At 72.5% G+C, this 112,720-nt stretch carries 105 protein-coding genes and 1 pseudogene (1 of these 106 cut by a window edge); 49 read left to right on the top strand and 57 right to left on the bottom strand.

Going from position 1 to position 112,720, the window contains the following annotated elements:
• Both ACH01S_RS24700 and ACH01S_RS24695 read right to left on the bottom strand, forming a co-directional pair.
• Positions 1-1,810 carry the 5' portion of an ABC transporter permease gene (locus ACH01S_RS24700; protein WP_148344236.1) on the bottom strand. Its footprint begins 623 nt before the window's first position, so only the first 1,810 of its 2,433 coding nucleotides appear in the window; the start codon lies at positions 1,808-1,810; its stop codon lies beyond the left edge, outside the window.
• The gene (locus ACH01S_RS24695) at positions 1,810-2,586 is read right to left on the bottom strand and encodes an ABC transporter ATP-binding protein (protein ID WP_083981086.1); all 777 of its coding nucleotides are present in this window, start codon (positions 2,584-2,586) and stop codon (positions 1,810-1,812) included. The genes ACH01S_RS24700 and ACH01S_RS24695 overlap by 1 nt, the downstream gene beginning before the upstream one ends.
• Positions 2,587-2,696: 110 nt before the next feature.
• Here ACH01S_RS24695 and ACH01S_RS24690 point away from each other — a divergent pair, with 110 nt between their 5' ends.
• The gene (locus ACH01S_RS24690; protein ID WP_067895970.1) at positions 2,697-3,302 is read left to right on the top strand and encodes a response regulator transcription factor; all 606 of its coding nucleotides are present in this window, start codon (positions 2,697-2,699) and stop codon (positions 3,300-3,302) included.
• Here the strand turns inward: ACH01S_RS24690 and ACH01S_RS24685 are convergent.
• Positions 3,299-5,443 (bottom strand): sensor histidine kinase, encoded by a 2,145-nt coding sequence (locus ACH01S_RS24685; protein WP_218010381.1) that lies wholly within the window; start codon positions 5,441-5,443, stop codon positions 3,299-3,301. The two genes, ACH01S_RS24690 and ACH01S_RS24685, sit on opposite strands and share 4 nt — an antisense overlap.
• Positions 5,444-5,624: 181 nt before the next feature.
• On the opposite strand from ACH01S_RS24685, the gene ACH01S_RS24680 reads away from it, so the two are divergent.
• Positions 5,625-6,461, top strand: coding sequence for a class I SAM-dependent methyltransferase (locus ACH01S_RS24680; protein ID WP_083981085.1), 837 nt, complete (start codon positions 5,625-5,627; stop codon positions 6,459-6,461).
• 6 nt (positions 6,462-6,467) lie between these two features.
• Here the strand turns inward: ACH01S_RS24680 and ACH01S_RS42545 are convergent, their stop codons facing one another.
• Together ACH01S_RS42545 and ACH01S_RS24670 are read right to left on the bottom strand one after the other, a co-directional pair.
• Entirely contained in the window at positions 6,468-7,448 is a 981-nt protein-coding gene (locus tag ACH01S_RS42545; RefSeq protein WP_218010380.1) for an SRPBCC family protein, read from the bottom strand.
• A gap of 11 nt (positions 7,449-7,459) precedes the next feature.
• Positions 7,460-8,254, bottom strand: a complete 795-nt coding sequence (locus ACH01S_RS24670) for an SRPBCC family protein (protein ID WP_067895967.1) — start codon at positions 8,252-8,254, stop codon at positions 7,460-7,462.
• A gap of 586 nt (positions 8,255-8,840) precedes the next feature.
• Between ACH01S_RS24670 and ACH01S_RS24665 the strand changes: the two genes are divergently transcribed.
• From ACH01S_RS24665 to ACH01S_RS24650, 4 genes are read left to right on the top strand one after another with little or no spacing between them, the layout of a single operon-like run.
• Positions 8,841-10,088 (top strand): extracellular solute-binding protein, encoded by a 1,248-nt coding sequence (locus ACH01S_RS24665; RefSeq protein ID WP_067895964.1) that lies wholly within the window; start codon positions 8,841-8,843, stop codon positions 10,086-10,088.
• Positions 10,089-11,033: a carbohydrate ABC transporter permease gene (locus ACH01S_RS24660; protein ID WP_246236405.1), complete on the top strand. Its 945-nt coding sequence runs from the start codon at positions 10,089-10,091 to the stop codon at positions 11,031-11,033.
• Positions 11,030-11,845 carry a carbohydrate ABC transporter permease gene (locus tag ACH01S_RS24655; protein ID WP_067895962.1) on the top strand — a complete coding sequence of 272 codons (816 nt, stop codon included), beginning with the start codon at positions 11,030-11,032 and terminating at the stop codon, positions 11,843-11,845. The genes ACH01S_RS24660 and ACH01S_RS24655 overlap by 4 nt, the downstream gene beginning before the upstream one ends.
• Positions 11,842-12,729 carry an ROK family protein gene (locus ACH01S_RS24650; RefSeq protein WP_067895959.1) on the top strand — a complete coding sequence of 296 codons (888 nt, stop codon included), beginning with the start codon at positions 11,842-11,844 and terminating at the stop codon, positions 12,727-12,729. Before ACH01S_RS24655 ends, ACH01S_RS24650 begins: the two co-directional genes overlap by 4 nt.
• Here ACH01S_RS24650 and ACH01S_RS24645 read toward each other — a convergent pair.
• Together ACH01S_RS24645 and ACH01S_RS24640 are read right to left on the bottom strand one after the other, a co-directional pair.
• Positions 12,726-13,199 (bottom strand): SRPBCC domain-containing protein, encoded by a 474-nt coding sequence (locus ACH01S_RS24645; protein WP_067895956.1) that lies wholly within the window; start codon positions 13,197-13,199, stop codon positions 12,726-12,728. The genes ACH01S_RS24650 and ACH01S_RS24645 overlap by 4 nt on opposite strands.
• A gap of 49 nt (positions 13,200-13,248) precedes the next feature.
• Positions 13,249-13,737 carry a winged helix-turn-helix transcriptional regulator gene (locus ACH01S_RS24640; protein ID WP_067895953.1) on the bottom strand — a complete coding sequence of 163 codons (489 nt, stop codon included), beginning with the start codon at positions 13,735-13,737 and terminating at the stop codon, positions 13,249-13,251.
• Positions 13,738-13,819: 82 nt separating this feature from the next.
• Here ACH01S_RS24640 and ACH01S_RS24635 point away from each other — a divergent pair, with 82 nt between their 5' ends.
• Positions 13,820-15,013, top strand: a complete 1,194-nt coding sequence (locus ACH01S_RS24635; protein WP_067895950.1) for an MFS transporter — start codon at positions 13,820-13,822, stop codon at positions 15,011-15,013.
• Here ACH01S_RS24635 and ACH01S_RS24630 read toward each other — a convergent pair.
• The 3 genes from ACH01S_RS24630 to ACH01S_RS24620 all read right to left on the bottom strand — a co-directional run bounded on the left by ACH01S_RS24630 (position 14,963) and on the right by ACH01S_RS24620 (position 19,529).
• The gene (locus tag ACH01S_RS24630; protein WP_148344040.1) at positions 14,963-15,808 is read right to left on the bottom strand and encodes a phosphatase PAP2 family protein; all 846 of its coding nucleotides are present in this window, start codon (positions 15,806-15,808) and stop codon (positions 14,963-14,965) included. The genes ACH01S_RS24635 and ACH01S_RS24630 overlap by 51 nt on opposite strands.
• A gap of 94 nt (positions 15,809-15,902) precedes the next feature.
• Entirely contained in the window at positions 15,903-17,090 is a 1,188-nt protein-coding gene (locus ACH01S_RS24625; RefSeq protein ID WP_067895944.1) for a hypothetical protein, read from the bottom strand.
• Positions 17,091-17,195: 105 nt separating this feature from the next.
• Positions 17,196-19,529 carry an ATP-binding protein gene (locus ACH01S_RS24620; protein WP_067895941.1) on the bottom strand — a complete coding sequence of 778 codons (2,334 nt, stop codon included), beginning with the start codon at positions 19,527-19,529 and terminating at the stop codon, positions 17,196-17,198.
• A gap of 433 nt (positions 19,530-19,962) precedes the next feature.
• On the opposite strand from ACH01S_RS24620, the gene ACH01S_RS43790 reads away from it, so the two are divergent.
• From ACH01S_RS43790 to ACH01S_RS24590, 6 genes are all read left to right on the top strand, one after another.
• Positions 19,963-20,250, top strand: a complete 288-nt coding sequence (locus ACH01S_RS43790; protein WP_067895938.1) for a hypothetical protein — start codon at positions 19,963-19,965, stop codon at positions 20,248-20,250.
• Positions 20,251-20,301: 51 nt separating this feature from the next.
• A complete protein-coding gene (locus tag ACH01S_RS43785; protein ID WP_067895936.1) occupies positions 20,302-20,661 on the top strand; it encodes a VOC family protein in 360 nt (119 codons plus the stop codon).
• Positions 20,658-20,975, top strand: a complete 318-nt coding sequence (locus ACH01S_RS43780; RefSeq protein WP_067895934.1) for an ArsR/SmtB family transcription factor — start codon at positions 20,658-20,660, stop codon at positions 20,973-20,975. Before ACH01S_RS43785 ends, ACH01S_RS43780 begins: the two co-directional genes overlap by 4 nt.
• Positions 20,972-21,916, top strand: coding sequence for an ATP-binding cassette domain-containing protein (locus tag ACH01S_RS24600; RefSeq protein ID WP_067895931.1), 945 nt, complete (start codon positions 20,972-20,974; stop codon positions 21,914-21,916). Before ACH01S_RS43780 ends, ACH01S_RS24600 begins: the two co-directional genes overlap by 4 nt.
• Before the next feature lie 98 nt (positions 21,917-22,014).
• Positions 22,015-22,776, top strand: coding sequence for an ABC transporter permease (locus ACH01S_RS24595; RefSeq protein WP_246236406.1), 762 nt, complete (start codon positions 22,015-22,017; stop codon positions 22,774-22,776).
• A 231-nt stretch (positions 22,777-23,007) separates the two neighbouring features.
• Positions 23,008-23,442 carry an SRPBCC family protein gene (locus tag ACH01S_RS24590; protein WP_067895929.1) on the top strand — a complete coding sequence of 145 codons (435 nt, stop codon included), beginning with the start codon at positions 23,008-23,010 and terminating at the stop codon, positions 23,440-23,442.
• 118 nt (positions 23,443-23,560) lie between these two features.
• On the opposite strand, the gene ACH01S_RS24585 is transcribed toward ACH01S_RS24590, so the two are convergent.
• A complete protein-coding gene (locus ACH01S_RS24585; RefSeq protein WP_067895926.1) occupies positions 23,561-24,010 on the bottom strand; it encodes a VOC family protein in 450 nt (149 codons plus the stop codon).
• Positions 24,011-24,099: 89 nt separating this feature from the next.
• Positions 24,100-25,980 (bottom strand): ABC transporter ATP-binding protein, encoded by a 1,881-nt coding sequence (locus tag ACH01S_RS24580; RefSeq protein ID WP_067895923.1) that lies wholly within the window; start codon positions 25,978-25,980, stop codon positions 24,100-24,102.
• Between the two features lie 178 nt (positions 25,981-26,158).
• Between ACH01S_RS24580 and ACH01S_RS24575 the strand changes: the two genes are divergently transcribed.
• Positions 26,159-27,316 carry an aminotransferase class V-fold PLP-dependent enzyme gene (locus tag ACH01S_RS24575; RefSeq protein WP_067895919.1) on the top strand — a complete coding sequence of 386 codons (1,158 nt, stop codon included), beginning with the start codon at positions 26,159-26,161 and terminating at the stop codon, positions 27,314-27,316.
• Here ACH01S_RS24575 and ACH01S_RS24570 read toward each other — a convergent pair.
• On the bottom strand, positions 27,268-27,678 hold the full coding sequence (locus ACH01S_RS24570) for a CBS domain-containing protein (protein ID WP_067895916.1): 411 nt from the start codon (positions 27,676-27,678) through the stop codon (positions 27,268-27,270). The genes ACH01S_RS24575 and ACH01S_RS24570 overlap by 49 nt on opposite strands.
• Before the next feature lie 265 nt (positions 27,679-27,943).
• On the opposite strand from ACH01S_RS24570, the gene ACH01S_RS24565 reads away from it, so the two are divergent.
• The gene (locus tag ACH01S_RS24565; protein ID WP_067895913.1) at positions 27,944-29,719 is read left to right on the top strand and encodes a D-alanyl-D-alanine carboxypeptidase family protein; all 1,776 of its coding nucleotides are present in this window, start codon (positions 27,944-27,946) and stop codon (positions 29,717-29,719) included.
• A 15-nt stretch (positions 29,720-29,734) separates the two neighbouring features.
• On the opposite strand, the gene ACH01S_RS24560 is transcribed toward ACH01S_RS24565, so the two are convergent.
• The 5 genes from ACH01S_RS24560 to ACH01S_RS24540 all read right to left on the bottom strand — a co-directional run bounded on the left by ACH01S_RS24560 (position 29,735) and on the right by ACH01S_RS24540 (position 34,432).
• The gene (locus ACH01S_RS24560) at positions 29,735-31,171 is read right to left on the bottom strand and encodes a pyridoxal phosphate-dependent decarboxylase family protein (protein ID WP_067895910.1); all 1,437 of its coding nucleotides are present in this window, start codon (positions 31,169-31,171) and stop codon (positions 29,735-29,737) included.
• On the bottom strand, positions 31,161-32,531 hold the full coding sequence (locus ACH01S_RS24555) for an MFS transporter (protein WP_067895906.1): 1,371 nt from the start codon (positions 32,529-32,531) through the stop codon (positions 31,161-31,163). The genes ACH01S_RS24560 and ACH01S_RS24555 overlap by 11 nt, the downstream gene beginning before the upstream one ends.
• Entirely contained in the window at positions 32,528-33,136 is a 609-nt protein-coding gene (locus ACH01S_RS24550) for a TetR/AcrR family transcriptional regulator (protein WP_067895903.1), read from the bottom strand. Before ACH01S_RS24550 ends, ACH01S_RS24555 begins: the two co-directional genes overlap by 4 nt.
• 61 nt (positions 33,137-33,197) lie before the next feature.
• Positions 33,198-33,827, bottom strand: coding sequence for a LysE family translocator (locus tag ACH01S_RS24545; RefSeq protein WP_067895902.1), 630 nt, complete (start codon positions 33,825-33,827; stop codon positions 33,198-33,200).
• Positions 33,828-33,895: 68 nt separating this feature from the next.
• Positions 33,896-34,432: a TetR/AcrR family transcriptional regulator gene (locus ACH01S_RS24540; protein WP_067895899.1), complete on the bottom strand. Its 537-nt coding sequence runs from the start codon at positions 34,430-34,432 to the stop codon at positions 33,896-33,898.
• A 97-nt stretch (positions 34,433-34,529) separates the two neighbouring features.
• Between ACH01S_RS24540 and ACH01S_RS24535 the strand changes: the two genes are divergently transcribed.
• Positions 34,530-35,237 (top strand): MBL fold metallo-hydrolase, encoded by a 708-nt coding sequence (locus tag ACH01S_RS24535; protein ID WP_067895896.1) that lies wholly within the window; start codon positions 34,530-34,532, stop codon positions 35,235-35,237.
• Between the two features lie 14 nt (positions 35,238-35,251).
• Here ACH01S_RS24535 and ACH01S_RS24530 read toward each other — a convergent pair whose 3' ends face one another.
• Entirely contained in the window at positions 35,252-35,863 is a 612-nt protein-coding gene (locus tag ACH01S_RS24530; protein ID WP_067895893.1) for a TetR/AcrR family transcriptional regulator, read from the bottom strand.
• A 223-nt stretch (positions 35,864-36,086) separates the two neighbouring features.
• Between ACH01S_RS24530 and ACH01S_RS24525 the strand changes: the two genes are divergently transcribed.
• Entirely contained in the window at positions 36,087-36,599 is a 513-nt protein-coding gene (locus tag ACH01S_RS24525) for an RNA polymerase sigma factor (RefSeq protein WP_067895889.1), read from the top strand.
• Positions 36,596-37,258: a hypothetical protein gene (locus ACH01S_RS24520; protein ID WP_218010378.1), complete on the top strand. Its 663-nt coding sequence runs from the start codon at positions 36,596-36,598 to the stop codon at positions 37,256-37,258. The genes ACH01S_RS24525 and ACH01S_RS24520 overlap by 4 nt, the downstream gene beginning before the upstream one ends.
• A gap of 49 nt (positions 37,259-37,307) precedes the next feature.
• Here the strand turns inward: ACH01S_RS24520 and ACH01S_RS44570 are convergent, their stop codons facing one another.
• The 3 genes from ACH01S_RS44570 to ACH01S_RS24505 form a co-directional block, all read right to left on the bottom strand.
• Positions 37,308-37,844: a peptidoglycan-binding domain-containing protein gene (locus tag ACH01S_RS44570; protein WP_067895886.1), complete on the bottom strand. Its 537-nt coding sequence runs from the start codon at positions 37,842-37,844 to the stop codon at positions 37,308-37,310.
• Positions 37,845-38,014: 170 nt separating this feature from the next.
• On the bottom strand, positions 38,015-38,593 hold the full coding sequence (locus ACH01S_RS44565; RefSeq protein WP_169809342.1) for a hypothetical protein: 579 nt from the start codon (positions 38,591-38,593) through the stop codon (positions 38,015-38,017).
• A 145-nt stretch (positions 38,594-38,738) separates the two neighbouring features.
• Complete coding sequence (locus ACH01S_RS24505) at positions 38,739-40,304, bottom strand: serine/threonine-protein kinase (protein ID WP_083981080.1); 1,566 nt, start codon at positions 40,302-40,304, stop codon at positions 38,739-38,741.
• Positions 40,305-40,605: 301 nt separating this feature from the next.
• On the opposite strand from ACH01S_RS24505, the gene ACH01S_RS24500 reads away from it, so the two are divergent.
• Positions 40,606-41,211 (top strand): cadmium resistance transporter, encoded by a 606-nt coding sequence (locus tag ACH01S_RS24500; protein WP_218010377.1) that lies wholly within the window; start codon positions 40,606-40,608, stop codon positions 41,209-41,211.
• Between the two features lie 161 nt (positions 41,212-41,372).
• Here ACH01S_RS24500 and ACH01S_RS24495 read toward each other — a convergent pair whose 3' ends face one another.
• On the bottom strand, positions 41,373-42,029 hold the full coding sequence (locus ACH01S_RS24495) for a DUF4360 domain-containing protein (RefSeq protein ID WP_067895877.1): 657 nt from the start codon (positions 42,027-42,029) through the stop codon (positions 41,373-41,375).
• Between the two features lie 452 nt (positions 42,030-42,481).
• Entirely contained in the window at positions 42,482-43,258 is a 777-nt protein-coding gene (locus ACH01S_RS24490; protein WP_067895873.1) for a TetR/AcrR family transcriptional regulator, read from the bottom strand.
• A gap of 123 nt (positions 43,259-43,381) precedes the next feature.
• Between ACH01S_RS24490 and ACH01S_RS24485 the strand changes: the two genes are divergently transcribed.
• Positions 43,382-45,046 (top strand): carboxylesterase/lipase family protein, encoded by a 1,665-nt coding sequence (locus ACH01S_RS24485; RefSeq protein WP_083981079.1) that lies wholly within the window; start codon positions 43,382-43,384, stop codon positions 45,044-45,046.
• A 417-nt stretch (positions 45,047-45,463) separates the two neighbouring features.
• Here ACH01S_RS24485 and ACH01S_RS24475 read toward each other — a convergent pair whose 3' ends face one another.
• The 7 genes from ACH01S_RS24475 to ACH01S_RS24455 are packed head-to-tail and all read right to left on the bottom strand — an operon-like array spanning position 45,464 to position 47,801.
• The gene (locus ACH01S_RS24475; protein WP_083981078.1) at positions 45,464-45,700 is read right to left on the bottom strand and encodes a DUF397 domain-containing protein; all 237 of its coding nucleotides are present in this window, start codon (positions 45,698-45,700) and stop codon (positions 45,464-45,466) included.
• 28 nt (positions 45,701-45,728) lie between these two features.
• Positions 45,729-45,989, bottom strand: a complete 261-nt coding sequence (locus ACH01S_RS24470) for a DUF397 domain-containing protein (RefSeq protein ID WP_067895867.1) — start codon at positions 45,987-45,989, stop codon at positions 45,729-45,731.
• Positions 45,990-46,027: 38 nt separating this feature from the next.
• On the bottom strand, positions 46,028-46,282 hold the full coding sequence (locus ACH01S_RS42525; protein WP_083981077.1) for a DUF397 domain-containing protein: 255 nt from the start codon (positions 46,280-46,282) through the stop codon (positions 46,028-46,030).
• Positions 46,283-46,320: 38 nt separating this feature from the next.
• Positions 46,321-46,563: a DUF397 domain-containing protein gene (locus ACH01S_RS24465; protein ID WP_083981076.1), complete on the bottom strand. Its 243-nt coding sequence runs from the start codon at positions 46,561-46,563 to the stop codon at positions 46,321-46,323.
• A 35-nt stretch (positions 46,564-46,598) separates the two neighbouring features.
• Positions 46,599-46,784, bottom strand: a complete 186-nt coding sequence (locus ACH01S_RS42520) for a DUF397 domain-containing protein (protein ID WP_083981075.1) — start codon at positions 46,782-46,784, stop codon at positions 46,599-46,601.
• A 37-nt stretch (positions 46,785-46,821) separates the two neighbouring features.
• Positions 46,822-47,007, bottom strand: coding sequence for a DUF397 domain-containing protein (locus ACH01S_RS24460; protein ID WP_067895864.1), 186 nt, complete (start codon positions 47,005-47,007; stop codon positions 46,822-46,824).
• Positions 46,998-47,801 carry a helix-turn-helix domain-containing protein gene (locus tag ACH01S_RS24455; RefSeq protein WP_067895861.1) on the bottom strand — a complete coding sequence of 268 codons (804 nt, stop codon included), beginning with the start codon at positions 47,799-47,801 and terminating at the stop codon, positions 46,998-47,000. Before ACH01S_RS24455 ends, ACH01S_RS24460 begins: the two co-directional genes overlap by 10 nt.
• A gap of 205 nt (positions 47,802-48,006) precedes the next feature.
• On the opposite strand from ACH01S_RS24455, the gene ACH01S_RS24450 reads away from it, so the two are divergent.
• Both ACH01S_RS24450 and ACH01S_RS24445 read left to right on the top strand, forming a co-directional pair.
• Positions 48,007-48,405 carry an ATP-binding protein gene (locus ACH01S_RS24450; RefSeq protein WP_083981074.1) on the top strand — a complete coding sequence of 133 codons (399 nt, stop codon included), beginning with the start codon at positions 48,007-48,009 and terminating at the stop codon, positions 48,403-48,405.
• Complete coding sequence (locus ACH01S_RS24445; RefSeq protein WP_148344041.1) at positions 48,402-48,761, top strand: hypothetical protein; 360 nt, start codon at positions 48,402-48,404, stop codon at positions 48,759-48,761. The genes ACH01S_RS24450 and ACH01S_RS24445 overlap by 4 nt, the downstream gene beginning before the upstream one ends.
• Before the next feature lie 241 nt (positions 48,762-49,002).
• Here ACH01S_RS24445 and galE read toward each other — a convergent pair whose 3' ends face one another.
• On the bottom strand, positions 49,003-50,007 hold the full coding sequence (gene galE, locus ACH01S_RS24440) for a UDP-glucose 4-epimerase GalE (protein WP_067895856.1): 1,005 nt from the start codon (positions 50,005-50,007) through the stop codon (positions 49,003-49,005).
• A gap of 274 nt (positions 50,008-50,281) precedes the next feature.
• On the opposite strand from galE, the gene ACH01S_RS24435 reads away from it, so the two are divergent.
• From ACH01S_RS24435 to ACH01S_RS24400, 8 genes are all read left to right on the top strand, one after another.
• Positions 50,282-50,944 carry a response regulator gene (locus tag ACH01S_RS24435; RefSeq protein WP_067895854.1) on the top strand — a complete coding sequence of 221 codons (663 nt, stop codon included), beginning with the start codon at positions 50,282-50,284 and terminating at the stop codon, positions 50,942-50,944.
• 98 nt (positions 50,945-51,042) lie between these two features.
• Entirely contained in the window at positions 51,043-52,440 is a 1,398-nt protein-coding gene (locus tag ACH01S_RS24430; protein ID WP_148344042.1) for a YveK family protein, read from the top strand.
• Positions 52,441-52,498: 58 nt separating this feature from the next.
• Positions 52,499-53,644 carry a DegT/DnrJ/EryC1/StrS family aminotransferase gene (locus tag ACH01S_RS24425; protein WP_067895848.1) on the top strand — a complete coding sequence of 382 codons (1,146 nt, stop codon included), beginning with the start codon at positions 52,499-52,501 and terminating at the stop codon, positions 53,642-53,644.
• A gap of 10 nt (positions 53,645-53,654) precedes the next feature.
• Entirely contained in the window at positions 53,655-54,845 is a 1,191-nt protein-coding gene (locus tag ACH01S_RS24420; RefSeq protein ID WP_067895842.1) for a polysaccharide biosynthesis protein, read from the top strand.
• A 7-nt stretch (positions 54,846-54,852) separates the two neighbouring features.
• Positions 54,853-56,106, top strand: coding sequence for a glycosyltransferase (locus ACH01S_RS24415; RefSeq protein ID WP_148344043.1), 1,254 nt, complete (start codon positions 54,853-54,855; stop codon positions 56,104-56,106).
• Positions 56,103-58,838 carry an O-antigen ligase family protein gene (locus ACH01S_RS24410; RefSeq protein WP_067895836.1) on the top strand — a complete coding sequence of 912 codons (2,736 nt, stop codon included), beginning with the start codon at positions 56,103-56,105 and terminating at the stop codon, positions 58,836-58,838. The genes ACH01S_RS24415 and ACH01S_RS24410 overlap by 4 nt, the downstream gene beginning before the upstream one ends.
• A 4-nt stretch (positions 58,839-58,842) precedes the next feature.
• Entirely contained in the window at positions 58,843-59,586 is a 744-nt protein-coding gene (locus tag ACH01S_RS24405; RefSeq protein WP_067895833.1) for a sugar transferase, read from the top strand.
• A gap of 24 nt (positions 59,587-59,610) precedes the next feature.
• Positions 59,611-60,528 (top strand): hypothetical protein, encoded by a 918-nt coding sequence (locus ACH01S_RS24400; protein ID WP_067895831.1) that lies wholly within the window; start codon positions 59,611-59,613, stop codon positions 60,526-60,528.
• A gap of 39 nt (positions 60,529-60,567) precedes the next feature.
• On the opposite strand, the gene ACH01S_RS43775 is transcribed toward ACH01S_RS24400, so the two are convergent.
• Together ACH01S_RS43775 and ACH01S_RS24395 are read right to left on the bottom strand one after the other, a co-directional pair.
• Complete coding sequence (locus ACH01S_RS43775; protein ID WP_157406305.1) at positions 60,568-60,717, bottom strand: hypothetical protein; 150 nt, start codon at positions 60,715-60,717, stop codon at positions 60,568-60,570.
• Between the two features lie 224 nt (positions 60,718-60,941).
• Positions 60,942-62,507 carry a Rieske 2Fe-2S domain-containing protein gene (locus tag ACH01S_RS24395; protein ID WP_218010376.1) on the bottom strand — a complete coding sequence of 522 codons (1,566 nt, stop codon included), beginning with the start codon at positions 62,505-62,507 and terminating at the stop codon, positions 60,942-60,944.
• A 305-nt stretch (positions 62,508-62,812) separates the two neighbouring features.
• Between ACH01S_RS24395 and ACH01S_RS24390 the strand changes: the two genes are divergently transcribed.
• From ACH01S_RS24390 to ACH01S_RS24355, 8 genes are all read left to right on the top strand, one after another.
• Positions 62,813-63,664, top strand: a complete 852-nt coding sequence (locus ACH01S_RS24390) for a sensor histidine kinase (protein WP_148344044.1) — start codon at positions 62,813-62,815, stop codon at positions 63,662-63,664.
• Positions 63,661-64,308, top strand: a complete 648-nt coding sequence (locus tag ACH01S_RS24385; RefSeq protein WP_083981072.1) for a response regulator transcription factor — start codon at positions 63,661-63,663, stop codon at positions 64,306-64,308. The genes ACH01S_RS24390 and ACH01S_RS24385 overlap by 4 nt, the downstream gene beginning before the upstream one ends.
• Positions 64,309-64,395: 87 nt before the next feature.
• Positions 64,396-65,319 carry a cytochrome P450 gene (locus tag ACH01S_RS24380; protein ID WP_067895823.1) on the top strand — a complete coding sequence of 308 codons (924 nt, stop codon included), beginning with the start codon at positions 64,396-64,398 and terminating at the stop codon, positions 65,317-65,319.
• Positions 65,320-65,352: 33 nt separating this feature from the next.
• Positions 65,353-66,501, top strand: a complete 1,149-nt coding sequence (locus ACH01S_RS24375) for an alpha/beta hydrolase (RefSeq protein WP_067895820.1) — start codon at positions 65,353-65,355, stop codon at positions 66,499-66,501.
• 10 nt (positions 66,502-66,511) lie between these two features.
• On the top strand, positions 66,512-67,522 hold the full coding sequence (locus ACH01S_RS24370) for a hypothetical protein (RefSeq protein WP_148344045.1): 1,011 nt from the start codon (positions 66,512-66,514) through the stop codon (positions 67,520-67,522).
• 58 nt (positions 67,523-67,580) lie between these two features.
• Positions 67,581-68,894 carry a sensor histidine kinase gene (locus ACH01S_RS24365; RefSeq protein ID WP_067895814.1) on the top strand — a complete coding sequence of 438 codons (1,314 nt, stop codon included), beginning with the start codon at positions 67,581-67,583 and terminating at the stop codon, positions 68,892-68,894.
• A 17-nt stretch (positions 68,895-68,911) separates the two neighbouring features.
• Positions 68,912-69,619: a response regulator gene (locus ACH01S_RS24360; RefSeq protein ID WP_067895811.1), complete on the top strand. Its 708-nt coding sequence runs from the start codon at positions 68,912-68,914 to the stop codon at positions 69,617-69,619.
• 110 nt (positions 69,620-69,729) lie between these two features.
• Complete coding sequence (locus tag ACH01S_RS24355; RefSeq protein ID WP_067895802.1) at positions 69,730-70,341, top strand: response regulator; 612 nt, start codon at positions 69,730-69,732, stop codon at positions 70,339-70,341.
• A gap of 24 nt (positions 70,342-70,365) precedes the next feature.
• Here ACH01S_RS24355 and ACH01S_RS24350 read toward each other — a convergent pair whose 3' ends face one another.
• The 3 genes from ACH01S_RS24350 to ACH01S_RS46150 are packed head-to-tail and all read right to left on the bottom strand — an operon-like array spanning position 70,366 to position 75,507.
• A complete protein-coding gene (locus ACH01S_RS24350; protein WP_067895793.1) occupies positions 70,366-71,886 on the bottom strand; it encodes a serine/threonine-protein kinase in 1,521 nt (506 codons plus the stop codon).
• Positions 71,887-71,908: 22 nt separating this feature from the next.
• Positions 71,909-73,585, bottom strand: a complete 1,677-nt coding sequence (locus ACH01S_RS24345; RefSeq protein WP_067895791.1) for a serine/threonine-protein kinase — start codon at positions 73,583-73,585, stop codon at positions 71,909-71,911.
• On the bottom strand, positions 73,585-75,507 hold the full coding sequence (locus tag ACH01S_RS46150) for a serine/threonine-protein kinase (RefSeq protein WP_067895788.1): 1,923 nt from the start codon (positions 75,505-75,507) through the stop codon (positions 73,585-73,587). The genes ACH01S_RS24345 and ACH01S_RS46150 overlap by 1 nt, the downstream gene beginning before the upstream one ends.
• A gap of 251 nt (positions 75,508-75,758) precedes the next feature.
• On the opposite strand from ACH01S_RS46150, the gene lysX reads away from it, so the two are divergent.
• A complete protein-coding gene (gene lysX / locus ACH01S_RS24335; RefSeq protein ID WP_067896013.1) occupies positions 75,759-79,010 on the top strand; it encodes a bifunctional lysylphosphatidylglycerol synthetase/lysine--tRNA ligase LysX in 3,252 nt (1,083 codons plus the stop codon).
• Here the strand turns inward: lysX and ACH01S_RS24330 are convergent.
• Positions 79,007-79,543, bottom strand: a complete 537-nt coding sequence (locus ACH01S_RS24330; protein WP_067895785.1) for a hypothetical protein — start codon at positions 79,541-79,543, stop codon at positions 79,007-79,009. The genes lysX and ACH01S_RS24330 overlap by 4 nt on opposite strands.
• A 122-nt stretch (positions 79,544-79,665) precedes the next feature.
• Between ACH01S_RS24330 and ACH01S_RS24325 the strand changes: the two genes are divergently transcribed.
• The gene (locus ACH01S_RS24325; protein WP_067895782.1) at positions 79,666-80,397 is read left to right on the top strand and encodes a DUF7873 family protein; all 732 of its coding nucleotides are present in this window, start codon (positions 79,666-79,668) and stop codon (positions 80,395-80,397) included.
• 326 nt (positions 80,398-80,723) lie between these two features.
• On the opposite strand, the gene ACH01S_RS24320 is transcribed toward ACH01S_RS24325, so the two are convergent.
• From ACH01S_RS24320 to ACH01S_RS24300, 5 genes are all read right to left on the bottom strand, one after another.
• A complete protein-coding gene (locus ACH01S_RS24320) occupies positions 80,724-81,818 on the bottom strand; it encodes a winged helix DNA-binding domain-containing protein (protein WP_067895780.1) in 1,095 nt (364 codons plus the stop codon).
• Positions 81,819-81,892: 74 nt separating this feature from the next.
• Entirely contained in the window at positions 81,893-85,558 is a 3,666-nt protein-coding gene (locus tag ACH01S_RS43770) for a DEAD/DEAH box helicase family protein (RefSeq protein WP_067895777.1), read from the bottom strand.
• Positions 85,559-85,656: 98 nt separating this feature from the next.
• A complete protein-coding gene (locus ACH01S_RS24310) occupies positions 85,657-85,860 on the bottom strand; it encodes a PspC domain-containing protein (protein WP_067895774.1) in 204 nt (67 codons plus the stop codon).
• A gap of 177 nt (positions 85,861-86,037) precedes the next feature.
• Complete coding sequence (locus ACH01S_RS24305) at positions 86,038-86,730, bottom strand: HAD family hydrolase (RefSeq protein WP_067895771.1); 693 nt, start codon at positions 86,728-86,730, stop codon at positions 86,038-86,040.
• Positions 86,727-87,380: an MBL fold metallo-hydrolase gene (locus tag ACH01S_RS24300; protein ID WP_067895769.1), complete on the bottom strand. Its 654-nt coding sequence runs from the start codon at positions 87,378-87,380 to the stop codon at positions 86,727-86,729. The genes ACH01S_RS24305 and ACH01S_RS24300 overlap by 4 nt, the downstream gene beginning before the upstream one ends.
• Positions 87,381-87,460: 80 nt before the next feature.
• Between ACH01S_RS24300 and ACH01S_RS24295 the strand changes: the two genes are divergently transcribed.
• Entirely contained in the window at positions 87,461-87,661 is a 201-nt protein-coding gene (locus tag ACH01S_RS24295) for a hypothetical protein (RefSeq protein WP_067895766.1), read from the top strand.
• A 95-nt stretch (positions 87,662-87,756) separates the two neighbouring features.
• Here ACH01S_RS24295 and ACH01S_RS24290 read toward each other — a convergent pair whose 3' ends face one another.
• From ACH01S_RS24290 to ACH01S_RS24280, 3 genes are all read right to left on the bottom strand, one after another.
• Positions 87,757-88,056 carry a Fe-S cluster assembly protein HesB gene (locus ACH01S_RS24290; RefSeq protein WP_067895763.1) on the bottom strand — a complete coding sequence of 100 codons (300 nt, stop codon included), beginning with the start codon at positions 88,054-88,056 and terminating at the stop codon, positions 87,757-87,759.
• Between the two features lie 93 nt (positions 88,057-88,149).
• Positions 88,150-89,109, bottom strand: a complete 960-nt coding sequence (locus ACH01S_RS24285) for an LLM class F420-dependent oxidoreductase (RefSeq protein ID WP_067895760.1) — start codon at positions 89,107-89,109, stop codon at positions 88,150-88,152.
• A gap of 16 nt (positions 89,110-89,125) precedes the next feature.
• A complete protein-coding gene (locus tag ACH01S_RS24280; RefSeq protein WP_067895757.1) occupies positions 89,126-89,893 on the bottom strand; it encodes an SDR family oxidoreductase in 768 nt (255 codons plus the stop codon).
• A 172-nt stretch (positions 89,894-90,065) separates the two neighbouring features.
• Here ACH01S_RS24280 and ACH01S_RS24275 point away from each other — a divergent pair, with 172 nt between their 5' ends.
• Both ACH01S_RS24275 and ACH01S_RS24270 read left to right on the top strand, forming a co-directional pair.
• Positions 90,066-90,515, top strand: coding sequence for a Zn-ribbon domain-containing OB-fold protein (locus ACH01S_RS24275; RefSeq protein WP_218010375.1), 450 nt, complete (start codon positions 90,066-90,068; stop codon positions 90,513-90,515).
• Positions 90,512-91,702 carry a lipid-transfer protein gene (locus ACH01S_RS24270; protein ID WP_067896007.1) on the top strand — a complete coding sequence of 397 codons (1,191 nt, stop codon included), beginning with the start codon at positions 90,512-90,514 and terminating at the stop codon, positions 91,700-91,702. The genes ACH01S_RS24275 and ACH01S_RS24270 overlap by 4 nt, the downstream gene beginning before the upstream one ends.
• A gap of 15 nt (positions 91,703-91,717) precedes the next feature.
• Here ACH01S_RS24270 and ACH01S_RS45460 read toward each other — a convergent pair whose 3' ends face one another.
• From ACH01S_RS45460 to ACH01S_RS24235, 7 genes are all read right to left on the bottom strand, one after another.
• Positions 91,718-93,370 carry a serine/threonine protein kinase gene (locus ACH01S_RS45460; protein ID WP_067895754.1) on the bottom strand — a complete coding sequence of 551 codons (1,653 nt, stop codon included), beginning with the start codon at positions 93,368-93,370 and terminating at the stop codon, positions 91,718-91,720.
• A 579-nt stretch (positions 93,371-93,949) separates the two neighbouring features.
• Positions 93,950-94,420, bottom strand: coding sequence for a MarR family winged helix-turn-helix transcriptional regulator (locus tag ACH01S_RS24260; protein WP_148344046.1), 471 nt, complete (start codon positions 94,418-94,420; stop codon positions 93,950-93,952).
• 65 nt (positions 94,421-94,485) lie between these two features.
• Positions 94,486-96,084: an acyl-CoA synthetase gene (locus ACH01S_RS24255; protein WP_067895748.1), complete on the bottom strand. Its 1,599-nt coding sequence runs from the start codon at positions 96,082-96,084 to the stop codon at positions 94,486-94,488.
• 11 nt (positions 96,085-96,095) lie between these two features.
• The gene (locus tag ACH01S_RS24250) at positions 96,096-97,253 is read right to left on the bottom strand and encodes a thiolase family protein (RefSeq protein WP_067895745.1); all 1,158 of its coding nucleotides are present in this window, start codon (positions 97,251-97,253) and stop codon (positions 96,096-96,098) included.
• Positions 97,246-98,295 carry a thiolase family protein gene (locus ACH01S_RS24245; RefSeq protein WP_067895742.1) on the bottom strand — a complete coding sequence of 350 codons (1,050 nt, stop codon included), beginning with the start codon at positions 98,293-98,295 and terminating at the stop codon, positions 97,246-97,248. The genes ACH01S_RS24250 and ACH01S_RS24245 overlap by 8 nt, the downstream gene beginning before the upstream one ends.
• Positions 98,292-99,236 carry a Zn-ribbon domain-containing OB-fold protein gene (locus ACH01S_RS24240; RefSeq protein WP_067895739.1) on the bottom strand — a complete coding sequence of 315 codons (945 nt, stop codon included), beginning with the start codon at positions 99,234-99,236 and terminating at the stop codon, positions 98,292-98,294. Before ACH01S_RS24240 ends, ACH01S_RS24245 begins: the two co-directional genes overlap by 4 nt.
• Complete coding sequence (locus ACH01S_RS24235) at positions 99,226-100,785, bottom strand: acyl-CoA synthetase (RefSeq protein WP_067895736.1); 1,560 nt, start codon at positions 100,783-100,785, stop codon at positions 99,226-99,228. The genes ACH01S_RS24240 and ACH01S_RS24235 overlap by 11 nt, the downstream gene beginning before the upstream one ends.
• A gap of 156 nt (positions 100,786-100,941) precedes the next feature.
• Between ACH01S_RS24235 and ACH01S_RS24230 the strand changes: the two genes are divergently transcribed.
• The 4 genes from ACH01S_RS24230 to ACH01S_RS24215 all read left to right on the top strand — a co-directional run bounded on the left by ACH01S_RS24230 (position 100,942) and on the right by ACH01S_RS24215 (position 102,973).
• On the top strand, positions 100,942-101,754 hold the full coding sequence (locus tag ACH01S_RS24230; RefSeq protein ID WP_067895732.1) for a crotonase/enoyl-CoA hydratase family protein: 813 nt from the start codon (positions 100,942-100,944) through the stop codon (positions 101,752-101,754).
• 117 nt (positions 101,755-101,871) lie between these two features.
• Positions 101,872-102,141, top strand: a complete 270-nt coding sequence (locus ACH01S_RS24225; protein WP_148344047.1) for a hypothetical protein — start codon at positions 101,872-101,874, stop codon at positions 102,139-102,141.
• A complete protein-coding gene (locus ACH01S_RS24220; RefSeq protein ID WP_083981069.1) occupies positions 102,138-102,374 on the top strand; it encodes a type II toxin-antitoxin system RelE family toxin in 237 nt (78 codons plus the stop codon). The genes ACH01S_RS24225 and ACH01S_RS24220 overlap by 4 nt, the downstream gene beginning before the upstream one ends.
• Before the next feature lie 230 nt (positions 102,375-102,604).
• On the top strand, positions 102,605-102,973 hold the full coding sequence (locus ACH01S_RS24215; RefSeq protein ID WP_067895725.1) for a hypothetical protein: 369 nt from the start codon (positions 102,605-102,607) through the stop codon (positions 102,971-102,973).
• Positions 102,974-103,303: 330 nt separating this feature from the next.
• Here ACH01S_RS24215 and ACH01S_RS24210 read toward each other — a convergent pair whose 3' ends face one another.
• The gene (locus ACH01S_RS24210; RefSeq protein ID WP_067895722.1) at positions 103,304-104,416 is read right to left on the bottom strand and encodes an NAD(P)H-dependent flavin oxidoreductase; all 1,113 of its coding nucleotides are present in this window, start codon (positions 104,414-104,416) and stop codon (positions 103,304-103,306) included.
• 95 nt (positions 104,417-104,511) lie between these two features.
• Positions 104,512-105,552: a cell envelope lipid trafficking protein PgfA gene (gene pgfA / locus ACH01S_RS24205; protein ID WP_067895719.1), complete on the bottom strand. Its 1,041-nt coding sequence runs from the start codon at positions 105,550-105,552 to the stop codon at positions 104,512-104,514.
• A 100-nt stretch (positions 105,553-105,652) separates the two neighbouring features.
• Between pgfA and ACH01S_RS24200 the strand changes: the two genes are divergently transcribed.
• Positions 105,653-106,393, top strand: a complete 741-nt coding sequence (locus tag ACH01S_RS24200; protein ID WP_067895716.1) for a class I SAM-dependent methyltransferase — start codon at positions 105,653-105,655, stop codon at positions 106,391-106,393.
• Positions 106,354-107,418, top strand: a pseudogene (locus tag ACH01S_RS46145) (acyltransferase family protein); the annotation flags it as partial. The gene ACH01S_RS24200 and the pseudogene ACH01S_RS46145, both read left to right, overlap by 40 nt.
• A 16-nt stretch (positions 107,419-107,434) precedes the next feature.
• On the opposite strand, the gene ACH01S_RS46830 reads toward ACH01S_RS46145, so the two are convergent.
• Both ACH01S_RS46830 and ACH01S_RS24180 read right to left on the bottom strand, forming a co-directional pair.
• Entirely contained in the window at positions 107,435-111,775 is a 4,341-nt protein-coding gene (locus tag ACH01S_RS46830) for an alpha-(1->3)-arabinofuranosyltransferase domain-containing protein (protein WP_067895709.1), read from the bottom strand.
• Positions 111,776-111,796: 21 nt separating this feature from the next.
• Positions 111,797-112,720: glycosyltransferase family 4 protein (locus tag ACH01S_RS24180; protein WP_067895706.1), on the bottom strand; the 924-nt coding region annotated here is incomplete at its 5' end.

Genomic DNA, 112,720 nt, shown 5'->3' with positions numbered 1-112,720 from the left:
CGCCGAGCCGGTCGGCGGCGGTCCGGCTCACGGCGATGGCGGACGGGTTCAAGTTCTGGAGCGAGCCTTCGCGGACGTCCAGGTCCATGGTCTTGTCCAGGCCCTCCGGCGTGACGCCCTGGATCGCGTAGTTCTCCAGGTCCACGCGGACGGTGCCGCGCAGGACCTCGGTCACGGCGGTCACGCCGGGCGCGCGGCGGATCCGCTCGGCCGTCGCGTGCGGGACCTTCGGGCCGAGGACGTGGGCGGCGATCGTGCCCTCGGTCGCCTGCCGCGTCGCGGCGTGGCCCATCGTCGTCTGGGCGAACAGGATCGTCGCGGTCAGCCCGGTCATCAGGGTGAGCGGCGTGACGACCGACGCGACCCGCCGCGCGCCCGCGCGGAGGTTCGCCGCCGCGAGGTGCCCGCCGACCGGCGACAGCCGCAGCGGCGGCGCCAGGACGGCGACGGCGGCGCGGACGACGGCGGGGCCGAGCAGCGCCACGGCGACCGTCCAGACGATCGCGGTCAGCACCGTGACCGGGCTGGACGCCGCCTCCGTGTGCAGCCCGGACAGCACGGCCGTCAGGACGGCGGCCCCGGCGGCGACCGCGAGGCCGCCGACGATCCGGACGGCGCCGAGCCGCCCTCGGGCGGGCGCGGCGTCGCCGAGCGCCTCGACCGGACGGATCCGCGCCGTCCGCCGGGCCGTGATCCGGGCGGCGGCGAACGCGGCGGCGACGGCCGCGAGCACGGCGGCGGCGGGCGGGAACGGGCCGACGACCAGGTCCAGGTTCGGCGGCAGCGCGCCGAGCCCGCGGAACCGGTCGCGCAGCAGGACGGCGAGCGGCAGCCCGGCCGCCGCCCCGAGCGGCCCGGCGAGCAGCCCGACGAGCAGCGCCTCCCGGCCGATCATCCGGCGGACCTGGCGCGGCGTGGCGGCGACGGCGCGCAGCAGCGCGAGCTCCCGGTCGCGCTGCTGGACCGACAGGGCGAACGTCCCGGCCACGACGAGGATCGCGACGAGCAGGGCCGTCCCGCCGAGCGCGCCGCCGAGGCTGATCAGCTTGATCCGGGACTTCTCCGCGCCGAGGAACTCGGCCCTGCCCCGGTCGGCGCCGGTGTGGACGGTCACCCCGGTGCCGCGCACGGCGTCCTCGACCGCCCTCCGCGGGCCGTGCGCGCCGATCGCGGTGACCATGCCGTCCCGGCCGGACAGGCGGCGCGCCTGCGCGGTGGAGAAGAAGACGGCGGTCTGGTGGTCGAGGGCCTGCGCGGTGACGCCGACGACGCGGTAGCGCCCCGGGACCGCCGACGCCACCTCCACGGTCGCGCCCGGCCGCAGCCCCTCGGCGCGGGCCGTCGCGGCGTCGATCACGATCTCGTCGTCCGCGCTCGGGGCGCGCCCGTCCCGGAGGGTGAACGGGGTGAGCGCGGCGGACTCCCAGCCGTGGCCCCACGACTCGCGGCCGTCCCCGCCGGAACCGCCGATCTCGGCCGGGAAGGTCACCTCGGTGACCACGCCGCGCACGCCGTCCGCGCTCCGGACCTCGGCCGCGACGGACTCCGGCAGCCAGGCGCGTTCCGCGATGGCCTTCGCCTTGTGCTTCACCTTCCCCTTCTTCTTGGCGAACGTCTTGTGGACGAACTGGTCCCCCGTGACGACGACCGGCGAGCCCGCGTACCGTTCGGGCGCGACCGAGCCGCGCAGTCCCGTGTCGAGCAGGACGCCGCACGCGCACACCAGCGCGGCGGCGCACAGGAGCGCGACGAACGCGCCCGCGAACCCCGCCTTGCGGTGCCGCAGCGTGCTGAGAACGAGCCACAGCATCAGTTCCACGCCCCCAGCCGCGTCATCCGGGCCGCGACCCGGTCGCTGGACGGGGCGTCCATCGAGTCGACGATCCGCCCGTCCGCCAGGAACAGGACCGTGTCGGCGTAGGAGGCGGCGACCGGGTCGTGCGTGACCATCACGACCGTCTGGCCCATGTCGTCCACCGTCTCCCGCAGCAGCGTGAGGACGTCGCGCGCCGTCATCGTGTCGAGGGCGCCGGTCGGCTCGTCCCCGAACACGACCTCCGGCCGCGTCACCAGCGCGCGGGCGATCGCGACGCGCTGCCGCTGCCCGCCGGAGAGCTGCGCCGGACGGTGCCCGGCCCGCTCGCCCAGCCCGACCCGGGCGACCACCTCGGCCAGCCAGTCCCCGTCGACCCGCGTCCGCGCCAGGCGCAGCGGCAGCGTGATGTTCTGCGCCACCGTCAGCGACGGCACCAGGTTGTACGCCTGGAACACGAACCCGACCCGCCTCCTGCGCAGCTCCGTCAGCCGCGTCTCGTTCATCCCGGACAGGTCGGTGTCGCCCAGCCGGACGGTCCCCGACGTCGGCGTGTCGAGACCGGCCGCGCAGTGCAGGAACGTGCTCTTGCCCGACCCGGACGGCCCCATGACGGCGGTGAACCGCCCGCGCGGCACCGACGCCGTCACCTCCCGCAGCGCCGCGACCGCGCCCCGGCCCCGCCCGTAGACCTTGCTGACCGCCTCCAGCCGCACCGCGGCCGCCGCGCGCGGCCCGCCCGCGACCCTCTCGTCCATGACCCTCTCGTCCATGCCCTCAAGTCTTCTGACCTGGGCGTTCACGGGCCAGAGACGTGCTCACCGGCTACCCGTGACCTCGTCATGGGTCGGGCCATGACGGCGCCGCTGGTACATATGGACGTGTGATCAAGGTGCTCCTCGCGGACGACCACCACGTCGTCCGCAGCGCCCTCGCCGGACTGCTCGGCCTCGAACCCGACCTGACCGTGGTGGCCGAGGTCGACCGCGGCGACCAGGTGCTGGCCGCGGCGCGCTCGGCCCGGCCGGACGTCGCCGTCCTCGACGTCGACATGCCCGGCCTCGACGGCCTCGCGGCGGCCGCCGCGCTGCGCGCCGACCTGCCGGAGGTCGCGACGCTCGTCCTCACCGGGCACGGCAAGCCCGGGCACCTGCGCCGCGCCCTGACCGCCGGGGTCCGCGGCTTCCTGCTGAAGACCGCGCCGCCGGAGGAGCTCGCCGCCGGGATCCGCGCGGTCGCCGCCGGGGAGCGCGTCCTCGACCCGAAGCTCGCCCTCACCGCCTGGGACAGCGCCGACAACCCGCTCACCCCGCGCGAGACCGACGTGCTGCGGCTCGCCGCCGAGGGGGCGGAGGCCACCGAGATCGCCGAGCGCCTCCACCTGTCCGCCGGGACGGTCCGCAACCACCTGACCGCCGTCGTCGCCAAGCTCAACGCCCGGAACCGCACCGACGCCGCGCGCATCGCCGGCGAGGCGGGCTGGCTCTAACCCCGCGGGCCGATGCTCGCCTCCAAGCGGAAGCGGCCCGCGCCGTCGGCGCGCGCGCTGAGCGTCCCGCCGTGCGCGGCGAGCCGCGTGGTCAGGTTCCCGATGCCCGCACCGGGCGGCATGCGGGGCGCGTCCGGGTCGACGCCGTCGTTCTCCACGACCAGCCGTACGGCGTCGCCGTCCCGTTCGGTCAGGATGGCGCAGCGCGTGGCGGCGCTGTGCCGGAGCACGTTCGTCACGGCCTCGCGCAGGACGGCGCCGAGCACCGCCGACACGGCGCCGTCCACCCGGCCGTCCAGCGGGGCGTGCTCGGCGTCGGTCTCGACGCCCGCGGCCGTGAGCACGGACCGCGCGGACGCCACCTCGCCGTCCAGCGAGAGGTCGGCCTCGCCGCCGGTCGCGGCGCGCAGGTCGCCGCGCGCCCGCTCGGCCATGTCCACGACCTCCGCCAGCTCCCGGCGGGCGCGCTCGGGGTCGGCGCCCGCCAGCCGCCGCGCCAGCTCGCATTTGAGGAGGATCGCCGCGAGGCTGTGGCCGAGCAGGTCGTGCAGGTCCCGGGCCGCCCGCAGCCGCTCCTGGACGGTCGCGGCCCGGGCCAGCTCCGCGCCCGCGATCTGCAGGTCGCGCACCAGCCTCGCCAGCCGGACGAACCCGTACACGACGAGGCCCGTCACCAGCGTGCTCACCGTGAAGTTGACGGTCGCCGCCGTCCCGAGGCCGAGCGCCGCCGCGCCCGCCCCGGCCCCGGCCATCGCCGCCGCCACCAGCGGGACGGCGGCCCGCGCCGGGAGCCCGACGAGGAACGTCCCCGCGAGGACGCCCGCGAGGCCCAGCCACGCCTCCCCGAACACCGGGACCGGCGCGATGCTGAGCACCGTGAGGACCAGCGGCCACCAGCGGGGACGGCCGGTGCCCGTCCAGAAGAGCTGCGCCACCGCGACCAGCGCCAGGACGACCGCTGCGGCGGCCCAGCGCGGCCCCCACGGGACGAGCAGCAGGCCCTTGACGCAGAACCCCGCCAGCACGGTCGCGAGCAGGGTCAGCGACAGCCGGTACGCCGCCTGGTCGGGGACGCTCACCGCCCGGTCCCCGGCGTCGACGACGGCCTCCACCGCGAACCGGCCGTCGTCGCCGAGCCCGGCGGAGAACGCGCCGCCCGCCGCGCGGACCCGCGCCGCCGCCTCCGCCAGCCCGTCCGCGCCCCGCTCCGCCGTGCGCTCACCGTCGTTGACGACGCGCAGCGTGACGGCCCCGTCGCGCTCGGACGTCTCGACCAGGCAGGACCGCGCCGTGCCCGCCCGGACCACGTCCGTGACGGCCTCCCGCAGCACCAGCGCCAGCAGCGCCCCCGCCGGGCCCAGCGGCTCGCGGTGCCCGGTCCGCACCTCGGCCCGGACGTCCGCCGCCTCCAGCAGGGCCCGCGCGGCGGTCGCCTCGGGCGCCAGCGACATGCTCCGGAAGTCGGCGGCCGCCGCGCGGGCGTCGTTCAGCGACCGCCGCGCGACCGCCAGCACGTCCCCGATCGCCTCGGGCCGCGTCGCCGCGCGCCGGGCGCCGTCGGAGATCGCGCGGAGCCCGGCGCCCAGGCCCCGGTTCAGCTCCGCCGCGATCCGCAGCCGCTCCCGGCCGACCGCCGCCATGGTGAGCGGCAGCCGCGCCGCCGCCGCGTCGTCGGCGCGGTCGGCCAGCCGGACGAGCCCGTACAGCACCAGCGCGGCCAGCAGGCACGTGATCGTGACATCGACGCTCGCGCCGCCCCGCAGGACGTCGATGACCGTCGCGCTGCCGACGACCCCGGCCGCCAGGGGCCACGCGACCGCGGGACGCGGGACGCCCGCCGCCAGCAGCGACCCGGCGACGAACGCGAGGATCACGGCCGACGTCCCGAACGCGAGCACGACCGTGTACGCGGCCAGGGCCTGCGCCGGGACGACCCAGCCCCGCCGCCACCGGCCGAGCCGCGGCACGACCCAGACGAGATGAAGTGCGAGGACCAGCGCCACCAGCGCGACCGCCGTGCCGATCCGCGCGGCTCCGTCGGTCCGCGCCGGGGCCGCCAGCGCGTACACCCCGGCGAGCGCCGCCGGCACGGCGCCGACGACGACCCGCGCGATCCGCGGATCCGGCCCCGCCTCAGCCAAGAACTTCGCTCCCCATCACAAAACGTTCATTTTACCGGGGCGGTGGAGCCGTGGCGCGGGACGGGTGCCCGCGGTGGTCGATCGCGTAATGCGATGGCGCCTTGATCGGAAATTTATTTTGCTCTGATATGATGGAGAAAATGGCATATAGGCTCCCCTTCGACGAAAGGGGAGCGGTTACATGGACGAGGGAAAGCCCAGCGCGACCGCGCTCTCCGCGGCGGCGGCGCGGGCCGCCCACCTGGTGGCCGACGCCGAGCCGAGGATCTTCGCCGACACCCTCGCCGCGCGCCTGCTCGGCGGGCGCGCGGAAGAAATGATCGGCTACCACCGCAGGCAGGGCGCGCATATCATCCTCGCCGGGACGCGGGCCATCACCACCGTGCGGAGTCGGTATACCGAAGAACGGCTCGGAAGACATACCCAGTACGTCATTCTCGGCGCCGGTCTCGACACCTACGGCTATCGCGGCGGCAGCGGAATCACCGTGTTCGAGGTCGACCGCCCGGCGACGCAGGAATGGAAGAAGGGCCTGCTCGAATCGGCCGGAATCCCGGTGCCCGCGTCCGTCGCGTTCGTCCCGGTCGACTTCGAGTCGGACGATCTCCTCGCCCGGCTCGAAGCCGCCGGTCTCGACGCCGAGCGGCCCGCGCTGGTGAGCTGGCTCGGCGTCAGCTTCTACCTCACCCGCGACGCCCTTTCCGCCGCCCTCGCCCGTATCGGCCGTCTCGCGCCGGGCAGCGAACTCGTCATGGACTACGCGCTCCCGCCCGGGATGCGGGACGCCGAAGGCGACGCCTACGGCGAGATCGCCGAGCGGGTCGTCGGGGAGTCCGGCGAGCCCTACCGGAGCGCGTTCGCCCCCGGCGACATCGACGCCCTCCTCGGAGGCCACGGCGTCGATGTCGCCGAGAACGTCCGCCTTGCCGACGCCGTCCCGCCGCGCCTGTGGCGGCGTGCCGACTCATTGCGCCCGTTCGACTATTTCCGCCTGGTCAGAGCGACCGTCACCGGCTGAGCGCCCTCAGCGGGCCTCCTCGTATTCGCGCTCTTCCTCGTCCAGGGCCTCCTCGTGCGTCCGGACGACCTCGCTGTCGTGGATCTCTCCGCGCCAGCCCTCGACGTCGTCGGGGTGCGTGAGCGACTGGGTCATCACGTACCGGCGGAAGTGCTTCAGCTCCAGCCGGACGCGGCGGCCCTGCGCGCGCCAGAGGTTGCCGGTCCGCTCGACCAGCCCCTGCGGGTGGTATTCGAGGACGAGCAGCACCCGCGTCAGGTTCCGCGACAGCTTGTGGAAGCTGACCGTCCCGTCGACGTGGCCCTTCGGACCCTTGGAGCGCCAGACGATGTGCTCGTCCGGGACCTGCTCGACGATGGTCGACTCCCACGTCCGGCTGGACCAGAAGACCTTGGCCTTCCAGTTCAGCTTCGTCTCGTCGGCCTGGTCGACGCTGACGACCTTCTTCATGAAGGACGGGAAGTCCTGGAACTGCGTCCACTGGTCGTAGACGAGGCGGCGCGGCGCACCGATGTCGATGTGCTCGACGATGTTGGTGACCTTCACCTTCTTCCCGCCCTTGCCGCCGCCCTTGCCCTTGCCGTCGCCCCCGACGCCGGGCAGGGCGGACGGAAGGGAGGAGGGCAGGGCGTCGGACGCGGTGTCCTTGAGCCGTCCGAGCAGGCCCGAGCCGTTGTGCTCGGCGTCCGCGCTCCCCTTGCCGTTCGACTTGCCGGACTTCTGCTTGCCGGACGTGTCGTCCCGCTGGGCGGACGAGTCGCGCCGCCCGCTGATCGCGCGGCCCGCGGCGACCGCCGCGCCCGCGCCGAGCAGAACGCCGCCGGCCGTCCCGGCGGTCCGCCCGCCGCCGGGCACGTTCTTCGCGATCGCGCCGAGGCCGGGGACCCGGCTCCTGCGGCGGCGGCCCGGCAGCCGTCCCGCGACGTTCCCGATGTTGTTCCCGATCTTGCCGACGGGCAGTCGGCCCGTCCGGCTTCCGCGTTTCATCCTTCGCTCCCTCACTCCGGGGTTGTGACGACCTCGCCGCCGCGGATCTCGCCGCGCCATCCCCCGGCCTCGTCCGGCCCGGTCAGCGCGCGCGACGTCACGTGGCGGCGGAAGTGCTTCAGTTCGAGGCGGGCGCGGCGGCCCTGCGCGCGCCAGAGGTTGCCGGTCCGCTCGACCAGCCCGCGCGGGTGGTATTCGAGGACGAGCAGCACCCGCGTCAGGTTCGGCGACAGCTCGTGGAAGCTGACCGTCCCGTTCACATGTCCCTTGCGGCCCTTCGAGCGCCAGACGATGTGCTCGTCCGGGACCTGCTCGACGATCGTGGACTCCCACGTCCGGCTCGACCAGAAGACCTTCGCCTTCCAGCTCAGCTTCGTCTCGTCCGCCTGCTCGACGCTCACGACCTTCTTCATGAAGGACGGGAACTCCTGGAACCGCGTCCACTGGTCGTAGACGAGCCGGCGCGGCACACCGATATCGGTCTGCTCGACGATGTTGGTGACCTTCACCTTGCGGCCGCGGCGGCCGAAGACGCGGGCGAGGGTCTCCTTCAGGGCCGTCCAGCCGAAGCTGAGCAGCGCGCGGAACGGGGACTTCCCGTCGTGCAGCGCCGTCACCCCGGCCAGTGCCGCCCGCGTGAGCGGCCCGCCCTCCTCGGCCGCCGCCGTCAGCCGCCGGACGGCCCGTTCGAGCCGCCCCTCCAGCCGCCGGACGGCGGCGCGCGCCACCCGCCCGGCCAGGCTCCGGGCCGACAGCACGGCGGCGGCGCCGCCCGCGCCGGCGGCCAGGCCCGTCCGGAAGTTCATCTCGGCTCCGTCTCGTCCATCTCGTGCGCTGTCGTCTGGTCGCGTACGGCGGCCGAAGTACCCGGTCAAATAGCGGCAAAACAGGCGCCAAGACAGCGGCGGGGGGACGACCCGCGGCGACCGCCCCCGATGGCCGCGACCGGACGGACGAGTGAACGGCGCGTGTGCGCTCAGAGTGAACGGAGGGACACTCCTGTTCGGCCGACCAGACCAGCCCAGCGTGCGCACCAGACCAGACAGCCCACCTCAGGATGGCGCATAACGGTTAAGACTCTTGCGTAATCGAACCCTTGAACTGGTACGGACCAGTGTTTATCTTCATGGCCACAACGCGCGTTTGTGTTCAGTGAGCATTCACATCGCGCACATTTTTTCATGCGCGAAGGGGGGCGCCGGGGCGGGTCCGGGATCGCCGGACGCACAACGTAATCATGTGATTCCCGACCGCAGTACTCGGCTCCCCGGGGTTGACGGAGCATTCGGAGCCGATCACGGCAGGACGACCTCAGCGCAGGAAATACGGCACACCTCAGCACGGGCGCGCCCACGTGCGTCCACCATTGCAAGGCGGAGAAGGCGGGGACAGATGAAACGGCACCTCCTGGGCGTCGTCGCCGCGGGTCTGACCGTGGCGCTCGGCGTCAGCGGATGCGGCAAGGGCAGCTCATCGGACAGCGGCTCCGATGGAAAGACCATCAAGTTCGTCGCCGCGATCTACGACGACAACACGAAGCCCTACTGGGACGCGCTGATCAAGGACTTCGAGGCCAAGAACTCGGGCTACAAGGTCAACCTTGAGATGGTCGACTGGTCCCAGATGGACGCGAAGGTGAAGACCTACGTCCAGACCAAGCAGGTCCCCGACATCCTGAACTACAACGCGTTCTCCGACTTCGCCCGGGACGGCCTCATCTACAAGGCGTCCGACGTGGTGTCCCCCACGACGCTCAGCGACTTCACCCCCACGTTCGTCGAGCAGGCGAAGTACAACGGCGAGCAGTACGGCCTGCCGTTCATCTCCAGCGCCCGCCTGCTCTTCTACAACAAGGACCTCTTCGAGAAGGCCGGCATCAAGGCGCCGCCCGCCACCTGGGACGAGGTCAAGGCCGACGCGAAGAAGATCAAGAATGGCAGCACGATCGGCTACGGGCTGCCGCTCGGCCCCGAAGAGGCGCAGGCCGAGTTCTACTCGTGGGCGATGAACAATGGCGGCGGCTGGGTCGACGCGTCCGGGAAATGGGCGATCAACCAGAAGGCCAACATCGACACGCTGACCTTCCTGAAGGACCTCAACAAGTCCGGGCTGACCCAGCCGAACCCGGAGAGCACCGACCGGAAGACGGTGTTCAACCAGTTCGCGCAGGGCAAGATCGGCATGGCCATCGGCGGCCCGTTCACCAAGGCCGGATTCATCGACCCGGTGAACAAGAGCCTGAACTTCGGCGTCGCGCCGCTGCCGAGCAAGAGCGGCACCGAGCACAACACGCTCGGCGTCATGGACGTCCTCGCCGCGTTCAAGAAGGACGGCAGCAAGAACCAGGACGCCGTGAAGAAGTTCCTCGACTTCTTCTACCAGAAGGAGAACACCTCGAAGTTCCTCACCACCGAGGGCTTCCTCCCGGTGACGAAGTCGGCCGGTGACGCGCTCAGCGCCGACCCGTACATGAAGCAGTTCGTGGACGCCCTCCCGACGTCCAAGTTCGCCCCCACGTCCAACCCGGCGTGGTCCGCGGTCGCGGGCGCGGTCAAGCAGGACCTCGGCAGCTCCGTGGCGAACAAAGACCCGAAGACGGTTCTGGACAAGATCCAGGAGACCGCCGAGAAGGCCGGCTGAGTGCAGGACCTCAAGACCAGGCGGCGGGGGGTCGCCACCTCCCAGGCCCCCCGCCCCTCCCTGCTCCGCCGGACCGGACGGGCGCTGACCCCGCTGGCGTGGCTCGGCCCGTCCCTCGCGCTGATCTGCGTCGTCGTGCTGTGGCCCGTCATCGAGATGGTCCGGACGTCGCTGCAGGACATCACCTCGTCCGGCGTCACGCTCGGCTACAACGGCACCACCAACTACACCGACCTGTTCGACGAGGACGACCTGGTCCCCGTCGTGCTGCGCACGCTGCTGTGGGTCGGTGGGATCGTGGTCATCACGATGACGCTGTCCCTCGCGCTCGGCCAACTGCTGAACGCCCGCTTCCCCGGACGGCGCGTCGTCCGCTGGGCCGTCGTCGTCCCCTGGGCGGCGTCGGTGCTGATGACGGCGCTGATCTGGAAATGGATGCTGGACAACTACTCCGGGCTCGTCAACCGCGTTCTGCTCGACCTCCACCTCATTGACGAACCGGTGAACTGGCTGGCGCATCCGGGCCAGGCGATGCTGTGGATGATGTGGGTCGCGGTGTTCGTGTCGCTGCCGTTCACGTCGTTCGTGATCCTCGCCGGGCTCCAGACGATTCCGGAGGACGTGTACGAGGCGGCCCGCGTCGACGGCGCGAGCGCGATCCGGACCTATTTCGGCATCACGCTTCCGCTGCTGCGCCCGGCCATTCTGATCGCGTCCATCATCAACGTCATCAACGTGTTCAACTCCTTCCCGATCATCTGGGCGATGACGGCGGGCGGGCCGGGCAACGACACCGACACCACCACAACGTTCATGTACAAACTGGCCTTCTACGACCAGCACGTCGGCGAGTCCGGCGCCATGGCGGTCGTCAACTTCGCCCTGATCCTCGTCATGGTGCTCTTCTATCTGCGGGCCGCGCGCTGGCGGGAGGAGGTGCGATGACGCGCCGGGTCGTTCTCACCGGAATCGGCTGGCTGGTCGCCTTCGTCTTCCTGCTGCCGTACCTGCAGATGTTCATCACGGCGCTCAAGCCGGAGAAGGAACTGACGAAGTCGCCGGGCACCTACCTCCCGTCGCATTGGACGTGGTCGAACTTCATCGACGTCTGGTCGGCGGCGCCCGTCTGGACATATCTGCGGGTCTCGCTCACCGTCGCGGCCGCCGCGACGATCGTGACGCTCGCGTGCGCGATGCCCGCCGCGTACTACACCGCGCGGAACCGTTTCCGCGGCCGGGGGGCCTTCCTGCTGCTGGTCCTCGTGACGCAGATGTTCGCGCCGACCGCGCTGGTCATCGGCATCTACCGGGAAATGGTCGCGCTCAACCTGACCGACACGCTGCTCGCGCTGATCCTGGTGAACGCGGCGTTCAACCTGCCGTTCTGCATCTGGATCCTGCACGGCTACTTCTCCAGCATCCCGAAAGAGCTGGAGGAGGCGGCGTTCCTGGACGGGGCCGGCCGCGTCGGCGCGCTCACCCGCGTCACGCTGCCCATTTCCATGCCGGGCGTCGTCACCGCGATCGTCTACACGTTCATCGCGGCGTGGAACGAGTACATCGTGGCGCTGACGGTCACCGCGTCGCCGGACCGGCGTCCATTGACGGTCGGCGTCCCGTCGTTCGTCACGCAATACCAGGCGCACTGGCAGTTCCTTTTCGCGACGTCGCTGATCGCGATCGTGCCGGTCGTCATCCTGTTCATCTTCATCGAGCGCTACCTCATCGGCGGCCTCACGGCGGGCTCGGTGAAATGAGCCTGATCGGACTCGACGTCGGCGGGACCACGATGAAGGCCGCCATCACCCGGGACTCCGCGGTGCTGGCGACCGAGTCGTGGCCCACCGACCACGCGGACCCGGTGGGCGGCATCCTGGACTTCGCCGCCCACCTGGTCGCGCGCGCCGCCGAACTCGGCTCCCCGGCCCGCGCCGCCGGAATCGCCGTTCCCGGGATCGTGGACGAGAAGGCGGGCGTCGCCGTCAATTCCGCGAACCTCGGCTGGCGTGACGTGCCCATGCTGGACCTGGTGCGGGAGCGCATCGGAATCCCCGTCGCGATCGGCCAGGACGTCCGCACGGGCGGCCTCGGAGAGGCCGTTCTCGGCGCGGGCCGCGACGCCGGGGACTTCGTCTTCGTCGCGATCGGCACGGGCATCGCCGCCGCCCTCGTCATCGGCGGCACGCCCTATCCGGGCGTCGCCGGATGGAGCGGCGAGATCGGGCATGTGGTCGTCCGGCCGAACGGCGAGGACTGCGCGTGCGGAAACCGGGGCTGCATGGAGACATACGCCTCGGCCGCCGCGATCTCCCGCCGCTACGGCGGCAACGTCCCGGCCGAGGAGGTCATAGCCCGCGCCGAGGCGAACGAGGAGAAGGCCGCGCGAGTCTGGTCGGAGGCCCTCGACTGCCTGGCGGACGGCCTGGCCGCCGCGACGCTCCTCATCGACCCCGGCCTGATCATCCTCGGCGGCGGACTGGCGAAGGCGGGCCGGGAACTCCTCGAACCGCTCGAATCACGGCTCGCGTCCCGGCTGACGTTCCGCCCGCCGCCCGGCCTCCTCCACTCCGAACTGGACGACCGGGCGGCCGTGAAAGGCGCGACGATCCTGGCCGCCCGTTTGGTGGAGGACTCGCCCTAAGCCATTCCGCGCCCGCCGCTCTCGACGAATCTCGCGAGGTTGTCCAAGGCCATCCGGGTGCCGAGTTCGTTGTCCGCGGCGGGCACGCTGTCGGGCATCCCCTCATGCAGGATGGTCACCTCCGTGGCCCCGTCCGCGTCGGCGAGCGTCGTGGTCATCGTCATCTCGCCGTTCAGTTCCGGGTCGTCGGTCTCGAACCGGAAGACCTCGACCACCTGCTCGTCCGGCACGAGTTTCACGAACCGGCCGTGATAGGTGTCGGTATGGGCGGACGTCTTCCCGGCGGCGGTCGGCTCGTCATAGGTCAGCGAGACGCGGAAGGCGCCGCCTTCACGTCCGTCGAACTCGTGCACCCGGCTTGTCATGCCGTCGGGCACCCGCCAGGCCGCTATCGCGTCCGCGTCGAGAAGCGCCCGGTACACCACCGGACGCGGCGCGTTGATGCGACGGGAGACTCGCGTCGAATACATGGACCCAGCTCTACCACGATGACCACGCCCGGCGACCCGCCCGCCGTGCTCAGGGGCCCGCCTCGGCCGGAGGCGGCGGGCTCTGGCTCGCCCGCCGGACGGCGGTCGTGTCGATGCCCGCCGGGGCACCGCGGGAGTCGGTGGCGCGGAGCGGGGCGAGCGGGAGCCCGCTCTCGTCGACGAGGACGGAGTGAGCCTCGTCCGGGGCGAACGCGTGCCGTTCGCCCCACTGGCGCATGGCCACGATGACGGTGAAGAGGTCGCGTCCCGCGTCGGTGAGCGCGTAGACCCGCCGGCGTCCCGACGGCGCGGTCCGCCGGTCGAGGACGCCGCGCTCGACCAGCCGCCGGAGGCGGTCGGTGAGGATGTTGCGCGCGATCCCGGTGCGCTGCTGGAAGTCGGTGAACGAGCGCGCGCCGTCCATCGCGTCGCGGACGATCAGCAGGCTCCACCGGTCGCCGACGAGGTCGAGCGTGCGCGCGACGGGGCAGGCGGAGTCGGTCCAGTCCAGGTCGGCGAGGCGGGCGGCGGGGATCATGGCTCCTCCCGATGAGTTGCGGATTGAAACCATTGTGCCGTACGGTCGAATCAGTTGCAATTTGCTACTGATTGGAGGCCTGGTGGATCTCACGTTCGGCCGGAGGGTGCTGCTCGCGGCGATCTGCGCGGTCAGCGTCGCGACGATCTACGCGGCGCAGCCCGTGCTCGCCCGGATAGGGGACGACCTCGGGGTGCCGGAGGCGGGCCTCGGCTGGATCGTCGCGGCGGGCCAGGTCGGCTACCTGGCGGGCCTGGCCTTCCTCGTCCCGCTGGGCGACATGCTCGATCGGCGCGGGCTGATCGCGGCCCATCTGCTCCTCGCCGCGGTCGGGATGGCGCTGGCGGCGGTCGCGACCCACCTCTGGCTCCTGCTCGTCGGGCTCGCCGTCACCGGCCTGTTCGCGGTCGTCGTCCAGACCACCGTCGCGTTCGCGGCCGACCTGGCGACGGCGGCCGAGCGGGGCCGGGCGCTCGGATTCGTCACCTCCGGCGTCATCCTCGGCATTCTCGGGTCCCGGGTGTTCGCGGGCGGCCTCGCCGCGCTCTGGGGCTGGCGAAGCATCTATGCGGCGCTTGCCGTGCTCCTCATCGCGCTCGCTCTTCTCGTCCTGAAACTGCTGCCGGCCGACAATCGCTCCACCGACGCGACATACGGTGAGGTGCTGATCTCGCTCGGCCGCCTTTTTCGCGAGCGCGTCTTCCTCTCGCGCGGCCTGATCGCGTTCTTTCTGTTCGCCTCCTTCGGGACGCTCTGGAGCGGGCTGGCGCTCCCGCTCGCCGCCGCACCGTGGCATCTGAGCACCGCGCAGATCGGCCTGTTCGGAATCGCGGGCCTCGCCGGCGCCCTGGGCGCCGCGCGGGCGGGACGATGGGCCGACGCCGGCCGCGCCAACCCCGTCACGGGGATCGCGCTCGCGCTCCTGGCCGTGTCGTGGCTGGCGTCCGGGCAGGCGACCTGGTCGCTGTGGCTGGTCGTGGCCGGTGTCGTCGTCCTCGACCTCGCCGTCCAGGCGGTGCACGTCAGCAACCAGCACCTGCTCACGACCGTCTACGAGCACCGGACGAGCAGCGCCATCGGCGGATACATGCTCTTCTACTCGTTCGGCTCGGCCCTCGGCGCGACCGCCACCACGACGGTCTACTCCGCTGCCGGATGGACCGGATCCGCCATTCTCGGAGCCGCCTTCGCCCTGTGCGGATTCTCCATTTGGGCCGTCAACTCGCTAAGAGCCGGGCATCATCCCCGCGAACGCGCGGTGGCAGGGGTCAGGTGACCGGTCGGGGTGCGGCCGGGCCGGTGCCGGGGGGCCGTCCGGCGCCGTTCGCCGCGCGTCCAGCAGCGCCCGCGCGGCGAAGACGGTGACGAGCAGCATCGCCCCGCCGACCGCCCATCCTCCCAATACGTCGGTCACCCAGTGCTTGTTCAGATAGGTGCGCGTATATCCCTCGACGTAGGCGAGGGTGACGATGGCGCTCCAACTCCACATCCGCGCGGCGCGGCCCGCACGCGAATAGGCCAGAGCGAGGAACGTGATCGTGCCGTAGACCACCAGAACCCGCGCGCAGCCGCCGGACGGATACGTGCCCAGCGTGGTCGGCGGATGGCCCCGGTCGACGACCTTGGCCAGCGCCGCCTGGTCGAATTTCTGCACCAGCACGGACGTACCGACGAGAAAGCCGGGAACCCAGGCCCGCTCTCGCCGCCACAACGCCAGCCCGGTGAGGACGACGATCGCCGCGAGGGCGACGAACCGGGTCTGCCAGACGTTGCCCAGCCGTCCGACCAGCTCGACCGGGTCGGCCCACCGCCGGTCGTAGTGCGCTTCCATCAGGTCGAAGACCGCCCGGTCCACGGGGCCCTCGACGCGCTGCACCAGCTCGCCGAGGGCCAGGCCGCCCGCCGTCAGCACGAACATCCCGGCTCCGTAGAGCGTCACGAACGCGCCGACGGGACCGAGCGTCCCGGCTAACTGGGTCCGGGCGAGCGCGAGGCGCCCTGGCGCGGACGTCCCGCCGAGCCGGTGGAACAGGAGCACCGAAACAATGGACACAAAGTGTACAGAGGTCATTGCCAACAGTATGATGATCTCCATGACAGAACATTAGCAGTACTGTCAGAAGCCGCCGGACCCGGCGATTCCCGGAGACCGCGCCGGTCGCGGGTCAGGTGAATAGGCGTTGGACGAAGAAGACGGCCAGCGAGGCCATTATCCCCGTCACGTATTGCAGGATGGTCGCCGTCTTTATCGGGAGGCGGCGCAGGGTGCGGAAATGGGTGTACGCCTGGAACGCGCCGGGGAGGTCCTGGGAGAGGAGGAGATGGCCGGGCGGCCGGTGCGTCTGCGCCATCAGCGGGTCCACGATCGTGTCGATGTGGCGGCGGACCAGGTGCGCGAGGGTGACATAGGGCTGGACGCCCACATACAGCGCCGTCACCACCGCCAGCACGGGGAAGCCGATGTAGAACCCCTCCATCAACGCGCCCGGACGGTCGCTGGTCACGCTCACCGTCGACACCTCCGCCAGCAGGACGCCCAGGGCCGTGGCGACCGCGACGCGCGCGTACACCCGGCACAGCTGGACGATCGCCGGGGTGTGCGCCGGGTCCAGCCACGCCATCTGCAGGTCCCCGCAGCGGTGCAGGCGCAGCGGGACCTCGGCGAGGGTGTAGAGCCAGTAGACGACGCCGCCGCCGATGAAGCCCGTCCAGGCGCAGCACACGTAGATCCACGCGCTGACCGCGACGGAGTCGGTGTCCTGGTGCGACATCGCGTAGGCGAGCAGGGACGCGAGGACCGCGCCGCCCGCTCCGGCCGCGAGTTGCGGGACGAGCCCGCGGCGCGTCCGCAGCCAGGCGAGGAACGCCCGCCGGTCCGCCGATGCCGCGAGGAGGTCGGAGACGCCAGCGGCGAGCACCGCCGCCCAGCGCCACGCGTACCAGCCGAGGCCCAGCATCAGGACCGTGGTGACCGACGCCGACAGCACGAGCAGCCCGCCGGTGTCGCCGCGCAGCGGATGGTCCTCCACGAGGCCGCCGGCGACGAGCCCGAGCACGCCCGGCCAACCGGCCATGACCAGGACCGACAGCGTCGCCGTCAGCGCGGACACCCGGCCGGGCAGAAGGCGGGCGACCGCGCTCGCGAGCAGCACCACCAGGACGCGCGTGCGGCCCTCGTCCGCGAAGCGGTTCAGGTCGTCGGCGGCCGCCGCGTCGGGGAGGCGGCGCCGGTCGATGGCGGCGAGCCGCCCGAGGATGTCCCCGGAGTCCAGCGGCTGCCCGGCCGCCGGCCCTCCGGCCGTCCCGTCGCGGCGTTCGTCGCCGCCTGTGCGCTCGGTCGCCTCTAGCCCCATCGCGTCCGCCCTGCCGTCGCCCCGCCGTGGCACCACGGTGGCGATTCCCGTCGGCGCGCACAACCCGCAGACCGGACCTGGACGAACCGGGCCCGGCCGAAGGGGTCAGCCCTTCTGCGCGGTGATCCAGGTGGCGATCTGCGCGCGCGACGAGTAGCCGAGCTTGGCGAGGATGTGCTCCACGTGCGAGTCGGCGGTGCGCTTGGCGATCGTCAGCCGCTCGGCGATCGCGCGGTTGGACAGGCCCTCCGCGACCAGCGCCGCGACCTGCAGCTCGCGGTTGGTGAGCGGGCCGCCGGTCCGCGCCCCCTCGCCCTCGGGTCCCTCGCCGAGGGCGTCCTCGACCGCGTCCGCGAGCGGGAGCCGGCCGCCCTCGTCCAGCGCCGCGCGGAACGCCTCCTCGCCGAGGGCCTGCTGCGCCCGGTCGATGTGGATCTCGCGGAGCAGCGCGTGGTGCGGGCCGAACCACGACGTCTGCGTGAACTCGCGCAGCCGGTCGGCGGCCCCGAGCAGCCGCACGGCCCGCGCCGCCTCGCCCCGGCTGGACAGGCACGCGGCGATCGACTCCAGCGCGAGCGTCGTGCCGAGTTCGTCGTCCAGGTCGCGCTTGATCCGCAGGGCCCGGCGGAGCTGCTCCATGGACGCGTCGAGGTCGTCGGCCAGCCACAGCGCGAGCCCGCAGACGAGCATGCCGTAGGAGCGGACCCACAGCTCGCCGCGCTCCGCCCCGGCCCGCGCGGCCGCGTCCCCGTGCGCGACGGACGCCGTGAACTCGTTCTTGAACAGGTAGGCGACACCGCGGAACACGTCGATGAGGAGGAAGAGCAGGTCGTCCTCGCCGCTCTCGCGGGCCAGCTCGCCGGCCGTGCCGAGCAGCCGCAGGACGAGGTCGAAGTCGCCCTCGAACAGCGCCACGATGCCCTTCGCCGAGATCGCGAGCGCGATGCCGCGCCGATCCTCCTCGGCCCTGCCCTGCTCCTCCGCGCGCCGCAGCAGTTCGCCCGCGCCCGCCAGGTCGTTCTGGAGCGTCAGCACCAGGGCGGCGACGGCGAGCAGGCCCGCCCAGCCCGGGCCGGTCGTGTCGCGCGTTTCGAGGACGCGGTCGATCCAGTGCCGGCCCTCGCCCATCGTGCCGCGCAGCGCCCAGAGGCGGCCGAGGGTCTCCAGCGCGTCGCGGAGCGTCTCGGTGTCCGCCGTCGCGACGACGTGCCCGAGCAGCGCGCGGATGTTGCCGCGCTCGCAGTCGTACCACTCCAGCCACTGGATCTGCGCCGCGCTCGGCAGCTCCGCGCGGGCGCGCCGCAGCTGCCCGGCGTACCAGGCGAAACACGCGTGGCGGAGCCGGTCCTGCCCGCCGAGCCCGGCGAGGCGCTCGGCGCCGTACTCGCGGAGGGTGTCGAGCATCCGGTAGCGGGCCTCACCGCCGCGGTCGGCGCGCTGCACGATCGACTTCTCGACCAGGCCGGTCAGGACGTCGGCGACGTGGTCGAGCGGGAGCCCGTCGCCGCCGCAGACGCTCTCCGCGGCGGCCAGGTCGAAGCCGTCGGCGAACACCGAGAGCCGCGCCCAGAGCAGCCGTTCCTCCGGCGAGCACAGCTCGTGGCTCCAGTCGACCGCGGCGCGCAGCGTCTGGTGGCGGCGCACGCTGGTGCGCCTGCCGCGCACCTGGAACAGGTGGGTGCCGAGGCGGCCTAGCACCTGGTCGAGCGAGAACGCGCGGAGCTGGACGGCGGCGAGCTCGATCGCGAGCGGGATGCCGTCCAGCCGGTCGCAGAGCCGGACGGCGGCGTCGCGGTTGCCGCGGGTGAGCGTCCACCCCTGGACGGCGGCGGCGGCGCGCTCGGCGAACAGCCTGACCGCGTCGCACTCGCCGTCGGCCGCGCCATCGCCGTCGCCATCGCCGTTGCCGTCGCCGTTGCCGTCGCCGCCGCTCGGCCGCCCGAGCGGCGCGACGACCACGGTGTGCTCGCCCATGACGTCGAGCGCCTGCCGGCTCGTCGCGAGGACGCGCAGGCCGGGGGCCGTCCGCAGCATCGCCTCCGTCAGCATCGCGCACTCGTCCAGCAGGTGCTCGCAGGTGTCGAGGACGAGCAGCAGCCGCCGGTCGGCGAGGTGGTCGACGAGGCAGCCGACCGCGGACTCGCCCGCCTGCTCGGCCAGCCCGAGCGCGTCGCAGATCGTCTGCGCCAGCAGCGACGGCTCGGTCAGCCCGGACAGGCCGACGAAGTAGACGCCCTCCTCGAACGCGTCCTCGGAGAGGGCGGCGGTGCGCACGGCGAGCCGCGTCTTGCCGACGCCCGCCGGTCCGGTCAGGGTCACGAGCCGGTGCTCGCCGACGAGCCGCCGGAGCCGGCCGAGCTCGGCGTCCCGGCCGATGAAGCTCGTGAACTCCGCGGGAAGCCTTCCCGTCTGTCGTTCCAGCGTCGAGTTCCGCACCACGGCTGCCTCCGAGTCAGCTTCCGCCGGAAGCCCGGCTACGAGGGGACGTCAGGATTGTAATCGCGCCGCCACGGACAGCGACCTTGATCGTCCGCGCCGGGTAGGGAGGTGTCCACTCCCGGACGGGTCGCCCGCGCCCCGCCGAGCGGTTTCGGTACGGGCGATCGGTGTAACTACCGATGTGCCGCCGCCGGGTCCCCGCGAGGATGGGCACCGGCCGGACGGGGGCGCGGCCCGTCCTCGGGTTGGGGGATGGGGCGTGGCGCGCGCCTTCGGACGGCCGTCCACCCGGCGATCCCGCGCGGTCCGCCGAGACCGGCGGCCGGGGGCGGCTGCGGAGGCCCCGGCCGCCGGGCGCCGGGCGCCGCGCGGAGGGGCGGCCCGGGGCGCGGTCCCGGGCGGGTGGGCGGGCACGGCCGGACGAAGGGGTCCAATGAAGACGGGGACGAACGCGAACCTGTACAGCTGGGACGTGCGCTGCCACGACGCGCGGCGCGCGGGCCCCGGCGGGATCAGCGCCGACCGGCGGCGCGCGGTGGCGGCGCTCGCGGAGGCGCTGTCGGCGGAGCGGGGCGGCGCGTCCGGCGCGGTGTGGGCGGTGCGCCTGAAGCTCGGCCGGCATCCCGAGTACTCCTACGACGGGTTGATCGCCAAGGGCTTCTGGGACCCGGCGTCCGGCGCGGTCACCGTCGAGGCGCCCCGGTCGACCACTCATGCGTAGGCATCTTCCTACGTTTGACAGGTAGGGAATCACCTACGTATCGTCCGGCACATGAACATCACGCATGTGCGGCTGCTGACCGTTCCGGTGTCCGACCAGGACGCCGCCAAGTCCTTCTACGCGGACACGCTCGGCTTCGAGGTCGTGGCCGACCAGTCCACCGGACCGGTCCGCTGGCTCCAGCTCGCCCCGAAGGGCGCGCGGACGAGCGTCGTCCTCGCCTCCCACGTCCCCGGACACGAGCCGGGGAGCCTCCACGGCCTGATCCTGGAGACCTCCGACCTGGACGACGACTGCGAGCGGCTCCGCCAGGCCGGGGTCGACGTCGACGGCCCGCAGGACCTCCCGTGGGGACGGCAGGCCACGCTCGCCGACCCGGACGGGAACGGCCTCGTCCTGGCAGAGGCGTGAGCGCGGACGTCTTCGCGGCGCTCGCGAGTCCCGTCCGGCGGGAGCTGACCGCGCTCCTGCTGGACGGGCCGCGCCCCGTGAACGACCTCGCGTCCCACTTCGCGATGAGCCGGCCGAGCGTCTCCGAGCACCTGAAGGTGCTGCGGGACGCCGGGCTCGTCACCGAGCAGCGCAGCGGGCGGCAGCGGATCTACCGGCTGGAGCCGGGGCCGCTGCGCGAGCTGTCGCAATGGCTGCACCCCTACGAGCGGTTCTGGCGCGAAAAGCTCTCCGACCTGCGCAAACTCCTCGACGAGGAGGAGGGCGCACGATGACGCCCGTGCTGGAGGCCGCCGGGCTCGCCAAGCGGTACGGCCCGGTGGAGGCGCTCGCCGGGCTCGACCTCGTCGCCGAGCCCGGCCAGGTGGTCGCGCTGCTCGGGCCGAACGGGGCGGGCAAGACGACGTTCGTGCGGTCGGTGGCGACGCTCGTCCGGCCCGACCGGGGGACGCTGCGGGTGGACGGCGTCGACGCCGTCCGGCACCCCGACCGGGTGCGCCGGATCATCGGGCTCGCCGGGCAGCACGCCGCCGTGGAGGCGGCGATGACCGGGCGGGAGAACCTGGAGATGATCGCCCGGCTGTTCGGGCACGGCCGCCGCGCCGCGCGGGACGGCGCGGCGCGGGTGCTCGACCGGCTGTCGCTGGGCGAGGTGGCCGACCGGCTCGTCCGCACCTACTCCGGCGGACTGCGCCGCCGCCTCGACCTCGGCGCGTCCCTGGTCGGAGCGCCCCGCCTGCTGCTGCTGGACGAGCCCACCACCGGCCTCGACCCGCGCAGCCGCATCGAACTGTGGGACGCGATCGGCGACCTCGTGTCCGGGGGCACCGACGTGCTGCTGACCACCCAGTACCTGGACGAGGCCGACCGCCTCGCCGACCGGATCGTGATCGTCGACCGCGGCCGGGTCGTCGCGGCGGGCACGCCGCCCGAGCTGAAGTCGCGGGCCGGGGGCGACCTGGTGGAGGTGCGCGTCCGCGACCACGCCTCCGTCGCCGTCGCGGCCGCGGCGCTGGAGCCGTTCGGCGCCGTCCAGGCCGACCCGGCGTCGCTGCTGGTCACGATGGCCGCCGCGCACGGCACCGACGACCTGATGAGGGCCGTCCGCGCGCTGGACGAGCGGCGCGCCGCCGTCGAGGACATCGCCCTCCGCCGCCCGACCCTCGACGAGGTCTTCCTCACCCTGACCGGCACACCGGAACGGAGCCCGGCATGACCGCCGCACTACCAAGACCTGGGCCTGCATCCGGGTCGGGGCCGGGATCTGACTCCGGGGCGGGGTCGGGGCCGGGACCTGACTCTGGGGCCGGGCTGGTGGCCGCGAGCTGGGCGGTCGCCCGGCGCGGCGTCCTGCGGACGGTGCGGACGCCGCAGATCATCGTGATGGGGCTCGTCCAGAGCGTCGCCTTCCTGCTGATCTTCCGGTACGTGTTCGGCGGGGCGATCGGCGGCGCGACGCGCGGGCACGGGCTGAGCTACGTCGACTACATGATCCCCGGGCTGCTGACGGTGAGCGGGCTCTTCGCCGGGATGAGCGCGGCCGTCGCCGTCGCCGACGACCTCGGCTCCGGCTACCTCGACCGGCTGAGGTCGCTGCCGATGCCGCGGCTCGCCGTCATCGCCGGGCAGGTCGCGGCGGACACCGCCCGCGTCGCGCTGATCCTCGCCGTGTCGGCCGGGCTGTCGTTCGCGGTGGGGTTCCGCGTCCACGCGAGCTGGGGTTCCGCGCTCCTCGGGTTCGGGCTGTGCCTGCTGTTCGGCTTCGCGTTCGTGTGGGTGTTCGTCGCGCTCGGGCTGCTCACCGCGAACCCGCAGGCCGCGCAGGGCGTCGGGTTCCTGGCGCTGCCGCTGAGCTTCGTGTCCGGCGCCTACGTGCCGGTGGACACGATGCCCGGCTGGCTGCGCGGTTTCGCCGAGCACCAGCCGGTCACCGCCATGATGGACGCCGTCAGGACCCTGACGCAGGGCGACGTCCTGGACGGCGGCAGCCACGACGTCGCCGTGGCGCTCGCCTGGACGGCCGGAATCATCACCGTCTCCGCCGCCGCAGCGGTAACCCGCTTCCGCCAAACCTGACCCACCCCCAACCCAACGCCAACCTGAAGCCCGACCCGACGCCCGGCCTGACGCCCAACCCGACGCCCGGCCTGAAGCCCGACCCGACGCCCGGCCTGACGCCCAACCCGACGCCCGGCCTGAAGCCCGACCCGACGCCCGGCCTGAAGCCCGACCCGACGCCCGGCCTGACGCCCGACCCGACGCCCGTTCTGAGGAGGGGCCTTGAACGCGAAGGAGGAGGACGACGGTATGAGTGGTGAACCCGCGTCCATCGAGGTGGACGAGTTCCTCCCGCATCCGCCCGCCAAGGTGTGGCGGGCGCTCACCGACCCCGATCTGCTGGCCCGCTGGCTGATGCCGAACGACTTCAAGCCCGTGGTCGGGCACCGCTTCGCGTTCACCACCCGGCCGATCCCGAACATCGGTTTCGACGGGATCATCGCCTGCCGCGTCCTGGAGCTGGACGAGCCGCGGCTGCTGCGGATCGCCTGGGGCGGCGGGGGCCTCGACACGACGGTGACGTGGCGGCTCGTCCCCGAGGGGCGCGGCACCCGCATGCTGATCCGGCACGCGGGCTTCGACCTGGACGACCCCGTCCACGCCTTCGCCTTCCGCGGCATGGGCAGCGGCTGGCGCTCCCACATCCTCCGCGCCCTCCACCAAACCCTCACCAACCTCCCCTGACGCCCGGGGTATGGCGGGCCGGTTCATGTGGAGGTGGGGTCGGCCGGGGTGTGGCGGGGTGGGGTGGGGCGGGCCTGGTCAGGTGGGGGTGGGGTCGGCCGGGGTGTGGCGGGGTGGGTCAGGTGGGGGTGGGGTCGGCGTAGATGCCCTTGAGCATGCCCGTGGCTTCGCCCACCTCGATGAGGTGGCCGTCCGGGTCGCGCATGTAGCAGCGGATCTCGGCCTTGCGGTCGATCGGCTCGGTCAGGAACTCGGCGCCCAGCGCGCGGGCCCGTTCGTAGAACGCGGCGATGTCGGCCACGCGGACGTTCATGAACGCCGAGACCGGGTCGCCCGGCTCGGGGGCCGTGAGGACGACGCCGGGCTTGTCGGGGGTGGGCCCGCCGCCCGGGTTCATGATGATCCAGGTGTTGGCGACCTTGACGATGGCGGGGTTCTCGTCCAGCACGACCTCGCCGCCGAGGACGTCGGCGTAGAACGCGCGGGAGCGGGCCACGTCCCGCACGGTGAGGAAGTGCGTCAGCACCAGCCCTTGCTCGGGTGCGGGCAGTTGGCTCCGGTCGACCATTTCCGCGTCCTTTCCGCGTCCTTCCGCGCGTCGGCTCCGTATCACGTCACGGCGTACTCCTCCCCCTAGGTCCCTTCTCCAACCGCACGTCAGACGGCGGGTTCGAGGGGCGGGCGCTCGCTGAACTGGGTGCGGTAGAGCTCCGAGTAGCGGCCCTCGGCGGCGAGGAGCGCCTCGTGCGTGCCGCGTTCGACGATGCGGCCGTCCTCGACGACGAGGATCTGGTCGGCGGCGCGGACGGTGCTGAGCCGGTGCGCGATGACCACGGCGGTGCGCCCGTCGAGGGCCTCGGTCAGCGCCTCCTGGACGGCGGCCTCGGACGTCGAGTCGAGGTGGGCGGTGGCCTCGTCCAGGATGACGACGCGCGGGCGGGCGAGCAGCAGCCGGGCGATCGTGAGCCGCTGCCGCTCGCCGCCGGACAGCCGGTAGCCGCGCTCGCCGACGACGGTGTCGAGCCCGTCGGGCAGTCCCTCGATGAGCGCGTCGAGGCGGGAGCGGCGCAGGACGTCCCACAGCTCGTCCTCCCCGGCCTCGGGACAGGCCAGCAGCAGGTTCTCGCGGATCGTCTCGTGGAAGAGGTGGCCGTCCTGCGTGACCATGCCGAGCGTGTCGCGGATCTCCTGGAAGGACAGGTCGCGGACGTCGACGCCGCCGAGCCGGACGGCGCCCGAGTCGACGTCGTAGAGGCGCGGCAGGAGCTGCGCGATCGTCGACTTGCCCGCGCCGGACGACCCGACGAGCGCGATCATCTGCCCGGGCTCGGCGCGGAATGACACGTCGTGCAGGACGTCGACGCCGCCGCGCGTGTCGAGCGTGGCGACCTCTTCGAGCGAGGCCAGCGAGACCTTGTCGGCGGACGGGTAGGCGAACGTCACCCCGTCGAACTCGACGGAGACCGGCCCGTCCGGGACGGGCCGCGTCTCGGCCTTCTCCGCGACGAGCGGCTTCATGTCGAGCACCTCGAAGACCCGCTCGAAGCTGACGAGCGCGCTCATCACCTCGACGCGGGCGCTGGCGAGCGCGGTCAGCGGCGCGTAGAGGCGGGTGAGCAGCAGGGCGAGGGCGACGACGGCGCCCGCGTCGAGGTGGCCGCGCAGCGACAGCACGCCGCCGAGCCCGTAGACGAGCGCGAGCGCCAGCGCGGACACCATGGTCAGCGCGGTGATGAAGACGTGCTGCACCATCGCGGTGCGGACGCCGATGTCGCGGACGCGCCGGGCCCGCGCCGCGAACTCGGCGGACTCCCGGGCCGGACGGCCGAACAGCTTCACCAGCGTCGCGCCGGGCGCGGAGAAGCGCTCGGTCATCTGCGTGCTCATCGCGGCGTCGTGCCTTGCGGCCTCGCGTTCGAGCCGGGCCAGGCGGCTCCCCATCCGCCTGGCCGGAAGGACGAACACGGGCAGCAGGACCAGCGCGAGCAGGGTGATCTGCCACGAGATGCGGACCATCACCGCGAACGTGAGCAACACCGTCACAAGGTTGCTGACCACACCGGAGAGGGTGTCGCTGAACGCGCGCTGCGCCCCGATGACGTCGTTGTTGAGGCGGCTGACGAGCGCGCCCGTCCGGGTGCGGGTGAAGAACGCGACCGGCATGCGCTGGACGTGGTCGAACACCGAGGTCCGCAGGTCGAGGATCAGCCCCTCGCCGATGCGCGCGGACAGCCACCGGTTCGCGAGCCCGAGGCCGCCCTCCGCGAGCGCCAGGAACGCGATCAGGACGGCGAGCCAGACGACCGTGGCCGAGTCGGACTTGTCGACGATGGCGTCGACGACCTGCCCGGCCAGCACGGGCGTCGCGACCGCGAGCACCGCCATCAGCACGCTGAGCGTGAGGAACGCGGCCAGCGCGCGCCGATGCGGGCGGGCGAAACCGGCGATCCGGCGCAGCGTCGCCTTGGAGAACGGCCTGCTGTCGCGCGCGTGCATCGCGTGGTGCAGCGACATCCACGCGGTGACTTCCATGTCCATGAGGAACCCCGTTGATCGTTAGTCTGGTGGGAGCCAGCCTGCGACCTCAACGATGGTTGAGGTCAAGTCGCCGCCCGTCGACTCAGGGTCGCGCGGGGGTACGACATTTTCGCCGGGGCCGCCGGGACGCTCCCGCCCGCGAGGCTCCGGGACCCTCAGCTCCGACGAAAGGGCGCATGTGGACATCGACGGTCTCCGAGCCGACACCCCCGGCTGCGCGAAGGTCGCCCACCTCAACAACGCCGGCGCGGCGCTGCCGCCGCGTCCCGTGATCGACGCGGTCGCGGACCATTTCGCGCTGGAGTCGACGATCGGCGGCTACGAGGCCGCCGAGCAGAACGAGACGGCCATCGCCCGCTTCTACGGCGCGATCGCAGAGCTGATCGGCGCGCGCGCGGACGAGATCGCCTATGTGGAGAACGCGACCCGCGCCTGGGACCTGGCCTTCTACGCCATTCCCTTCACCGAAGGCGACCGCATCCTCACCACCACTAGCGAATACTCCAGCAACGCCATCGCCTACCACCAGGTCGCCTCTGCCAAGGGCGCCAGCGTGGAGGTCGTCCCAGACGACTCGGACGGCACGATCTCGCTGGACGCCCTCCAAGCAGAGCTGGCCAAGGGCGATGTCCGTCTGGTGTCGCTGAACCACATCCCGACCCACAACGGCCTCGTCAACCCGGCCGCCGAGGTCGGACGGCTGTGCCGCGAGCACGGTGTCCTGTTCCTGCTGGACGCCTGCCAGTCCGTGGGCCAGCTCACCGTGGACGTCGCCGAGATCGGATGCGACATGCTGTCCGCGACCGGGCGGAAGTTCCTGCGCGGCCCGCGCGGGACGGGCTTCCTCTACGTGCGGCGCGAGATCGTCCAGACGCTGGAGCCGCCCTTCCTCGACCTGCAGGCCGCCACCTGGTCGGCGTCCAGCGGCTACGAGATCCGCGAGACCGCGCAGCGCTTCGAGACGTGGGAACGGTATGTCGCCGGGCAGATCGGACTGGGCGTCGCCGCCGACTACGCGGCCGCCCTAGGCATGCGCGCCATCGAGGACCGGGTGATCTGGCTCGGGTCCCGGTTGCGGGAAGAACTGTCCGCCCGGCCTGGGATCACCGTCCAGGACAAGGGCGCGTTGCAGTGCGGCATCGTCACGTTCACCGTGGACGGGACGGAGCCCGGTGCCATCAAGAAGGCCGCCAAGGAAATCGGGGTCAACGTCAAGGTCACCGATCCGCTCGACCACGGATACGACGCGGGCGCCGTCCCCCACGCGGTACGGGCCTCGGTGCACTACTACAACACCGAGGACGAGTTGGACCGGCTGCTTTCCGTCCTGCCCTGACGCGCGAGGTCGCCCAGCGTGACGATGCCCACGGGGCGCCCGTCCTCGATGACGGGCAGGCGGCGCACCGACCGCTCCCGCATGATCTGCGCGGCCCGGTCGAGGGAGTCGTCCGGGCCGACGGTCACCGTCGCGCTGCTCGCGATGCGGCCGACCGGCGCCTCCTTCGGGTCCCCTCCGGCGGCGAGCCCGCGTATCACCAGGTCGCGGTCGGTGACGAGCCCCATCAGCTCGTCGCCGTCGGCCACCAGCACGGCGCCGATCTCCTCGTCGCGCATGGCCCGCGCCACCGTCACGAGGTCGAGCTCCGGAGACACCGAGGTAGGGGAACCGGTCATGATGTCGCGGACCTTCGCTGCCATCGCACACTCCTCCTAGAGCCTCGTGGGGTCCGCCTCCGCGGCCCGGGAACGAGGCGGGCCCTACCCGGCAGAAACCGGCTCATTCCTTGGCCCGTACCCATCGGGCGGGGGCGGAGGGCCGTGTGCGCGGTGCGACATCGGCGCGGCCTGTGCGAAGTCTGCCGAACCTTCTCGATAAACTTCGCATCCTCACATATGCACGGGGGTTGTCGGGGGAAAGACGGCTCCGTCTGCCTGGGATGCGCCAGTCGAGGAGGTCGGGGCCGTGGACGACGCCAACCAGGAACCGGTGACGTCCGGCTCCGAGGAGAACGACGCGCAGGACGACGAGCGCGAGTCCGCGCGGACGGCGACCGCCGAGTTCGCCGTCCCGAAGAACGTGTCGCTGACCAGGCCGGACATCTCCATCCAGCGGCCCACCGCGCCGAAGCCCGAACCAACGCCGAAACCCGAACCGGAACCCGAGCCGGAGCCGGAGCCGGAGCCGGACGAGCCCGAGGACGAGCGCGAAGAGGAGCCCGCCGCGCCCGCTCCGCCGCGGGGCCCCTGGTTCGTCCAGCTTCCCGAGCCCGCGCGGGACGAGCCCGAGACCGCGCAGGACGCTCCCCCGCCCACCGGGGCAGGGCCGACGCGGGTCGAACGCCTGCCCGTCCTGCCCGCGTCCGGCCAGCCGCCGCAGGACTCCCCGGCCGTCCGATCGTCCGGCCAGTGGGTCGTCCCCTGGGACGGGGCGCCCGCCGCTGCCCCCTCCCCCGCGGCCTCCGTTCCGGCCCCTCCCACGCCACCCGTCCCCGCACCGCCCGCGCCACCCACACCGCCGCTCCCGCAGCCCCCGCCCGAACGCGCGCCCAAGCGCGGACGGCGCGGCCTCGTCGTGCTCGTCGCCGCGCTGGTGCTGGTCGTCGGGGTCGTCGCGGGGCAGCTCGTCCGTCCCGTCCCCGACCCGACGGTCAAGCAGCTCATCGCGTCCAGCCACGCCTTCCCCGGTCAGGCCCCGGCGTTGCCGTGGCCGACGGTGGGGCAGGCGGTGGTCCACGTCGAGGGGCTCGGGACGATGGGCATGTCCGGTGGGGCGACATCGATCCCAACGGCGAGCGTCGCCAAGGTCATGACCGCCTACGTCTACCTCCGCGAGCATCCGTTGAAGCAGGGCCAGCCGGGCCCGGTGCTCACGGTCTCGCCGCAGGCGGCCGCGCAGATCCCGGCGCGCAAGAAGCGCGGGGAGTCGCTGCTCGGCGTGACCGCCAACCAGAAGCTCACCCAGCGGAAGGCCCTGGAGGCCCTGCTCGTCATCTCCGCGAACGACATCGCGCATGAGCTGGCGCGCTGGGATTCCGGGAACGAGCAGGCGTTCGTGGCGAAGATGAACGAGACCGCGAAATCGCTCGGGATGACCGGCACCCGCTACACCGACCCGAGCGGCTACGACTCCGGGACGGTGAGCACCGCCGCCGACCAGGTGAAACTGCTGCGCGCAGCGATGTCCATCCCCGCCTTCACCGAGGTCGTGAACAACCGCGCCTACGTCCCGGACGACGGCACCCCGCCCCGCGAGGGCGGCAACTTCCTGCTCGGCCAGTACGGCGTCGTCGGCGGCAAGACCGGGTACACCGACGCGGCCGGAGGCAACTTCGTGTTCGCGGCGCGCAAGGCCGTCGGGGGCGTGAACGTCCTGATCGTGGGCGCGGTGATGGGCCAGCACTCCCCGACGGCGGCGGGCGCGGTCAGCGCGGCGGAGCGGCTCGTCTTCGCGGCGGAGGCGGCGCTGGTCCCGGCGACGCTCGCGCCGAAGGGCGCGCGGGTCGCGCGGGTCGACGACGGGCTCGGCGGGACGACGCCGCTGCGCGCCGCGGCCCCGGTGACGGTCGTCGGCTGGCCCGGCCTGACCGTGCGGATCGCCGTCAAGGGCAATCCGCCGCACGAGGCGCCCACCGGCAGGAAGGTCGGCGCCGTCAAGGCCGGAGCGGCGGTCGTCCCCCTGCAACTCGGGCAGACGCTGGAAAAGCCGTCCATCGTGAAACGCCTCATCCGCGTCAACTGACGGCGGCGCCCCGGACTACCGCGCGTAAAGCACGGACAGGAAGCGGATCAGAAGCGCCTCGCGCGTCGCGGGCGGCAGGACGTCCAGAATGGCGTTGACCGTCGCCATGGACGGCGCCGCGCCGCCATTCGAAGAAGGATCGACGCCGACCGACGCGAGCAGTTCCCCGAACCCGGCGTCGTCGAGACCGTCCAGGTCAAGCCCGGCAAGCGCGTCCGCGAGGCCGGCCGGGACGTCCGGCGGCCCCGCCGCCCGCGCCGCCTTGACGGCGTCGGAGAGCGCCCCGAGAAGGGCCTCGGCGTCGCTGACGCCGGTCAGCGTGAAATGCAGGTTCGGCGGAATTCCCTGATACGAGAGCTGCGGCTGGAAGAACCAGCCGCGCGCCCGCGCCTCGTCGGCGATGACGAACACGTCGAGCTCCGGGTCGTCCGACGCGACGGCGACGAGCGGAACGGCGGGCGTCCCGAGCACCCGCAACCCGGGAATCTCGGCGACGCCCGCGATGAGCCGTTCCGCCGCTTTCATCGAAGTCTCGGCGAGTTCGCGATATCCGCGTGCGCCGACCGCGTTCAGCGTGGCCCAGGCCGCGCCCAGCGGCCCGGCGCTCTTGCTGCTCTGCACACCCGCGTTGATGACGGTGTATCCGGGCCATTCCGCGGACGCGAAATAGGCGCACCGGCGGAGCGACTCGTCCGCGAAGAGGACGACCGACGCGCCCTTCGGCGCATACCCGTACTTGTGCAGGTCGCAGGAAAGGGACGTCACGCCGGGCACGGACAGGTCGAACGGCGGCACGTCGCGTCCCGCCTCCCGCAGCCAGGGCAGGACCCAGCCGCCCACGCACGCGTCCACGTGGCACGGCACCCCGGCGGACGCGGCGACCGCCGCGATCTCGGGAACCGGGTCCATGACCCCCTGCGGATAGGACGGCGCGGACGCGACGACCAATACCGTCCGCGCCGTAATCGCGGCAGCGACAGCGGCGGGATCCGCGCGGAACGAAGAATCCACGGGAACCTGCACGACCTTCGCGCCCAGATAATGCGCCGCTTTGTGAAAGGCCGGATGCGCGGTCGTCGGCACCACGATCTCGGGCCGTCCGCCGTCCACCGGACGGGCGTCCCGCGCCGCCTTCACCGCCAGCATGATCGACTCGGTGCCGCCGCTGGTGAACACGCCGGACCCGCCGCCGAGCCGGTCCGCGACCGCGCCGACGACCTGGCGCTCCAGGGCGACGATGCTGGGGAAGGCGGTCGGGTCCAGGCAGTTGACCTCCAGCATTTCCTGGAAGGCGGACGCGGCGAGGGCGTGCACAGCCTCGCGTCCGGTGTCGTAGACGTAGGCGGTGACCTGGCCACCGCGCACGGGGAGGTCGGCGTCCCGCAGCCGCGCCAGCTCGGCGAGCAGCTCTCCGGCGGGACGGCCGAGTTCGGGGAGACGGTCAGACGGCATGTCCCTGCTCTTCCTCCAGTTTTCCAACCCCGCCCGGACGGCGGTGGACGGCGGCGGCCCGCCGGTAGGCCAGCGCCAGCGGCACGCTGAGCGACAGCAGCACCGCGGGCACGACCGAGAACCCGACGCTGAGCCCGGTCAGCGCCGACCCCGCCTGCACGACGGGCTCGTCGAGGTCGGACGACCGGAACGACGACACCGTCAGGATCAGCGCGTAGATGCCGGGCCCGACGGCGAACGCGCCGGTCTCGGCGGCCGTCCACAACCCGGTGAACGCGCCGGACTGGGCGTGCCCGGTGCGTCCGGCGTCGGCGTGGACGGTCTCCGGCAGCAGCGACAGCGGCAGCAGTTGCACGGCCGCGTAGCAGAAGCCGGTCAGCGCGCTGAGCGCCAGCACCCCGGGCACCGACCCGATCAGCGGGTACACGGCGACGGCCGTCGCCGCGAAGATCACGAGCGCCGCCAGGTAGCAGTCGATGTAGCCGTACCTGCGCGACAGCCACCGCCACACCGGGACGGCGAACGCGGTCGGCCCGACCATGCACACGAACATCGCGGACGTGAGCCCGTAGTCGTCCAGCCGGTAGGTCGCCACGTAGGGCGCGCCCGCGAGCATGACCGCGACGGCGAGGGTGTGCCCGACGTTCGCGCCGAGCAGCAGGAAGAACGGGCGGTTGCCGCGCGCGGTCCGCAGCGCGGCGCCGAGGCCGAGCGGGCGCGGCCCCGGCCGGGACGGCACCCACCGCGTCGCCAGCGCGCTCGCGACCATCGCCGCGCCCATGAGGACCCCGATCACGACGCCCATCAGCGCGTACCCGGCTCGCCCGCCGCCGCCCGCGTCCGCGATGGCGGGGGCGATGCCGCCCGCGAGCAGGATGCCGACCGTCAGGCACACCACGCGCCAGGCCATCGCCCGGCCGCGCTCGGCGGGATCGTCCGACACCTCGGCGGGCAGCGCCACGTACGGCACCTGGAAGCAGGCGAACGCGCTCGCCGCCAGCAGGAACGCGACCCCGGCCCAGGCGGCGGCGAAGCCGGGCGAGTCGACCGGGACGGCGAACATCGCGGCGAACAGCACCGGCACGGTCACCGCGCCGAGCAGGAGCAGGCGGGTGCGGCGTCCGGTGCGGACGGCCTCCCGGTCGCTGGCCGCGCCGACGACCGGGTTGAGCAGGACGTCCCACGCCTTCGGCACGACGAGCGCGGCGCCCGCGACGGCCGCGGACACGCCGAGCACGTCCGTCAGGTAGTAGAGGAGCAGCAGGCCGGGAACGGCGGAGAACACGCCCGTCCCGATCGAGCCGACGCCGTAGCCGAGGAGCCGGCGCCGCGGCAGCGGCGGCGCGGCCGCCGGGGTCATCCGGCGGTCCGGGCGGGCAGCCCGACCGCGGTCGCGACCAGACGGCGGACGTGCGCGCGGAACCTGGCCAGCTCGCGCGGGTCGTCCATGCCGCGGCGGCGCCCGTCGCCGTCCAGGACGCCTCCGGCGCCGAACCCGTGGGTGCACCAGACGATCGTCCACACGACGTACTCGACGTCCACGCCGTCGGGCACGATCTCGCGGGCGGCGGACACGACCAGGTCCATCAGGGGCCGGACGTACTGCTCTTCGAGGTGCGCGACGTCCGAGGCGTCCGACAGCCAGCGGTGCATCCACAGCGCGGGGATCTCCGGGTGCTCGACGCAGAAGTCGACATAGCGGTCGGCGAGCGCGACCATCCCCTCCGCGTCGCGGGGCACCTGCGCGAGCGCGCCTTCGAGCGCCGCCCGTTCGGCCTGGTGGGCACGTTCCATGACGGCCAGGTACAGGTCGCGCTTGCCGCCCGCGTGGTAGGCGACGGTGGCGACGTTGAGCCCGGCCGCCTCCGCGATCATGCGGGTGGACGTCCCGTCGTAGCCGAGCGCGGCGAACAGCCTGGTGGCCGCGTCCAGGATGCGCTCCCGGCCGGTGTCGCTGCTGGTCATCCCCCCACGCTAGGCGCTCGACCAAATCCCGGTCAAACGCTTGATGGAGAGGGGCGGGAGGCTACGAGCGGCGGGCGGCGGGCCCGGCGAACAAGGCGGCGGCGCCGAGCCCCAGGTAGACGAGCCCGGTCGCGTACCGCTGCCGCCGCCGGAACACCGGACGGGCCCGCAGCCACGCCCCGATCGACCCCGCCGCGACCGCGTACACGATGTCGCTGACCAGGCCGATCAGCGCGAGGACGACGCCCATCACGGCGATCTGCACGGGCACGGCGCCCGCGTCCCGGTCCACGAACTGCGGCAGGAACGCCAGGAAGAACAGCACGACCTTCGGGTTCAGGACGTTCACCAGCACGCCGTCCAGGTACACGCGCCGGAGCGGCTGGGGCCTGAGGTCGAGCCCGTCCGGCTCGTCCCGGCCGCGCAGCGTCCGGTAGGCGAGGAACACCAGGTAGGCGGCCCCCGCGTAGCGCAGCACGCCGAACGCGGTGGCGGACGCGGCGACGACCGCCGACAGCCCGGCCGCGGCCGCCGCGATATGCACCAGCGTCCCGGTCTCGACGCCGAGCGCCGACACGACCCCGGCCCGCCGCCCCTCCCCGATACTGCGGGTGGTGATGTACAGGTGGTTCGGCCCGGGGATGGCGACGAGCGTCAGCGCGGCCAGCAGGAACAGCAGAGGATTCGTCACGGCTCGGACGCTAGGACCGCAATGGCCCACCCACCAGATCCAATCAGCCCGCTACACCGTGGACCAATCTAGGACGGGCGGCCCTCCGTGAGGGCGCGGCGGATGCCGGACAGGCCGTACTCGAAGGCGCGCTCGACATCGCCGCCGAGCCGGAAGGCGCCGATGAGCTCCATCTCGATGAAGCCGGTGGCCCACGCCGTCACCAGGCGCGCGGCCTCAAGCGCCTCCCGCTCGCCGACGAGTTCCCTGGAGGCGTCCAGCACCGGGACGGAGGCGCGGGCCAGGGCATCGGACGGCGCGTCCGGGGAGAGCATCAGCCGGAACCCCTCCGGCCAGGTCCGGGCGAACCGCCGGTAGGCGCGCACCAGCCCCTCCAGCGACCCGTCGGTCTCCGCCAGCCGGGCGGCCAGGTCGTCGACGGTCGCCCCGGCGACGGCGGTCAGCAGGGCCGACCGGTTCGCGACGTGCTTGTACAGGGACGGGGCGCGCACCCCCACCTTCTCGGCGACGCTCTGCATCGTCAGCCGCCGCTGGCCGCCGGCCTCCAGCAGCTCGCGCCCGGCGGCGACGATCCGGTCGAGCGAGGTCTTCTCAGGGGTGGGCATCGCCCGTCCTCCCGCGACGAAGGCTATTTGACGTAGCCATCATAGCTAATTACCGTAGCTATCAACAGTCTCGCCCAGGTCACAGGCAGGAAGACCCATGAAGCTCGCACCGCATCTGCACCGCCTCGGCAACGACATCGTGGCGTGCTACCTCATCGACACCCCCGACGGCATCACGCTCGTCGACGCCGGACTGCCCGGCCACTGGCGGGACCTGCAGGACGAACTCCGCTCCCTGGGCAAGTCGGTCGATGACATCCGGGGGCTCGTCCTGACCCACGGCGACTCCGACCACATCGGCTTCGCGGAGCGCCTCCGCAGCGAGCACGGGGTCCCGGTGTTCGTGCACGCCGCCGACGCCGACCGCACGCGCACGGGCGAGAAGCCCAAGGTCGCGTTCGGCCCCATGCGGCTCGGTCCGACGCTCGGGTTCTTCGGCTATTCCATCCGCAAGAACGGCCTGCGCCCCCGCTACGTCAGCGAGGTCACCGAGATCAGCGACGGCGACGTCCTCGACCTGCCCGGGAACCCGGTGATCGTGGGCATGCCCGGGCACTCGCCGGGGAGCGTGGCGGTGCACGTCCCGATCGCCGACGCGCTCTTCGTCGGGGACGCCCTGACCACGCGGCACGTCCTCACCGGACGCGGCGGCCCGCAGCCCGCGCCGTTCACCGACGACCCGGCCCAGGCGCTCGACTCCCTCGACCGCATCGCCGGACTCCAGGCGTCCTGGGTCCTGCCCGGCCACGGCGCCCCCTGGCGCACCTCCCCGGCCGAGGTGGGCGACGCGGTCAGGAACGCCTGAGGATCCCTGGGGATCTAGGACGGGGCGGGCGCCGCGAGGGCCCCGGCGAGCACCAGCCGCCCGGCCGTCCGGACCATCGCCGCGACCTCCTCCACCGGCTGCCGCAGCGACGCGAGGCTGATCAGCGCGGCGAGCAGCACGTGCCCGAGGACGACCTCGACGTCCTCCCGCTCCGGCACCGGGTCCCCGATCGCCGTCGAGAGCCGCTCGCGCAGGAACAGGAACAGGACGTCGCGCGGTTCGTCCACGCTGGAGTCGTCCGAGGTCACGGCCTGGATGATGGCGGACGTGAGGGTCGGCTCCGCCGCCGCGACGTGGACGATCCGCTCCAGCAGCGCGGTGAGCCGTTCCAGCGGCGTGTCCCCGACCGCGAGCGCGTCGACGTCGTCCGTCACGCGGTGCGCCCAGGTGGCGGCCACCTCGGTGAGCAGGTGGTCCTTGGTGGCGAAGTAGCGGTAGACCGTCGCGCGCGCGACCCCGGCGCGGTCCGCGACGTCGTGCATGGTGACCGCCGGATACCCGCCCGCCAGCGCCAGTTCCCGCGCCGACTCGATCAGCCGCTCGCGCCGCTCCCGCTGATCCCTGGTCAGCGTCCGCGTAACGGTGAACCGCCCATCACCCGTCAAGACCGGCCTACCTCCCCACAGTCCCCCGACCCAGAATCAGCCCCATTCTTCCGTACCTTCCTCCTGAACACCCTCATAGCCCCACCTACCGGACGTCCTCCGGCGCGGAGGGCTTTGCACGCTCGCGCCGCCTCCGCGCTCTTAGTAGGTGACGCGCGGCCGGTTCGGCCGGGAGCCTGGGAAGGGATTCGCGGATGGGGACAGGGCCCGGGGTGGTGGAGCGATGAGTCCGGAAGAGCACGCGGAACCTCCGCCGCCGGAGGAGTTCGAAGCTCGCTACGGGAAGCTGATCGACGCGCAATGGCCCCGGCTGCTCGCCCTGTGCCTGGCGTCCGGCCGGTCTCGGGCGGAGGCCGAGGACATCGTCCAGGAGGCGTTCCTGCGCTTCCACGAGCGGCACGCCCATATCGATCGTCCGGAGCCGTATCTGCGGGTGACCGTCGGACGGTTGCTGCTCCGGCCCGTCCGCGAATATCCCCGTTCCGATGTGGACGCCACGACGGTCACCGACCGGTGTGACATCGACGAATTCCTCGGGCACGACCTCATTCGCACGGCGCTGGAGCAACTCCCGAGTCGGCAGCGAAGGGTGTTCGCCCTCGCCCTCGCCGGATTCACCGGCGGGGAGATCGCCGACCTCTTATGCGCCGAGCCCGCGACCGTCCGATCCAACCTCCGCCACGCCAAGGCGACGCTTCGCGCCTGGTGGGCCCAGCACTGGGGGGAACCACATTGAACATCGAGGACGCGCTGAGCGCCGATCTCGACCGGCTCGCCGACGACATCCGCGCCACCGCGGACATGGACCAGGTGAAGGCGGGGATTTACGCGGCCATGCGGGGCCGTCCGCCGATCCCCGACCGGGACACGGGCGGGGTGGACGGCCCGCGCGAAATGGCGGTCGACGAAGCGGCGGCCCTGGCGATCCGCGCTCACGACGGCCAGCGGGAAATGTACGGCGCGCCGTACCGCGACCACCTCCGCACCGTCGCGGAGGCACTGGCGCCATTCGGCCCCCGGCTCGAGATGGCCGGGTGGCTGCACGACATTCTGGAGGGGACGGAATGGACCGCCGACGAACTGCGCGCGGCCGGCGTCCCGGGCCACGTGGTGCGGATCGTCGAGCGCGTGACGCGGGCTCGCGGCGGCGACTACCTGGACTCGATCCGCCTCATCACGCACGACCCGGAGGCGACCCTGGTGAAGATCGCGGACAACGCCGACAGCATCTATCCCGAGCGGACCGCCGTCGTCCCCGGGGCGGGCGAGCTGCTCGCCAGGTTCGAACAGGCCCGCGCCATCCTCTGGGCGGCCGCGGCGCCCGAGGACGTCGCCGCGATCGTCGGCCGGATCAACCCTCCCCTGCTCGGACGGCGATCCGCCGACCAGCCCTGAGAGCATGCCTGCCAGGGCTCGCGGGGCGATTCCCGAAAGCCCTGGCGGGTCACTTGCCCGCGGGGGTGGAGACGAGCTTGTTCCAGTCCTTGGGGTCGGCGAAGGCGTGGACGGGAAGCCCGTGGGCGCTCTGGAACTTGTTCAGCTTGGTCCGGGTGCGCGGGCCGAAGTAGCCGGTGATGGGCAGGTCGTCGTTGTAACGCCACTTGTTGAGCGCCACCTGCAGGCCCTTGACGCAGTCGTTGCGCTCGCCGTAGGAGAACCCGCCCTTGCCGGTGAGGCTGAGCCAGGTGGAGGCGCCGACGATGCCGTCGACCTTGTTGCCGTTCTTGTACTGGAAGCTGCGCACCGCGGCGTGGGTCTTCGGGCCGAAGTGCGAGGGCACGGCCACCTTGTCGCCGTGGCAGTTGAGCAGCCACTGCAGGGCCCGGACGTTCTCGCTCGTCTGGCCCTGCCGGAGCACCGGCCAGGTGAGCCCGTTGTAGGTGGGCTCGGGGTCGGCCGAGGCGGGCGAGGCGAACACCGCGCCCCCCAGCACCATGCTCCCGGCGGCGAGCCCGGCGACCGCGATCCGCTTGAGGTTCATCCTGTACTCCCCGGTGTGTAGTGGGTTACGCCAGGTGAGAGGGCCGCCGGACGGCGGTGGTTCGGGGACGGCGCCCCGCTGTCCGGTCACGGTCATACGCGAACATTCCGGCGAGATACACCGTCCGCCGGGAATGTCGGCGTCACCCGGGTAGTGGCCCGATGGGGTCGTCACCAGCTCAAGAGTCGCGGCGCTCTGGGCTGATGACGGCGTGCGTCGGCGAGCGGGGCCGGGACGTTGCGGCGGAGTGTCCGCACGCCCAGTGGGACGAGCACCACGCACAGGCCGCTGGTCACTACGACGTCGAGGAGGGTGCTCTCCTTGAGCACTCCCATGAACACCACACCCGATGCCAGGAACAGCAGGCAGCGGGCGAGGCCGAACGTACGCGATCGGAACGCGGCGATGGTCATGAGCAGGACGCCCACGTAATGGCAGAACGCGGCCGCGACCGGGATTCGCCACGGGCCGTAGGACAATCCCACGTACTGGTCCAAGACGGTCCGGGTCGTGTGTTCCCAATCCTGAGTTGTGGACAGTTCGAAGGCGCTGTGGTCTACACCGGCGTAGTACAGCCGGGCGAACAGGCCCATGATGACGAGCGTCCCGCCCCAGCGGGCGAGACGGGGTGATCCAGTGGCGGTGATCCGCGCCAATGTGCAGATCGCGGGCCATAAAAGCAAAGCACCGGCGACGAATACCGCATAGCTGGCCGTAACCAAAGTCGGATCGCGGGCATAGGCGGCCAACTGGCCGCCCGCGGGATGAGGGGGCCGGGAAACCAGGTGTCGTTCTCTGCATCGGTCATCCCCCAAGACTGTGGATCACGGGCCCCGGGCGTCACATCGGCCGATGGTCAACCTGGTGGCGTCACTTTAGTCGGGTGGCGTCCGCCTAGCCGGTCTTGAAGGTTCGCATGGCGAGTTCGATGAGTTCGTCGCCGCCGGTGTCCTGCTCGTTGACGATGGCCGAGTCGTAGATGAGTTTCCAGAGCTGTCCGTCGGCGTTGTAGTACACCTCTTTCTTGCGCCAGAGTTCTCCGCCGCCGGGGCGGTAGGTCATGGTGAGGGCCTTGCTCTTCCGTCCGTTCACCAGCGCGTCGGAGACCGTGATCTGCCGGTCGGTGAATTTGGGATCGTTCGCGAATTGCCGGTACCAGTAGTCGGCCCTGGCCGCTGGGGAGCCGTCCACCAGGTCCCAACGAAGGAGGATGAGCTCGCGGTCTACCTGGCCCTCTTCCGCCTGGAAGACCACGCCGCCTCCGTGGTCGAACAAGTCGCGCGCCTTGTAGTTGCCCGGGACGGCGATGGAGGCGCCGAGCTTGTGATGCACCGTCCAGCCTTGAGGGATGTTTGCGGCCGTCTGCCCGGACTCCCCCGGCCACATCACGGCCGCGACGGCGGCGCCGGTCACGACCGACGCGGTCAGCGCCGCGACCGCGGACCGTCCCCAGCCAGGGCGGTTGACCACGGGTTCGGTCCGCCCCTGGTCCGGCCCTCGGCCTCCCACCAGCAGGGTCTGCGGGCTCGCGGCCTTTTCGAGGACGTAGACGATTTCCTCGCTCGGCGGCCGCCTTTGCGGCTCCTTGTTCAGCAACGCCATGATGAGTTCGGAGAGTGCACCGGCCTGCGAGGGAGGCGGCGGCTCAGCGCGCAGGACGGCTTGGTGCGTCGCCTGCCATGTCTGGCGGAGGAAAGGCGAGAAACCCTCGATCGCCGTGTAGAGCAATACCCCGAGTGAGAAGAAGTCCGACGCGGGCCCCGGCAGGTGGCCGAGAATGCGCTCCGGCGCGGTGTACTCGGGTGAGCCGATCAGAGTGCCTTCCCGAGTCAGGGGCCTTTCGCCCTCGATGCTGGCGATACCGAAATCGGTCAGCACGATGCGATCGGACACCTCGATCATGATGTTCGCCGGTTTCACGTCGCGGTGCAGGACCTTTCGGGCATGGGTCGCGGACAGCGCGTTGACGACGGGCAGCGCGATTCTGGCGGCCTCCGCCGGAGGCAGCGTGCCCTCGGCGAGGATCTCGGCGAGGGACCGGCCGCGGATCAACTCCATGATGATCCACGGCTGGTCGTCCACCGACACCACGTCGTGAATGCGGACGATCGAGGGATGGTCGATCTGCGCGGCGGCACGAGCCTCCCGCTCCAACCGCGCGAACGCCGCGTGCCTGTCCTCATCGGGCACGTGCCTGGGCAGGCGGGGTTCCTTGATGGCGACATCGCGGCCGATCACCAGGTCGCGGCCCTTCCACACGGTGCCCATTCCGCCCTGGCCGAGCCGTTCCACCAACTCGTACCGGTCCCCCAATAAATGGCCGGGACCGGGGCGAGCATGGCGACCCCGTGCCGCTTCGTGCGCCCGCGCCCGAACGTGGGCATCCAGGACCACGTCCGAGCTGGACATACGACGTCCCGCGTCCCCCGGCGTCTCCGTTGCCGCCTTCGCGTCATTCATGGGTTCATAATTCACGCCACACGCTGATCACCTCAAACTTTCCCCCAGATCCGTCCCCCCAAGGCGACCCCGCTCCGCCTACGGCGTCCTGGAGATGATCAGCGGCAGGCGGATGCTTCGCCATATTTCCGGCAAGAGAATCCCATCGACGCGGAGACGAGCGACGGAAGCGCCGGGAATCACGAGCGCGCCATCTTCGAGATCCAATGTCCCCATTCCCAATGGGAAACGGCGCGCGGGGCGGGCTCGGGGCGGGAGGTCGTCCGCGTTGTGGTGGGTTGATCCGGTACGTTCCTGGGCTGTGGACGGGATCGTGGGCACTCTCGGCACGGCGGCGGGAATGTTCGCCGGGACGAATGTGGACGACATCATCGTGCTGACGGTGCTGTTCCTGTCCTCGCGCGCCACCGGCCGTCCCCGGACGTGGCAGATCTGGGGCGGCCAGTACGCGGGGATCGCGGTCCTGGTGCTGGTGTCCGTGGTCGCGGCGCTCGGGCTGACAGTCGTCCCCGACGACTGGGTCGGGCTGCTCGGCCTGGTGCCTCTCGCGCTCGGCGTCAAAGGGCTGGTGGCAGCCGTCCGGGCGCACGACGGCGAGGACGGCGCCCCGCCCGCCGTCGCGACCGGCCTGCTGCCGGTGGCCGGGGTGACCATCGCCAACGGCGCGGACAACATCTCGGTCTACACACCCGTCTTCCGCACCATCGGCACCGCCTCGACCCTCGTCACCATCGGCGTGTTCGCCGTCGGAGTCGCCCTGTGGTGCCTGGCCGCGTCGTGGCTCGGCTCGCACGGGAAGGTCATCGCGATCGTCGAACGCTATGGCCAGTGGCTCGTCCCCGCCGTCTTCATCGCCATCGGCGGCCTCATCGTCATCGAGTCCGGCGTGCTGACCAAGATCGTCTGACCATCGGCCTACCCCGGTGGCGGCGGGGCGTTCGACGCCGCCGCCGCCGACACCGCGGGGGCGATGCCCGCGATCAACGCGAGAGCGGAGAGGAATAACACTCCCTCACGCATGGACCCTTGTTCTTTCCGCAGGAGGTTGTTCGGAGACGGGCGACCCGGTCAGGGGCAGAGCTTCCAGGTGTAGCGGTAGATCGTCTTGATGGTGTTGTCGAGGGAGTCCACACCGACGAAGCTGACCTTGGTCGGGTCGGAGGTCCCCGGGTCTACCCGCACTTCGGTCTTGATGTTGAAGTTCCGCTCCTCGCCGCATGGCGACCATACGAGTTGCGAGACCGGCACGCTGTCGTTGAACTGCCAGTTCTTCTTGAGAGGGCCGACGAGCGAATGCGGGATCGCCGCGGTCTCCGGCTGGCCTTGGAAGTAGTAGGTGGCGACCTGCGTGCCGTTCGCACCGGGTTGCAGGGAGGCGTAGCCCCGGTGTTCCGTTGACGAGACGGAGTAGCTGTACCCGTGTGGGACATGGACGTTCAGGACGAGCTGGCAGCTCTTGCGGGAGTCGATGGGCGTGGCCGTGCCGCCCGCCTGGGCGATGTACTTGGCGTAGGTGATCGTGAACGAGTCGGCGGTGGGCGCTATGGCGACCTCGGCGGTGTCCTTCGGACAGCCGCTGCCGTTGTAGTTCACGATTTTTATGGTGACTCCGGTCGGACCGTGGGCAAGCAGACGCTCGGACGCGGCAGCGGCAGCGGGAGTGACCGACGCCGCGGTCATGACTAACGCCGCGGCGGCCGCAGATAAGGCGATCCCTTTACGCATGGCATTCCTAACTCGGGGGGAGACGTGGAGACGGCGTCGGGTCTCCGGATAGACCGAACGCCGCCAATGAAGACAGACCCGGGATCTGCTTAAATGCTAACTTTTATGGTCAAGAACCGTCAATCAGAGTTTTTCAACTTCCGAGCGCACCGCGATTGCCAGGTGGAGTCGCGTCCGACTCAGCTTGATCGTCGATTATCGACAGTCAACGCCGACCCTTTGACAAAGAATCGTTCCAATCACCGTTTCAAGATCACGACGGGGCGCTGAGCAGGCGGTTAACACGTCCGGGAACGACCGGAAGTGGCCGCATCACCGCTCCGGGATCGCTCCCGTGCCGCGTTCGTCCCCGACCAATTCGCCGGTCACTCCGGCCGAGTTATGGGTGCATTCCGGCCCGAGGAGGGACGGGCAATGAGCGCGGTACCGCCGAGGTTGCCGCGCTGAAGCTCTCATTCGCGGGCTCCTCGATCACCCTGCGCGGTTGGCTCCGCAGCACGTTTCGCCGCGACCAGTGCGCCGATCCCGTCCAGGATCCGGTCGAGCCCGAAGGTCACGTCATCGTCGGCGACGTCGTCGGTGTAGTCGTCGCCGTCCATCATGGACGCCAGGACCGAGTGTCCGCGTTCGCGCAGCCGGGGCAGGAGGAACCTGGTCACGGTGTCCGACTGCGTCGGAGTCGCGGTGCTGTACCGCAGGTCGCGACGCATGCCGCCGATCTGCCGCGCATAACCGTCCAGCACGAAGGCGCACCCCAGGGCCTCGGTGGGGGTCAGCCCGGCGCCGGTCAGCACTTCCAGGATCGCCTCTGCCCAGTCCAGCATGTTCGGCGTCACCGGGGCCCCGCGGACGGGGAGATCGCACAGCCAGGGGTGGACGTCGCACCGGTCGATCATCGCCCGCGTCCACACGTTCGCCGCATCGCGCCAGCCTCCCGTCCCGGACGCGAGGTCCGGCGCCGGACCCCAGGCGGCCTCGGCGACCAGGACCAGCAGTTCGTCCCGGGACCTCACATACCGGTAGATCGCGTTGGCGGTCAGCCCGAGCCGCTGGGCGATCTTGGGCATCGACAGGGCGCCGAACCCGTCCGCGTCGGCCAGCTCGACGGCCGCGCCGACGATCTCCTCGACGCTCTTCGACGGCTTGCGCCCGAGCTTGGTCGTCTTGGCGGGCAGGCCCCACGCCAAGGCCAGGCCCGGCGGCAGGTCGGAGTCGTCCGTGACCGGCATCCGGTGACCTCCTCCGCTCGACCGGGGATCCTGTCCGGCCGACTCTACCTTGACTTCGTGCGTGCCCCACACTTAATTTAGTGTGGACCCCACACAAATAAGTCTCGACAGAGGGAGCACGACATGGAACTGCTGCATCGACACCACGCGCCGGGTCGGCGCGCCCTACGGCTCGGCAGCGTGGTGGTGCTGCTGACCGCGGCGTCGCTCCCCGGCTCGATCGTCGGCGGAGGGGCGGCCGACGCGCTGTCACCGCATCGCGGCGGCAACAGCCCAGCCGCCTCTACCGTGGTTCGGACCGATGCGGGCGCCGTCCGCGGCAGGGTCGATTCGACGGCCAGGGTGTTCCAGGGGATTCCATACGCCGCGCCACCCGTGGGCGACCTGCGCTGGGCCTCGCCGCGACGGGCCAAGCCGTGGCGGGGCGTGCGGGACGCCACCAAGCCCGGCAACCGCTGCGCCCAGGCCGCCGGGCTGATCGACGAGCCCAGCACGACGGAGGACTGCCTGTTCCTCAACGTCACCACGCCGCGCGCCACCGGGAAACGCAAGCTGCCGGTGATGGTGTGGATCCACGGCAACGGGTTCCTCAACGGCGCCGGAAGCCTGTACGGCGCGCGGCGGCTGGCCGCTGACGGCGACGTGATCGTTGTCAGCCCGAACTACCGGCTGGGAGTCTTCGGATTCCTGGCCCATCCGGCACTCGACCACGGCAAGGCCCGGAACCTGTCCGGAAACTTCGGTCTCGAAGACCAGCAGGCCGCGCTGCGCTGGGTGCGGCGCAACGCCGCGGCGTTCGGCGGCGACCCCGGCAACGTCACGATCTTCGGCGAGTCCGCGGGCGGGACCAGCGTCTGCGCCCAACTCGCCGCGCCGACATCGGCGGGCCTGTTCCATCGGGCGATCGTGCAGAGCGCGCAGTGCACCGGTGAGAAGTGGTCACCGGGGCCTGCGACCTGGTTCCCGCTGCCCCGCGCCGACCGTCAGGCGAACGGTCTCAAGGTGGCGGCCAAGGTCGGCTGCACCAACCCGGTGACCGCGGCGGCCTGCCTGCGCGCCAAGCCCGCCAGCGAACTGGCCAAGTGGTCCGACGTCGGTGTCGGGTCAGGTCCCACCGTCGGCGGGGGTTTCCTGCCACTCAGCCCCGAGCGCGCATTCGCGACCGGCCGCTTCAATCGCGTCCCCGTCATGCAGGGAACCACGCGGGACGAACACCGCCTGTTCACTGCGGCGATCGAGGTCGCCACCGGAAAGGTCACCACCCCGGCCAGCTATCGCGAGCAGCTCGCCGCTCTGTTCGGCCCGGCCGACCTGCGGCGAGTCCTGGCGCGGTATCCGGTCGCCAAGTTCCACTCCGCGGGCGAGGCACTGTCCACGGTCGTGACCGACTGGGCCTGGGGATGCCCCGCCCAGGACCGGGACCGCGCACTCGCCGCGCACACCGCGGTCTACGCCTACGAGTTCGCGGACGAGACGGCCCCGTGGTTCGGCACCCTGCCCAAACCCAACTTCCCGACCGGCGCGTTCCACGGAGCCGAACTCCAGTACCTGTTCGAGGACGACCAACTCCCCGGCCCTCAGACGCCTGCCCAGCGGCAGCTCTCCACGACCATGATCAGCTACTGGACCCGGTTCGCCGCCACCGGAAACCCCAACAGCAGCGGACACCCCCACTGGATGCCCTTCCAGAGCAACGGTTGGGTGCAATCCCTCGCAACCACCAAGACCGGCCAAACCGACCGCAACACACAACACCAGTGCACCTTCTGGAAAACCACCCACTCATAGCCCGCCGCCCCCCGGCGTCGGTTGATCAGAGGGTGCTGCGGAAGGACGGTGATGGCGGCCGTCGTCATTCTGGCGGCGGCTCGCCCGTCGTAGACACACACCGACCTAAGTCACACGGCGGACGGCTTTAGGAGCGGTGTCGGCGGAGCGTCCAGAAGAGCCAGTTTCCGGTGCTGGAGCAGGACGCCACGTCCCAGCCCTGACGCCCAAGGTCGGAGAGTAGGGCCACTATCTCCCTGTGGCTGCCCTGATACATCTCCTCGTAGTCGCCCGGCAGGTTGACCTGGATGGTCTCCTGGTCCCACAACCACTCGATAGTGCCGAACTCGTAGGTGAAGATCGCTCGCTCCGTTCCATCGACCTCCCGCAGAATAGCGCGGCACGAGACGCCACCCGACTGTCTGGCGTGCGCGAACGTCAGCGCGCCTTGAGCACCCCGACGAGGCGGCGGAAGTCACGTCGGCTCACCACGAGCTTCGGCCCGCCGGGGTCTTTGCTGTCGCGAAGCGCTACCGCGTCCTGGACGCTGGCGACCTCGACACAGTTGTCGTTCTGAACCGTGCTACGCGACGCCTTGCGCCACACCCCGACTTCAATGCAAGCATCTCCATCTTCGTGACTGCGCGATGCTTTCCACCAGACTAATGCATTCATGACCTTGCCAATTCGTCAGGATGCCGGACTACAGGTTCTTGAGGACGTTGGCGAGGTTCCGGAAGTCGCTGCTGCTGATGACGATTCTTGGGCCGTCCGGGTCCTTACTGTCGCGAATGGCAACGGCCTCAGGGGTTGGGGCCATCTCGATACAAGCGTCCCCGGACTCGTTGCTGTGGGACGCCTTCCTCCACACTACGGCGCTTGGGGTGGGCGCTATCTCGACACACGCGTCGCCCGAGTCATTGCTGCGGGAGGCCTTGCGCCACACGCCGTTAGTCAGGTCCATGTCACCTCATGACTTTGCTAACCAGTCAACGCGTCGGGCTAGATGTTCTTGAGGACGTCGGCGAAGTTCCGGAAGTCGCTGTTGCTGATGATGAGCTTGGGACCGTTGCGGTCCTTGCTATCACGGATAGCTACGACGTTCGAGACACCAGCAACCTCGACACAGCTGTCGTTCTGAACCGTGCTACGCGATGCCTTGCGCCATGATGCATCGGTGGACGTCAACTCGATGCATTGATCGCCGTCGTCGTGGCTGTGAGATGCCTTGCGCCAGATGGCGTTAGTCAGGTCCATGTCGCCTCATGACTTTGCTAACTGGTCAACGTGTCGGGCTAGATGTTCTTGAGGACGTTGGCGAGGTTGCGGAAGTCGCTGTTGCTGATGATGAGCTTGGGACCATTGGGGTCCTTGCTGTCACGGAACGCAACGGTGCTCGGGGTCCCGGCAACCTCCACACAGCTGTCGTTCTCAGCCGTGCTACGCGACGCTTTGCGCCACACCCCAACTTCAATGCAAGCGTCTCCATCTTCGTGACTACGCGGCGCTTTATACCAGACTAACTCGCTTAGATTCATCCACTCATTCTTTCGTCAATTCATCAGGATGCTGGTTAGAGGTTCTTGAGCGCGTTAGCAAGGCTCCGGAAGTCGCTGAGGCCGAGAAAGAGTCTGGGTCCGTCGGGATTCTTGCTATCACGTACTGCAACAACGCCGGAATTGATGGCCAACTCTACACAGTTAGAGCCGTCCTCTTTGCTTCCTGATGCCTTGCGCCAGGTGGGGTTACGCAGGTCCATGGCACCTCCTGATCCGCCAACTAGCCACTGCGCCGAGCTAGAGGTTTTTGAGGATAGTTGCGAGGTCCCGGAAGTCGCTGTTGCTGATGACGAGCTTGGGACCATTGGGGTCCTTGCTGTCGCGGAACGCTACGATGCTCGAGGCACCAGCAACCTCGATGCAGTTGTCGCCCTCTGCCGTACTTCGCAACGCCTTCCGCCACACCAGCTCACTCAGGTCCATCTTTCCTCAATCACCTTTCTGATCAATGCTCGGGTGTCTCTCACATTGAGGGCCTCCGCTTGCAGACTAGCGAATCTCTCGTTCAGGTTGGCAAGCTCGTCTGGATCTGCGCTGGTCAGCCCTCCAGTACCCGTTACGAGATATGCGGCCTCGCTGCGATCCCGCTGGGTGGCGATGGCGAAGGCGGCTCGCGCGTCCTCCACATAGACGGTCGGCAGCACCTGAAGGCGGATGCCAGGCCGTTCGGAGAGCTCCAGGAGATATTCGAGCTGCTCGCGCATTACCTCCCGGGTGCCGATCTGCCGGTGGAGGACGCTTTCCTCAAGGACTACGAATATTTTCGGCGCAGGGTCGCCCATAACTTGCTTCTGCCTGTTCATCCGTGTGTTAAATATGTCCGGGTCTTTGATGATTACCTTGGCGTATGCTTCCGTCTGGAACAGACCGTTGACGATGTGCGTCTCGTAGTCGCGAATCAAACTGGCTGTTGACTCAGCCCTCGGGAAGTCGATGAAGTAAGCCGCGTACTTCACGGACTTGATCGATTCAATCAACTCGTTCCATGCCGAGACGATCTCACCATTGGCGTGCAGCGCACTGTCTAGCCGCTTGGCGAAGTCGAGTCGGCATCGGGTTTTGCCGAGCTCGACATGGCCGATGTAGGCGCGGGAGACGTTCACCGCGGTAGCAAGCTCCACCTGCTTGAGCCCTGCCGCCTCGCGCAACCTTCTCACCACGGCACCGAACGACCGCAACTCCGGGGTGTGCCTACGGTTCTCGATGGTGGATGCCATGTCGATCTTCCCCTCTCCGCCAGCAAGGGTGGCGCTACCAGAGGCAACCCGATTGAGGGTCTTCCCCGGGTTTCCTGAGAGCCTAAGGCTTTCCGTGGCTCAATGGTGGTCGTTCAGTAACAGAGGGTGATTGCGGCGGGTACTTCTGGTTTGGGGTGTTGGGCCCGTTCGGGATCAGCCGTTGTCCAGGCTGGAGGGGTTGCCGATGCCAGCGGTGCTGGTCGCGCCGGAGTCGCCGGCGCTTGTTCTGGAGCCGTGCGAGCATGCGCCCGCGAAAGCGCGGCGCTACCTGACCGAGCGGTTCGCCGAGCTCGGCCTCGCCGACGACTTCGTGGGTCGGGTCGTGGTTACCGAGCTGGTCACCAACGCTTACAAGCACGTCGGCGGCGGGCGCATCGTGGTGCGCGTCCTGCCGGACGTCCGCCCGAACCTCACGGTCATCGAGGTGTGGGACGAGGGAGCCGCGCTGCCCGTCGTCCGGGACGAGAGCGGCGACGCCGAGGACGGGCGCGGGTTGCTGCTGATGGCGCAACTCGTCCACGACTGGGGCGTCCGGCGGATCGGCGGGGAGGGCAAGGTCGTATGGGCCCGTTGCGCTCGATGAGCGTCGAAGGCGCCCGGCGGTTGCTGCGGTGGCGAGAGCGGCCCGGGCGCGGTGCGGTCGTCGGGCATCTCGATGGGCTCGCAGTCGCTCTCGCGTCCAAGGGGTACCGGCATATCAAGCTTTATCAAGCCGCCGAACTCCCCGGGCGTCCGTTGCTCTTGTGGGTGTTCGTGTTCGGCGTGGAGGGGCATGTGCGGGTCGCCGTTACCGTTCGCGCTATGGACGGTGGGGCCTGGGCCTATTACGAGGCCGGGCACGGCGAGGAGAAGTTCCTAGGCCCGTGTGGGGACGCTCAATACGCCGCCGAGCGGGTGGATGCTCTCTTGAAGCATCGAATGTTTCCGTCCACCTGGTAGGCGGCGGTGAGTTCCGATCTCTGCTGGGACGGTGAATGGAGCGCCTCGTTATGGGCGTTCCTTCCCGACCGGTGTATCGACGCCAGGACCGCGGCTGTGCTGGCCGAACGGCTTTGTGATGCCCTGACTCAAGACAAAAGGCGGCCGGACGGCACCTGGACCGCCGGGCGGCGGTAGTGCCGCCGGCCCGTTCGGTCCTCCCGCTCCGTGGAAGGACCGAACAGGCCCGTGCGGGCGGGTCTCAGGCGACGTCCAACTCCCGGCGCCTCTCGGCCCATTGCAGGGAATGGCGGATGGCGTCCTCGATGGTGTATTCGGGCTTCCAGCCGAGCAGTTCCAGGGCCTTCGCCGGGTTCACGAAGGCGCCGACCACGTCCCCGGGACGGGCCGGGGCGTCCACCGCCTGGAAACCGTCCCCGACGACCTCGCGGAAGGCGGCGACCAGTTCGCGGACGGTGGTGCCGTCACCGGTGCCGAGGTTGATCACCTGGTAGCGGGGCGTGTCGCCGAGCGGCGGGACGATCGCGTCGAAGCGGGCGACCGACTCGTAGAAGGCTCGGGCGATGTCCCAGACGTGGATGTAGTCGCGGATCGCGGTGCCGTCGCGGGTCTCCCAGTCCACTCCGGTGATCGTGAACGGGACGCCGTTGGTGTGGCACTCGATCATCTTCCCGAGCGCGTGGGTCGGCTTGCTGTTCTGCAGGCCGGTGCGCAGCCGGGGGTCGGCGCCGATCGGGTTCAGGTAGCGGAGGGAGATCACGCGCAGGTCGTAGGCCTCGCAGAAGTCCCGCAACAGCAGCTCCGCCATCATCTTCGAACGCGTGTAGGGGTTCTGCGGTTCGAGCGCGGACGTCTCGGTGACCGACAGGTCGGGCTCGGGACGGTACATCCCGGCCGTGGACGCGAAGATCATCCGGTCGCAGCCGTTGCGGACGAGGTGCCCGGCGAGGTCGAGGGTCTTGGTCAGGTTGACCCGGTAGTACCGCAGCGGGTCGGTCATCGAGTCGGGTACGACGATCAGCGCGGCGCAGTGGACGGTCGCGGTGATGTCGGGATGGTCGCGGAAGATCTCGTCGACGAGGTCGCCGTCGCCGATGTCGCCCCGGTAGAAGATCTTCCCGTCGGCGAACTCGGAGCGGCCCGTGACGAGGCTGTCGAGCACCACGGGCGTGACGCCGCGTTCGGCGAAGGCGGAGGCGATGGTGCTGCCGATGAACCCGGCTCCCCCGGTGATCAGGACTTTCATTTCATTTCCCCTGATACGGCCATTGCGTCCCCTAAACGGTCACGGCCAGGATCAGCAGGCGATCGCGGCCGGTCAACGGCGGGAACTCCAGGTGACCGGCACCGGACGGGGGTGAACCGCGCGGCGCGGGGCGGCGTCCGCGCACGCGACCTCCGCGCGCGTCGCCCGCGCGGAACAGGGGTGCGCGAAACGACCCGAACCCCGCCGGAACAGGACGGACGCAGTACAGCATTTGCAGGATCCGCCGCGCGTCCGCAGCGTTCATCTTCGGTGGATGGAACCGATCCGCGTCCTCATCGTGGACGATCACGCGCTCTTCGCCGAGGCGCTCGCCGCCCGGCTGGGCCGCGAGCCAGACCTGGTGATCCTGCCGATCGCCGCCGACGTGCGGCGCGCCCTCGCGCTCGTCGCCACCGAGCGCCCGCGGGTGCTCGTCCTCGACCTGACGCTGGGCGCGGAGAGCGGCCTCGACGTGCTGGACCAGGTCCGCGAGACGCATCCGGACGTGCGGGTCGTGGTGCTGACCGCGACGAGCGGGCTGGACGCGCTGGTCCAGGCCGTCCGGGGCGGCGCGGTGGGGTGGCTGGAGAAGACCGAGGGCGCCGCCATGGTCGCCCGGGTGATCAGGTCGGCGGCGCGCAAGGGCGGGTGGATCCCCCCGGACGTGCTGGGCGAGGTGCTGCGCCGCCTCCGCACCGAGGAGGCCGCGCCGGACGCCGGGACGCGGCTGCTGGCGGAGCTGACGCCCCGCGAGCGCGAGGTGCTCCAGTGCATGGTGGACGGCCTCGGCCGCGCCGAGATCGCGGACCGGCTCGGGCTGTCGGCCAACACCGTCCGGACGCACACGCAGAACCTGCTGGCGAAGCTCGACCTGCACTCCGCGCTGGAGGCGATCACGCTCGCGATGCGCGCCGGGATGCGCCCGTCGAACCGCTAGCCCCTGGTGCAAACAGCGTAGGCGGGGGTCGTCTTTTGGGCGATTGCGCCGAATAACCGCGTTCCTACGCTCGCCGTGACGAAGCCGGAGGAATGATCGTGGAGATCGACGAAGTCGCGGCGCGGGTGGTCCGCACCTACTGGGCGCTGCTGCTGGTCATGACGGTTCTCCCGTTGACGCTGGTGGCGCTGCTGATGAGCGGGCAGGAGCCGCCGTCGGTGGCGAAGTCGCGGCTGCAGGCGAGCAGCAAGGCGACGGACGCGGCACCCGGGGACGCGGGCGTCAGCATCGTGGTCAGCCAGGTGAAGGCGTTCGCGACCAGCGAGAACCTGCTGTCCAGGGTGCTGCGGGCGCAGCGTGTGGACCGTTCGACGACGAAGGTCGCGAAGGCGATCGGGGTGACCGGGCTCGGCACGTCCACGGTCGTCGAGCTGTCGGTGAAGGACGCCGACCCCGCCGTCGCGCGGAAGCTGACCGACGCGATCGGCACGGAGGTCGTCCGGGAGATCAACCAGTCGAACCAGGGGTCGATCAAGCAGCAGATCGACCAGATCGACGCGCGGGTCCGGACGCTGGAGCGGCGGCTCGGCCCGCTGTCGCGGCGGGCGGGCGCGCAGCCGAACCCGGACGTCGGCGCGGCGAACGAGCGCGAGCGCGTCCAGGCGGAGCTGACCGACCTGCGCTCGAACCGCTCGGACCTGCAGACGCAGCTCACCTCGGCGGGGACGGCGTCGGTCGTCCAGCCCGCGGTGCTCGCGCCGAAGTCGGACCCGGTCGTGATGATGTCCGCCATCGCGGGGCTCGTCGGGCTGATCGGCGGGATCCTGATCGCGGTGGTGGCGGAGATGGTCCGCCCGACGATCCCGGGGCAGCGGCGGGTCGCGCGGCGGCTCGGGGTGCCGCTGCTCGGCTGGGCCGACCAGGGGCCCGCGCAGCTCGCCGACCTCGGCCGGCGCGTCCGGCTGGCCGCGAAGAAGGAGGGCGTAGGACGGGTCACGCTGGTCGGCGCTCCCGGCCCGCTGCCCGCCGAGCTGGTGTCGTCGGTGGCGGCGGCCGTGTACGGGGACGCGACGAAGGTCGTCACCACGGCCCAGCCGGGACGCGACGAGGGCGGCGACGACGATGACGCCGCGCCGCCGTCCGGGAAGGGCGGGGACGGGCCGTCGCTCAACAGCAGCGGCTCCACCGGGAAGAGCACGTCGGTGGTGCGGGCGCGGCCGGGGACGGCGGTGCTCGCGAAGAAGTCCACCGCCGTGACGTCGACGGAGACCACGCAGCCCGTCCCGGTCCGGCAGCTGTGCCACGTGCACGCCTTCGAGGACATCGACCCCGGCGCCGACGACGAGGTCGGCGTGGTGGTGGCGGTCGGCCCGGTGACGACGGTCGCCGGGCTGGAGACGGTGCGGGATCTGGTCGCCGCGTCGGGGTGGCCGCTGCTCGGGGTCGTCGGCACGTCCCGCAAGTCCGCAGCGCCGCGCAGGAGCCGCCGCCCGTAGCACCGCGTTCGTAGAGCACCGCGTCCGTCAGACGTTTCGCTAGATCAAGGGGTGGTCCATGAGTTCGTCCGTTCCGTTCACGGTCCCGTCGGTGGCAGGCGAGGTGTCGGACGCCGTCGTCAAGGTGCTCGACTCGGGGTGGATCACGACGGGGCCGCAGACGGCCGCGTTCGAGCAGGAGTTCGCCGACTACCTCGGCGCCGCGCACGTGGTGATGGTCGCGTCCTGCACGACGGCGCTCGAACTGTGCCTGCGCGCGCTCGACCTGCCGCCGGGCTCGGCGGTGCTGACGCCGAGCCTGACCTTCTGCGGCGCGATCAACGCGATCCTGCACGCGGGGCACCGCCCGGTGCTGGTGGACATCGACGAGGACACGCTCGTGCCGAGCCCGGCGACCGTCGCGGCCGCCGCGGAACGGTCCGCGCCGGCGGCGATGATCGTCCAGAACCAGGGCGGGTACCCGGTGGACGTCGCCGCGCTGGCCGAGGCGGCGGGCCTCGACCGGAGCCGGGTCGTCGAGGACGCGGCGCACGGACCCGGCGCGCGCCGGGACGGCAAGCCGGTCGGGGCGGAGTCGCAGGCCGCGTGCTTCTCCTTCTACGCGACGAAGAACATGCCGATCGGCGAGGGCGGCGCGGTGGCGTCCGCCGACCAGGAGTTCGCCGACCGGGTCCGCGCGATGCGCATGCACGGGATGAGCAAGGACTCCTGGAAGCGCTACCTGCCGGGCGGGAGCTGGCGGTACGACGTGAAGACGGTCGGGCTGAAGGCGAACATGACCGACGTCCAGTCCGCGATCGGGCGGGCGCAGCTCGCCGCGCTGCCCGGCTGGCAGAAGGACCGCGCCGACCTCGTCGCCCGCTACGACGCGGCGCTGCGGGACCTGCCGGGGCTCGTCCTGCCGCAGCGGAACCTGGACGGCGTCACGCACGCCTGGCACCTCTACCAGGTCCGCGTCCGGGACCGGGACGCGATCAGCGCGGAGCTGGAGGCGGCGGGCGTCGCGACGTCGGTGCACTTCATCCCGGCGAACCAGATGACCGCCTACCAGGCGATCCTCGGCGCGGAGGAGTGCGCGGCGGTGCCGGTGACCGACCGGGTCGGCGAGGAGCTGCTGTCGCTGCCGCTGTATCCGGGGCTGTCGGCGGACGGGCAGGACCGGGTCGTCGCCGCGCTCACCGAGGCGCTGCGGACCCGGGGCTGAGGGGCTGACCGTGCGCAGGTTCCTGCCGCGCCGCGCCGCGGCGCCGCCGCCGGGGCCCGTCCCGGTCAGCCCGCTGGCGCTGCTGATGGGACGGGACGAGGTCGTCCTCGCGGGCGACCGCGGACGGCGGCTCGTGCGCGGCCGGCGGGTGCTCGTGACCGGGGCGTGCGGCACGATCGGCCGCGCCCTGTGCCGCCAGGTCGGACGGCTGGAACCGGCGTCGCTGTGCCTCGCCGACAAGGACGGCGAGGCCCTGGAGCGGCTCGGCGCGGCGTGCCTCGCGGACCCGGCGTGCGGTCCGGTGACGCTCGCCGAGGTGGACGTCCGGGACGGGGACGGCGTCGCCGGGCTCGTCCGGGACGCCCGCCCCGAGCTGGTGTTCCACACCGCCGGGCGGAGCGACCTCGCCGACGTCGAGCGGGACCCGTGCGGCGGCGTCGCCGCGAACGTGCTCGGCACCCGGCACGTCATCGACTGCGCGGTCCGGCACGACGTGCGGCGGCTCGTGTTCGTGTCGTCGGACAAGGCGGCCGACCCGACGTCGGTGCTCGGCGCGACGATGCGGCTCGGGGAGCTGCTGCTGCGGACGGCGACCGGCGGCCCCACCTGCTTCGCCGCCGTCCGCGTCGGCAACGTGATCGGCGAGGCGGAGCCGCTGCTCAGCCTGCTCGCGCACCGGATCTCCTCGGGCGAGACCGTCACCATCACCCACCCCGAGGTGGCGCGCCACTTCATGACGGTGGCGGAGGCCGCCGGGCTGCTGATCGAGGCGGCGGCGATGGCGGAGGAGGCGGAGACGTTCGTTTTGGACATGGGGCGGCCCGTCCCGGTGGTCGAGCTCGTCCACCGGTACGCCGAACAGCTCCGGCTGCCGGAGGTGACGATCCGGTTCAGCGGCCTCGGCCCCGGCGAGAAGCTCGCCGAGAAGGCGTTCGCCGACTCCGAGCGGCGGCTCCGCACCGCGCACCCGAAGATCTGGGCGACCCGCCCGGCCGCGCCGCCCGCCCGGCTGCCCCGGCTCCTCGACGAGCTGGAGGACGCCGCCGGGGCGGGCGACGACGACGCCGTCCGGCTGCTGCTGCGCCGCCTGCTCCCCGAGTACCACCCGGTCCGACGTCCGGCGCCCGCCGGGGACCCGGCCCCGCCGGTGCCGTCCCGGCTCTGCGACGCCGGGTGCAGCCCCGACCCACCCCGCCTGTGAGGTGCCCGTGAGTACAGCCAGGAAGCTCAGAGTCGCCACGGTGATCACCCGGTTCAACGGGGGCGCCGGGCAGGTCGCGCTGAACGGCGCGCTGGCCCTGCCCGAAGGCGACTACGAGCGCGCGATCGTCACCGGCGGCGTCGGCATGGACAGCAAGGCGCGCGCCTCCGGCCCGGCCTCCCCGGACGCCGCCTCGTCCGCGCGAAACGGCGTCCTCTACGGGGACGAGGCCGTCGCGAACGCCGCCGCCGGTGACCTCACCCCGCGGGCCCACGCCGCGGGGATGGAGATCGTGCAGGTCGGGCCGCTGGTCCCGCAGATCTCGCCGCGCGACGACATGGCCGCGCTGAAGACGCTGACCCAGGTACTCGCGGACGGGCGGTACGACGTCGTCCACACCCACAGCGCGAAGGGCGGCGTGATCGGACGCGTCGCCGCCGCGCGGGCGGGCGTCCCGCGCATCGTGCACACCTGGCACGGGTTCCCGTTCAACGAGTTCCAGTCGTGGCCGCGCCGGCGCCTTTACATACGCCTCGAACGGATCGCGGCTAAGCGCACCGACGCGTTCCTCGCGATCGGGTCGGAGACGGTGACGACCGCGCTGCGCCTCGGCCTGACGACGCCGGAGCGGGTGCGGCTGTCGTGGCCCGCCGTGGACGTCGCCGCGTACGCGACCGCGCCCGGGTCCCGCGCGCAGGCGCGCCGCCGCCTCGACCTGCCGCTCGGCGTGAAGGTCGTCGGGTCGGTCGGGCGGCTGACGTTCCAGAAGGGCCCGGAGATCTTCGCGAAGGCGATCGCGCGGCTGCCGGACGACGTGTTCGGCCTGTGGGTCGGCGGCGGCCCCATGGCGGACGAGCTGGCGGAGCTGACCGCGAAGCTCGGCGTCGGCGACCGGATGCGCTGGCTCGGGCACCGCGACGACGTCGCCGACGTGCTGCCCGCCTTCGACGTGATGGCGATGGCCAGCCGGTGGGAGGGCCTGCCGTGCGTGCTGGTCGAGGCGATCGGGGCGGGGATCCCGCTGGTCGCGACGGCCGTCCCGTCCAACCAGGACCTGGTGCTCGCGGGCGAGACGGGGATGCTCGTGCGGCCCGAGGACCCGGAGGGCCTCGCCGGGGGGATCGCCGCGCTGCTGGACGACCCGTCCGCCGCCGCGCGGATGGCGGACCGGGCGCGGGAGCGGGTCGGCGACTGGTTCTCGCCCGCGCACCTCGGCGCCGTCCTGGACGAGACCTACCGAGGGAGCTCGCACCGCCCATGACCGCGACGATCGACGCCCCGGCCCGCCCGGCGACGGAGCCCGCGCCGCCGCTGAAGCGGCGGCCGCTGGCGACGTCGGTGGCGCTGGTCGCGGGCATCGCCTCGCTGCCGCTGCTGATGCCCGCCGGGCTCCCGCCGGGACCGGGCAACACGGGGCTGCCGGACGTCGCGCTCATCGGCCTCACCGCGACCATGCTGCTGTGGGCGGGGACGCGGCGGCTGCCGGTGCGCTGGCCGTTCCTGCTCCCCACCCTGCTGACGATCATCGCGGGCGGGATCGCCGCCGTCGTCAACGACGCGGGCGCGCTCACCCTCGTCAAGGACCTGTTCGTGCTGCTGTGGGCGGTGAGCATCGCGAACCTCGGACGCGACCCGGCGCTGCTGAAGGTCGCGCTGCGCGCGTTCGTGTGGATCGGCACGTTCTACGCCCTCGTGATGATCGTCGGGTTCGTGCTGGGGATCGAGGCGCTGTCGGGCAAGCAGGTCGACGGCGAGCGCGCGATGTTCACGTTCGGCGACGCGAACTACGCGTCCAACTGGTTCATCTGCGTCTTCTTCATCGCGCGGGCGACGCGGTTCCCGGCCACGCCGTGGCGGCGCTGGACGGTCTGCGGCGTCCTGCTCGCCGCCGAGATCCTCACCGGCTCCAACGGCGGGCTCCTCGCGCTGGTCGCCGCGATCCTGCTCGGGTACCTGTTCCGGCTGTTCCGCGAGGGGAAGGCGCACCACGCGATCGCGGTCGGCGCGCTCGCCGTGTTCGTCGGGGGCGGCGGCGTCGCGGTCGTCACGCAGGTGGACGTCCAGCCGCTGCTGGACCGGGCCAGCGAGGCGTCCCCGATCCTGCGCGACTCCATCGGGCGGACGACCGGGGAGAGCACGAACTCGCGCAGCACCGTCCTCGCCACCACGATCCAGATGATCGAGGACCAGACGCATCCGTGGGGCATCGGGCCGGGCCGGACCGAGGCGGAGATGCTGATCCGGCAGGAGACCTACGTCCGGGAGGCGCACAACGACTACGTCGCGTCCGTGCTGGAGCGCGGGTTCCTCGGCGGCGTCGCGCTGATCCTGCTCGTGTTCGTCCTGCTGCTGAAGTGCGTGCGGATCGCGCGGCGGAACGCGCTGACGCGGGAGTACGCGCGGCTCGTCCCGCGCCCCGAACTGTTCGGCGCGCTGGTCGCGGTGTTCCTCATCTCGGGACTGTTCTACGAGACATTGCATTACCGGCACGGATGGGCGTTCTTCGGGCTCATCGCCGCCCTGGACCTGTTCGGACGGAGGCAAGTGGCGCCCGACGCGGCGGCGGTCACGCCGGAGAAGCAGAAGCGGCGGAAAAGGCGCGGCGAATTCCGGGAGTCGGCGCCGCCATTGGTGAAACCCGTCGTCCCGGATGAGCCGGAGAAAAAGCCGGAAAAGGCGCCCGAGAAGGAGCCGGGGGAAGCGAGCGCGGCCAAGCTCAAGCGGCGGCTGATCGCGCTCGTCGCCGGGAACATGGCCGGGCGGATCGGCGCGCTCGCCTCGCTCGGCCTCGCGACGATCATGGTGGCGCGGATCGGCGGGCCGAAGCTCGTCGGCGCGTTCACGCTGGTCAGGATCCTGCCGGGGCTGCTGTGCCAGTTGTCGAGCGCGGGGCTGCCGGGCGCCGCGCCGTTCTTCCTCGCGCGCGACGGCTACGACCAGAGCCGGGTGCGGCCCACGCTCGCCTGGCTGACGGTGATCGGCGCGACGATCTCCGGGGTGGGCTGGCTCGCGCTCAGCCCGCTGGTCTTCCTCGTGTTCTTCAAGTCGTTCGGGATCTGGGTGACGGTCGCGGCGGCCGTCCCGTCGTTCACGCAAGGGTTCGTGTCCGTCGGCAAGGGCCTCCTCCAGGGGACCGACGACCAGCCCGGCGCGAGCCTCGCCATCGCCGTCGAGGAGTTCGTGTTCCTGCCGATCTACCTCGTCCTCCTCACCGGCTGGTACGGGCCGGGCGCACTGATCGCCGGGCTGGTGCTCGCCGACATCGCGGCCGCGGCGTGGATCGCGCGGCGGCTCGCCCGGCGCGGCTTCTTCGCCGGATGGGGGCGCCCCGACCCGAGGCTCGGCCGGTCGATCGCCGGGTACGGGTTCCGCGGCTACCTCGGCCAGCTCATCGACCTGCTCCAACTCCGGTTCGACATGGCGCTGCTCGGGGCCCTCGCCGGGCCGAAGGTGCTCGGCGTGTACACGGTCGCCAGCAAGTTCGCGGAACTCGTGCAACTCCCCGGGCTCGCGGTCAACTACGTCCTCTATCCCGACTTCGCGAAGGAAGACCGGGAGACCGCGACGAAACGAACGTCCCGGCTGATCCTGCCCGCGCTCGGCGTCTCGGCGCTCGCCGCGCTGCCGCTCGCGCTCGTCGCCGGGACCGCGCTGCCGTGGATCTTCGGGGACGTGTTCGACGACGCGGTCGTGCCCACCTACATCCGGCTCGCCGGGGTCGTCACGTTCGGCGTCACCGGGCTGATCATGGCCTACCTGTACGGGGTGGGACGGCCCGGCGCCGCGTCCACCGGGCAGGGCATCGGCCTCGTGGTCGTCGTGGTGCTCGGCGCCGTGCTGATCCCGACGCACGGCGCGACCGGCGCGGCGATCGCCACGTCCCTGTCGTTCGTCGCGACCACGGCGGCGCTGCTGGTCTGGTTCCAGCGCGTCAAGAACACGTCCCCGAAGTCCGCGTCCGTGAGAACCACGTCTTCTACAGGCAAGGGGTGACCCCATGTCCGAGGACCACGCCGCGCTGCCGAGCCGTCCCGTCGACCCGTCCGACGGCGTCGCGCCGTCCAGGGCGCGCCGCGTGCTGGACGTCGCCGGAGCGGTCGCCGGGCTGCTGCTGCTCAGCGTCCCGCTGCTGGTCATCTTCACGCTGGTGAAGCTGTCCAGCCGGGGGCCGGGCGTGTTCCGGCAGACGCGCGTCGGGCAGGGCGGGCGGCCGTTCGTCATGTACAAGTTCCGGACGATGCGCCAGGGCGTCGGCGGCCTCACCGTCACCGCCAACTGCGACCCGCGGCTCACCCGGATCGGCAAGCTGCTGCGGCAGTGGTCGCTGGACGAGCTGCCGCAGCTCGTGAACGTCCTGCGCGGGCAGATGACGCTGGTCGGGCCGCGTCCGGAGACCTACGACCTCGCCGTCCACTACCCGCCGGACTGCCGCTGGATCTTCGACCACCGGCCCGGGCTGACCGGGGTGTCGGAGGTCCGGTTCCGCGACTTCGACGTGCTCGGGCCGGGCGAGGAGGTCGACCTCGTCAACTACATCGAGCGGATCGTCCCGGCGCGGGTCGCGGTGGACGCCGTCTACCTGACCGACCCGTCGATGCGCGCCACGCTCGGCGCGATCTGGGACACCGTCAAGCACATCCTCGGCTTCACCGTGCCGCCGCTCCAGGTGGAAGGGGCGGGGGCCGTCCAGGAGACGGCGCCGCACGCCGCCGCCGCGAAGGAGCCCGGCTCCGCCGCCTGACCGCCCGCACTCGGGGAGGACGCCATGGACATCCGGGACGTGCCCGTCAAGGTCTGGGCCGTCGCGGGCGCGCTGCTGCTCTCGGCCGGCGTCCTGCTCTACGCGCAGCACAGGTCGTCCGGTTACGAGCCGTACGACGGGCCGCTCGCGACGCCCGGCACGCCCGCCGCGAAGCCCGGCGAGACGCGGCGGATCGCGCTGAACACCCAGCCGTCCGACTACCCCCGACTCCAGGCCCTCGGCTACGACCTCGTGGACGTGAAGCCGGACCCGTCCCTAGTCGCGGGCGTCCCCGCGGGTATGCGGGCGCTGCTGTGGGTCGGCAACTTCACCTGCGGCGACTTCGAGCTGGACTTCGAGGACTTCCAGCAGGCCGTCCAGCGGTTCGGGCACGACCCGAAGGTCTACGGCTGGTACCTGTCGGACGAGCCGAACACCGGCGAGTGCCCGGACGTCGCGAAGGAGATCCGGCGGCGCGCCGAGTACGTGCGGCGGCACGCGCCCGGCCAGGTCTCGTTCATCTCGCTCACCGACTGGCCCATGAAGCCGCTCGCGCCGGGACGCGTCGGCGTCGACCTGATCGGGCTCGACCCGTACCCGTGCAAGGGCTCGACGAAGGCCGAGGACCGCTGCGACATCGGGGCGATCGACCGGATGGTCCGGATGGCGGACGAGGCGGGCATCCCGCGCGCCAAGGTCGCGCCCGTCCTTCAGACGTTCGGGCAGAGCTGCTCGAACGGCGACAAGAAGTACTGGATGCCGACGCAGGATCAGTTCAAGCAGATCCTCGCCCGCTGGGACCGGCTCACGCCGCGTCCCCCGCTGGAGATCTCCTACTCCTGGGGGCGCCAGCACGAATGGGCCTGCCCCACCCTCGCCGACGCCTCCGGCGGCGCCCATCCGGACCTGCAGAGCATCATGAAGGCCCGAAACAGCCAGTGACCTGGGAAGATCCGGAAAGACCCGGGGAGACCCGGGAGATCAGTCGCCGGGATTATCGGCTATGGCCGGGTGCTCCGCCCCGGACGGCACCAGGAAGTCCAGTGACCCGAGCTTCACTGCCAGGATCTCCATCACACCGACGATCACCACGAAGGCGACGACCATCAGGCCGAGCTTCGTGCGGTTCAACCCGCGCAACCCTTACCCCCCACACGAACAGGCAAGAAACCTAACACGGCGTAAGCATGGTCATATGCCGGACACGCCAAAAATGCGGCACCCCCCGGCCCCTGTGCGCTCGGGACCGGGGGACGCCGCATGCCGGGCCGTTTCGCGAGACGCGAACGCGGATCGGGAAACGGCCCGGCATGCGTGACGGGGGTTCCAGGGGGTCGCCCCCTGGGCGACTCAGCTCAACCGATTCTGCGGCTGGTGAGGTTGGCGGCGCGGGCGTTGACGCATTCGCCGGTGGCGAGGTCGAAGGCGAAGTTGTGCGCCAGGCAGTGGATCCGGCCGTCCCGCAGGACGGCCCCGACGGACAGGTCCTCGCCCGCGTGCGGGCAGTAGCGGGGGATGTCGTAGCGGCCGCCGTCGCACTCGACGGTGATCCGCTCGGACTCGTCGCGTCCCGTCTCGTACGCCTCGACGGCCATCAGCGCGGGCGCGTTGGCGTGTTTGAGCAGGCCGACGAGGTAGTCGTTGTAGACGTCGGGGTCGCGGTAGAGGGTGAGGCGGAACGAGATGAGCAGGTCCTCCCAGGCCATCCGGCCGGTGAGGACGCCGTCCAGCCAGCGCCCCGCGGTGGTGATCCGGTAGTGCGGGCGGACGTCCGGGGACGCCTCGGCGACGGTGAGCCCCTCCGGCCGGAAGTCGACGTCCCACACGCCGCCGTTCGGGCCGGTGATCTCGAACCGGACGACCATCGCGATCTGCCGGAGGAAGTAGTCGCTGAGCCCGCCGAGCCGGTGGAAGTGCGCGGCGAACCGGTCGAACAGGCCGGGGTCCGGCTCGGGGTTCTCGGCCAGCACCCCGGCGATCGCGGCGGCGCGGTCGGCGGCGTACCGCTCCAGGTACGCGGGGCGGTCGGCGTCCGCGAACGAGAACTCCGCCGACACCGGGTCGCGGACGACGTCGCCGGTGTCCAGGTCGAGGACGTCGCCGGGCTTGAAGTAGTCCCAGCGCTGCCCCGGCAGGTGCTCGCGCAGCCACTCGGTCGAGACCTCCGGGTCGCAGAACGCGCCGTCCCTCTGGTCGAGCACCCGGTTGAGGCCGGCGACCTCGTCGTCCAGGAAGCAGGGCGGCCCGGCGAACGGGACGGCGAGCTCCGGCGCCGTCTGCCGGACGAGCCGCTGCGCCGCGCGCAGCTTCGACACCCGCTTGTCCATCGAAATCTTGGCCATTTCGGCGGGCGGGTACTCGTAGCAGATCGGGTGCCAGGAGGCGCCGGACGTCTGCAACGCCATCAGGTCCAATCGGCCGCCCGCGAGATGTTTGGCGCGGCGCGCCTGCGCGGCGGTCAGCCTGGCGTCGTTGCAGTGCAGGATCCCGCGCCCGTCGGCCACGACGAGAAAGGCCGCGTCATGGCACATCGGGGAGAGTTCCGGAATCGCGGTGATCCAGGATCCCTGATTGTCCAGCGGGAATTTCTCCCAGTCCGCCAACTCGATTACCTGGCGGCCGCCCGCGGCCGCCGTCATCCGCTCCCGGAAGGCCGGTCCCGGATAGCGCGGAATGAGGATTCGGGTCCGCGCCGGAAGCCGGTCGATGACCCACGGGTCGAAATGATCTAGGTGTTCGTGCGACACCGCGACCCAGTCCGCGTCCAGCATCGGGACGAGATCCAGGTGATCGTTTCTCGGATACTGGTGCCAGGCTCCGAGAAAGGCCCCCGTTGGAGCGAGCCACGGGTCCGCGAGCAGGTGGAACGCGGCCGCGTCCACCGCCACCCCCGCATGTCCGAGAAATGTGACCTTCGGCATGTGCAGATTGTGCGCCGACGGGCCCGCGGGCGCACCCGCAGTAATGCGCAAAGCGGCTACGCCGTAGGCATGAAAGAAAGGCCGACAAGTGAACTGACAATCCCGTCGCGACGCACCGTCAAACAGAAAGGTTCACCCTCTGATCTGCATGTCCACTTCTGGTCAGCCACTGGTCTGTTGCGGTCAATTGACTGGACATAGGCGGCGGCGCCGGGCGACCGTCATAGACGTGCTGGAATAGCGGACGGGGGTTCGTCATGGACATGGGGCGGTCACGGTCGTCCCCGGCGCGCGGCAGGGTGGGCGTGGGGACGCTCCCGGCCGGGCCGGGACCCGGGCGCCACGACAGGCCGCCGCCCGCTTCGGACGGCGGGCACCTGCTCTGGCGGCGCAGGCTCAGACACGACATCCGCCACGAGCTCGGCACGATCATCATGCTGGCCTCGGCCGTCGTCGTCGCGGAGGACGTCGGCGACACCAGCCGGGCCCGCATCGAGCAGCTCCTCGGCGAGACCAGGTGGCTCGACCACCTGCTGCGGCGGCTCGACGAGGACGACGCGGAGGAGAACGGCGACGCGCGCCCGCTGCCGAGCCCGGAGCGCATCCGGGTGGACGACCTCACCGCCGAGGTCGTGACCGGGATGCGGCTCTCCACCACGCACGAGGTGTGCTTCGCGGGCGGCGAGGCATGGGCCCACATGGACCCGGTCGCGCTGTGGCGGGCGGTCCGCAACGTCCTCGACAACGCGTGCCGCGTCGCGGAGGGGCGCGTCGACGTGCGGGTCGAGGCCGACCAGGGCTGGGTCGCGATCCAGGTCGACGACGACGGCCCCGGCTTCGGCGCCGCCCCCGCCGCCCCGCGCGACACCGGCGCGTCCCGCAGCGCTGGCGCTTCCCGCGCCCCGGAGTTCCCGCGCGGGCGGGCGCGGCGCGGGCTCGCCTCGCTGGGGCTCGGCATCGTCCACGACCTGATCTCCGGGTACGGCGGCAGCCTGGAGATCCGCACCTGCGAGATGGGCGGGGCGCGCGTCCGCATGCTGCTGCCCGCCGCGCCGCCGCCCGACGACCCGGTCGGCCCGCCGACCGCGACCGGCTCCCCCAGCGCCGCGGGACCCCCCGCCGACCCGCACGGCGACGACTGGCGGCGCCATCCATGAAAATGATCATCTGCGACGACCACGCGGTCTTCGCCGAGTCGCTGTCCCTCGTCCTCGCCGACGCCGGGCACAGCGTCCTCGCGGTGACCTACTCGCCCGCGGAGGCGCTGCCGGTGCTGCGCGCGCGGCGGCCGGACGTCTGCCTGATCGACCTGCAGTTCCCGTCCGGCACCGCGCTCGACTGGATGCCGCGGCTGCGCGCCGCCGCGCCCGGCACGCGGTTCGTCGTCCTCACCGGCTTCCTGGAGCAGCCGGTGCTGGACGCCGGGGTCGCCGCGGGCGTGCGCGGGTTCGCGCACAAGGGCCAGCAGGCCCGCGACATCCTCACCGTGCTGCGCCGCGTCGAGGACGGCGAGGTCGTCGTCGACCAGGCGGCCCGGCGCGGCGGCGCCCGCCCGCGCAGCCAGGCCGAGCAGGTCGCGCGGTTCCTCACCCCGCGCGAGCGCGAGGTCCTCACCCGGCTCGCGCGCGGCGAGTCGACGCAGGCGCTCGCGAAGGCGATGGGGGTGACGCGCAGCACGGCGCGCAGCCACGTGCAGAGCGTGCTGAGCAAGCTCGGCGTGCACTCGCAGCGCGAGGCGGTGATCGAGGCGGCCAGGCACGGGCTGGTCAGCGTCGAGACGGGCGAGTGGCTCGCGGGTTGACCCCGCCCCGCCGTATGGGACGGCCGAATCCGGCCCTTCAGGGTTCGGCCGTGACGCGTTAGCGTCCGCCTAGAAGAGGAGGTGCCCATGCCTCAACGGCGAGGTGTCCTGCCGACCGCACTGCCCATCACCGACGCGGGCGCGCTCGACCGCGCGGACACCTACGCCCGCGGCATCCCCCACGACCGGCTGGAGCGGCTCCGCGCCAGGACGCCCGTGGTGTGGCTGGACGGCCGCGCCGCCGGACGCCCCGGCTCCTGGGCGGTGCTGCGCTACGCGGACGTCCAGCACGCGCTCGTCCACCCGGAGCTGTTCGCGCCGCAGGGCGACGGCGTCGTGCACGGCCCGGCGACCCGCCCCGACCCCGGCGTCGGCGGCCACTCCCCGGACGGCGGGCCCGGCGACGCCCACGACGCCGCGCTCATCGACATGGAGCCCCCGGCGCGGGCGATGCTGGCGCGCGTCCCGTCCAAGGAGCCGGTGGACTTCGTCGGCGAGGTCGTCGGCGACCTTCCCGAGACGCTGCGGAACACTCTCGCCGGGGGCCTGTACGCGTTGCTCCGCCATCCCGCGCAGTTCGCCCGGCTCCGCGAGCAGCGGTTCGACGACGGCCTCGTCGACAGCGCCGTCGAGGAGATGCTGCGCTGGTGGACGCCCGTCCTCCAGGTGTGGCGGGTCGTGCAGCGCGGCACCGTGATCGGCGGCGTGCCGCTGCTCGCCGGGGAGCGGGTTACGCTTTGGCTTGTGTCCGCGAACCACGACGACGAGGTCTTCGCCGAACCTCGGCAGTTCCTCCCCGAGCGGTTCCTGCGGGACGTCCGGTCGCATCTCTGCTTCGGGTTCGGGCAGCGCGCGTGCCTCGGCGCGCGGCTGGCGCGGGTGCACCTGCGGGCCCTGCTCGACGCGGTGCTGGAACGCCCCGGGCTGCCGCAGCTCGCGGGCGAGCCGGTGCTGGTGCGGTCGAGCGCGCGGCACGGGTTCGAGCATCTACCCATTCGCTGGACGGCCTGAACTCCGCCCGGCCCGAACACCGTAGGTCTTCGAGTGGGACTGACGAGCTGGGGGACGTTCGGCCTGCTGGCCTTAGCCGCGGTCGGATGCATGGCCGCGGTCGTGGCCGTCTGGCCGAAGGCGGCCGCGAAGCGCGGACGGGCGGTGGCGGCGCGGGCGGCGATGCTCGCCGGATGCCAGCTCGTCGTGGTGCTGGCGCTGGTCGCGGGGTTGAACGCGCACTACCTGTTCTACGGGTCCTGGTCGGACCTGTTCAGCGCGGCGGGCGGCGGCGTCGGGCCGCCGGGGACCCCGGCGCCCAACGCGGGCACGACCGGCGGGGACGGCTCGCGGATCACCGTCCGGACGCCCCGCCCCGACCTGTCCCCGGGCTCGCGCGGCGACCGCTCGCCCGCGAAGGACGGGCAGGTCGAGCGCGTCGTCGTCCAGGGCGTCCGCACCGGGCTGTCGGCGGAGGAGTACGTGTACCTGCCGCCGCAGTACTTCCAGTCGGCGTACGCGTCCCGGCGGTTCCCCGTCGTGCTGTTCCTCGCCGGGTACCCGGCGGCGGACCGGCTCGTCTGGATCAGGCGCGGGCACATCCCCGAGGACGTGGCGCAGGCCCAGGCCGCGCACCGGATCCAGCCGATGATCTACGTGATGGCACGGCCGACCGTGGTCGCCGGGTGGGACACCGAGTGCGCCGACGTGCCGGGCGGCCCGCAGGTCGAGACGTTCTTCGCGCAGGACGTCCCCGAGGCGGTCGCCGCGACCTACCGGGTGGCGCGGGACCGGAGCGGCTGGGGCGTCGCCGGGTACTCGACCGGCGGCTTCTGCGCCGCGAAGCTCGCCATGCTGCACTCGGACCGGTTCTCCGCCGGGGTCACCATGGCCGGGCACTTCCACGCGCTGCTCGACACGACGACCCGCGACCTGTACGGCGGCAGCCCGGCCGTCCGGCGCAACAGCAACCTGATCTGGCGGGAGCGGAACCTCCCCCCGCCGCCGGTGTCGCTGCTGATCGCGTCGGCGGACGTCGGCGAGAAGACGTTCCCGTCGGCGCGGGTGTTCATGCGGGCCGCGCGGCCGCCGCTGACCGTGGACGAGCTGCTGCTGCCGTCCGGCGGCCACAACTTCAAGACCTTCCGCAAGTACATCCCGCCGTCGATCAGATGGCTGAGCGCGCGTCTGCGGGGCGAGTGACATGGAGCCCGTGAGCGTCGCCTTCATCGGCCCGGTGTGCCTGCTCGCGGCGGTCGCCGTCGGCGCCGCGCTCGTCCTGTGGCGGCGCGCCGCCGGGCCCGGCCCCCGCGCGGTGCTCGCCCGGACCGGGCTGCTGCTCGCCGCGCAGTGCGCGCTGACCGCGTCGGTCGTCCTGCTCGCCAACCGGTACTTCGTGTTCTACCCGACCTGGGACGACCTGCTCGGCAACACCCCCGAGGGCGCGCGGGTGGCGCACGTCCAGGTGCAGGGGCCGCGCGCCGCGCCCGCGAAGCGCACCGGCACCGAGACGCGCTCCGGCGGCGGCCGGGTGGACGTCCTGGACGTCCGCGGCGCGCGCAGCGGGATCGACGACAAGGCGCGCGTCTACCTGCCGAGGCGCTACTTCGAGCCGGGCGCGGAGACGCTGCCGGTGGCCGTCGTCCTGACCGACGGCGCCGCCGCGCCGCCGATCCCCGCGGACGCCCGGCCGACGATCTACGTGGCGGTGCGGCTGCCCGGCGGCCGCTGCCGGGACGTGCCCGGCCGCACCGGCGGCCCGCTCGCCGAGACCTTCCTCGCCGCCGACCTGCCCGCCGCGCTCGCCGGCGCCTACCGCGTGCCGCCGACCCGCGCCGGCTGGGGCGTCGCCGGGGCCGGCCCGGCCGCCGGGCGGTGCGCGGCCCGGCTCGCCATGCTGCACTCCGACCGCTTCACCGCCGCCGCGACCCTGGACGCCCGCTTCGACGAGCCGCGCGGCGACCCCGCCCTCTACGGCGGGAGCGAGGCGGTGCGGCTGAGCGACGACCTGCCGTGGCGGCTGCGGCACGTCCCGCCGCCGCCGGTGTGGCTGCTCGCCGCCGCCGACCAGGACGGCCCGGAGGCGGCGCAGGCGCGGCGGTTCGTCTCGCTCGTCCGGCCGCCGATGCGCGCCGAGACGCTCCCGCTCGCGCGGTCCCGCGGGGAGTTCTCCGACGTCCTGCGGCGGCTCGGCGACCGGCTCCGGCTACCTCCCAGGGAGTAGGGGCGCCGCCTCCCGGCGGCCGACGCGGGGCCGGGGGCCGATGTCCTACCGTGCAGGCATGAGCACCTCACCGGTCCGTCCGCACTGGCCGCGCCCGTCCGCGTGGCCGGTGTGGGTCGTGCCGGCGCTGCTCGCGTTCGTGCAGGTCGTCGGGTCGCTGGGCGCGCAGCACGGCGGGCCGGGGCACGGGTCGTCCGGCCCGCCCTGGGCGGACGGCGGGCCCGGCGGGTCCGGCGGGCTCGACGTCGGCCACCGCGAGCTCGGGCCGCTCGGCCTCGCCCTGCTGCTCGCCGGTCCGGCGCTGCTGCTGCTGCGCCGCCGCCGTCCGGTGTTCACGCTCGGCGCCGTCGCCGCCGTGACGGCCCTCTACCTGCTGCGCGCCTACACCTACGGGCCCGCGCCGTTCTCCCTCGCCGTCGCGCTGATGGCGGCCGTCGTCGCCGGGCACCGGCTCGCCGCCTGGGCGGGCGCCGGCCTCGGCCTCGCCGCCTACCTCGGGCTGACCGCGCTGATCGGCGGCCCGGAGCGGGAGCGCGGCCACGGCGGCGTGTTCCCGGTGGAGCGGCCGACCCTCACCGACGTGACGTTCGTCGTCGGCTGGGCGCTGGTCGTGCTGGTGACGTCGGAGCTCGTCCGGACGCGGGCGCAGCGGGCCGCGGAGGCCGCCCGGATCCGCGCCGAGAAGGAGCGCCGCGAGGCCAGCGAGGAGCGGCTGCGGATGGCCCGCGAGCTGCACGACGTCCTCGCCCACAACATCTCGATGATCAACGTGCAGGCGGGCGTGGCGCTGCACCTCATGGACCAGAACCCCGAGCAGGCCCGCACCGCGCTCGCCGCGATCAAGGACGCCAGCAAGGAGGCGCTGACCGAGATGCGCGGGGTGATCGGCGCGCTGCGGGCCGAGGGCGAGACCGCGCCGCGCTCCCCCACCGCCGGGCTCGACCGGCTCGACGACCTGCTCGACCGCGCCCGCTCGGCCGGGCTGCGGGTGCACGCCGAGGTCACCGGGGAGCGGCGGCCGCCGCACTCGGGCGCCGACCTCGCCGCGTTCCGGATCGTCCAGGAGTCGCTGACGAACGTGGGCCGCCATGCCGGGCCGGGGCCGGTGACGGCGCGCGTCCGGATCGCCTACGGTGAACACGACATCGAGGTGCGGGTCGAGGACGACGGCCGGGGGGTGTCCCTGCTGGACGACGACCCGGACGGCACCGGCTCCGGCATCCGGGGCATGCGGGAGCGGGCGGCGGCGCTCGGCGGCGAGTTCGAGGCCGGGCCGCGGCCGGGCGGCGGGTTCCGGGTGCGGGCGCGACTCCCCCTCGGCGACGAACCCGGCGGCGAATCCGGCGGCGAGGCGCCGAACGGCGCGCGGTGAGGCGGGGAGGACGGGACATGCGCTACTCCGACGGGTCGGCGGCCGGGGACGACGGCTCCCCGATCAGGGTTCTGCTGGCCGACGACCAGGTGCTCGTCCGGGCCGGGTTCCGCGCCCTGCTGGACGCGCAGGCCGACATCGAGGTCGTCGGCGAGGCCAGCGACGGCGCGGAGGCCGTCGAGCGGGCGCGGTCGCTGCGTCCCGACGTCATCCTCATGGACATCCGGATGCCGGGCCTGGACGGCCTTGAGGCGACCCGGCGGATCGCGTCGGACGACCGGCTGTCCGGCGTGCGGATCGTGATCCTCACCACGTTCGAGTTGGACGAGTACGTCTTCGAGGCGCTGCGCGGCGGCGCCAGCGGGTTCCTCGTCAAGGACACCGAGCCGGTCGAGCTGCTCCACGCGGTGCGGGCCGTCGCGGAGGGCGACGCGCTGCTGTCCCCGAGCGTGACCAGGCAGTTGATCGCCGAGTTCGCGGCGCGGGCGAAGGAGCCCGCGCCGTCGCCCCGGCTGAACGCGCTCACCGAGCGTGAGCGGGAGGTGATGGCGCTCGTCGGGGAGGGCCTGTCCAACGAGGAGATCGCGGCGCGCCTGGTGGTGAGCCCGGCCACCGCGAAGACGCACGTCAGCCGCACGATGGTGAAGCTCGGCGCGCGCGACCGCGCGCAGCTCGTCGTCTTCGCCTACGAGTCGGGGCTGGTCAAACCGGGCTGGCTGCCCTAGTAATTCTTACTCCGGGGCGATTCACTGTTGTCGTCCGATCGGTGTGGCAGGGTGGACGGCGGGGCCGCGGGGCATCCGGCGGCGGGCCGTCATCGACGCGAAGGAGTCCGGTGCCGAACGACACGAGGATCCTCGCCGTCGACGATCGCGCGGAGAACCTGACCGCCCTCGCCGCCGTCCTGGACGCCCTGCCGGTCGAGGTCGTGCCCGTCACCTCCGGCCAGGCCGCGCTGAAGGAACTGCTGAACGACGAGTTCGCGCTGATCCTGCTCGACGTCGTGATGCCGGAGATGGACGGGTTCGAGACGGCCGGGCACATCAAGGCCAGGCCGCGCACCCGGGACGTCCCGATCATCTTCCTCACCGCCGGCGGCGAGGCCGGGGAGCAGGCGTTCCGCGGCTACGCGGCGGGCGCGGTCGACTACCTGACCAAGCCGTTCGACCCGTGGCTGCTGCGCGCGAAGGTGTCGGTGTTCGTCGAGCTGCACCGGCGCAACCTGCAGCTCAGGCGGCAGGCGCGGCTGCTGCGGCAGACCCTCGCCGAGGGCGCCGGGGAGTCGGTCATGGCGGCCTGCGACCGGCTGCTCGGCGCGCTCGACGAACGCCTCAAGCGCGTCGAGGACGACGTCGACCGGCTGAACTCCGGCGAGCCCGCCACCGACCTCGGCGGCCACGTCGCCGACCTGCGGCTCGCCCTGGACGCCCTCTCCCCCGGCGGCTGACGCTCGGCGGTCAGGCGGTGGCTGTCAGGCGGTGGCGGTGATCGCGGGCGGCGTTCCGGCCGCGCCGCTCTTGAGCTTGCCGCGCAGGATGAACGCGCCCGCCAGCACCGCCGCGACGACGAGGACCACCGCGATCGTGACGATCAGCACCGTCCGGCGGCGCTCCGTCCCGCCGTGCCCCGCGCTCTGCGCCCCGTGGGCGGGCGACGGGGGCGGCGGCTGCTGCCAGTTCGCGTACTGCTGCGGCTGCTGCCACGGCGGCGGCGTCTGCGGAGCGGACGGGAGGGCGGGCGGCTGGCTCGGCGGCTGCGTCGGCGGGCGGCCGAGCGCCGGATGCCGCGACGGCGGCTGCTGGGACGGCGGCTGCTGGGACGGGGGCTGCTGGGACGGGGGCTGCTGGGACGGCGGGGGCGCCCACTCCGTCTGCTGGAACGTCCGGGACTCGGAGTCACGCGGGTCCCGCGCCGGATGCGGGCTCCGCCCGTGCACGCCGTTCTGGTCCGGCTGCCGGAACCGGCCGGGGTCGCGCCGCGTCACCGGCTCCCGCTCGCCCGGGTCGCGGCGCGTCACCGGCTCCGGCTCGGGTCCGTCGAGGTCGCCGGGGTCGCGCCGGGTGACCGAGTCGAGGTCGGCCGGGTCGAGGACGGTCTCCGACGCGTCGTCCGTCCGGGTCGTGGGCGCGAACCGGCCGGACGGCTCGTCCGCCACCGTCTCGCCGACCGGCGGCGACGGCGGGAGGGTCGCGACCCGCGTGAGGAGGGGATTCGCCTGCGCCGCCGTCATCCGGTTCACCGGCTCGCGGGCGAGCAGGCCGTCCAGGACGCGGGCGAGCGGCCCCGCGTTCCGCGCGGGCGGGACGGGCTCGGTCAGCGCGGCCTGCAGCGACGCCATCGCGTCCGACCGCTCGTAGGGGGAGCGTCCCTCCACGGCCGCGTACAGGGTCGCGCCGAGCGACCACAGGTCGGACGCGGGCACCGCGCGCTCGCCCTGCGCCCGCTCCGGCGGGATGTAGGCGGGCGAGCCCATGACCAGGCCGGTCTGCGTGAGCGTCGCGTCGCCCTCCACCTGCGCGATGCCGAAGTCGGTGAGGACCACGCGCCCGGTGTCGGTGATCAGCACGTTGCTGGGCTTGACGTCGCGGTGCAGGATGCCCTTCTCGTGCGCGTGCCGCAGCGCCCCGAGCATCTGGAGCCCGATGTCGGCGACCCGGCGGTGCTCCATCGGCCCGCGCTCCAGCAGGTCCTGCAGGGACGGCGCGAGGACGAGCTCCATCACGATCCACGGGCGGTCGGACTCCTCGACCACGTCGTGGACGGTCACCACCCCGGAGTGGTTCAGCCGCGCCGACGCCCGCGCCTCCCGGAACGTCCGCTCGTACAGGACGTGCCGCTCGGAGTCGGACAGGCCCGGCGGCAGCAGGACCTCCTTGACCGCGACCTCGCGGTCGAGCATGACGTCGAAGGCGCGCCACACGGTGCCCATGCCGCCGCGGCCGACCACCGAGTCGAGCCGGTAGCGGTTGCCGAGCAGACGTGCCTGTGCCATGGCTAGAGGGTCCCCCCGCTGGTCATCCCACCCCGGAGGGACGGAACGTGTCGAGAACATTCTTCACGAGCGTCTCGTTCTCGTTCCACTGGGACGCGGGAACCGCGACGATGACAGCGTACGCCCGGCCGTCCGCCATCACACCGCGGTCGCGCGCCCGGGTGAGGCCCCCCGACCGGGACCAGGTGAACTCGATGTCGGCGGCGGGATACCCCGCGGCCGTGGTGCTGGTGATCGGCGCGACGCGCTGGAAGCCCTTGAGCTTGCCGTCCGCGATGGCCTCCCGCTCCCAGGTGACCCAGTGCTGGTAGGGGTCGCCCGTCCACGGGGTGCGGTCGACCTGGACGTAGGCGCTGGTCACGGGATCGGTCCAGACGACGCTGCTGCCCTGCTCGGAGCGCCGCCACCCGCGCGGGACGCCGATCGTGTAGCCGGTGCCGGCCGCCGGGGTCATGCCGTCCGGGAGGGGCGTCCGCGGCGGGACGGACGGCGTCGGCGGCGGCGCGCTCGGCGTCGTCGGCGTCGTCGGCTGCTCGATGACGGTCGGCGACTGGCCCGCGCCCCGCGCGCCGCCGGAGGCGTCCTTCTCCGGCCACAGCAGGAACCCGGCGACCGCCAGGACGGCCGCCGCCGCGACCGCGCCCGCCACGACCGGGACGACCGCCGACCGCCGCCGCGGCGCCGCGGCCGGGTGGGCGGGCGTCCACTGGCCCCCGGTGCCCGGCGGGTACTGCGTGGTCATGTGGTCGGGCGGCGGGGGCACGGGGACCGACAGCGGCGCCGGCGGGAAGGTCGGCGGCGGGGGCGGCGCCGCGTGCCCGACCGTGGGGCCGTCCACCGACGTGGCCTCGTGCGACGCGATCTGGACGGCGGCCAGCCCGGCGGCGTGCCCGTTCGCGACCGCCGCCAGCGCGTCCTCGGCCTCGGCGCCGCTCATCCGCCGGACCGGGTCGCGGTCGAGCAGCCCGGTGAGGACGGGCGCGAGCGGCCCCGCGTTCCGCGCCGGCGGGACGTCCTGCGTCATGATCGCGGCGAGCACGGCCATCGCGTCGCTGCGGTGGTGCGGGGCGCGGCCCTCGGTCGCGGCGTAGAGGGTCGCGCCGAGCGCCCACAGGTCGGACGCGGGGATCGCCGGGTCGCCGTTGATCCGCTCCGGCGACATGTACGCGGGCGAGCCCATCACCATCCCGGTGGCGGTGAGCGTCGCGTCGCCCGCCATCTGCGCGATGCCGAAGTCGGTGAGCACGGCGCGGTCGTCGTCGCCGACGAGCACGTTCGCGGGCTTCACGTCGCGGTGCAGGATGCCGATCGCGTGCGCGGCGCGCAGCGCGCCCGCGACCTGGCGGCCGATCGTCGCGACGCGGCCGGGCGGGAGCGGGCCGTCCTCGTCGACGATGTCCTGGAGGGAGCGGGCCCGGACCAGCTCCATCACGATCCAGGGGCGGCCATCCTCGTCGACCACGTCGTGGACGGTCACCACGCCCGGGTGGTTCAGCCGCGCGGACGCGCGGGCCTCCCGCAGCGTGCGGCGGTGCCGGTTGTCGCGCTCCTCGTCGCTCAGCCCGGCGGGCAGGACGACCTCCTTGACCGCGACCTCCCGGTCGAGGGTCTCGTCGCGGGCCCGCCACACGGTGCCCATGCCGCCGCGGCCGACCACGGACTCCAGCCGGTACCGACCGGCGAGGACGCGCCCCTCCATCAGTCGCCCGCGGGCGTGAAGAGGCGGTAGACGGGCTGCAGGTCGGCGAGTACCTTCTCCCAGTCCTTGTCGGGCGCGCAGAGCAGGATCGCGTAGCCGTGCCCGTTCGCGACGAAGCCGCGGTTCAGGATGTGCATGCGGCCGCCGTCCGCGTCGAAGGTGAACTCCCAGTCGGCGGACTTCTTGCCCTTCCCGGTGTCGGGGACGGGCGGGTGGTCGCCGGTCGGCCTGATGTCGATCTTCTTGTAGCCGCGGAAGCCGGCGCCGCCGCGCTCCTGCCGCCGCCAGTCGCCGATCGCGCTCTTGCCGGGATCGTCGGTCTGGTCGATCTGGATGTAGGTTCCGCGGCCGGGCGCGTAGTAGAAGTCGCCGCCGTTCCTGCGCTCGGGGCCCGTCCACTTCTCCGGGACGGAGAGGCTGTAGCCGCTGCGGTCCTTGTGCGTCCGGTACCCGGCGGGGACGCCGACGCCCGGCGTGCCGCTCGGCTTCGCCGACGGGGGCGGCGCGGCCGAGGCCCTGCCGCCGGTCGCCGGGGTGGTCGCGCCCTCCTTGCGGGCCCGCTCGCCGCCCTTGCCGCCGCTCGCCAGCGCGATCCCGGCGACGACCATGATGATCACCAGCACCGCCGCCGCCACGATCAGCACGTTGCGGTTGGACGCGAGCGCCGGGCGTCCGCCGCCGCCTCCGTGCGTCGTCGGCGGGAAGTGCGTCCCCTCGTGGTCGGCCAGCCCCTGGTCGGCTGCGCCGGGCGCGCGGTTCACCGCCCCGCGGCGGGTGGGCATCGTGCTGCCGACCGGCTCGGTCCGGGGACCGGACGACGACCGCCAGGACGACACGCGGTCGGGGTCGGGCGTGGTCTCGTTCGGCCCCGCCTTCCCGGCCTTCCCCGCGGGCGCGGGCCCGGACGCGGCGGCGCCGGGCGGGAGGTCGAAGCTGGTCAACTGGTCGGGACGGGCGCCCGCCGCCCCGGCGGCGGGCGGCTCGACGACGGTCTCGGCGGGCGAGCCCGCGCCCGGCCCGGCGGCGGGCGGGAGGTCGTCGGCCGTGTACTCGACGGCCATCGTGCGCTGCGTGTCGATGGTCTCCTGGCGGACGATGTCGTCCAGCAGCGCGCCCGCCTCGATGGCCTCCATCCGCTGGTCGGGGTTCTTCTGCAGCAGCCCCTCGATGACCGGGATGAGCCGGCCGCCCTTCTCCGGCGGGTCGGGCTCCTCGGAGATGACCGCGACCAGCGCGGCCATCGGCTCGGGACGCTCGAACGGCGACTTGCCGTGCAGCATCGCGTACAGGGTCACGCCGAGCGACCACAGGTCGGACGCGGGCCCCGCGACACGCCCGCGCGCACGCTCGGGCGCGATGTAGGCGGGCGAGCCCATGACGAGGCCCGTCTGCGTGAGGGTGGCGTCGCCGGACGCGGTCGCGATGCCGAAGTCGGTGAGCACGGCGCGCTCGCCCATGCGCCCGGTGCCGGTGATCAGCACGTTGCTGGGCTTGACGTCGCGGTGCAGCACGCCGGCCTCGTGCGCGGCGTGCAGCGCGGCGAGCATCTGCCGGCCGATCTCCGCGGCGCGGCGGGCCTCCAGCGGGCCCTCCTGTTTGATCACCTGGTCGAGGGAGCGCGCCCTGATCAGCTCCATGATGATCCAGGGGCGGTCGTCCTCCTCCACGACGTCGTAGACGGTGACGACGCCGGGGTGGCCGAGCCGGGCCGCGGTGCGCGCCTCACGGAACGTGCGCTTGTGGTGGACGGCGCGTTCCTCATCGGTGAGACCATGCGGGAGGATGACCTCCTTCACCGCAACGTCACGACCGAGGACCTCATCGTGCGCCTGCCAGACCGTCCCCATGCCGCCCCGGCCCACCTGGGTCACCAGGCGGTAGCGGCGGGCGAGCAACCGCTCACCGGTGGGTTCATTTGGCATATCCGCGACCATATCGACTTTTGCTGACAACCTTGGACCGAGCTTGCAAGCCACATCCCCCTACTCGTACGACGTCCGGCCCCACCTTGAGGTTCGCCGCCGGACGGGCACGCGCCGACGGAAGCGTGGTGGACGTGACACCCGTGACGAATAAGAAGGCAGCACCGCACGGCGACCGGGGGAACGCGCCGGGACGGGACCCGCACGACCCGCACGAGCCGCGCGGCGGCCTGCGCGGCGAATGGGGACGGCTGATCCAGGCCGCACCGACGATCTTCTTCTGGTACACGCGCCTCTCCGGGATCCTCTCGCTCCTCGCGTGGGTCTCCTATGGTCTCATCCTTGAGATAGCCGATATCTGGGCGTTGCGCTGGATCGGCTACCTCGGCTGGTTCCCGAGCGTGCCCATCGGGCTCGTGTGGATCCTGCTGTCGATGGGGATCAGGCGGCGCAAGAAGGCCGCCTGGCGGATCCTCGTGGCGATCTTCTGCCTGCCGACGGCGCTCGGCGTGACGGCCCTGCTGACCACGCTGATCAGCCCGGAGAAGCCGACGCCGATCGGCCTGATCGTCAGCGCGGGCGTCTACCTCGCGGTGCTCGTCCTGCTGATCTCCGCGCGCGGGCAGTTCACCACGCTGCCGGACCGCGCGAACCGCAGGCTGGCCACGCTCGTGTTCATCGGCACGCTGATCGTGACCCTCGGGATCGGCACGCTGCTGGTCAACATGACCGACCGGAACCGGCACGGCGACCTCTGGACGCACCCGCTCTACGCGATCTCGCAGACCGTCCTCGGGCCGCGGGTCAGCGGCAAGCCGATCAACGTGAACGTCCCGTTCGCGGTGGACGCGATCCTCTGGGTGCTCGGCACCGGGCTGCTGCTCGTCACGTTCTGGGCGCTGTTCAAGCCGGGTCGGCGCGACCCCGTGCTGCGCCCGCGTGAGGAGCTCGCCGCCCGCGCGCTGCTCGCCGAGTACGGCGACCAGGACTCCCTCGGCTACTTCGCGCTGCGCCGCGACAAGGACATCATGATCGCGCCGAACGGCAAGGCCGCGATCGCCTACCGGGTGGAGGGGTCGGTCTCGCTCGCCAGCGGCGACCCGCTCGGCGACCCCGAGTCGTGGGACCAGGCGATCGAGGCGTGGCTCGCCGAGTGCCGCGCGCACGCCTGGATCCCGGGCGCGGTCAGCGTCGGGGAGCGCGCCGCGCACATCTACCGGCGGCACGGCTTCGACGCCCTCGAACTCGGCGACGAGGCCATCATCGACCTCACCGACTTCAACCTGGACGGGCGGGAGATGCGCCAGGTCCGCCAGGCCGTCCGGCGGGTGGAGCGGGCCGGGTACACCGTCCGGATCAGGCGGCACTCGCAGATCCCGGCGTGGGAGATGGCGAAGCTCATCCGCAGCGCGGACGCCTGGCGCGGCGACGACACCGAGCGCGGCTTCTCGATGGCGCTCGGCCGCCTCGGCGACCCGACCGACGGCCGCTGCGTCATGGTCGAGGCGTTCGACGCCGAGGGCGAGCTGCGCGGGCTGCTCAGCTTCGTCCCGTGGGGGCGGACGGGGCTGTCGCTCGACCTGATGCGCCGCGACCGGCTCGCGGAGAACGGCCTGAACGAGTACATGGTCGCGAAGCTCGCGGAGAAGGCGGCGGCCGTCGGCGCGCAGCAGCTCTCGCTGAACTTCGCGATGCTGCGCAAGGCGTTCGCGCAGGGCTCGTCGATCGGCGCGGGGCCGGTCGCGCGGCTCTACTACCGGTTCCTGTCGTTCGCGTCGAAGTTCTGGCAGCTCGAATCGCTGTACCTGGCGAACTCCAAGTACCTGCCGCACTGGCGGCCGCGCTACGTCTGCTACACGCACGGCCGGGACGTCCTGCGGCTCGGGCTCGCCTACGCCCGCGCCGAGGGGTTCCTGCCGAACCTGAACCGGCCGAAGCTGGACCGCGCCGCCGCGATGGTCCCCTCCGCCGACCTCGTCCAGCGGATCAAGGAGATCGAGGACGCGGCCGACGCCGCCCGCGCGCCGCAGCGCCGGCTGTCGGAGCAGGAGCGGGTCAGGCACGCCAAGCTGGAGGAGATCCGGGCCGCCGGGATGGAGCCGTACGCGCTCGGCTTCGAGCGCACCGACTTCGCCGCCGGGATCCGCGAGCGGTTCCCCGACCTCGCGCCCGACGCCCGCACCGGGGAGCGGGTCGCGGTCGCCGGACGGGTCGTCCTCGCCCGCGAGCACGGCAGGCTGATCTTCGTCACGCTGCGCGACGAGACCGGCGACCTCCAGGTCATGCTCACCGCGGACGCGCTCGGCGACGAGTCGCTGCGGCACTGGAAGAAGCTGATCGACCTCGGCGACCAGGTGGGCGTGAGCGGGGAGGTCGTCACGTCCCGGCGCGGCGAGCTGTCGGTGCGCGCCGAGTCGTGGCGGCTCGCGGCCAAGTGCCTGCGGCCGCTGCCGAACAAGAGCAGCGGGCTGTCCGACCCGGAGGCCCGGGTGCGGCAGCGGTACGTCGACTTCATCGTCAACGACGAGGCGCGCCGGATGCTGCGGATGCGCGGCGACGCGGTCGCCGCCGTCCGGGACGGGCTGCGCGCGCGCGGCTACCTCGAAGTCGAGACGCCGATGCTCCAGCCCGTCCACGGCGGCGCGGCCGCGCGCCCGTTCACGACCCGCATGAACGCCTACAACCTGCAGCTCTACCTGCGGATCGCGCCCGAGCTGTATCTGAAACGGCTGCTCGTCGGCGGGGTCGGACGCGTCTTCGAGCTGAACCGCAACTTCCGCAACGAGGGCGTCTCGCCGAAGCACAATCCCGAGTTCACGATGCTGGAGGCGTACGAGCCGTACGGCGACTACGACACGATGGCCGAGCTGACGCGCTCGCTCGTGACGGACGCGGCGCGGGCCGCGCTCGGCACCACGGTCGTCGTCCGGGACGGGGCCGAGCACGACCTCGCCGAGCCGTGGCGGGAGATCACCGTGTACGGGTCGGTGTCGGAGGCGCTGGGCGAGGAGGTCACGCCGGACACCCCGGCCCCGGTCGTGCGCGGGTACGCCGAGCGGCGCGGGCTGAACGCCGACCCGCAGTGGGGGCAGGGGAAGATCGTCCAGGAGCTGTTCGAGGCGCTGGTCGAGGGGACGCTGGCGGCGCCGACGTTCGTCCGGGACTATCCGGCGGAGACGTCCCCGCTGACCCGGCCGCACCGGGCCGACGCGCGGCTCGCCGAGAAGTGGGACCTGATCGTCTTCGGGATGGAGCTCGGCACCGCCTACTCGGAGCTGATCGACCCGATCCTGCAGCGGCAGCGCCTCACCGAGCAGTCGCTCCAGGCGGCGGGCGGCGACCCGGAGGCCATGGAGCTGGACGAGGACTTCCTCCGCGCCCTGGAGTACGCCATGCCCCCGGCGGGCGGGATGGGCATGGGCATCGACCGGCTGCTGATCACGCTGACCGGGCGGAGCATCCGCGAGACGATCCCGTTCCCGCTGGTCCGCCCGGGGTCTTAGAGCGTGCGGGGGGCGGGGCGGTAGCCCTGGGCGGCGAGCCAGCCGCGCGCCGCCCCGCGCCGGGCGTCCTCCCCTTCGGGGAGGGGCAGCGGCGGGATCGGCAGCCAGCGGTCGGCCTCCTCGGCTGGGTCGGCGGCGGGGTCGTCGGCCTCGTCGGCGGGGACGACGTCGCCGCGCTCCAGGTCGAGGAGGGAGCCGCCGTCGTCCAGCGCCGCCGCCACGGCGCCGAGGTCGGCGGGCAGCGGGACGAGCGGCGGCGCGGGCCGCCGTCCGAGCGCGGCGGCGAGGTCGGCGGCCAGCTCGGGGTCGCCCGGCAGGCCGCGTCCCTCCAGCGCGTCGAGGCAGGCGCGGGCGAGCGGCTCCGCGTCGGGCTCGGGCTCGTGCTCGGCCAGCGCGAAGGCGAGCACGTCGCCCGCGTATTGCAGCACCGGGGCGAGCGGCCGCCCGCGCAGCGCGCCGAGCCCGTCGCGGCCGTCCCCGCGGTGTGCGGCGGCGCGCAGCCGCGCCAGCGATTCCCCGTCCCATTCGGTCACACCGACATTTGTACAGACTTCGTCTGACACGGGGCAGGCGATTCGCCGGAAAACCATTATGGATATTCGCCGGGCCTCAGTAGCGTTGACCGTGTTCCTGACGGGAGAAGGTGAGATGACCCATGGCAAAGCTCAACCAGATCATCGCCATTGAAAAGGGCGTGAAGAGCCGCGCCCAGCGCGAGGTGGCGGACGTTCTGCGGCTGCTCCAGAAGCCGGTGCTGCTGTCGGGGATCTCGCGCGTCTACCGTCCGAAGGACGAGGAGGGCGAGACCCTTCCGCCCGAGTCGACCAAGGTCCAGGTGAAGTCGGAGAACGCGCTCCGCGACGTCTCGAAGACGCTCACCCGGCTGTTCGACGTCGTCGCCACGAAGGACTGGGCGAACCGCGCGGCGAGCGCCGACGTCGTCGTGGACGGCCGCACGGTCCTCGCCGACGTCCCGGTCACCTACCTGCTGTTCCTGGAGAAGCAGCTCAACGAGCTGCACGCGGTCCTCGACAACCTGCCCGTCCTGGACGCGGCCGAGTCGTGGACCTACGACGAGAGCCAGGACGTGTGGCGCGCCGAGCCGGTCGAGACGTCCCGGACGAAGAAGGTCCCGCGGGCGCACGTCCTGTACGAGGCGACCGACAAGCACCCGGCCCAGGTCGAGACGTTCACCGAGGACGTGGTCGTCGGCACCTGGACCAAGGTCGCGTTCTCCGGCGCGCTGCCCGCGCGGCGCCTGAACGAGCTGCGCGACCGGGTGGACCGGCTGCAGGCCGCGGTGAAGTACGCGCGGGAGGAGGCCAACACCGCCGAGGTCGACGACCGGCAGGTCGGCGACGCCGTCTTCGCGTACCTGTTCGCGTAACCCATGGACTCCCCCGCTGGAGCGCGGGGGGCCGCGTCCCCCGTGGACGCGGAAAGCTGAGGATGACGCTCAGTCTGAATACGCAGGCTCAGACTCTCGCTCCAGACTCAGCATTCGCCGTTACCCACCGGCGGAGGCGACCGGTCTTTCCCGTAGTTGTCAGTTCGAATCTGACCCGCGGCTCTCGTGCCGCGGTAGCTCAACGGAAGAGCGCGGCGAAGGAAAACTGACCCGGCGCCTGATCATCGCCGGTGGGCGCATTCGACGGCTTCCGGGCCCCGGGGATCGGGTAATCCCCGGGGTCCACCTGTCGCCATTCCGCGAGGTCATCCCGTCCAGGCCGGGAGGCGCACCTCGTGCGCGGCGTCGGGGTCGGTGAACTCCAGAAGGCTCGCCGCCTCCGCCTCGACCGCCCGCTCGTCCGGGATCGGGGCGAACGCCTCGACCGTCAGGACGGCGCGGCGCGCCTTCCTGTCGTGCTTGAGCGTCCACAGGCCGTGGACGCGTCCGTCAACGAGGAGGGTCGGCTTCGTCTCCGAGCCGACGCAGACGAGTTTGCGGTGCTCGTCCGTCATCAGGCGGGTCCGGTCGGCGTAGGCGAGGACGAGGTTGTCGAACCCCGGCAGGAACCGGACGGGCGCGTCGCCCCCGCCGTCCGGGAGGCGGGCGTCGGGGAGGTCGAAGAGCTCCACGCCGTTCTCGTCCCGGCAGACGCGCAGGTCGGGGCGCATCCCGTCGAAGACCTCCGCCATCCGGCGCAGGCCGGACCAGATCTGGAAGTCCTTGACTGACGCGGGCCCGAACGCCGCCAGGTAGCGGCGGACCAGCCGCTCCGGCCCGGCAGGGTGGAACGGCCTGCCGATCCACTCCTCCGCGAGCGCGAACGGCGTGGCGCCGCCGACGTTCCACGTCCCGCTGGGCGGCGGGTGGACGACCGACAGCAGCGCCTGGACCGTCCAGCCGATGACCGTCCGGTCGCGTCCCGGCCACATCTCGGCGAGCCTCCCCGCGAGCTGCGGGCGGGTCATGACCTCGCCCTCCAGGAGCCCGCGGGCCGCGGCGGCCAGCTCGTCGAGGTCCCAGTCGCGGGTGGCGCCGCCGAACGCGCCCTGCCGCGCGCGCAGGATGCTCTCCTGGACGAGCGGCCGCAGCCACAGGTAGTCGTCGGCGAGGGCCATGTGCTGCGTCCCCCGGAGGATCGACCCGCGCACGACGTGCCGCCCGGTCATGAGGTCGGTGAGGTCGTCGCGCCGGAAGCCCGCCAGCCGCGTCCAGAGCGTGTAGTAGGGGACGTTGTTCTCCTGCGCCTGGAGCGCGACGAGGTGGCGGACGGCGTCCAGGGCGGACATGTCGGCCCGCTCCAGGAGGTGCTGGCGCTCCAGCGCCGCCCGGTTGAGCGTCCGTCGGTCGAGCGTCCGCATGACGGCCCCCTTGAATAGGAACAAAGCATTCCGTTCTACCGTACCAGAACGGAATGTTCTATTCCTCTATGGAGCTAGCCGGACCCCGACTGCTGCTCCCGGTACGCCTCCACGGCGTAGCGGAGCCGGGCGCCGACGAGGAGCGCCTCGTCCTCCGGGCAGCCGAGGAGCCGGGTGACCAGCTCGACGATCTGCTCGTCGGTGAGATCCGGCTCGCGGGCGGCGATGCGGCCGACGATCTCGACCAGCTCGGGACGCTTGTAGCCGACGATCGACCGTCCGCGCCTGACCTGCGCCGGGGCGTCGGGCGGCGGCTGCTCTTCGCTGGGCGGGGGTCCGGGCTGCCCCCAGATCGCCGGGACGTCCGGACGTGTCCGCGTGGACGGCTCCGGCCGCTCGGTGGGCGGCGGCGGACGGCGTCCGGGCGCGTCCAGGCGCCGGGGCGGCGGACCGCTCCCGGGCGGGGACGCACTCGGCTCCGACCGCGCCCCGCGCGGCGCGTCGAGCCGCCGCGGCGGCGGCTCATGCCCCGCACCAGCGGACGAACCAGACCGCTCGCCCCGCGCAGGTTGCGGGGGTTGCGCGGGTTGCGCGGGTTGCGGGGGTTGCACCGACTGCGCGGGTGGCACGGGCCGCGGGGAGTGCGCGGGTTGCGGGGGCTGCGCCGGTTGCGGGGGCTGCGCGGGTTGCGGGGGCTGTGCAGGTTGCGGGGGCTGCGCGGGTTGCGGGGGCTGAGGCTGCGCGGGTTGGGCGGCGGGGGGTGGGCGGCGGTCGTCCGTGCTCGGGCGGGGCGTGGGTGGGGACTGGACGCGCGGGGGCGGGCCTGCCTCGTCCAGGCGTCGGGGCGGCGCCTGCCGGGGCGTGTCCGGAGGCTCCGGGACGTCGGCGGGCTCGGTGGTCAGGGCGGTGAACAGCGGCGCGGTCGGGGTGATCACGCCGTGCAGGTGGGCCGGGAGCAGCGTCGACGGCGGCGGGCCCTCCAGCGGCGGGAGCGGCGGCCCCGGCGGGCCGACGAGGATGATCCGCGGCGCGAGCCAGAGCAGGAAGAGCGCCTCCGCGCCCGCCTCGTGCTCGCCGTCCACGATCACGACGTCGAACGAGTCGGGGACGGGCGGCAGCGCCTCCGGGACGCGCCAGAGCGGCAGGATCCAGGCCGGGATGTCGCTGGAGGCGGGCGGGTTCTCGCGGGCGGCCGTCCAGGCGCGGGCGGCGGCGAGGTCGGCGCGGACGTCGGCGAGCCGCGCCTCGGCCTCGGCGAGCGCCTCGCGGAGCCGGTCCGCCTCCGGGACGCTGCGCTCGGCGAGCCTGCGGGCGGCGGTCCGGGCCCAGGCCCACGCCTCGTCCCAGCGCCGGGCGCGGTCGTGCCAGGCCGGGTCGCCGTCGGTGGCGACCATCAGGTGCGCGAGGTCGGGATGCACGGCCCGCACCCGCGCGAGCAGCTCCTCGCAGCGGATCTGCAGCGACCGCTCGTGCCTGGCCTCGGCGAGCGCGCCGAGGGCGCGGCCGTAGGCGGCGGCGTCGCGGTCGTCGATGGCGGCGAGCGCGGCGCGCAGTTCGGGCGGGTCGCCGGGGACGGCGGGCCCGATCGAGTCGCGCAGCGCGTCGAGGTCGGCGGCGGCGCGGTTGACGCCGAGCCCCTCCAGCGCGTTCTGCAGCGACGACGCGTACCCGTGCCACTGCACCGGATGCCCGAGCGGGACGGCGAGCCCGCTCCGCTCCAGCAGCGCCTTCGTCTTCTCCACGGCGGGCATGGCGTCCAGGACGCGGCCGAGCCGCGCGTGCGCCCGCAGGAACCGGGCGACGCGCTCGCCCGGCGGCAGGTCGGCGGGGAAGGAGATGCCCGCCGCCTCCCACACGTACTGGAGTTCGCGGCAGGTGATCCGCACCATGAGGTCGGTGTGGACGAGGTCGAGCAGCTCCGCCGTCGTCGGCGCCGCGCCGTCCACGGTCACGGCGGCGAGCAGCGGCTCCGCCTGGCGCTGCACGGCGGGGCGCAGCGGCCCGCGCTTGAGCGTCCCGCCGCCCGCGAGGTAGCCGCGCAGCTCGTGCGCGGTGGCGGCGAGCGCGCGCAGGTCGGCGCCCGGCGGCAGCTCGATCCGGTGTCCGCGCAGCTCGCCGAGGGCGCGCTCGGCCCACCGGGCGCGGGCGGTCATCTCCGCGACCCGCGACCAGATCAGCGGGCGGCGCCCGGCGAGGGCGTCGGCGAACGCGCGGACGGCGAGGTCGGCGGAGTTCCAGCCGCCCGGGTGCCCGTCCAAGCCGAGGTCGCGCAGCGCCGCCTGGACCACGGACGCGTTGCCGTCGAGCCGGGCGAGGAGCGTGACGTCGGCGTCCCGCAGCCGCCGGGACAGGTCGGTCCTGGACCGTTCGGCGCGCTCGGCGGCGGCGGCCTCGGCGTCGATCAGCGTCCGGACGTAGGCGGCGCTCGGCAGCGCGCCCGGGTCGACGTCGCGCTGCTCGGTGCGGGCCTTGCGCTCGGCGGTCTCCTCGGCGAGCAGGACCACCAGCTCCGCCGCCTCCGCGCGGGAGATCGGCGGGCCCGCGGGCATGCCGTCCCGGACCGGCATCCACGACAGTTCGGGCGCCTCGCCGCGCAGCCGCTCGTCCGGCCGCTGCTCGGGGGCGTCCGCGGCGCCGCTCCGCACGCGCTCGCCGATCTCGGCGACCCGGCGGGCCGCCGCGCGCTCCTTCGCGGCGAGCGCGTCCAGGTCCGGCGCGGGTTCGGCGGCGCGGGCGCGGACGCCGTCGGCGACGCGCGCGGCCGTGGCCGGGTCGGCGACGGTGAGGCCCGCGAGGCCGGGCGGGAGCGCGGCGCGCAGCGCGCCCGCGGCGGCGGCGCCGGAGGTCGCGACGAGCACCCGGTGCCCGCGCTGGAGCAGCCCGGCGAGCAGGTCGGGGACGGTCTCCGGCGCGCGTTCGGGCACGTGCATGACGTGCGGGCGGCGGCCCGGCGTGACGAGCCGGGCGAGGCCGTCCGGGACGCCGCGCACCAGCAGCCCGAGCAGCCGGGCGTGGTAGTCGGCGACGGCGGCCCGCCCCGGCGGCCGGACGACGAGCGCGGGCGCGAGCCTGACCCGCGGCACCGGCGAGGGCGCGCCCGCGTCGGGCGTCCAGTCCTCGCGGAAGTCGGCGGGGGCCGACAGCGCGACCGAGCACCATTTGCGCAGCACGTCCCCGGTCGAGGCGTTGAGCCCGAAGCCCTGCCCGGCCTGGACGGCGTCCGCCACCCACCCGGCGGGACGGTAGGCGGGATGCCCGGCGAGCAGCTCGCGGTCGCGCAGCGTCGTGTGCCCGGCGAGGACGACGTCGATGCGCTCGGTCCGGTCGTCGACCACGATGCGGACGGGCGTGTTCAGCAGATGGTCGTGGACGGCGGGCCGCCACGACAGCAGCCCGGTCGCGAGCACGACCTCCTGCCCGGCCAGCTCCCGCAGGATCCGGTACCAGTTGCGGAGCGCGAGCCAGCCGTCGAACTCCTCCAGCACGACGGGCGGCGTCAGCGGGATGACCGGGACGCTGAACAGCACGTCGCCGGGCCCGGCGTCCGTCTCGACGTAGACGTCGCCGGGCAGCTCGCACAGCCAGTGGACGTGGTCGTGCCCGGACAGGTCGCGGGCCGGGCGGCGCCGCGCCCGCGCCAGGTCGCGCAGGTACCGCAGCAGCCGCGCCGCGTGCTCGGCGTCGCGGCCGGGCTCGGCGTCGCGGCCGCCCCCCGCCGCCGGTCCGACCTCCGCTGGCACCGCGGCTCCCTCCCTCCCGGGAAAGCTGGTGCCACGATCTAACACCCACGGGCGGGCCGGGTCGAGCGCTATCGGTTGATCTTGTGTTACCGCGCCCGTTACCGGGCGCCCGCGAGGTGCCGGTCCTCGTTCGGCATCATGACCCAGAGCACGAGGTAGACGACGAACTGCGGGCCCGGCAGCAGGCACGACAGCAGGAACAGGACCCGGACCGTCAACGGCGACATGCCGAACCGTTGCGCGAGCCCCGCGCAGACGCCCGCGATCATGCGGCCGCGGCGCGGACGATAAAGGCCGTTCATCTCTGTTCTCTCCCCGATTCGTCGGATGGGTGTCGCGGCCGCGGACCTCGCGGCCACACCACCCACGCTACGAACCGGGCGCCACCGCCCGCATCGGCCGTTCGACCTGTTCGCGTCCCATACCCGGGGGCTAGGGGACGTCCCCTAGGGGCTCCGCGTCTGAGGCTGGCTCCGCGGCTAGGGCTCGGCGTTGTGCATGGCGACGAGCTTGGGGAGCGCGGCGAGGTCGTCCAGGACGAACAGGCACCGGCGCAGCGCGTCCGGGTCGTCCTGGATGTGCCCCCACGGCCCGCGCCGCAGGAACGCGACCTGCATCCCGAACGCGAGCGCCGGGCGGACGTCGTTGTCGATGCGGTCCCCGACGTACAGGACGCGGTCCGGCGGCACGTCCGCGATCTCCGCGCAGCGGGCGAAGAACTCGGGGGCCGGCTTGCTGACGCCCCACACCTCGGAGATCCCGACGACGTCGGCGTCCAGGCCTAGCGCGGCGAGCTGCCCGGCGGCCTCCACCGGCTGGTTGCCCGCGATCCCGACGTAGAGGCCTTGGTCGCGGAGGCCGGACAGGCAGGCCCGCGCGTCCGGGTACAGGTCGTCCGGGCCGAACCCGTTCGGGACGCCCGCCTCCGCCCTGGCCCGCTCCTCCGCCGCCAGGTCGAAGCCGGGGCGGAAGTGCGCGAAGACGTCCATGTGGGAGCCGCCCGTCGCGAGCACCGCGCCGAGCTTGGCGAGGAACGTGTGCCGCGGGACGCCCAGCCAGTCGGCCCAGCGCCCGTAGATCTCGCCCTCGTTGATCAGCGTCTCCCCGACGTCCAGGAAGACGGCCTCGATGACGGGGGCGGCCTCGGCCGCGCCCCCTCCGGGGACCGTCACGCGTCCGCCAGGTCGACCGAGGTGCCGGGGACGAGCCGCCGGAAGTCCGCCCCGATCTCCTCGCCCGCCTTGGCGACGTGGTTGCCCATCACCGTGAGGCCGATGTCGTTCAACAGCCCGTCGTGGATGACGAAGGCACGCTCGGGCCTGACCTCACGCGCGTACGCGTACAGTTCCGGGATCTTCATCCAGGGCGCGTTGCCGGGCAGGCACAGCGTCGGGACGGGCTCCGCGGGGACGGTCAGCGCGTCCCCCGGATGGAAGACCTGGCCGTCGATGAGGAACCCGGTGTTCGGGATGGGCGGGACGTCCGGGTGCAGGATCTCGTGGTCCTCGCCGTAGACGTGGACGTCGAAGCCCGCGACCGTGACGGCGTCGCCGTGGCCGACCTGGTGGACGCGTCCGCCGAGGTCGGCGAGGCTCTCGGCGACGGTGCGGGACGTCCACACCTCCAGCGCGGGACGCTCCGCCATCGCCTTGCGCAGCGCGTCGGCGTCGAAGTGGTCGAAGTGCTCATGGGTGACGAGCACCGCGTCCGCGGCGGCGAGCGCGTCCGCGGCGCCGTCGCTGAACGCGCCGGGGTCGATGACGATCGCGCGGTCGTCCCTGGTGATCTGGACGCAGGCGTGTCCGAGCTTGGTGAGACGCATCCTCCGAGCCTTTCACGCGGCGCGTCCCGTCTCACCGGCCACCCCTGGCCCGGGCCGGGCGATCTGCCAGACTGGCGGGCGTGACGACCCCGCCTTCGCCCGACTCCCCGGACGCGGGACGGCCGTCCCGGAAGGAGCTCGACCGGCAGGTGCGCGACCGCTACGGGACCTGGCGCGACCAGCCGCGCGGACTGGCCTGCGCGGTCGTCGCCGCGTTCCTGATCCTCACCACGGTGGCGTTCGCGCTCGCCGCGCTCGCCGTCGTCGAGGCCATGTACTAGGCGTACCTAGGCGTACCGGGACGACCCGGGGCCGCACGACAGAGCCGGAGCGCCCCGCCTGGTGCGCTCCGGCTCCGCCCTTCCCCTCATCGGGCCTAGGTAGGGGTCCCTCCGGTCCCCTCCGCGATGGTGAACGCCACGTCGCCCTGCGGGTCGACCTGGGCGTCGAGGGTCTTGTCGTCGAGCATCTGGGCGACACCGGCCTCCAGGTACACCTTCGCGCCCTCCTCCTCGACGACCTGGTCGCCGGCTTCGGGGGCGGGGGCGACGGAGAGCCGCAGGGCGTCCGAGCCGTCGAGCCCGGGCTCGATGCGGATGCCGGTGTCCGGCGGAAGCTCCGGGTTCGCGGTCACGGTTCGGATGACCTGCACGGCACCGTCGGTCAGCGTGAGCACGATCAGCTCCTCACGTCTTCATTCTCGGATCGGATCTGCCCCACCCTCCCCGATCCTCACACCCGCAAACATGCGAGCCGTATCCGAATGGTTTCAGTCCGCGTCCGGCGCGAGCGCCCGCACCGCCTCGGCCGGCGACAGCCCGCCGCCCGGGACGACGGCGAGCACCGGCGTGGTCAGCCCGTTCGCCCCGTACTCGCGGACGCGGGCCCGGCACTCGGCGGGCGTCCCGTGCACGAGCAGGTCGTCGACGACCTCGTCCGGGATCGCCGCGAGCGCCGCCTTCCGGTCGCCCGCCGCCCACGCCTCGTGCATCGGACGCAGCGCCTCGCCGCGGCCGAGCCACTCGTGGAACGCCCGGTACACCGGGACGGTCAGGTACGCGGCGATCATCCAGCGGCCGATCGCGCGGGCCTCCGCCGCGTCGGCGGTCGGGCAGACGAACAGGCGGGCGATCAGCTCGGGCCCGTCGCCCAGCACGCCGCGCACCGCGCGGACGTCGCGCGGGCCGAGCCAGTTGGTGATCGCGCCGTCCGCCTCGCGGGCGGCGAGCCGCAGCATGCCGGGCCGCAGCGCCGCCAGCACGACGGGCGGCGGCGTCGCGGGCGGCGTCTCCAGCTTGAACCCCCGGACGGTGAACGTCTCGTACTCCTCCTTGACCTTTTCCCCCGCGAGCGCCGCGCGGAGGAAGCGGAGGGTGTCGCGGGTCCGCTGGTAGGGCTTGTCGAACCGGATGTCGTTCCAGCGCTCGACGATCGTGTCGGACGACGTCCCGATGCCGAGGACGAACCGTCCGGGCGCGAGGTCGGCGAGCGTCGCGGCGTGCTGGGCGAGCAGCGCCGGGCCGCGCGTGTAGACCGGCACGATCGCGGAGCCGAGCCGCACCTCCGGGCCCCACTGCGAGGCGAGCGCGAGCGGGGTGAAGGCGTCCGCCCCCGCCACCTCGGCGGACCACGCGTCGGTGTAGCCGAGCCCGGCCAGCCCGGCGACGATCTCGCGGTGCCCGGCCAGCGGAAGCCCGGTCAGCGGGATGGTGAGCCCCCAGCGGTTCATGCGCGCCTCCTTGGGCCTAGGCGAGGGACGGGCGGATGGTGGCGCCGCCGTCCACGACCAGGGTCTGCCCGGTCATCCAGGACGCGGCGTCCCCGGCGAGGAAGACGGCGGCGCTCGCGATGTCCTCGGGCTCGCCGAGCCGTCCGAGCGGCGTGGCCTTGCTGATCTCCGCCTCGTGCGGCTCCCAGAGCGCGCGGGCGAGGTGGGTCTTGACCAGGCCGGGCGCGATGCAGTTGACGCGGACCTTCGGCGCCAGCTCCATCGCGAACTGCCTGCTGAGGTGGATCACGGCCGCCTTGGTCGCGTTGTAGTAGCCGATCCCGTGCTCGGTGATCAGGCCGCCGACCGACGCGATGTTGATGATCGCGCCGCCGCGCTCGGCGAGCGAGGCGCGCAGCGCGTGCTTGGTCCAGGTGATGACCGCGAACTGGTTGACCTCGACGGTCTTCGCGGCGGCGGCGGCCTCGATGTCGGCCATCGGCCCGTAGTAGGGGTTCGTCCCGGCGTTGTTGACGAGGACGTCGAGGCCGCCGAACTCGGCGACGGCGGCGTCCACGCACGCGGCGGCCTGGTCGGCGTCGCCGACGTGCGCGGCCTTCGCGAGCACCCCGGCGTCCGGGTACGCCTGGGCGATCTCCTTGGCGGCCTCGTCCAGCGCCTCCTGCTTGCGCGAGGACAGGACGACGTTCGCGCCCTCGGCGGCGAGCGCCGTCGCGATCGCCTTCCCGATGCCCCGGGACGCCCCGGTGACCAGGGCCGTCTTGCCTTGCAGTCCAGTCCGCATCCGCGTTCTCCCTCCGGTTGCGCACCCGAGGCGCGGCATCACCAGAATCCGACTCGGTTCACTGTAGCGAGGTGACTGACGAGTCAGTCAGCGGGTGCCGGACGCGGGCCGGGCCATTCTTTCTAACGATTGTTTGATTGGTACAGTGCGCCGGAGAGACGAGGAGGGCCGCGTGGCTACGACCAAGGAACGCCGTCCGGCGATCGACGGCTGGTTCGGCACGGCCGAGGGCGGGGTGCGGCTGCTCGGGACGCGGTGCGCGTCCTGCGGGACGCCGTACTTCCCGCGCAACGAGCTGGCCTGCCGCAACCCCCGCTGCGCCGGGCCGAAGGACGGCTCCGAGCTGGAGCGGTACGCGTTCTCCGGACGCGGCCGCGTCTGGTCCTACGCCGACTCGCGGTACAAGCCGCCGCCCCCCTACGTCGCGCCGGAGCCGTTCGTCCCGTACACGGTCGCGGCCGTCGAACTGGAGGCCGAGCGCATGGTCGTCCTCGGGCAGGTCGTGCCCGGGTGCACGGTGGACGACCTCGCCGTCGGTATGGAGGTCGAGCTGACCGAGGGCGTCCTGTACGAGGACGACGAGACCGAGTACACCGTCTGGATGTGGAGGCCCGTGCGATGAGCCGCGACGTCGCCGTGCTGGGCGCGGGCATGCACCCGTGGGGGAAGTGGGGACGGAGCTTCGTCGAGTACGGGCTCGCGGCGGCGCGGGCCGCGCTCGCCGACGCCGGGCTGGCGTGGCCGGACGTCCAGTACGTGGCGGGCGCGGACACCATCCGCAACGGGTATCCGGGGTTCATCGCCGGGGCGACGTTCGCGCAGGCGCTCGGCTGGACCGGCGCCCGCGTCTCGTCCAGCTACGCCGCGTGCGCGTCGGGCGCGCAGGCCGTCGACACGGCGCGGGCGCGGATCCTCGCCGGGCTCTGCGACGTCGCGCTGGTCGTCGGCGCCGACGCCGCGCCGAAGGGCTTCTTCAAGCCGGTCGGCGGGGACCGCCCGGACGACCCCGACTGGCTGCGGTTCCGGCTGCTCGGCGCGACGAACCCGCTGTACTTCGCGCTGTACGCGCGCCGCCGGATGGCCGTGCACGGCGCGACGCCGGACGACTTCGCCGCCGTGAAGGTGAAGAACGCGCGGCACGGGCTCGCGAACCCGAACGCCCGGTACCGCAAGGAGGTGACGCTGGAGGACGTCCGCGCGTCCGCCGTCGTCGCGGACCCGCTGCGCCTCCTCGACATCTGCGCCACCAGCGACGGCGGCGCGGCGCTCGTCCTGTCGTCGGTGGAGTTCGCCCGGCGGCACGGCGTCGCGGACCCGGTCCGGATCTCCGGGCTGTCGACGGTGACGCCGACGTTCCCGAAGACCGTCCTCGACCTGCCGGACTTCGCGACCGACTCGGCGACGGCCGTGCCGGAGCCGGAGCGCCCGTTCCGCTCCGCGATCGCGCACGCCGCCTACGAGGAGGCCGGGATCGGGCCGGACGACCTGTCGCTCGCCGAGGTGTACGACCTGTCCACGGCCCTCGAACTCGACTGGTACGAGGACATCGGCCTGTGCGAGCCCGGCGGCGCCGAGGCGCTGCTGCGGTCGGGCGCCACGGCGCTCGGCGGGCGCGTCCCGGTGAACCCGAGCGGCGGGCTCGCCTCGTTCGGCGAGGCGATCCCGGCGCAGGCGATCGCGCAGCTCTGCGAGCTGACCTGGCAACTGCGCGGGCAGGCCGAGGGCCGCCAGGTCGAGGGCGCGCGGACGGGCATCGCCGTGAACCAGGGCCTGTTCGGGCACGGGTCGGCGGTCGTCGCCGTCCGGTAGCCGCATGTCCGGTGGCTACTTGACGGTGAAGCCGTCGCAGCCGATGTAGTAGGCGTCGCCGTTCGGACGGACGTGGAACCACACGATCGTCCAGACGCCGGGGAACAGCGTGCCCGTCCCGCCCTGCGACCCGCGCCAGTTGAAGTCGTCCGGGTAGGTGAGGTCCAGGCCGTCGCTGCCTGCCTCCTCGCCCTCGGGATACAGGTGCGGCTTGCTGTTCACCCACGCCGGGCCCGCGCTGCCGGACGGCCCCGGATCACGGACCTGCGCGGCGATGTAGTAGCCGTTCGGCCGGTCGTACTTGATGCGCGCGGTGAACGTGACGGACTTCCGCGTGTACGGCTCGCGCGGCGCCGAGACCTGCAACTGGGAGGCGACCCGCTCGTCCTCCTTCTCGGGCTTGATCGCGGGCAGGCAGGTGTAGTCCTTCTGGGAGAACTTGGTCATCTGGTAGTCCATGGTGGGCTGCTTGATGAAGATCTCGTCCGGGGGGCGCCCGTCCGGGCCGGGCGTCCGGCCGCCCGCCGGTGAGCCCGCGGGCGTCGTCGGCGAACCGCCGCCCTGGACGCCCTGCCCGGCCCGCGCCCCCTGCCCCGCCTGGGCTCCGCCGCCGGCACCGTTGTTCCGACCGCCCGAATCGTCCCCGTTGAAGACCGCCCGCGCGGCGAACGCGCCGCCGAGGACGACCGCGACCACCGCGGCGCCCGCCGCGATGACGGCGGCGCGCGAGCCCGGGCCCCTCCCGCCCGTGACGGTCGTCCTGGTGCGCTCCGGCGGGACGAGCCCCGACGTCGCCGCGTCCGCCACACTGACCGGCACCGGCCGCGGCGCGCCGACGAACCGCCGGTAGTCGGGGTCGTCCGCGACCGCGACCGTGGACGCGGCGATCTCCAGCAGCCGGTCGAGCGTGATCCGGTCGCCCGGCTCCTTCGCCGCGCAGAGCCGGACCAGCTCCGCCACCCGCGGGTCGACGCCGTCGAGGTCGATCTCGCCGCTCAGCGTGCGGTGGATGATCGCCTCCATCCGCCCGCCGCCGAACGGCGGGCGCCCGGTGGCGGCGTAGGCGATGGTCCCGGCGAGGGAGAACACGTCCGACGCGGGCACCGGCTCCTGCTCCCGGACGACCTCCGGCGCGACGTAGCCGGGCGTGCCGTTCCACGCCCCCGTCTGGGTGATCTGCGTCTGCCCCTCGCCGCGCGCGATGCCGAAGTCGATCAGGCGCGGGCCGTCCGGGGCGAGGATCACGTTGCCGGGCTTCAGGTCGCGGTGCTGGACGCCCTGCCCGTGGATCTCCTGCAACCCGCGGGCGAGGGCGGCGAGCAGCCGCAGGCAGGTGTCCGGCGGCAGCGGCCCGTGCTCGGCGACGGCCTGCCGGAGCGTCGGCCCGGGGACGTACTCGGTGGCGAGCCAGTACGGCGGCGCGTCCAGCCCGGCGCCGACCATCGCGGCCGCGAACCGGCTGCGGACCCGCTCGGCGGTCGCGACCTCGCGGCGGAAGCGGGCGAGCGCCTGCGGGCCCTCGAAGCCCTCCCGGATCACCTTCAGCGCGATGTGCCGTCCGCCGCCGGTCAGCCCCAGGTACACCTGGCCCATGCCGCCCGCGCCGATGCGCGCGATGAGGGGGTAGCCGCCGATCTCCGCGGGGTCTTCGGGACGCAGTGGTTCCACGTCGGAAAGCCGTCCTCTCACCGGGGGGATGTCGCGCATGATCTCACTTCGGGCCCTCCGCGGTCACCCGCGACGCCCCGGTCCGAGGCAACTGCCCGAAATGTAGTGATGTGACCGAAATCACCGCCCTCTATCCGTGTGACCTGCGGCGGAGCGGTGAGCGTGGTAAGTGTCACCGTCCGAGCGGATCCGCCGAAGCCTCCGGATGGGGTTGAACCCGAACCGACTGTCGGCCCGGGTTTCTGGGAGGCGGCGATCACCGAACGCCCCGACGGCTGACTCCGGGGACGGCCGCCGCGGCCGGGGGGACCGCCGCGACCGTCCCCGGGCTGTGTTCGCCCAGGGGGGCGACCCCCTGGAACCCCCGTTGCGGCGCAGGCGATCCTCACGACCTTGTTGGGGTCTGTCTTGCCTGTGGCGGGTGGGTGCGGGGTCGCTGCGGTCGCCTGCGCCGGCGGGTCGGGCGACCGGAGGCGCTGGGGCGCCTCCGGCCGCCCGACCCGTGGCGGTGGTTGAGGTCCCCGTGGCGGTGGTGGGGGTTCCCGTAGCGGTGGTTGAGGTCGCCGTGGTGGTGGGGGCTTAGGGGAGTTTGCGGATTTCTTCGATTACCGCCGGCATTACCTCGTTGTTGTGGCGGATCCAGTCGAGGAGGACCGCGATCTGGTCGTCGGTGTAGGTTTCCAGGCGGTCGCGGAAGGCTCGGGCTATCGGCTCGAAGTAGCGGCCGAACTGGGCGACGTTCTCCTCCACCAGCTCGACGATCACGCGGCGGCGGTCGTCGGGGTCGCGGGTGCGGCGGACGTACCCGGCGCGCTCCAGCCGGTCGATGACGGCGGTGATCGCGCCGCCGGTCGTGATGCCCATGAGCTGGGCGAGCTGCCCCGGCGTCTGCGGGCCGTCGAGCGTCAGGGCGTTGACGCACTGCGCGTCGGTGACGTTCATCCCCGCCTTGCTCGCGGTGGCATGGTGCAGCAGCACCGTGAACATCGTGCTGCGCTGCATCGCCATTCGCAGCTCGCCCGCCATCCGCTCGCGTTCCGGGGTCGACAACGCCTGCCCTCACTTTTCTCTCATGACGAGACACTCATTTCAAGAGCGACTCTCCACGGGAGATTCTAGTGGGCCGAGCCGGGGCGGGGCCAGGTGGGGCTCTCCTCGGCGATCCGCTTCGCCCAGCGGTAGTCGGCCTTGCCCGCGGGTGACCGCTTCATCTCCGCGACGAAGGCGTAAACGCGCGGCACCTTGTAGCCGGACAGCTCCTTGCGGCAGTGGACGTCCAGGTCCTCGGCGGACGGTGCGTCCTTCGACGGCTGGACGACCGCCGCGACCTTGTTGCCCCAGCGTTCGTCCGGGACGCCCGTCACCACCGCGTCGTACACGCCGGGATGGCCCTTAAGGACGGCCTCGACCTCCTCCGGGAAGACCTTCTCGCCTCCCGTGTTTATCGCCTGCGAGCCTCGGCCGTAGACGGCGATCGACCCGTCCTCCTCGACCGTGGCGATGTCGCCGGTGAGGAGCCAGCGGCGGCCGTCCACGATTGGGAACGTCTTGGCGGTCTTCTCCGGGTCGTTGTAGTAGCCGAGGGCGATGTGGCCTGTGCGGGCGACCTGGCCGATCACGCCGGAGCCCGGTTCGACCGGGCGGAACGCGTCGTCCAGGACGGTGACGTCGTCGACGTCCGGCGCGAACCGCAGGCCCTTCTCCGGGGTCGACCCGGCGACCGCCTCGGCCGTCGAGCCGGACTCGGTCGAGCCGAACCGGTCCAGGATCATCGTGTTCGGCAGGAGTTCCTGGATCCGGTCGCGGACTGTGCCGGTGAAGATCGCGCCGGTCGAGACGAAGGCGAACAGGGACGATGTGTCGTAGCCGGTGCGGGCCAGCTCGTCCGCCATCGGGATCGCCATCGCGTCGCCCGTGATCGTCAGCGAGTTGACCTTCTCCCGCTCGATCGTCCGCCACACGTCGGCCGCGTCGAACTTGCGGGTGTAGACGAGCGTCGCGCCCATGAACCAGGCGATCCACGACGCGACCTGCGCCGCGCCGTGCATGAGGGGCGGGACGGGCATCATCACGAGCGGGCCGCCGGTCCTGGCCATCTCCACGATGTCCTCGGGCCTGGTCGGACGCGGCAGCGTCGGGTTCCAGAACGCGAACAGGATCTCCTCGGTCGTCCACATGACGCCCTTCGGCATGCCCGTCGTCCCGCCGGTGTAGATGATGTAGCGGTCGGCGGCGGAGCGCTTCGGGAGGCCGTCGCGGGTGCCGTTCGCGTTCTCCAGTGCTTCGTCGTAGGCGACCGCGTTGTGGATGAATGGGGTGCCGCCTACGGCTATGAGGTGTTTCAGGGCGGGTGCGTCCGGGACGGTCGCGGCGACCCGGTCCTCGAACTCGACGTCGTAGAGGAGCGCCACGCTGTCGGAGTCGCGGTACACGTAGAGCAGTTCGCTCTCCACGTACCGGTAGTTGACGTTGATGGGGACGGCCCTGATCTTCAGCGCGGCGATCAGCGCCGCCGCGTACTCGACGCCGTTGTAGAGCTGGACGGCGACGTGCTCCCCCGGCCGGACGCCCGCGTCCATGAGGTGGTGCGCCAGCCGGTTGGCGTGCTCGTCCAGCTCCGCGTAGGTGAGCCGGCGGTCGCCGCAGGCCAGCGCCACGCGCTCGGCGATGGCGTCCGCGACTTCCTCGAACAGGTCAGCGTGGTTGTACTCCATCGGGCGCCCCCTCAGGGCTTGTCGCTGCCGACGATCCACATCGCGAAGAACTGGGCGCCGCCGCCGTAGGCGTGGCCGAGCGCGCGGCGGGCGCCGTCCACCTGGTGGTCGCCCGCCAGCCCGCGCACCTGGAGGGCCGCCTCGGCGAACCGGATCATCCCGGACGCGCCGATCGGGTTGGACGACAACACGCCGCCGGACGGGTTCCACGGGATGTCGCCGTCCAGGGCCGTCGCGCCCGCCTCGGTGAGCTTCCAGCCCTCGTGCTCGCCGCAGAAGCCGAGGTTCTCCAGCCACATCGGCTCGTACCAGGAGAACGGGACGTACACCTCGGCGCAGTCGAGTTCGCGGCGCGGGTCGCTGATCCCGGCCTGCCGGTAGACGTCGGCCGCCGCGTCCTTGCCGCCCCGCGGGCTGACGGAGTCGCGTCCGGCGAACATCATCGGCTCGGAGCGCATCGACGTCCCGTGCACCCAGGCCGGTTTCGCCGGGGCCTTCCTCGCCGCGTCCTCCGAGGCCAGGACCATCGCGCAGGCGCCGTCCGAGGACGGGCACGTCTCCAGGTAGCGGATCGGCTCCCACAGCATCGGCGTCGACTCGACCATCTCGCGGGAGATGCCGGGGATCTTCAGGTGCGCGTACGGGTTCCTGAGCGCGTTCTCCCGGTCCTTGACGGCGACGAGCGTGCCGATGTGGTCGGGCGCGCCCGACCGGCGCATGTAGGCGCGGATGTGCGGGGCGAAGTAGCCGCCCGCGCCGACGACCAGCGACGTCGTGAACGGCGAGTTGACGGTGAGCGCCCACGTCGCGTTCGACTCCGACTGCTTCTCCCACGCGATCGTGAGGACGCGCTCGTGCACCCCGCCCTGGATCAGCCCCGCCGCGACGATCGCCGTCGACCCGCCGACCGACCCGGCCGTGTGCACCCGCATGATCGGTTTCCCGGCGGCGCCGAGCGCGTCGGCGAGGAACGTCTCCGGCATCAGCACGCCCTCGAACAGGTCGGGCGCCTTGCCGACCACGACGGCGTCGATGTCCGTCCAGGTCAGCCCCGCGTCGTCGAGGGCGCGGCGGGCCGCCTCGCGCAGCAGCCCGGGCATCGACACGTCCAGCCGCTTCGACCTGTAGGCCGTCTGCCCGACGCCGATGATCGCGCAACGCTCACCCATGCTCTTCTCCCGACAGCACGCAGACGAGGTTCTGCTGGAGGCAGGGGCCGGACGAGGCGTGCCCGAGCGTCCGCGCCGCCGTCCCGTCGTGGATCCGGGACGCCGCCTCCCCGATCCGGATCAGGCCCGCCGCCATCATCGGGTTCGCGGACAGCGCGCCCCCCGACGGGTTGACGGCGACGTCGCCGCCGCGGTCGTCCAGGCCGAGGGCCTCCTTGAGGATCAGCTCCTCGTGGCTGAACTGCGCGTGCAGCTCGGCGACCTCGACGCCCGCCGCGCCCGCCTTCTCGCCCGCGATCCGCGCCGACTCCGAGCGGGTCAGGTCGCGGACGCCCGGCGAGTGCGGCTCGGCGCGGTGGTCGATCCCGGTGATCCAGGCGGGACGTTCGCACAGCTCACGCGCCTTGTCCCCGGACGCGAGGACGATCGCCGCCGCCCCGTCGGTGATGGGCGCGACGTCGTACGGGCGCAGCGGGGCGACGTCGTATTCGTCGCCTTCGGGGTCGGGCAGGTGGAGGGCGAAGGGGTTGCCGCGTCCGGCCTGGCGAGAACGGGCCGCCACTGCGCGCAGGTCGTCCTCGGTGGCGCCCGACCTTTCGAGATAGGCGCGGGCTTGGAGCGCGGCTAGCGATACCGCGTCGATTCCGAGTGGCGCCAGGTAGTACGGGTCGAGCTGCTGGGTGAGGATCGTGCGCAGATCTCCTTGGGACGATTTCCCGAACCCGTAGACGAGCGCCGTGTCGATGTCGCCGTGCAGCAGTCTGACCCACGCCTCGTACAGGGCCCAGGCGGCGTCCATTTCGACGTGGCTTTCCGAGATCGGCGGCCAGGCCCCGACCGCGTCCAGCGCCGACACGAACGCGAACGGCGCCCCGGCGAGGTAGTCGCACGAGCCTGAGCAGGTGAAGCCGAATTGTCGGAGGCCGGTCTTCTGCTTTATTTCGGTGATGACGGGGGCGAGCATCTCGATCTCGGCGAGGCCCTCGTCCTCGGCGCTGTGGCGGGTCTGCGCGAACGCGACCACGGCGATCTCGCGCGTCATGTGTATTCCCTGATCCGCTCGAACGGGACGTCCGGTTCGTCGAGCGGCTCGAACCATTTGATGTTGCCCATGCTCGGCTCCCATTCCTCGCGCGGGCGCCACGCCGCCTTCACCCGCATGCCCATCCGCACCTGGTCCGCCGGAATTCCCGCGACGAGCGTGAGCATCGTCAGGCCCGCGCCGTCCAGCAGCACGTAGGCCGACACGAACGGCACCTCGGGCGCGCGCGGATCGGGAATGTTGTTGACCGCGAACGTGGTGACGGTGCCGGTGTCGGGCAGTTCCACCTCTTCCGTCGTCGGGACGCCGTCGCGCGGGCACAGCCCCTTCATCGGCACGATGACCTGCTCGCACACCGGGCACCGGTGGCCGAGGATCTTCCCCTGCGAAATGCCCTCAAGGAAGCGCTGCAGCGCCTTCCCGCCTTTCAGCGAGTACTCCAGGCGCGTCGGCGCGTTCACCATCGTGACCTCGGGCTGGAAGCATTCGATGTCGCCGATCCCGCCATTGCGCTCGGCGCGCCAGCGGGGCCGCACGCGCATTCCGGTCTTGAGGAAACGCGGCGGTTTCGCGCCCTCCGCGAAGACGCCGACGTCGAGCGCGTGCAGCAGCGCGGTGTCGGCGCCGTCCGGCCGGACCAGCGCCCACGCGAACGGGCGGTCCAGCGGATGCCCTTTCGCCGGGCGCGGCACCCACGACCACGTCGTGACCGTCCCGGCCGGGCCGACCTCGACGAACTCGCCGGTCACGTCCTCGCCGGTGTCCGGGTCGTGCTCGGACGGCGGGACGAGCACCCGGCCCGCCGCCGTCCGGACGCCGACCAGCCGCCCGTCGCGCAGCTCGCTGAGGAACCGTCCGATCACCGGGCCGACCGAGCGCGTGTAACCGCCCGGGAATTCCAGGACGTGGTTGACCTCAGATCGCCCCGTGCTAGATGGCACTGTCTCGGTCCTTCCAGTACGGCTCCCGGAGTTTGCGCTTGAGCAGTTTGCCGTTCGGCTCGCGCGGCATCGTCTCGATGAAGTCGATGGACTTCGGCCATTTCATCCTGGCGAGCCGTCCCTCCAGGGAGGCGAGGATCTCGGCGGTCAGCTCGGGACCGGGCGCCACGCCCTCGGCGGGCTCGACGACGGCCTTGATCTGCTCGCCCCATTCGTCGTCCGGAATGCCGAAGACGGCCACGTCCGCGACCTTCGGATGCAGGACGATCTCGTTCTCGATCTCGGCCGGGTAGATGTTCGCGCCACCCGAGATGATCATGTCGGCCTTGCGGTCGGACAAGAACAGGAACCCGTCGTCGGTCAGGTAGCCGATGTCGCCGACGGTGAAGAAGTCCTTGAGCCGGTTCTTCTTCGTCTTCTCCTCGTCGCCCTTGTACTCGAACTCGACCCCGGCCATCTTCATGTAGATCGTGCCGTGAGTGCCGTTCGGGACGGGGTTCCCGTCGTCGTCCACGATGAGCAGTTCGCTGATCGGCCACGCGTTGCCGACCGTGCCGGGGTGGGCGCGCCAGTCGGCGGGGCTCGCGATCGTCCCGCCGCCCTCGGTCGCCGCGTAGTACTCCCAGATGCAGTCGCCCCACCAGTCCAGCATCCGCTGCTTGATCGGCACGGGGCAGGGCGCCGCCGCGTGGATCGCGTGCTTCATGCTCGACACGTCGTACCTGGACCGGACGTCCTCCGGCAGCGCCAACAAACGCTTGAAGTGGGTCGGGACCATGTGGGTGTTGGTGACGCGATGGTCCTGGATGAGCCTGAGGGTGTCTTCGGCGGTCCACTTGTCCATGTAGACGAGGGTGTGGCCCATGTGCAGGGCGGTGCCGCCGAACTGGGTGACGGCGGTGTGGTAGTTCGGCGAGGTGATCAGGTGCGCCTCGTGCTCGCCCCCGGCCGGACGTCCCGGCGTGATGCCGAAGAAGCTCAGCAGGAACGTCATCAGCTCGGCGCTGTCGTCCGGGTCGATGCCCATCAGGGCGCGCTTGACGCCCTTCGGGCGGCCGGTCGTCCCGGACGTGTAGTGCATGGTCGCGCCGTTGGTCCGCTCGTCGGGGAGGGTGTCGGGGTGCCCGTCGACCAGGTCCCCGTACGGGCGGAAGCCGTCGACGTCCCCGAACGCGAACCGGCGGTGCGCCTCGATCTCCTCGCCCGCCCGCGCGCCCTCCGCCGCGTACCGCTCGTGAACGAAGAACGCCTTCGCCTCGCTGTCGGCGACGATGTACCCGATCTCCGGCCCGGTCAGGTGCCAGTTCACCGGCGTGTAGTACCAGCCCGCCTGGAGCGCCGCGAGGTACAGCACCAGTCCCTCGGACCCGTTCGGCACGAGCCCGCAGAACCCGTCGCCCGCCTCCAGGCCGAGCCCGCGCAGCCCGTGGACGAGCCGGTTCGCGCGGGACAGCAACTCGCCCGCGGTGTGCTCCGTCCCGTCCGGGTCGACGGCCGCGACCCACCCGGGATCGGCCTGCGCCAGCCGCCAAAAGCCCAATGACCCCATCGGATCTCCCTCGATGACCACGGTGAGCGCCGTCCCCCGGCGGACGCCCCGGCGGGCAAAAGTAGATCACGTTCTCGTTTTGCATATCAAGCCCTACCGGCCGGGGATCACCTTAACTAGAATCTGTTCTCGTTTGACATCCACGCTGGAGGACCCATGGCGGACCGGCTGCCGATCAGCACCGAGCACTGCATCGTCGAGCGCGACGGCCACGTCGTCACCGTCACGATGAACCGTCCCGAGGCGCGCAACGCGCTCAGCTCCGCCATGCTGGTGGGCCTCGCGGACGCCTGGACCTACATGTCCGAGACGCCGGACGTCCGTGTCGGCATCCTCACCGGCGCCGCCGGCACCTTCTGCGCGGGCGCCGACCTGAAGGCGATGGCGCAGCAGCCGTCCGACCCCCGGATCCGGGAGCGGATGGCCGAGATCCCGAACTTCCACTGGAAGGGGCTGCTCCGCGAGGGACGTCCGACCAAGCCCCTGATCTGCGCGATCGAGGGCTACGCCGTCGCGGGCGGCACCGAACTGCTCGTCGGCACCGACCTGCGCGTCGTCGCCGAGAGCGCCACCCTCGGCCTCTACGAGGCGAAGCGCGGCCTCTTCCCGATGGGCGGCTCCGCGATCCGCCTCCCCCGCCAGATCGGCTACGCCAACGCGATGGACATCCTCCTCACCGCCCGCTCGGTGACCCCGCGGGAGGCCCTCGCCATGGGCCTGATCAACAAGATCGTCCCGGACGGCACGGCCCTCGCCGCCGCCCGCGACTTCGCCGACCAGGTCGCCGCCTGCGGCCCGCTCGCCGTCCAGGCCATCCTGCGCACCTACCGCGAGACCGAACACCTCCCCGAAGAGGCCGCCCTCAAGGTCTCCGACGAGCACGGCTGGCCCGTCATAGCCTCCGAAGACGCCAAGGAGGGCTCCCGAGCCTTCAAGGAAAAGCGCCCCGCCGTCTTCAAAGGCAACTAATCAACAGACCGTAGTCAGTCCGTCACACTTCGATGGTATGTTCGACCAGGAGGACAGGCCCCAACGCCCCCGCGGCACCCCCTGGATGGAGAACAAACCATGAGTACGCTGGCGACCATGAGCGTGGAACCGACCGGATCCCCGTCGAACGTCCCCGGGACAGACGAGTACGAGGTCATTCACCTAGGCGGCGAGGCAGCGGCGATCGTCCCCCTGGATGACCTCAGAAGGCTCAAAGCGCTGGAACGGGCCGCCACCCCGGAAGCGCTGGAGGAGGCCGAGGCTGCGGCCGCGTTCGCCGCGCTGGACGAATGGGAGGCCGCCGGGCGTCCCGGCGCCGTCTCCCACGAGGAGTTCATGGCGGAGATCCTCGGCTCCGACAAGTGAAGATCGAGTGGTCACAGCACGCCCAGGAGACAATGCGCCGCTACATGCATGATCAGAAGGGCATGCACGCCATCGCCACCGCGGTGGGCGAACTGCTCGATAATCCGAGACCGCCAGAGGCGTTCGCCTGGGGAAAAACAGACTTCAGGCTTCGGGTCGGGCCGTACCGGGTGTTGTACCGCGTCAGTGACGGCATCGTCTACATCGCCCACGTAAGCCGCACGGTGAGTTGAGCGGCTAGGCCCCGGCCCTGTGAGCCGGGGCCTTTCCCATATTGCTCAGACCTGAGCAAGTGGTCGTTATAAGGGCCGATTTGAAGGTTACGGGCTGTCCGGAATGGGGGGCGGGTTTGCGAAGGGTCGTTCGTGGCAGCGGTTAGGGCGAAGCGAGTCACGGAAGGACTGAGCGAGCCATGGCCTTGCATATCGGACGTAGGCGGCAGGAGCCACCGGCGGATGAGGCGGTGCCGCGGCGGAGCCTCTGGCGGCGGCGGACGGCGGCGGCCGGGGAGCCGACGAAGCCGGGAGCCGGGCGGCGCGGGACGCCGCGGTGGCTGCGCAGCAGGCACAACCCGGTCAGCGCGATGATCCTGGCCGCGGGCTGGGCCGCCGTCGCGATCCTCGCCCTCGGCATGCTGCTGACCTGGGGAGACGCCAACCCGGGCAACACGCTCGTGGACGCGACGCTCGACGCCGGACGCTGGCTCGCCACCCCGTTCCACGACGTCTTCACGCGGAACGACCCCGACGAGCAGCTCTACATCAACTGGGCGCTCGCCGGAGTGGTCTACTACGTCCTCGCCCGCACCCTCTCCTGGATGACAAGGTTCTGACCCCCGAAGCCCCGGCCGCGACCAGCACGCAGCCGGGACTCCAGCGCCCAGAAGCCTGCGTACGCTGGCGACCATGAGCGCGGAACCGACCCGACCCACGTCGGACAGCCAGGGTCGGCCCGGGGCGATGTCCCACGAGGAGGTCACGCGCTTCCTGCTGGACGAACCCGAATGAAGATCGAGTGGTCGCCCCAGGCGAAACCGCACGCTTCATGCGTGACCAAGAGGGCCTGCGTCGTCGACTACGTCGATCGGGGCACCCGGCACGATGGTTGACGCCTGTCACGGTGGGCTCCGGTCGTCGGGGGACGGCCGGAGGTTTCTGCGGGTTCAGTCGGAATCGGTGATGGTGTTCAGGCGGGTTATCGCTTCCACGTATTCGTCGATCAGGTCGTAGATGACCTGGGCGGACGGTTTTATCTGGTTCATGGAGCCGACTATCTGGCCCACGGGGAAGGTGACCAGTTCGCCGTCGCCGGAGCGGGATATGCGGGGGAGGGCGTCCGCGATCAGCATGAACTGCATGGGCATCGGGAGGTAGCCGGGGGAGTTCTCGCTCTCCCACGCGTCCGTCCAGGCGGTCTTGAGGAAGCGGGCGGGCTTGCCCGTCCAGGCGCGGGAGCGGACGGTGTCGCGGGACGTGGCGTTGAGGAGTTTCGGGAGGGCGCGTTCGGGGGTGTCGGCTTCGGCGACCGTCAGCCAGATGGAGCCGGTCCAGACGCCGTCGGCGCCGAGGGCCAGGCCCGCGGCCATCTGCCGGCCGCGGCCGATGCCGCCCGCGGCGAGGACGATCGTGTCCTCGCCCACGGCGTCCACGACCTCGGGGATCAGGACCATCGTCGCGACGTCGCCGGTGTGGCCGCCCGCCTCGGTGCCCTGCGCGACGATGATGTCGACGCCGACGTCCACCTGCTTGCGGGCGTGCCGGGCGTTGGACGCGAGGCCCGCGACCTTCACGCCCTGGCGGTGCGCCTGCTCCACGACGTCCGCCGGGGGCGGGCCGAGGGCGTTGGCGAGCAGGGCGATCGGGTGCTTGAGCGCGACCTCGACCTGGGGGCGCGCGGTCACGTCCGTCCAGCCGAGGAGGGCCTTGCCCGCCTGGTCGGTCGGCGGTTCGACGCCGTGCTCGGCCAGCAGGTCCTCCAGGAACCTCTTGTGCTCGGCCGGGATCATGCCCTGGAGTTTCGCGAGCAGTTCCTCGGCGTCGCCCATGTCGGCGCCCTCGTACTTGGCGGGCATGACGACGTCCACGCCGTAGGGCCTGCCGCCGACGTGCTCGTCGATCCAGGCGAGTTCGAGTTCGAGCTCCTCGGGGGTGAAGTGCAGGGCGCCGAGGACGCCCATGCCGCCTGCGCGGCTCACCGCCGCGACCACGTCGCGGCAATGACTGAACGCGAAGATCGGGTACTCGATGCCGAAAAGTTCGGTGACTCGTGTCCGCACGCTCCCGACCCTAGGCGCGGCGCACCGAAACTGCAACAGGTTCTAGTTGGGCGAGGCGTCAAAAGTCGACGTTGGGGCTTCGGGTAGAACGCGTATCAGTCGGAGGTGGTGCTGCTCGCCGCCGGGGCCGGTGGGCCCTCGGCCGGGGCCGGGTCGCCGAACTTGCCGTCGGGACGGCGCGGGGTGGCCGGAGCCGGTGGGGCGGCGGGCCGGGCGAAGGCGAGGGAGACGCCGACGAACAGCAGGATCAGGCCGAACAACACGCCCGCCCCGGGGATGTAGCTGCGCAGGAGGTCGATCTTCAGCGCGGTCGAGTTCGCCAGGTCGACGAGGCTTTGCTGGTCCTTGTCGACGGTGACGAGGTCGGCCTGCGCGACGATCATCGAGCCCTTGCCGTTCGGCGTCCGGACGGTGCTGCGGATGTTCTGGCGGTGCTTGACGGGGATGCCCGTACGCGGGTCGACCCAGACGGTGTTGTACGCCTCGGCGTACCGGTCGACCTTCTGGTTTCCCGCCTTCTCGGGGAGGCCGAGCATCTTCGCGGGCATCTTGACGTCCAGCCGGGCGGTCTTCGTCAGCGGGATCGTCTGGGTGAAGCGGTAGGCGGTGAGGCCGTGGACCTCCTCGACCGCGTTGAACCGCATCGGCGCCGGCCGCCGCGTCGTCATGTCGTAGAACGGGTAGTCGCGCTTGTGGACGTTCGCGATGGGGAAGAGCAGCCCGTACCCCGACATCCGGACGCGGTTGTCGCCGTCCACGTTGGAGCCGCAGCAGTTGGTCAGCTTCCCGGTACGGCGGTCGAACGCGATGCGGAAGCCCTGGATCTGGATGGGCTTGTCGGGCTTGGCCCGGTTGTAGATGTTGGTGGTGGAGTCCCAGACGGCGATGTCGCCGTTGCCCTCGTTCGCGCGGACGTCCCCCCGGACGGTGTTCTTCGCCAGAAGGGTGACGTTCTTCTTCAGCTTGAGGTCGGACTCGTCGAAGTACGTGGAGCCCTTCGATTCGAGGGACGTCACCTGGTAGCGGTTCAGCGGCGCCACGACCACCCGGTCGGCCACGTAGAAGCGGACGAGGGGCGCGAGCGTCAGGAAGAACGCGCCCAACCCGATCAGGATCAGGCCGACGGGTCGCCGCATGGACCACCTCCACGGGGGGCTACTGCCGGGTACCCTACCTCCTGCCAGCGCCCCCACCTCCAGTGATCGCCCCGCTCCCCCGGACCCCAGCGAGGTGCCCATGCCGTCCACCGAGCGCCGTGCCACGCTGGGACGCTCGGTGCGCCTGCTGAGCGCATTCCGCAAGGAGCAATCCGACCCGGACCATTTCTACGGCCTGATGGCCCGCGACACCGTCGCGCTACTCGGCTCTTATACCGACCTGGACGGGGCGACCGTCCTCGACGTGGGCACCGGCACCGGGCATTTCGCGCGGGAACTCGCGGATGCGGGAGCCCGGTGCACCGGTGTCGACCATTCTGTCGCCGAATTGACTTCGCTCGGCGCTCCGACCCCGAACGCGATCGCCGCCAGTGCGCTCGCCCTTCCGTTCAGGACGGGTTCCGTCGACGTGTGCTTCTCGTCGAACGTGCTGGAGCACGTCGTCCGGCCGTGGCGAATGGCGGGTGAAATGGTGCGCGTGACGAAGCCGGGCGGGACGGTCTTCCTGTCGTTCACCAATTGGCTGTCCCCGTGGGGCGGGCACGAGACCTCGCCTTGGCACTACTTCGGCGGCGAGCGGGCGGCCCGCCGCTATGAGCGGAGGAAGGGGCGTCCGCCGAAGAACCTGTACGGCCGGAGCCTGCACCCGGTGTCGGTGTCGGCGGCGCTGGCGTGGGCCCATGGGCGCGATGACGTGCGCGTTCTGGACGCCCTCCCCCGCTACCACCCGCGCTGGGCGGAGGGGATCGTCCGCGTTCCCGGGCTGCGGGAGATCGCGACGTGGAACCTCGTCCTGGTGCTGCGGAAGAAGGGAACGTGAAATCCGCGGCTGAGAAGGCCGGGACGGCGGCGCCGCCGATCTCCGGGCATCAGAATGCCTTCGACGGTCTCCGGGCGGTGGCGGCGTTGTGCGTCCTTGTATTCCATGTGGCGAGCGCGGCAGGATCCATGACGAACCCGGCCGGGGCGCGGTGGCTGTACAACGGCGGGCAGGTCGGCGTCCCCGTTTTCTTCGCGCTTTCCGGGCTGCTGCTCTACCGGCCGTGGGCGGCGGCCGTCCTGAACGGGCGGCCCGCGCCGCGCGCGGCCGAATACCTGCGAAAGCGGGTCTTCCGCATTCTGCCCGCCTATTGGCTGCTGATCGTCGTCTATATGCTCACGGCCGGACGCGATCACGCCGGTGACCCGTTCACCTGGGCGTCGCTGCTCACGCTCACCCAGACATATCCGCCGGACGCCTGGTGGGACGGCGACCTCGGCCCCGCGCACCTCGGGCAGATCTGGAGCCTGGCCGTCGAGGCGGCCTGGTACGTCGCGCTGCCGGTCACCGCCGCGCTCCTCGCCTGGTACGCGCGGCGCGGGCCGGGCGGCGGCGCGGACGTCCGCGCGCGGCGGCTGCTGACCGGCATCGGCGTGTACGCGGCACTGTCACTGGCCTGGACGGTCGTCATGTTCGTCCCGGAACGGCATTCGCAGGCCGGACTGTGGCTCCCGCGCTACTTCGCCTGGTTCGCCATCGGGATGGCGCTGGCCGTGGTGACGGTGTGGGCGCGGCTGGACGACCGCGCCGCCGTGCTGTGCCGGGCCGTGTCCGACTCGTGGGCCGCGTGCTGGACGGCGGCGGCCATGCTGTACGTGGTCGCGGCGACGCCCGCCGCCGGGCCGCTCGCGCTCCGGGCCCCGGACGCGTTCTGGACGGCCGCCCTGCACGTGATCGTCCTCGGGCTGTGCGCGGCGGCGCTGGTCGCCCCGGTCGCGCTGGCCCCGGCCGGGCATCCGGCGCTCGGCCCGCTCCTCGGCAACCCGGTGATGCGGTTCCTCGGCCGGATCTCCTACGGCGTGTTCCTGTGGCAACTGCTGATCATCGTGGCCTGGTACGAGGCGGCGGACCGGGGGCTGCGGGGGAACGTGGCGACGGACCTTCCGCTGCTGGCGGCGGCGTCCATCGCAGCGGGGAGTCTGAGCTACTACCTGGTGGAACGTCCGGTGCGGGCGCTGACCCGCCGGGATCAGGCCCGCCGGGAGGACCCTGCCCCGGCGCCGTCCAGTTGAGCGCGATCGGCCCGCCGGGGCCGCCGCCGGACGGCCGGGGCCGCCACAGCTCGGCCGCGACCCGGCCGACCACGGCGACCCCGAGGAGCTGCGGGACGACGTCGCCCAGCAGGCCGGACGGGGAGGCCGGGTCGGCGATCAGGTCGAGCCAGGCCCCGGCGGCGAGGCAGCCCGTCCCGGCGAGCATCGCGACCGCCACCGGCCACGGGGACGCGGCGGCCCGCGCGACGGCGGACCCGCGCCCGCGCGCGGCCCCGCATCCGGCCGCGACCGCGGCGGCGACGGCGAGGCCGGGCGCCCCGGCGATCCAGCCGCCGAGCGCGGCGGCGAGCCCGACGGCGGCCCAGGCGGGCCAGCCCGTCCCCGCCACGACGGGCGCGCCGCGCCGGTCGCGCGCCCGCCCCGGCCAGAGCGCCGCGACCAGCAGCATGAGCAGGAGGGACAGCCCGCCGGCGACCGCGGCGCGCTGCGCCCGGTCGGGCCCGTAGGTCAGCGTGACGACGCCGCGCGTCCCCGCCGGGACGACCCAGCCCTGCTTCCACCCGTCCAGCCGGACCGGACGCAGCGCCGCCCCGCCCACGCTCGCCCGCCACCCGTCGTTGAAGTTCTCGTTCACGGCGAGGAACGAAGCGGCGGCGGCGCTCACCTCCACCCGTCGCGAGCCCGCTCCCCACTCAAGCACCTTGACCTGCCCGGACACCCCGGCAGACCCGCCCTGCCCGCTAGACGCGGCGGGCTTCGGGCCGAGGGTGAGGGTGTCGATGCGGAACGGGTCCAGGGGTGCGGCGGTGAGGTGGTTCCGGCCCGGCGTCAGCGTCGCCCGTTCGCATGCGCTGAATCTGAGCGGGCGTCCGGCGAGGAGGTCGCCGAACGTTCCACCGGCCCGTGTCGGGATGGAGGTCGTGCCGATGCGAAGTGTCGGGCCGAGACCGCATGGCAGACGCAGTGGAACGTCGCGCACGTCTGGCAGCGGCCGCACGCCCGGCACGCGCAGTTCGGTGAGCTGGAGCGGTTGCGGTTGCGCCTCCTTCAGGAAGGTGAGCGTGAGGCGGTCGGTGGTCATCGGGGCGAAGGTCAGCCTGCCAGAGGCGTCCGACAGTCCTTCGCGCGTCTCGCCGCCGTCGCCCTCGACCCGGATCCGGAGCGGGCCCGACGCGCCGGGCGGGCGCTCGGCCGTGACCTCCGACACCCGCTTGCGCCCCTTCCAGCGCACGCTGTACCGGGGCCGGTCGTCGTCCTCCGCCGCGATCCAGGACGTCGAGGGATCGCCGTCGAAGCCGGACCGGGCCTGGGCGGCCGGGTGCCGCGACAGCGTCGAACTCGCCGCGACCGCCGCCTGCCCCCGCACCGCCGTGTACCGCTCGACCAGCGCGGGATCGGTGAGGACCGCCGTCCCGGTGACGGGCGCCCGGCCGCCCGCCGCCGACGTGAACGTGCGGTCGAACCCGGCGCCCTCCTCGTCCGCGGAGCCGAGCGAAGGCGAGCACACCCAGCGGAGGCTGCCCTTCATGCAGTCGGGCACGGCCCCGCCCGTCCGGCCCAGCACGTAGGTGGCGGGCCCCGCGACCCGAGGCGGCGCGGGCAGGACGTACGTGCGGCTCGGCTCGACCCCGCCGACCGACACCTCCGCCACCGCCGCCCGCGCGAAGGCCGGGACGATCGGCTCCGCCGCGAGCCGCGCGATCCGCAGCCGCAGCCAGCGGGTCGGGCCGTCCGGCGCGCGGAGCGGCTGGGCGTCCGCCGTGCGCCGGACGTCCTGCTCCACCGTCCCGCGCTCGGTCTCGACCGCGACGCGCGCGACCGCGGGCCCGAGCGCCGGGTCCTGGACGAACGCGGCGGTCAGCCCCCGCACGTCGCGCGGATGGTCGAAGTCGGCGCGCAGCCACTGCCCGACCGGGCCCGTCCAGCCGCCGGTCCGCCACGCCGTGAACCGGTTCCCGTCGAACGCGGCGAACGGGACCGCGCCCGGCTCGCGGGCCTGCGGGATCACGTCGTCCCCGCCCGCCGACGTGGACGCGGTGACGTCGCGGACGCCGCCGCCGTAGGCGGCGCGGGTGGCGTAGCGGTCCCAGCCGCCGGCCAGGACGTCGGCGGCCTCGCGCCGCCGCGCCTCCGTCAGCGTCTCCGACGTCTGGTGCAGCTCGCCGAAGTCGCGGCGCAGCAGCCGGGGCGAGTCGGCCACGACCGGGGCGCCGCGCAGGTCGGGCGCGTCGTCGTCGAGCAGGACGGGACCGTCCGGCAGCGCGCCGTCGTCCGCCATCGCGAGCAGCGACTCCGGCCCCCCGTACACGCGGACGGGGTCGGAGGCGGGGGCGAGGCCCGCGACGCCGGCGGCGCCCGCGACCTCGTAGACCTCCAGCGCCGGGTACGGCTGGTCGACCGCCGACACCGCGTCGTCGGCGGTGGGCCCGCCGGTCGGCGGACCGAAGGCGGCGGCCCTGCGCAGGCCGGGCGAGTCGTCCAGGGCCTGGTGGACGCGGGCGGGCCAGGCGCCGCGCAGCGTCTCGCGCCGCAGGTCGTTGCGCACCAGCAGGTACCGGACGCCCATCCGGCCGAGGAACGCGCTCAGCCCCGGCGACCCGCGGCCGGAGCGGACCTGCCGGTCGATCGCGTCCAGCGCCCGCGTGTACCCGGGCGACCCGGCGGGGACGAGCTGCCGCACCCCCCACCGCGCGTCCAGCAGCGGCTGGACGACGTCGTCCATGGGACGTCCCCACAGGTACTCGCCGAACGGCGCGCCCGGCACGGCGAGCACGCCCTGCCGCCCGGCCCGCGCGTTGATCCAGGACGCCGCGTCCCGCCAGTACCGGGGGACGTCGGTGAACTCGCCGGGCCCGGTGAGGCCGTGCGAGGCGGCGGTGAGGCCGATGCCGCCGAGCCCGACCGCCGCCGCGACCGGCAGGCTTGCCAGCGACCTCCACCGCAGGGCGGGCGCCTTGGCGGACGTGAGCAGGTGGGCGAGGCCGAGCGCGAGCGGCAGCCGGACGACCGCGTCGAACTTGTGCAGGTTGCGGAGCGGGGCGAGCGGGCCGTCCAGCAGGTCGCGGAGCTGCCCGGCGAACGGGCCCGGGATGTCGCTGAGGTGCCCCATGGACGCGACGGCCAGCCCGGCGAGCAGCGTGACCAGCAGGAACGTCCGCTCGGGGAGGAGCCGTCCGAGCAGCCCGGCGAGGCCGAGCGCGGCGACCGCGCCCGTGCAGAGGACGGGGAGCGGGCCGAGCGAGAGGGCGTGCCCGACCGGCCACCAGACCTGGCCGTCCACGGCGAGGTAGTTGACCCACCGTTCGGCGCCGCGCAGCACGTTGACGAGGCCGGTGGGCCCGGTCGTCGTGTCGGCCTTCTCGGTGTAGGTGAGCCAGGAGAACCCGTACCTGCCGGTCAGCAGCAGCGGGACGAGCCACCACGCCGCTGCCGCGCCCGCCGCCGCCGACCACCAGGCGAGCAGCCTCAGGCGGTGCGTCCCGCGCGGCCGCGTCAGCACGTACACCGCCGGGACGACCAGCACCGCCACCGTCGCGGTCGCGTTGATCCCGCCGCAGCAGGCGATCGCGAGCCCGGACCGCGCCGCCGCGCGGACCCGTCCGCCCTCCCCCGATGCGGCCGTGACCAGCGGCAGGACGATCCACGGCAGCATCGCGACCGGCAGGTACTCCGAGGAGATCTGGCCGAGCGTGGCGAGCGCGTTGGGGGCGAGCGCGTAGGCCGTCCCGGCGAACGGGCGCGTCCAGGGGCCGCCGACGCCGAGGCGTCCGGCGAGCCGCCACGTGCCGGTGAACGCGAGGCACATCAGCAGCGCGAGCCAGAAGCGCTGGGTGATCCAGGCGGGCATCCCGGCGACGTCGCCGAGCGCGAAGAACGGGCCCATCGGGAACAGGTAGCCGACGGCCTGGTTCTGGAGCTGGCCGAACTGCTCGGGGTCCCACAGGCGCACCGCGCGGCCGAGGAACCCGACCGGGTCCACCGGCATGTCGATCTTGGTGTCGGCGAGCAGCGCGCCGGGCCGGGTGCCGAACGCGAGCGCCGTCAGCGCCAGGCAGCAGGCGACCGCGCGGAGCCGTTCGCGCGCCCGCTCGTACGCCCGCGCCGCCGCGTCCGGGGCGGGTCGCGGCGGCGCGCCGGAGCGGGGCGGGTCCGCCTCTCCCACCGCCATCGGGCCCCCTCGCCTCCTCCGTCAGTCCGCGTGCGGGTCACCGTACCCGCGGTCCCGCTCGGCGCGGACGGCGGCGGCGACGAGGTCGCGGACGCGGGCGGCCGTCCGCGCCCAGTCGAACCCGTCCGCCCAGTCCCGGCAGGCGGCGGCGACCTCCGCGCGGCGGACGGGATCGGACAGCTCCTTCAGCGCCCGGTCGGCCACGTCCGCCTGGTCCTCCCCGGCGCGGACGAGCCAGCCGGTGACGCCGTCGCGGATGGCGTCGCGCAAGCCGTCCACGTCGGGCGCGACCGTCGGGACGCCGAGCGCCGCCGCCTCCAGCACGCTCAGCCCCCAGCCCTCGCCCTGCGACGTGCTGAGATGCAGGTCGGCGCGGGCGACGAGCGCCGCCTTGACCTCCTCGGGGACGTGCCCGTGCGGGACGACGACGCCGTCCAGGCCGCGCGCGGCGATCGCGGCCCGGAGCGCGGGCGCCGCGGGGCCGTCCCCGACGATGTGCAGCCGCAGCCCCGGACGGCTCTCCGCGAGCCGCTCCGCCAGGTCGAGGAGCAGGTGCGGCCGCTTGTGCGGGACGAGCCGGTTCACGCACACCAGGTCGGGGTCCCCGGCGGGGCCCGGCGGGACCGTCCCGGCGGGGTCGGCGACGTCCGTCCCGTTCGGGACGACGTGCGCGGGCCCTTTCCAGCCCAGCCTTTCCCGGACCGCGCGCAGCGTGGACGGCGAGACGACGACATAGGCGTGGCGCCGGTACGTCCGGTTGCTCACCGGCCCTTCGAGCCGCCGTCCGAGCCACGACAGCCAGCCGGGGAAATACAGCCCGAACTGGTGCTCGTGCACATGGTGAATGACGCAGAACACCGGCACGCTGCGGGGCAGCACCCATGGAGTGAAGAAAGGGATGCCGTTCTGGCAGTCGATGACCGCGTCGAACCGTTCCGCGCGGCG

Source organism: Actinomadura chibensis NBRC 106107 (assembly GCF_001552135.1).
Lineage (GTDB): Bacteria > Actinomycetota > Actinomycetes > Streptosporangiales > Streptosporangiaceae > Spirillospora > Spirillospora chibensis.
Note: the sequence above shows the minus strand (reverse complement) of the source record. Positions and strands in the feature narration are given on the sequence as shown.

Bases quoted from the DNA above. Each gene is read 5' to 3' on its own strand.
- ACH01S_RS24235 (WP_067895736.1), bottom strand. From the start codon at position 100,785: ATGGGGTCATTGGGCTTTTGGCGGCTGGCGCAGGCCGATCCCGGGTGG.
- ACH01S_RS24345 (WP_067895791.1), bottom strand. From the start codon at position 73,585: ATGGAGGGGCGCGTCCTCGCCGGTCGGTACCGGCTGGAGTCCGTGGTC.
- ACH01S_RS24555 (WP_067895906.1), bottom strand. From the start codon at position 32,531: ATGACCCCGGCGGCCGCGCCGCCGCTGCCGCGGCGCCGGCTCCTCGGC.
- ACH01S_RS24425 (WP_067895848.1), top strand. From the start codon at position 52,499: ATGAGTTCGTCCGTTCCGTTCACGGTCCCGTCGGTGGCAGGCGAGGTG.
- ACH01S_RS24455 (WP_067895861.1), bottom strand. From the start codon at position 47,801: ATGGCATCCACCATCGAGAACCGTAGGCACACCCCGGAGTTGCGGTCG.
- ACH01S_RS24280 (WP_067895757.1), bottom strand. From the start codon at position 89,893: ATGCGGACTGGACTGCAAGGCAAGACGGCCCTGGTCACCGGGGCGTCC.
- ACH01S_RS42545 (WP_218010380.1), bottom strand. From the start codon at position 7,448: ATGAAACGCGGAAGCCGGACGGGCCGACTGCCCGTCGGCAAGATCGGG.
- ACH01S_RS24465 (WP_083981076.1), bottom strand. From the start codon at position 46,563: ATGAATCTAAGCGAGTTAGTCTGGTATAAAGCGCCGCGTAGTCACGAA.
- ACH01S_RS24445 (WP_148344041.1), top strand. From the start codon at position 48,402: ATGAGCGTCGAAGGCGCCCGGCGGTTGCTGCGGTGGCGAGAGCGGCCC.
- ACH01S_RS42525 (WP_083981077.1), bottom strand. From the start codon at position 46,282: ATGGACCTGACTAACGCCATCTGGCGCAAGGCATCTCACAGCCACGAC.
- ACH01S_RS24490 (WP_067895873.1), bottom strand. From the start codon at position 43,258: ATGCCGGTCACGGACGACTCCGACCTGCCGCCGGGCCTGGCCTTGGCG.
- ACH01S_RS24225 (WP_148344047.1), top strand. From the start codon at position 101,872: ATGAGCGTGGAACCGACCGGATCCCCGTCGAACGTCCCCGGGACAGAC.
- ACH01S_RS24645 (WP_067895956.1), bottom strand. From the start codon at position 13,199: ATGTATTCGACGCGAGTCTCCCGTCGCATCAACGCGCCGCGTCCGGTG.
- ACH01S_RS24650 (WP_067895959.1), top strand. From the start codon at position 11,842: ATGAGCCTGATCGGACTCGACGTCGGCGGGACCACGATGAAGGCCGCC.
- ACH01S_RS24590 (WP_067895929.1), top strand. From the start codon at position 23,008: ATGAGTGGTGAACCCGCGTCCATCGAGGTGGACGAGTTCCTCCCGCAT.
- ACH01S_RS24475 (WP_083981078.1), bottom strand. From the start codon at position 45,700: ATGAATGCATTAGTCTGGTGGAAAGCATCGCGCAGTCACGAAGATGGA.
- ACH01S_RS24495 (WP_067895877.1), bottom strand. From the start codon at position 42,029: ATGCGTAAAGGGATCGCCTTATCTGCGGCCGCCGCGGCGTTAGTCATG.
- ACH01S_RS43785 (WP_067895936.1), top strand. From the start codon at position 20,302: ATGAACATCACGCATGTGCGGCTGCTGACCGTTCCGGTGTCCGACCAG.
- ACH01S_RS24405 (WP_067895833.1), top strand. From the start codon at position 58,843: ATGTCCGAGGACCACGCCGCGCTGCCGAGCCGTCCCGTCGACCCGTCC.
- ACH01S_RS24680 (WP_083981085.1), top strand. From the start codon at position 5,625: ATGGACGAGGGAAAGCCCAGCGCGACCGCGCTCTCCGCGGCGGCGGCG.
- ACH01S_RS24630 (WP_148344040.1), bottom strand. From the start codon at position 15,808: ATGACCTCTGTACACTTTGTGTCCATTGTTTCGGTGCTCCTGTTCCAC.
- ACH01S_RS24505 (WP_083981080.1), bottom strand. From the start codon at position 40,304: ATGAATGACGCGAAGGCGGCAACGGAGACGCCGGGGGACGCGGGACGT.
- ACH01S_RS24270 (WP_067896007.1), top strand. From the start codon at position 90,512: ATGAGCCGCGACGTCGCCGTGCTGGGCGCGGGCATGCACCCGTGGGGG.
- ACH01S_RS24485 (WP_083981079.1), top strand. From the start codon at position 43,382: ATGGAACTGCTGCATCGACACCACGCGCCGGGTCGGCGCGCCCTACGG.
- ACH01S_RS46150 (WP_067895788.1), bottom strand. From the start codon at position 75,507: ATGCCAAATGAACCCACCGGTGAGCGGTTGCTCGCCCGCCGCTACCGC.
- ACH01S_RS24385 (WP_083981072.1), top strand. From the start codon at position 63,661: ATGAAAATGATCATCTGCGACGACCACGCGGTCTTCGCCGAGTCGCTG.
- ACH01S_RS24540 (WP_067895899.1), bottom strand. From the start codon at position 34,432: ATGCCCACCCCTGAGAAGACCTCGCTCGACCGGATCGTCGCCGCCGGG.
- ACH01S_RS24400 (WP_067895831.1), top strand. From the start codon at position 59,611: ATGGACATCCGGGACGTGCCCGTCAAGGTCTGGGCCGTCGCGGGCGCG.
- ACH01S_RS24600 (WP_067895931.1), top strand. From the start codon at position 20,972: ATGACGCCCGTGCTGGAGGCCGCCGGGCTCGCCAAGCGGTACGGCCCG.
- ACH01S_RS24325 (WP_067895782.1), top strand. From the start codon at position 79,666: ATGGCAAAGCTCAACCAGATCATCGCCATTGAAAAGGGCGTGAAGAGC.
- ACH01S_RS24410 (WP_067895836.1), top strand. From the start codon at position 56,103: ATGACCGCGACGATCGACGCCCCGGCCCGCCCGGCGACGGAGCCCGCG.
- ACH01S_RS24200 (WP_067895716.1), top strand. From the start codon at position 105,653: ATGCCGTCCACCGAGCGCCGTGCCACGCTGGGACGCTCGGTGCGCCTG.
- ACH01S_RS24300 (WP_067895769.1), bottom strand. From the start codon at position 87,380: ATGCGTCTCACCAAGCTCGGACACGCCTGCGTCCAGATCACCAGGGAC.
- ACH01S_RS24365 (WP_067895814.1), top strand. From the start codon at position 67,581: ATGAGCACCTCACCGGTCCGTCCGCACTGGCCGCGCCCGTCCGCGTGG.
- ACH01S_RS24535 (WP_067895896.1), top strand. From the start codon at position 34,530: ATGAAGCTCGCACCGCATCTGCACCGCCTCGGCAACGACATCGTGGCG.
- ACH01S_RS24255 (WP_067895748.1), bottom strand. From the start codon at position 96,084: ATGGAGTACAACCACGCTGACCTGTTCGAGGAAGTCGCGGACGCCATC.
- ACH01S_RS24655 (WP_067895962.1), top strand. From the start codon at position 11,030: ATGACGCGCCGGGTCGTTCTCACCGGAATCGGCTGGCTGGTCGCCTTC.
- ACH01S_RS24570 (WP_067895916.1), bottom strand. From the start codon at position 27,678: ATGGCAGCGAAGGTCCGCGACATCATGACCGGTTCCCCTACCTCGGTG.
- ACH01S_RS24230 (WP_067895732.1), top strand. From the start codon at position 100,942: ATGGCGGACCGGCTGCCGATCAGCACCGAGCACTGCATCGTCGAGCGC.
- ACH01S_RS24580 (WP_067895923.1), bottom strand. From the start codon at position 25,980: ATGGACATGGAAGTCACCGCGTGGATGTCGCTGCACCACGCGATGCAC.
- ACH01S_RS46830 (WP_067895709.1), bottom strand. From the start codon at position 111,775: ATGGCGGTGGGAGAGGCGGACCCGCCCCGCTCCGGCGCGCCGCCGCGA.
- pgfA (WP_067895719.1), bottom strand. From the start codon at position 105,552: ATGCGGCGACCCGTCGGCCTGATCCTGATCGGGTTGGGCGCGTTCTTC.
- ACH01S_RS24310 (WP_067895774.1), bottom strand. From the start codon at position 85,860: ATGAACGGCCTTTATCGTCCGCGCCGCGGCCGCATGATCGCGGGCGTC.
- ACH01S_RS24525 (WP_067895889.1), top strand. From the start codon at position 36,087: ATGAGTCCGGAAGAGCACGCGGAACCTCCGCCGCCGGAGGAGTTCGAA.
- ACH01S_RS24625 (WP_067895944.1), bottom strand. From the start codon at position 17,090: ATGGGGCTAGAGGCGACCGAGCGCACAGGCGGCGACGAACGCCGCGAC.
- ACH01S_RS42520 (WP_083981075.1), bottom strand. From the start codon at position 46,784: ATGGACCTGCGTAACCCCACCTGGCGCAAGGCATCAGGAAGCAAAGAG.
- ACH01S_RS24245 (WP_067895742.1), bottom strand. From the start codon at position 98,295: ATGACGCGCGAGATCGCCGTGGTCGCGTTCGCGCAGACCCGCCACAGC.
- ACH01S_RS43790 (WP_067895938.1), top strand. From the start codon at position 19,963: ATGAAGACGGGGACGAACGCGAACCTGTACAGCTGGGACGTGCGCTGC.
- ACH01S_RS24435 (WP_067895854.1), top strand. From the start codon at position 50,282: ATGGAACCGATCCGCGTCCTCATCGTGGACGATCACGCGCTCTTCGCC.
- ACH01S_RS24450 (WP_083981074.1), top strand. From the start codon at position 48,007: ATGCCAGCGGTGCTGGTCGCGCCGGAGTCGCCGGCGCTTGTTCTGGAG.
- ACH01S_RS24560 (WP_067895910.1), bottom strand. From the start codon at position 31,171: ATGCCGTCTGACCGTCTCCCCGAACTCGGCCGTCCCGCCGGAGAGCTG.
- ACH01S_RS24460 (WP_067895864.1), bottom strand. From the start codon at position 47,007: ATGGACCTGAGTGAGCTGGTGTGGCGGAAGGCGTTGCGAAGTACGGCA.
- ACH01S_RS24665 (WP_067895964.1), top strand. From the start codon at position 8,841: ATGAAACGGCACCTCCTGGGCGTCGTCGCCGCGGGTCTGACCGTGGCG.
- galE (WP_067895856.1), bottom strand. From the start codon at position 50,007: ATGAAAGTCCTGATCACCGGGGGAGCCGGGTTCATCGGCAGCACCATC.
- ACH01S_RS24350 (WP_067895793.1), bottom strand. From the start codon at position 71,886: ATGGCACAGGCACGTCTGCTCGGCAACCGCTACCGGCTCGACTCGGTG.
- ACH01S_RS24550 (WP_067895903.1), bottom strand. From the start codon at position 33,136: ATGACCAGCAGCGACACCGGCCGGGAGCGCATCCTGGACGCGGCCACC.
- ACH01S_RS24670 (WP_067895967.1), bottom strand. From the start codon at position 8,254: ATGAACTTCCGGACGGGCCTGGCCGCCGGCGCGGGCGGCGCCGCCGCC.
- ACH01S_RS24640 (WP_067895953.1), bottom strand. From the start codon at position 13,737: ATGATCCCCGCCGCCCGCCTCGCCGACCTGGACTGGACCGACTCCGCC.
- ACH01S_RS24320 (WP_067895780.1), bottom strand. From the start codon at position 81,818: ATGCGGACGCTCGACCGACGGACGCTCAACCGGGCGGCGCTGGAGCGC.
- ACH01S_RS24695 (WP_083981086.1), bottom strand. From the start codon at position 2,586: ATGGACGAGAGGGTCATGGACGAGAGGGTCGCGGGCGGGCCGCGCGCG.
- ACH01S_RS24250 (WP_067895745.1), bottom strand. From the start codon at position 97,253: ATGGGTGAGCGTTGCGCGATCATCGGCGTCGGGCAGACGGCCTACAGG.
- ACH01S_RS24380 (WP_067895823.1), top strand. From the start codon at position 64,396: ATGCCTCAACGGCGAGGTGTCCTGCCGACCGCACTGCCCATCACCGAC.
- ACH01S_RS44570 (WP_067895886.1), bottom strand. From the start codon at position 37,844: ATGAACCTCAAGCGGATCGCGGTCGCCGGGCTCGCCGCCGGGAGCATG.
- ACH01S_RS24285 (WP_067895760.1), bottom strand. From the start codon at position 89,109: ATGAACCGCTGGGGGCTCACCATCCCGCTGACCGGGCTTCCGCTGGCC.
- ACH01S_RS24470 (WP_067895867.1), bottom strand. From the start codon at position 45,989: ATGGACCTGACTAACGGCGTGTGGCGCAAGGCCTCCCGCAGCAATGAC.
- ACH01S_RS24585 (WP_067895926.1), bottom strand. From the start codon at position 24,010: ATGGTCGACCGGAGCCAACTGCCCGCACCCGAGCAAGGGCTGGTGCTG.
- ACH01S_RS24360 (WP_067895811.1), top strand. From the start codon at position 68,912: ATGCGCTACTCCGACGGGTCGGCGGCCGGGGACGACGGCTCCCCGATC.
- ACH01S_RS24395 (WP_218010376.1), bottom strand. From the start codon at position 62,507: ATGCCGAAGGTCACATTTCTCGGACATGCGGGGGTGGCGGTGGACGCG.